The organism is Vibrio sp. D54 (genome assembly GCF_021728075.1).
Lineage (GTDB): Bacteria > Pseudomonadota > Gammaproteobacteria > Enterobacterales > Vibrionaceae > Vibrio > Vibrio alginolyticus.
In genome coordinates, this window is record NZ_JAKKCS010000002.1 from 228,407 (window position 1) to 343,749 (window position 115,343).

General features: G+C 44.1%; 108 protein-coding genes, 1 pseudogene and 2 riboswitches (2 of these 111 running past the window's edge). Of the genes and pseudogenes, 54 read left to right on the plus strand and 55 right to left on the minus strand.

Annotated features, from left to right (window positions below; all coding sequences use genetic code 11):
* Positions 1-441: the 3' end of a PLP-dependent aminotransferase family protein gene (locus tag L3V37_RS03680; protein ID WP_115386512.1), read on the plus strand. It extends 993 nt beyond the left edge of the window; the window shows 441 of its 1,434 coding nt (coding positions 994-1,434); its start codon lies beyond the left edge, outside the window; its stop codon occupies positions 439-441.
* A gap of 20 nt (positions 442-461) precedes the next feature.
* Here the strand turns inward: L3V37_RS03680 and L3V37_RS03685 are convergent, their stop codons facing one another.
* On the minus strand, positions 462-1,484 hold the full coding sequence (locus L3V37_RS03685; protein ID WP_237305854.1) for an AraC family transcriptional regulator: 1,023 nt from the start codon (positions 1,482-1,484) through the stop codon (positions 462-464).
* A 131-nt stretch (positions 1,485-1,615) separates the two neighbouring features.
* Here L3V37_RS03685 and L3V37_RS03690 point away from each other — a divergent pair, with 131 nt between their 5' ends.
* The 3 genes from L3V37_RS03690 to L3V37_RS03700 are packed head-to-tail and all read left to right on the plus strand — an operon-like array spanning position 1,616 to position 3,993.
* A complete protein-coding gene (locus tag L3V37_RS03690; protein ID WP_115386514.1) occupies positions 1,616-2,377 on the plus strand; it encodes an SDR family NAD(P)-dependent oxidoreductase in 762 nt (253 codons plus the stop codon).
* 40 nt (positions 2,378-2,417) lie between these two features.
* The gene (locus tag L3V37_RS03695; RefSeq protein ID WP_237305855.1) at positions 2,418-2,930 is read left to right on the plus strand and encodes a 2,4'-dihydroxyacetophenone dioxygenase family protein; all 513 of its coding nucleotides are present in this window, start codon (positions 2,418-2,420) and stop codon (positions 2,928-2,930) included.
* Between the two features lie 4 nt (positions 2,931-2,934).
* Complete coding sequence (locus L3V37_RS03700; RefSeq protein ID WP_237305856.1) at positions 2,935-3,993, plus strand: zinc-binding dehydrogenase; 1,059 nt, start codon at positions 2,935-2,937, stop codon at positions 3,991-3,993.
* Positions 3,994-4,075: 82 nt separating this feature from the next.
* On the opposite strand, the gene L3V37_RS03705 is transcribed toward L3V37_RS03700, so the two are convergent.
* Positions 4,076-5,200 (minus strand): alkene reductase, encoded by a 1,125-nt coding sequence (locus L3V37_RS03705; RefSeq protein WP_237305857.1) that lies wholly within the window; start codon positions 5,198-5,200, stop codon positions 4,076-4,078.
* 10 nt (positions 5,201-5,210) lie between these two features.
* The gene (gene grxB, locus L3V37_RS03710; protein WP_136976623.1) at positions 5,211-5,840 is read right to left on the minus strand and encodes a glutaredoxin 2; all 630 of its coding nucleotides are present in this window, start codon (positions 5,838-5,840) and stop codon (positions 5,211-5,213) included.
* A gap of 198 nt (positions 5,841-6,038) precedes the next feature.
* On the opposite strand from grxB, the gene L3V37_RS03715 reads away from it, so the two are divergent.
* On the plus strand, positions 6,039-6,974 hold the full coding sequence (locus tag L3V37_RS03715) for a LysR family transcriptional regulator (protein ID WP_237305858.1): 936 nt from the start codon (positions 6,039-6,041) through the stop codon (positions 6,972-6,974).
* On the opposite strand, the gene L3V37_RS03720 is transcribed toward L3V37_RS03715, so the two are convergent.
* Entirely contained in the window at positions 6,927-7,838 is a 912-nt protein-coding gene (locus tag L3V37_RS03720; RefSeq protein WP_237305859.1) for a LysR family transcriptional regulator, read from the minus strand. The genes L3V37_RS03715 and L3V37_RS03720 overlap by 48 nt on opposite strands.
* 220 nt (positions 7,839-8,058) lie before the next feature.
* On the opposite strand from L3V37_RS03720, the gene L3V37_RS03725 reads away from it, so the two are divergent.
* Positions 8,059-10,938 (plus strand): amylo-alpha-1,6-glucosidase, encoded by a 2,880-nt coding sequence (locus L3V37_RS03725; RefSeq protein ID WP_237305860.1) that lies wholly within the window; start codon positions 8,059-8,061, stop codon positions 10,936-10,938.
* A 106-nt stretch (positions 10,939-11,044) separates the two neighbouring features.
* On the opposite strand, the gene L3V37_RS03730 is transcribed toward L3V37_RS03725, so the two are convergent.
* On the minus strand, positions 11,045-12,613 hold the full coding sequence (locus L3V37_RS03730) for a DEAD/DEAH box helicase (RefSeq protein WP_237305861.1): 1,569 nt from the start codon (positions 12,611-12,613) through the stop codon (positions 11,045-11,047).
* A 718-nt stretch (positions 12,614-13,331) separates the two neighbouring features.
* Between L3V37_RS03730 and L3V37_RS03735 the strand changes: the two genes are divergently transcribed.
* Genes L3V37_RS03735 through L3V37_RS03745 form a run of 3 tightly spaced genes read left to right on the plus strand, consistent with a single transcriptional unit; the run spans position 13,332 to position 17,029 of the window.
* Complete coding sequence (locus tag L3V37_RS03735; protein ID WP_237305862.1) at positions 13,332-14,687, plus strand: diguanylate cyclase; 1,356 nt, start codon at positions 13,332-13,334, stop codon at positions 14,685-14,687.
* A complete protein-coding gene (locus L3V37_RS03740; protein ID WP_165401714.1) occupies positions 14,674-15,990 on the plus strand; it encodes a glycosyltransferase in 1,317 nt (438 codons plus the stop codon). Before L3V37_RS03735 ends, L3V37_RS03740 begins: the two co-directional genes overlap by 14 nt.
* 1 nt (position 15,991) lies before the next feature.
* A complete protein-coding gene (locus L3V37_RS03745; RefSeq protein WP_053349300.1) occupies positions 15,992-17,029 on the plus strand; it encodes an HlyD family secretion protein in 1,038 nt (345 codons plus the stop codon).
* A gap of 51 nt (positions 17,030-17,080) precedes the next feature.
* Here L3V37_RS03745 and L3V37_RS03750 read toward each other — a convergent pair whose 3' ends face one another.
* The gene (locus L3V37_RS03750; protein ID WP_140080235.1) at positions 17,081-17,791 is read right to left on the minus strand and encodes a lipoate--protein ligase; all 711 of its coding nucleotides are present in this window, start codon (positions 17,789-17,791) and stop codon (positions 17,081-17,083) included.
* 224 nt (positions 17,792-18,015) lie between these two features.
* On the opposite strand from L3V37_RS03750, the gene L3V37_RS03755 reads away from it, so the two are divergent.
* Complete coding sequence (locus tag L3V37_RS03755) at positions 18,016-18,342, plus strand: DUF4156 domain-containing protein (protein ID WP_025767966.1); 327 nt, start codon at positions 18,016-18,018, stop codon at positions 18,340-18,342.
* 79 nt (positions 18,343-18,421) lie between these two features.
* Here the strand turns inward: L3V37_RS03755 and L3V37_RS03760 are convergent, their stop codons facing one another.
* Positions 18,422-19,450, minus strand: coding sequence for a hypothetical protein (locus L3V37_RS03760; protein ID WP_053304579.1), 1,029 nt, complete (start codon positions 19,448-19,450; stop codon positions 18,422-18,424).
* Between the two features lie 410 nt (positions 19,451-19,860).
* On the minus strand, positions 19,861-21,009 hold the full coding sequence (locus tag L3V37_RS03765) for a PLP-dependent aminotransferase family protein (RefSeq protein ID WP_130546409.1): 1,149 nt from the start codon (positions 21,007-21,009) through the stop codon (positions 19,861-19,863).
* A 125-nt stretch (positions 21,010-21,134) separates the two neighbouring features.
* Here L3V37_RS03765 and L3V37_RS03770 point away from each other — a divergent pair, with 125 nt between their 5' ends.
* Together L3V37_RS03770 and L3V37_RS03775 are read left to right on the plus strand one after the other, a co-directional pair.
* Positions 21,135-22,004, plus strand: coding sequence for a GyrI-like domain-containing protein (locus L3V37_RS03770; protein ID WP_213871439.1), 870 nt, complete (start codon positions 21,135-21,137; stop codon positions 22,002-22,004).
* An 80-nt stretch (positions 22,005-22,084) separates the two neighbouring features.
* A complete protein-coding gene (locus tag L3V37_RS03775) occupies positions 22,085-22,981 on the plus strand; it encodes a LysR family transcriptional regulator (RefSeq protein ID WP_213871438.1) in 897 nt (298 codons plus the stop codon).
* Positions 22,982-23,061: 80 nt separating this feature from the next.
* Here L3V37_RS03775 and L3V37_RS03780 read toward each other — a convergent pair whose 3' ends face one another.
* Positions 23,062-24,099 (minus strand): DUF4382 domain-containing protein, encoded by a 1,038-nt coding sequence (locus L3V37_RS03780; protein WP_213899221.1) that lies wholly within the window; start codon positions 24,097-24,099, stop codon positions 23,062-23,064.
* A 232-nt stretch (positions 24,100-24,331) separates the two neighbouring features.
* On the opposite strand from L3V37_RS03780, the gene L3V37_RS03785 reads away from it, so the two are divergent.
* Positions 24,332-24,571 carry a YdcH family protein gene (locus tag L3V37_RS03785; protein WP_005373737.1) on the plus strand — a complete coding sequence of 80 codons (240 nt, stop codon included), beginning with the start codon at positions 24,332-24,334 and terminating at the stop codon, positions 24,569-24,571.
* Between the two features lie 73 nt (positions 24,572-24,644).
* Here the strand turns inward: L3V37_RS03785 and L3V37_RS03790 are convergent, their stop codons facing one another.
* Positions 24,645-25,316 carry a cupin domain-containing protein gene (locus L3V37_RS03790; RefSeq protein ID WP_237305863.1) on the minus strand — a complete coding sequence of 224 codons (672 nt, stop codon included), beginning with the start codon at positions 25,314-25,316 and terminating at the stop codon, positions 24,645-24,647.
* A 208-nt stretch (positions 25,317-25,524) separates the two neighbouring features.
* Between L3V37_RS03790 and L3V37_RS03795 the strand changes: the two genes are divergently transcribed.
* The 4 genes from L3V37_RS03795 to fabG all read left to right on the plus strand — a co-directional run bounded on the left by L3V37_RS03795 (position 25,525) and on the right by fabG (position 29,401).
* Positions 25,525-26,667 carry a hypothetical protein gene (locus L3V37_RS03795; protein ID WP_017633595.1) on the plus strand — a complete coding sequence of 381 codons (1,143 nt, stop codon included), beginning with the start codon at positions 25,525-25,527 and terminating at the stop codon, positions 26,665-26,667.
* Positions 26,657-27,583, plus strand: a complete 927-nt coding sequence (locus tag L3V37_RS03800; protein ID WP_237305864.1) for a metal ABC transporter solute-binding protein, Zn/Mn family — start codon at positions 26,657-26,659, stop codon at positions 27,581-27,583. Before L3V37_RS03795 ends, L3V37_RS03800 begins: the two co-directional genes overlap by 11 nt.
* A 3-nt stretch (positions 27,584-27,586) precedes the next feature.
* Positions 27,587-28,381, plus strand: a complete 795-nt coding sequence (locus tag L3V37_RS03805) for a metal ABC transporter permease (protein ID WP_237305865.1) — start codon at positions 27,587-27,589, stop codon at positions 28,379-28,381.
* A gap of 300 nt (positions 28,382-28,681) precedes the next feature.
* Entirely contained in the window at positions 28,682-29,401 is a 720-nt protein-coding gene (gene fabG, locus L3V37_RS03810; RefSeq protein ID WP_017633598.1) for a 3-oxoacyl-ACP reductase FabG, read from the plus strand.
* A 277-nt stretch (positions 29,402-29,678) separates the two neighbouring features.
* Here the strand turns inward: fabG and L3V37_RS03815 are convergent, their stop codons facing one another.
* Entirely contained in the window at positions 29,679-31,283 is a 1,605-nt protein-coding gene (locus tag L3V37_RS03815; RefSeq protein ID WP_237305866.1) for a S8 family peptidase, read from the minus strand.
* A 394-nt stretch (positions 31,284-31,677) separates the two neighbouring features.
* Between L3V37_RS03815 and L3V37_RS03820 the strand changes: the two are divergent.
* From L3V37_RS03820 to L3V37_RS03835, 4 genes and pseudogenes are all read left to right on the plus strand, one after another.
* A pseudogene (locus L3V37_RS03820) lies at positions 31,678-31,944 on the plus strand (IS1-like element transposase); the annotation flags it as partial.
* A gap of 428 nt (positions 31,945-32,372) precedes the next feature.
* The gene (locus L3V37_RS03825) at positions 32,373-35,024 is read left to right on the plus strand and encodes a DUF2235 domain-containing protein (protein WP_237305867.1); all 2,652 of its coding nucleotides are present in this window, start codon (positions 32,373-32,375) and stop codon (positions 35,022-35,024) included.
* Positions 35,014-35,667, plus strand: coding sequence for a hypothetical protein (locus L3V37_RS03830; protein ID WP_130546400.1), 654 nt, complete (start codon positions 35,014-35,016; stop codon positions 35,665-35,667). The genes L3V37_RS03825 and L3V37_RS03830 overlap by 11 nt, the downstream gene beginning before the upstream one ends.
* 696 nt (positions 35,668-36,363) lie before the next feature.
* The gene (locus L3V37_RS03835) at positions 36,364-37,737 is read left to right on the plus strand and encodes a carbohydrate porin (RefSeq protein ID WP_130546514.1); all 1,374 of its coding nucleotides are present in this window, start codon (positions 36,364-36,366) and stop codon (positions 37,735-37,737) included.
* Between the two features lie 63 nt (positions 37,738-37,800).
* Here L3V37_RS03835 and L3V37_RS03840 read toward each other — a convergent pair whose 3' ends face one another.
* On the minus strand, positions 37,801-38,787 hold the full coding sequence (locus tag L3V37_RS03840; RefSeq protein ID WP_005373712.1) for a LacI family DNA-binding transcriptional regulator: 987 nt from the start codon (positions 38,785-38,787) through the stop codon (positions 37,801-37,803).
* Positions 38,788-39,022: 235 nt separating this feature from the next.
* Between L3V37_RS03840 and L3V37_RS03845 the strand changes: the two genes are divergently transcribed.
* The 6 genes from L3V37_RS03845 to L3V37_RS03870 all read left to right on the plus strand — a co-directional run bounded on the left by L3V37_RS03845 (position 39,023) and on the right by L3V37_RS03870 (position 47,313).
* Entirely contained in the window at positions 39,023-40,462 is a 1,440-nt protein-coding gene (locus tag L3V37_RS03845) for a sucrose-specific PTS transporter subunit IIBC (RefSeq protein ID WP_025767958.1), read from the plus strand.
* Between the two features lie 165 nt (positions 40,463-40,627).
* Positions 40,628-41,551 carry an aminoimidazole riboside kinase gene (locus L3V37_RS03850; RefSeq protein WP_237305868.1) on the plus strand — a complete coding sequence of 308 codons (924 nt, stop codon included), beginning with the start codon at positions 40,628-40,630 and terminating at the stop codon, positions 41,549-41,551.
* A 31-nt stretch (positions 41,552-41,582) separates the two neighbouring features.
* Positions 41,583-43,037 carry a sucrose-6-phosphate hydrolase gene (locus L3V37_RS03855; RefSeq protein ID WP_237305869.1) on the plus strand — a complete coding sequence of 485 codons (1,455 nt, stop codon included), beginning with the start codon at positions 41,583-41,585 and terminating at the stop codon, positions 43,035-43,037.
* A gap of 445 nt (positions 43,038-43,482) precedes the next feature.
* On the plus strand, positions 43,483-44,340 hold the full coding sequence (gene yghU, locus L3V37_RS03860) for a glutathione-dependent disulfide-bond oxidoreductase (RefSeq protein WP_005373705.1): 858 nt from the start codon (positions 43,483-43,485) through the stop codon (positions 44,338-44,340).
* 1,183 nt (positions 44,341-45,523) lie between these two features.
* Complete coding sequence (locus tag L3V37_RS03865) at positions 45,524-46,693, plus strand: D-alanyl-D-alanine carboxypeptidase family protein (protein WP_171342685.1); 1,170 nt, start codon at positions 45,524-45,526, stop codon at positions 46,691-46,693.
* A 212-nt stretch (positions 46,694-46,905) separates the two neighbouring features.
* A complete protein-coding gene (locus L3V37_RS03870; RefSeq protein ID WP_005373701.1) occupies positions 46,906-47,313 on the plus strand; it encodes an SPOR domain-containing protein in 408 nt (135 codons plus the stop codon).
* 50 nt (positions 47,314-47,363) lie between these two features.
* Here L3V37_RS03870 and L3V37_RS03875 read toward each other — a convergent pair whose 3' ends face one another.
* From L3V37_RS03875 to L3V37_RS03895, 5 genes are all read right to left on the minus strand, one after another.
* Positions 47,364-47,837 (minus strand): peroxiredoxin, encoded by a 474-nt coding sequence (locus tag L3V37_RS03875; protein WP_130546396.1) that lies wholly within the window; start codon positions 47,835-47,837, stop codon positions 47,364-47,366.
* A gap of 126 nt (positions 47,838-47,963) precedes the next feature.
* The gene (locus L3V37_RS03880; protein WP_237305870.1) at positions 47,964-48,980 is read right to left on the minus strand and encodes an adenosine deaminase; all 1,017 of its coding nucleotides are present in this window, start codon (positions 48,978-48,980) and stop codon (positions 47,964-47,966) included.
* A gap of 89 nt (positions 48,981-49,069) precedes the next feature.
* Positions 49,070-49,169: riboswitch (purine riboswitch) on the minus strand.
* A 237-nt stretch (positions 49,170-49,406) separates the two neighbouring features.
* A complete protein-coding gene (locus tag L3V37_RS03885) occupies positions 49,407-49,547 on the minus strand; it encodes a PA3496 family putative envelope integrity protein (RefSeq protein ID WP_017633782.1) in 141 nt (46 codons plus the stop codon).
* Positions 49,548-49,597: 50 nt separating this feature from the next.
* On the minus strand, positions 49,598-49,807 hold the full coding sequence (locus L3V37_RS03890; protein WP_005373692.1) for a hypothetical protein: 210 nt from the start codon (positions 49,805-49,807) through the stop codon (positions 49,598-49,600).
* 240 nt (positions 49,808-50,047) lie between these two features.
* Complete coding sequence (locus L3V37_RS03895; protein WP_005373691.1) at positions 50,048-50,257, minus strand: cold-shock protein; 210 nt, start codon at positions 50,255-50,257, stop codon at positions 50,048-50,050.
* A gap of 401 nt (positions 50,258-50,658) precedes the next feature.
* Between L3V37_RS03895 and L3V37_RS03900 the strand changes: the two genes are divergently transcribed.
* Positions 50,659-51,507 carry a pirin family protein gene (locus tag L3V37_RS03900; RefSeq protein WP_064369375.1) on the plus strand — a complete coding sequence of 283 codons (849 nt, stop codon included), beginning with the start codon at positions 50,659-50,661 and terminating at the stop codon, positions 51,505-51,507.
* Between the two features lie 142 nt (positions 51,508-51,649).
* Here L3V37_RS03900 and L3V37_RS03905 read toward each other — a convergent pair whose 3' ends face one another.
* From L3V37_RS03905 to L3V37_RS03950, 10 genes are all read right to left on the minus strand, one after another.
* A complete protein-coding gene (locus L3V37_RS03905) occupies positions 51,650-52,498 on the minus strand; it encodes a patatin family protein (RefSeq protein ID WP_237305871.1) in 849 nt (282 codons plus the stop codon).
* 257 nt (positions 52,499-52,755) lie between these two features.
* On the minus strand, positions 52,756-53,094 hold the full coding sequence (locus tag L3V37_RS03910; RefSeq protein ID WP_017635147.1) for a hypothetical protein: 339 nt from the start codon (positions 53,092-53,094) through the stop codon (positions 52,756-52,758).
* Between the two features lie 690 nt (positions 53,095-53,784).
* Complete coding sequence (locus L3V37_RS03915) at positions 53,785-54,216, minus strand: YccF domain-containing protein (protein ID WP_005373685.1); 432 nt, start codon at positions 54,214-54,216, stop codon at positions 53,785-53,787.
* 218 nt (positions 54,217-54,434) lie between these two features.
* Entirely contained in the window at positions 54,435-55,367 is a 933-nt protein-coding gene (locus L3V37_RS03920) for a Gfo/Idh/MocA family protein (protein WP_237305872.1), read from the minus strand.
* Positions 55,368-55,490: 123 nt separating this feature from the next.
* Entirely contained in the window at positions 55,491-57,146 is a 1,656-nt protein-coding gene (locus L3V37_RS03925; RefSeq protein WP_170893114.1) for a phosphoethanolamine transferase, read from the minus strand.
* Positions 57,147-57,167: 21 nt separating this feature from the next.
* A complete protein-coding gene (locus L3V37_RS03930; protein ID WP_017635149.1) occupies positions 57,168-57,524 on the minus strand; it encodes a diacylglycerol kinase in 357 nt (118 codons plus the stop codon).
* A gap of 127 nt (positions 57,525-57,651) precedes the next feature.
* The gene (locus L3V37_RS03935) at positions 57,652-58,044 is read right to left on the minus strand and encodes a glycine zipper family protein (RefSeq protein ID WP_005373677.1); all 393 of its coding nucleotides are present in this window, start codon (positions 58,042-58,044) and stop codon (positions 57,652-57,654) included.
* Positions 58,045-58,163: 119 nt separating this feature from the next.
* Positions 58,164-59,462 carry an ATP-binding protein gene (locus tag L3V37_RS03940; protein ID WP_017819858.1) on the minus strand — a complete coding sequence of 433 codons (1,299 nt, stop codon included), beginning with the start codon at positions 59,460-59,462 and terminating at the stop codon, positions 58,164-58,166.
* Positions 59,462-60,175 (minus strand): response regulator, encoded by a 714-nt coding sequence (locus tag L3V37_RS03945; RefSeq protein WP_005373673.1) that lies wholly within the window; start codon positions 60,173-60,175, stop codon positions 59,462-59,464. The genes L3V37_RS03940 and L3V37_RS03945 overlap by 1 nt, the downstream gene beginning before the upstream one ends.
* Before the next feature lie 213 nt (positions 60,176-60,388).
* Positions 60,389-60,685 carry an isoamylase early set domain-containing protein gene (locus L3V37_RS03950; RefSeq protein WP_053349287.1) on the minus strand — a complete coding sequence of 99 codons (297 nt, stop codon included), beginning with the start codon at positions 60,683-60,685 and terminating at the stop codon, positions 60,389-60,391.
* A 278-nt stretch (positions 60,686-60,963) separates the two neighbouring features.
* On the opposite strand from L3V37_RS03950, the gene L3V37_RS03955 reads away from it, so the two are divergent.
* Together L3V37_RS03955 and L3V37_RS03960 are read left to right on the plus strand one after the other, a co-directional pair.
* Entirely contained in the window at positions 60,964-61,344 is a 381-nt protein-coding gene (locus tag L3V37_RS03955) for a hypothetical protein (protein ID WP_033906356.1), read from the plus strand.
* 83 nt (positions 61,345-61,427) lie between these two features.
* Positions 61,428-62,027, plus strand: coding sequence for a thiol:disulfide interchange protein DsbA/DsbL (locus L3V37_RS03960; RefSeq protein ID WP_005373667.1), 600 nt, complete (start codon positions 61,428-61,430; stop codon positions 62,025-62,027).
* Between the two features lie 70 nt (positions 62,028-62,097).
* Here L3V37_RS03960 and L3V37_RS03965 read toward each other — a convergent pair whose 3' ends face one another.
* The 14 genes from L3V37_RS03965 to L3V37_RS04030 all read right to left on the minus strand — a co-directional run bounded on the left by L3V37_RS03965 (position 62,098) and on the right by L3V37_RS04030 (position 76,758).
* Entirely contained in the window at positions 62,098-62,343 is a 246-nt protein-coding gene (locus tag L3V37_RS03965; RefSeq protein WP_005373664.1) for a hypothetical protein, read from the minus strand.
* A gap of 152 nt (positions 62,344-62,495) precedes the next feature.
* Positions 62,496-62,942 carry a DUF3429 domain-containing protein gene (locus L3V37_RS03970; RefSeq protein WP_237305918.1) on the minus strand — a complete coding sequence of 149 codons (447 nt, stop codon included), beginning with the start codon at positions 62,940-62,942 and terminating at the stop codon, positions 62,496-62,498.
* 7 nt (positions 62,943-62,949) lie between these two features.
* Positions 62,950-63,495 carry a glutathione peroxidase gene (locus tag L3V37_RS03975; RefSeq protein ID WP_237305873.1) on the minus strand — a complete coding sequence of 182 codons (546 nt, stop codon included), beginning with the start codon at positions 63,493-63,495 and terminating at the stop codon, positions 62,950-62,952.
* A 105-nt stretch (positions 63,496-63,600) separates the two neighbouring features.
* The gene (ribB, locus tag L3V37_RS03980; RefSeq protein WP_005385579.1) at positions 63,601-64,257 is read right to left on the minus strand and encodes a 3,4-dihydroxy-2-butanone-4-phosphate synthase; all 657 of its coding nucleotides are present in this window, start codon (positions 64,255-64,257) and stop codon (positions 63,601-63,603) included.
* Between the two features lie 113 nt (positions 64,258-64,370).
* Positions 64,371-64,511, minus strand: a riboswitch (FMN riboswitch).
* A gap of 104 nt (positions 64,512-64,615) precedes the next feature.
* Positions 64,616-65,233, minus strand: coding sequence for a triacylglycerol lipase (locus tag L3V37_RS03985; protein ID WP_237305874.1), 618 nt, complete (start codon positions 65,231-65,233; stop codon positions 64,616-64,618).
* Positions 65,234-65,350: 117 nt separating this feature from the next.
* Positions 65,351-67,204, minus strand: coding sequence for an MFS transporter (locus L3V37_RS03990; RefSeq protein WP_237305875.1), 1,854 nt, complete (start codon positions 67,202-67,204; stop codon positions 65,351-65,353).
* Positions 67,205-67,350: 146 nt separating this feature from the next.
* The gene (locus L3V37_RS03995) at positions 67,351-68,109 is read right to left on the minus strand and encodes a helix-turn-helix transcriptional regulator (protein WP_222712051.1); all 759 of its coding nucleotides are present in this window, start codon (positions 68,107-68,109) and stop codon (positions 67,351-67,353) included.
* Positions 68,110-68,748, minus strand: a complete 639-nt coding sequence (locus L3V37_RS04000) for an HD domain-containing protein (RefSeq protein WP_130546390.1) — start codon at positions 68,746-68,748, stop codon at positions 68,110-68,112. It lies immediately after the preceding gene.
* A 248-nt stretch (positions 68,749-68,996) separates the two neighbouring features.
* On the minus strand, positions 68,997-70,274 hold the full coding sequence (locus tag L3V37_RS04005; RefSeq protein WP_237305876.1) for a cytosine deaminase: 1,278 nt from the start codon (positions 70,272-70,274) through the stop codon (positions 68,997-68,999).
* 9 nt (positions 70,275-70,283) lie between these two features.
* Positions 70,284-71,522 (minus strand): cytosine permease, encoded by a 1,239-nt coding sequence (gene codB, locus L3V37_RS04010; RefSeq protein WP_005373644.1) that lies wholly within the window; start codon positions 71,520-71,522, stop codon positions 70,284-70,286.
* Between the two features lie 803 nt (positions 71,523-72,325).
* Entirely contained in the window at positions 72,326-73,672 is a 1,347-nt protein-coding gene (locus L3V37_RS04015; protein ID WP_005373641.1) for a magnesium transporter, read from the minus strand.
* Between the two features lie 112 nt (positions 73,673-73,784).
* Positions 73,785-75,107 carry an AarF/ABC1/UbiB kinase family protein gene (locus L3V37_RS04020; RefSeq protein WP_005373639.1) on the minus strand — a complete coding sequence of 441 codons (1,323 nt, stop codon included), beginning with the start codon at positions 75,105-75,107 and terminating at the stop codon, positions 73,785-73,787.
* Positions 75,108-75,208: 101 nt separating this feature from the next.
* On the minus strand, positions 75,209-76,432 hold the full coding sequence (locus tag L3V37_RS04025) for an HlyD family secretion protein (RefSeq protein WP_237305877.1): 1,224 nt from the start codon (positions 76,430-76,432) through the stop codon (positions 75,209-75,211).
* Positions 76,432-76,758: an MFS transporter gene (locus L3V37_RS04030; protein ID WP_017635162.1), complete on the minus strand. Its 327-nt coding sequence runs from the start codon at positions 76,756-76,758 to the stop codon at positions 76,432-76,434. The genes L3V37_RS04025 and L3V37_RS04030 overlap by 1 nt, the downstream gene beginning before the upstream one ends.
* Before the next feature lie 107 nt (positions 76,759-76,865).
* Here L3V37_RS04030 and L3V37_RS04035 point away from each other — a divergent pair, with 107 nt between their 5' ends.
* Positions 76,866-77,867, plus strand: coding sequence for an AraC family transcriptional regulator (locus L3V37_RS04035; RefSeq protein ID WP_237305878.1), 1,002 nt, complete (start codon positions 76,866-76,868; stop codon positions 77,865-77,867).
* Positions 77,868-77,955: 88 nt separating this feature from the next.
* On the opposite strand, the gene L3V37_RS04040 is transcribed toward L3V37_RS04035, so the two are convergent.
* Both L3V37_RS04040 and L3V37_RS04045 read right to left on the minus strand, forming a co-directional pair.
* Positions 77,956-78,645 carry a hypothetical protein gene (locus tag L3V37_RS04040; protein ID WP_237305879.1) on the minus strand — a complete coding sequence of 230 codons (690 nt, stop codon included), beginning with the start codon at positions 78,643-78,645 and terminating at the stop codon, positions 77,956-77,958.
* Positions 78,646-78,657: 12 nt separating this feature from the next.
* The gene (locus tag L3V37_RS04045) at positions 78,658-80,199 is read right to left on the minus strand and encodes a hypothetical protein (RefSeq protein ID WP_237305880.1); all 1,542 of its coding nucleotides are present in this window, start codon (positions 80,197-80,199) and stop codon (positions 78,658-78,660) included.
* A 366-nt stretch (positions 80,200-80,565) separates the two neighbouring features.
* Here L3V37_RS04045 and L3V37_RS04050 point away from each other — a divergent pair, with 366 nt between their 5' ends.
* On the plus strand, positions 80,566-81,258 hold the full coding sequence (locus L3V37_RS04050; RefSeq protein WP_005373624.1) for a response regulator transcription factor: 693 nt from the start codon (positions 80,566-80,568) through the stop codon (positions 81,256-81,258).
* 3 nt (positions 81,259-81,261) lie between these two features.
* Positions 81,262-82,584: an ATP-binding protein gene (locus tag L3V37_RS04055; RefSeq protein WP_237305881.1), complete on the plus strand. Its 1,323-nt coding sequence runs from the start codon at positions 81,262-81,264 to the stop codon at positions 82,582-82,584.
* Here L3V37_RS04055 and L3V37_RS04060 read toward each other — a convergent pair.
* Complete coding sequence (locus L3V37_RS04060; RefSeq protein WP_237305882.1) at positions 82,565-83,221, minus strand: pyridoxamine 5'-phosphate oxidase family protein; 657 nt, start codon at positions 83,219-83,221, stop codon at positions 82,565-82,567. The two genes, L3V37_RS04055 and L3V37_RS04060, sit on opposite strands and share 20 nt — an antisense overlap.
* 100 nt (positions 83,222-83,321) lie before the next feature.
* On the opposite strand from L3V37_RS04060, the gene L3V37_RS04065 reads away from it, so the two are divergent.
* Positions 83,322-84,767, plus strand: a complete 1,446-nt coding sequence (locus L3V37_RS04065) for a PLP-dependent aminotransferase family protein (protein WP_237305883.1) — start codon at positions 83,322-83,324, stop codon at positions 84,765-84,767.
* Here L3V37_RS04065 and yjeH read toward each other — a convergent pair whose 3' ends face one another.
* Positions 84,768-86,030: an L-methionine/branched-chain amino acid transporter gene (gene yjeH / locus L3V37_RS04070; protein WP_237305884.1), complete on the minus strand. Its 1,263-nt coding sequence runs from the start codon at positions 86,028-86,030 to the stop codon at positions 84,768-84,770.
* Between the two features lie 327 nt (positions 86,031-86,357).
* Between yjeH and L3V37_RS04075 the strand changes: the two genes are divergently transcribed.
* From L3V37_RS04075 to L3V37_RS04085, 3 genes are all read left to right on the plus strand, one after another.
* The gene (locus L3V37_RS04075) at positions 86,358-86,813 is read left to right on the plus strand and encodes an Lrp/AsnC family transcriptional regulator (RefSeq protein ID WP_005373615.1); all 456 of its coding nucleotides are present in this window, start codon (positions 86,358-86,360) and stop codon (positions 86,811-86,813) included.
* Positions 86,814-86,853: 40 nt separating this feature from the next.
* Complete coding sequence (locus L3V37_RS04080; RefSeq protein ID WP_017819875.1) at positions 86,854-87,768, plus strand: LysR family transcriptional regulator; 915 nt, start codon at positions 86,854-86,856, stop codon at positions 87,766-87,768.
* 109 nt (positions 87,769-87,877) lie between these two features.
* A complete protein-coding gene (locus L3V37_RS04085) occupies positions 87,878-88,492 on the plus strand; it encodes a LysE family translocator (protein ID WP_005373611.1) in 615 nt (204 codons plus the stop codon).
* A gap of 142 nt (positions 88,493-88,634) precedes the next feature.
* Here L3V37_RS04085 and L3V37_RS04090 read toward each other — a convergent pair whose 3' ends face one another.
* Both L3V37_RS04090 and L3V37_RS04095 read right to left on the minus strand, forming a co-directional pair.
* On the minus strand, positions 88,635-88,856 hold the full coding sequence (locus L3V37_RS04090; RefSeq protein WP_021035939.1) for a hypothetical protein: 222 nt from the start codon (positions 88,854-88,856) through the stop codon (positions 88,635-88,637).
* Positions 88,857-89,096: 240 nt separating this feature from the next.
* Positions 89,097-90,530 carry a glyceraldehyde-3-phosphate dehydrogenase gene (locus L3V37_RS04095; RefSeq protein ID WP_237305885.1) on the minus strand — a complete coding sequence of 478 codons (1,434 nt, stop codon included), beginning with the start codon at positions 90,528-90,530 and terminating at the stop codon, positions 89,097-89,099.
* Between the two features lie 615 nt (positions 90,531-91,145).
* Here L3V37_RS04095 and L3V37_RS04100 point away from each other — a divergent pair.
* Positions 91,146-93,782, plus strand: coding sequence for an ATP-binding protein (locus tag L3V37_RS04100; RefSeq protein ID WP_130546376.1), 2,637 nt, complete (start codon positions 91,146-91,148; stop codon positions 93,780-93,782).
* Between the two features lie 74 nt (positions 93,783-93,856).
* On the opposite strand, the gene L3V37_RS04105 is transcribed toward L3V37_RS04100, so the two are convergent.
* Together L3V37_RS04105 and L3V37_RS04110 are read right to left on the minus strand one after the other, a co-directional pair.
* Positions 93,857-95,194, minus strand: a complete 1,338-nt coding sequence (locus L3V37_RS04105; RefSeq protein ID WP_237305886.1) for an MATE family efflux transporter — start codon at positions 95,192-95,194, stop codon at positions 93,857-93,859.
* Between the two features lie 121 nt (positions 95,195-95,315).
* Entirely contained in the window at positions 95,316-95,630 is a 315-nt protein-coding gene (locus tag L3V37_RS04110; RefSeq protein ID WP_005373603.1) for a DUF496 family protein, read from the minus strand.
* Between the two features lie 241 nt (positions 95,631-95,871).
* Here L3V37_RS04110 and L3V37_RS04115 point away from each other — a divergent pair, with 241 nt between their 5' ends.
* The 8 genes from L3V37_RS04115 to L3V37_RS04150 all read left to right on the plus strand — a co-directional run bounded on the left by L3V37_RS04115 (position 95,872) and on the right by L3V37_RS04150 (position 104,122).
* On the plus strand, positions 95,872-96,075 hold the full coding sequence (locus L3V37_RS04115) for a hypothetical protein (protein ID WP_031777159.1): 204 nt from the start codon (positions 95,872-95,874) through the stop codon (positions 96,073-96,075).
* Positions 96,076-96,240: 165 nt separating this feature from the next.
* Positions 96,241-96,891 carry a YceH family protein gene (locus L3V37_RS04120; protein ID WP_005373594.1) on the plus strand — a complete coding sequence of 217 codons (651 nt, stop codon included), beginning with the start codon at positions 96,241-96,243 and terminating at the stop codon, positions 96,889-96,891.
* Complete coding sequence (locus L3V37_RS04125) at positions 96,888-97,205, plus strand: GIY-YIG nuclease family protein (protein WP_005373593.1); 318 nt, start codon at positions 96,888-96,890, stop codon at positions 97,203-97,205. Before L3V37_RS04120 ends, L3V37_RS04125 begins: the two co-directional genes overlap by 4 nt.
* 330 nt (positions 97,206-97,535) lie before the next feature.
* Positions 97,536-98,633: an autoinducer 2-binding periplasmic protein LuxP gene (locus L3V37_RS04130; RefSeq protein WP_005385634.1), complete on the plus strand. Its 1,098-nt coding sequence runs from the start codon at positions 97,536-97,538 to the stop codon at positions 98,631-98,633.
* Positions 98,633-101,209: a quorum-sensing autoinducer 2 sensor kinase/phosphatase LuxQ gene (gene luxQ / locus L3V37_RS04135; RefSeq protein WP_169644399.1), complete on the plus strand. Its 2,577-nt coding sequence runs from the start codon at positions 98,633-98,635 to the stop codon at positions 101,207-101,209. Before L3V37_RS04130 ends, luxQ begins: the two co-directional genes overlap by 1 nt.
* Before the next feature lie 313 nt (positions 101,210-101,522).
* Positions 101,523-101,978 carry a transcriptional regulator SlyA gene (gene slyA / locus L3V37_RS04140; protein ID WP_005373589.1) on the plus strand — a complete coding sequence of 152 codons (456 nt, stop codon included), beginning with the start codon at positions 101,523-101,525 and terminating at the stop codon, positions 101,976-101,978.
* Positions 101,979-102,013: 35 nt separating this feature from the next.
* A complete protein-coding gene (locus L3V37_RS04145; protein WP_005373588.1) occupies positions 102,014-103,072 on the plus strand; it encodes an HlyD family secretion protein in 1,059 nt (352 codons plus the stop codon).
* Positions 103,073-103,084: 12 nt separating this feature from the next.
* Positions 103,085-104,122: a DUF2955 domain-containing protein gene (locus tag L3V37_RS04150; protein WP_065275183.1), complete on the plus strand. Its 1,038-nt coding sequence runs from the start codon at positions 103,085-103,087 to the stop codon at positions 104,120-104,122.
* A 2-nt stretch (positions 104,123-104,124) separates the two neighbouring features.
* On the opposite strand, the gene L3V37_RS04155 is transcribed toward L3V37_RS04150, so the two are convergent.
* Both L3V37_RS04155 and L3V37_RS04160 read right to left on the minus strand, forming a co-directional pair.
* Positions 104,125-104,787 carry a flagellar brake protein gene (locus L3V37_RS04155; RefSeq protein ID WP_237305919.1) on the minus strand — a complete coding sequence of 221 codons (663 nt, stop codon included), beginning with the start codon at positions 104,785-104,787 and terminating at the stop codon, positions 104,125-104,127.
* A 94-nt stretch (positions 104,788-104,881) separates the two neighbouring features.
* A complete protein-coding gene (locus L3V37_RS04160; RefSeq protein ID WP_053307237.1) occupies positions 104,882-105,808 on the minus strand; it encodes a DMT family transporter in 927 nt (308 codons plus the stop codon).
* Positions 105,809-105,956: 148 nt separating this feature from the next.
* Between L3V37_RS04160 and L3V37_RS04165 the strand changes: the two genes are divergently transcribed.
* Positions 105,957-106,412, plus strand: a complete 456-nt coding sequence (locus tag L3V37_RS04165) for an Lrp/AsnC family transcriptional regulator (protein WP_186585449.1) — start codon at positions 105,957-105,959, stop codon at positions 106,410-106,412.
* Between the two features lie 5 nt (positions 106,413-106,417).
* Complete coding sequence (locus tag L3V37_RS04170; protein WP_054576117.1) at positions 106,418-107,041, plus strand: class I SAM-dependent methyltransferase; 624 nt, start codon at positions 106,418-106,420, stop codon at positions 107,039-107,041.
* Between the two features lie 24 nt (positions 107,042-107,065).
* On the opposite strand, the gene L3V37_RS24230 is transcribed toward L3V37_RS04170, so the two are convergent.
* Together L3V37_RS24230 and L3V37_RS04175 are read right to left on the minus strand one after the other, a co-directional pair.
* Positions 107,066-107,296, minus strand: coding sequence for a hypothetical protein (locus L3V37_RS24230; RefSeq protein ID WP_080276950.1), 231 nt, complete (start codon positions 107,294-107,296; stop codon positions 107,066-107,068).
* A 271-nt stretch (positions 107,297-107,567) separates the two neighbouring features.
* Positions 107,568-108,116 (minus strand): hypothetical protein, encoded by a 549-nt coding sequence (locus L3V37_RS04175; RefSeq protein WP_017635183.1) that lies wholly within the window; start codon positions 108,114-108,116, stop codon positions 107,568-107,570.
* Positions 108,117-108,219: 103 nt separating this feature from the next.
* Here L3V37_RS04175 and L3V37_RS04180 point away from each other — a divergent pair, with 103 nt between their 5' ends.
* The 4 genes from L3V37_RS04180 to secF all read left to right on the plus strand — a co-directional run bounded on the left by L3V37_RS04180 (position 108,220) and on the right by secF (position 112,444).
* The gene (locus L3V37_RS04180) at positions 108,220-108,888 is read left to right on the plus strand and encodes an SH3 domain-containing protein (protein WP_237305887.1); all 669 of its coding nucleotides are present in this window, start codon (positions 108,220-108,222) and stop codon (positions 108,886-108,888) included.
* Between the two features lie 168 nt (positions 108,889-109,056).
* Complete coding sequence (locus tag L3V37_RS04185; protein ID WP_005373572.1) at positions 109,057-109,536, plus strand: hypothetical protein; 480 nt, start codon at positions 109,057-109,059, stop codon at positions 109,534-109,536.
* 164 nt (positions 109,537-109,700) lie between these two features.
* A complete protein-coding gene (gene secD, locus L3V37_RS04190; protein ID WP_053304528.1) occupies positions 109,701-111,539 on the plus strand; it encodes a protein translocase subunit SecD in 1,839 nt (612 codons plus the stop codon).
* A gap of 2 nt (positions 111,540-111,541) precedes the next feature.
* Entirely contained in the window at positions 111,542-112,444 is a 903-nt protein-coding gene (gene secF, locus L3V37_RS04195) for a protein translocase subunit SecF (RefSeq protein ID WP_005373567.1), read from the plus strand.
* Positions 112,445-112,502: 58 nt separating this feature from the next.
* Here the strand turns inward: secF and L3V37_RS04200 are convergent, their stop codons facing one another.
* Complete coding sequence (locus L3V37_RS04200; protein ID WP_005389279.1) at positions 112,503-112,769, minus strand: hypothetical protein; 267 nt, start codon at positions 112,767-112,769, stop codon at positions 112,503-112,505.
* A 15-nt stretch (positions 112,770-112,784) separates the two neighbouring features.
* A complete protein-coding gene (locus tag L3V37_RS04205) occupies positions 112,785-113,405 on the minus strand; it encodes a LysE family translocator (protein WP_021035942.1) in 621 nt (206 codons plus the stop codon).
* Between the two features lie 739 nt (positions 113,406-114,144).
* Here L3V37_RS04205 and L3V37_RS04210 point away from each other — a divergent pair.
* Both L3V37_RS04210 and L3V37_RS04215 read left to right on the plus strand, forming a co-directional pair.
* Positions 114,145-114,885 carry an SDR family oxidoreductase gene (locus L3V37_RS04210; protein ID WP_005373555.1) on the plus strand — a complete coding sequence of 247 codons (741 nt, stop codon included), beginning with the start codon at positions 114,145-114,147 and terminating at the stop codon, positions 114,883-114,885.
* Between the two features lie 12 nt (positions 114,886-114,897).
* Positions 114,898-115,343, plus strand: partial view of an acetyl-CoA C-acetyltransferase gene (locus tag L3V37_RS04215; protein WP_130546513.1) — the beginning only. 763 nt of this gene lie beyond the right edge of the window; only the first 446 of its 1,209 coding nucleotides appear in the window; its start codon is at positions 114,898-114,900; the stop codon falls past the right edge of the window.

Below are 115,343 nucleotides of genomic sequence, written 5' to 3' on the forward strand. Positions count from 1 at the left end.
CATTTTTTGCAGCACGCGATTGGTCGTTTAGCGGCAACGAGTTGGTCCGCGACTCCATTACCATTTGAAGTCGCTCATTTGTGGATCGAGAACGGTACGTTAAATCGACTTATTCGCTTTCAAGTCAATGAGTTTGCTAAGCGACAGCGAATAGCAAAAGCCGCTTTAGAAGGGCATGTTTATAGCTCGCACCCGAATGGACAGCACATTTGGTTGAGACTACCCGAGCAGTGGAATAGCGATGACCTGGTTGCTTCGGCAAAGCGTTCAGGGGTGCAGATCACGGGATATAAACCGTTTGTTCTCGATACAAATCAGCCAATGCCTTACGTGCGAATCAGCTTGGGAGCAGAAACAAACCGAGGCTACATCAAACACGGGTTATCTGTGATTGCTGAAATTCTCGATACCAACCCTCCCACCTCACACTTTTTGGTCTGAGCGATAGGTTATTTATGCTTTTATCTGATGGGCTTAAACGTTTGTAACTGAGTTTTTTCTTGTCGCCATTGTCTCGGCGATTTCCCCGTCCAACGGCGAAAGTGGCGGCTGAAGACCGCAGTTTCTGCATAGCCCAGTTGCAACGCGATATCGGTAATACTCTGGATATTCTCATGCAATCGCTGTTCGGCGAAATCCTGACGCACTTGTTGTAAAAGCTGCCGATAATTTGTGCCCTGTTGTTTCAGCTTGTTTTGCAGCATTCTCGGATGCAGGTCCAATGCTCTTGCAACGCGCTCAACGCTGCATTCTCCGGTTGAGAGCAGACGGCCAATCATGTTTGCTGCTTGGTCACTGAGATTGTTGGGGTAACGGGTTTGCAGCTCTTTGAGGTGCTGTTGAAAATGGCGCTCTAGTGCGTCTTCATCTTGGTGGTTCCTAGCGTTAAGCAGAGTCGCTTTAAGTAGGATACCGTCAAACTTATCGCCGAAACGCAGTTTGCTCTGCTGGGCAAATTCGCTCTGTTCTGTCTCGAAGCTCGCGTGTTGGGTGAGGTGTAAAGAGAAGTGACTTGCTTCAATATCAAGCAGACTGGCAATAAACATCGCCAGATGCGACACACTGAGCTGCATCAGCTGTGCGATACCTCGTTCGCTGTGCACATCAATATTGAGCGACAACCGTACCCAATCATCTTGTGGCGTCATGTTGAGAGTGACCCCTGACGAATGCAGATAGAGAAAATCATTCACCCGCGCCAAGGCTTCACCGACCGTTTGCGCCCGGGAAACCAGCATTGGCAAGTCTCCCAAGCTCTGTAGGTTTTGACGCTCGGCGAGCAACACGCCAAACAGCGGTTGCTGACAACGAGCAGCCGCTTCCTCCAGCAATTCAGCCAACCTTGGATAAGCGAGATAGGTATCGGGATCGCGAAATTGCGCCGCAGACAGCCCGACGGCAGCCATAATCTCAACCGGATTCTGCCCTAATTCGGAAACCAAGCTATCAAATTTATCGGCAGCGCCACTTCGTACGATATGCATGTCTCGATTTTTAAATGTTAACAGGTTGTAAACCGCAATGTATCAAATTTACTTCGCAAAAGGTCAAGTGAGTGTCAGTGAGTTGATCTAGGTTACATTTTGATAACAACAACGCATGGATGAGAAGGTGTATGGAACTTATTAATAAAACGGCCATTGTGACTGGGGCAGCTGGTGGAATTGGCCAAGCCATCATTGCAAAGCTGAGAGAGCAAGGAGCCAAAGTGCTTGCTGTCGATATTTCAGAACAATCACTGCAAATGTACACAAGTTTTGACCCAAAGCAGTTGGGAACCTTTGTCGCGGACGTCACCGATTACCAACAAGTTGAAGCTATGGTGAAGTACGCGGTTGAACAGTTTGGCTCGCTTGACATCATGGTTAACAACGCGGGCATCGGTGCACCGAAACCTCTGCTTGACCACGACCCAATTGCCGATTTTGAGCCGATCTCTAAGGTCAACCAAAATGGCGTTTACTACGGCATTCTTGCCTCTGGAAGACAATTCCAAGCGCAAGGCACGCCGGGCGTGATCCTCAATACTTCTTCTGTTTACGCACGAATGGCGTCTGAGATGACCTTTACCTACAACGTCAGTAAAGCCGCAGTCGATATGATGACCAAATGCGCCGCATTAGAACTCGCACCATTGGGTATTCGTGTTTGCGCTGTCGCTCCGGGACGCGTTGATACTCCGATGTTAAGGCAATACGAAGAGATTGGCCTGTGGGACCACATCCGCAAAGAACAGATGCGTCAAAACTTCACACAACCAGAAGAGATTGCTGATGTGGTGGCGTTTCTGGTCAGCGAGAAAGCCAACTGTATCAACGGTTGTACCATCTGCGCATCTGACGGTTTCGAGAATTTTAAGTACCCACTTATGGGATAGGCGAGTACGCCACATTACAGCAATAGCGAGGATGTAAGTTATGTCATTACCAGAAGTTATTCAGCACCAAGATTTCTTATTAACTCTTAATACCAATGAGGAGTCGCTCATCAAAGACGCGTTACCGGGTGTGGATGTTTACCCATTGTTTCTTGACCCAGAAAATGGTACTTGGGTGATTCGTGCCAAATTCAAACCGGGTATCACTCTGCCTAAGCACTTCCACACTGGCGTGGTGCATTTCTATACGCTGAGTGGCGCTTGGCACTACATTGAGTACCCAGATCAAGTCCAAACCGCTGGTAGCTACTTATATGAGCCGGGCGGTTCGATTCATACCTTTCACTGTCCAGAAGAGTCGGGTGGTGCAGATGGCTTTATGGTGATCCAAGGTGCGAACATTAACTTTGACGACGAGGGTAACTTCATCAACATCATGGATGCAGGTTGGATTGAGCAAGTTGTTATTGCAACAGCGAAAGCACAAGGCTTCACCGCGCGCTACATCAAACCGGGTGCGATTGCTGGCCTAAGCGATGAGCTAGCGGAGTAACCCCATGCAACAGATGAACAGTATCATAATGCAGGATGGTAGTGTCCGCCTGCAGCAAGTCGAAATCCCCAAACCTGCAGCGGGACAAGTGTTGGTTCGCAGCCTTGCCTGTGGCATTTGTGGCTCCGACCTTCACATTACTCGACACGCGGATGAGGTATTTGATGTATTCCACCAGCTCGGGTTGATGCCTGATGAAGCCGGTGAGCACGCTCAAGTGATGTTGGGGCATGAGTTCTGCGCGGAAATTATCGAATACGGTGCCGATACGCAGCAAACGTTGTCCGTTGGTAGCCGAGTCACCTCTGTGCCGATGTTGCTCAGTCAAAATGGCGCAGGCGTTGGTGTTACTCCGGGTACTTATGGTGCTTACTCTGAGTACTTCCTGCTTGATGAAGCGTTATTGCTGCCTGTCCCAGACGAAATGCCATCTGAGGCGGCGGCACTGACTGAACCACTGGCGGTCGGTTTGCACGCGGTCAATCGCAGTGAAATCGAGACGGAAGAAACAGCGCTGATTGTCGGTTGCGGCCCTATAGGGCTGGCGGTGATTGCTGCACTGAAACAACGTGGCGTGAGTAACATTCTTGCGGTTGATCTTCAGGAAGAGAAGTTGCTACTTGCTAGTGAGTTTGGCGCAAATCGATTGATCAACCCGACCAAGGAAGACGAGATCGCCGTTGGTGAGCAGTACGCGATGAATTCACGTCTGGTCATTTATGAGTGTGTGGGCAAGCATACCTTGATTGACGATTTTATGCGCCGCGCCCCTGCCCGAGCGCGAATCGTCATCTCGGGTATCCATACGACACCCGCAATCATTAACTACGCGTACGCGACGGTAAAAGAGCTCGACTTGAGATTCTCTTACTACTACCAACCGCACGAGTTTGAGCAATGCCTACAAGCGATTGCCGAACACAAGTTGCCTTGGCAGAAAATGCTCACCGCCAAAGTGGGAATCGACGGTGTCGAAGACGCGTTTAGACAGTTAATGACGCCAAATGACCACATCAAAGTCGTTATCGAACCTTGGCGCTGCGGCGCGTTAGAAGTGATTTAACTCTTAGCCAGATTAAGCTAGCTAAAACCAATTTTAGTTTGGTGACAGCCCCAACCGTAGCTGCTAGGTTGGGGCTTTTTTGTTAGGCCTGTTCTGCGCATTCCTGTTGCAGAGCAGGGTAATCGGTGTAGCCTCGTTCGTTTCCGCCAAACAACGTTGAGCCATCGAGTTCTGCCAACGGATGGTGATGTTGCAAGCGAGAGACTAAGTCTGGGTTTGCTACGAATGGCCGTCCGAATGCGACAAGATCCGCGTAGCCTTTCTCTAATACTTCGTTTGCTCGTTGAGGATCGTAGCGACCTGCGACAATGATAGCGTTGCGAAAGCGCTTTCTAAGTTCGATTCGGAACGTCTCTGGAATCGTTGGTGCATCGGCCCAATCAGCCTCGGACAAGTGCAAGTAGGCGATGTCACGATCCTGCAGTTGTTTTGATGCTTCCAAGATTGTTGGCACGATATCTGGGCAGTCCATATCTTTAAACGTAATAAATGGTGCCAATCTCACTCCAACTCGATGCGCACCAACAGCGGCGATAACTGCCTCCACTACTTCGATAAGAAAACGGATACGATTTTCTCGTGAACCGCCGTAGTTGTCTGTTCGATGGTTTGAGTTGGTTCTTAAGAACTGATCGATCAGATACCCATTCCCGCCGTGGATTTCTACACCATCAAAACCCGATTCAATGGCGCGTTTGGCTGCGTTCGCGAAATCACCGACAACTCGGTTGATATCTGCTTGTGTCATGGCGCGAGGCTCAACACAATCGACCATATTGCCGTTGCCTTGTTCATCTGCAATCCAAACTTGCGTCTCTACCGGAGCGAGCGCAGATGGCGCGATAGGCTGTTCACCATTTTGGAATGTTGGGTGAGACACTCTGCCCACATGCCATAGCTGACAAAACATCGCTGCGCCTTGTGATTTGACCGCTTGGGTCACACCTTGCCAGCCCGCCACTTGCGCATTGGTGTAAACGCCAGGGGTGAACGAATAGCCTTGAGAATCGTCCGAAATTTGCGTGGCTTCGGAAATGATCAGCCCGGCAGAAGCGCGCTGTTGATAATACGTTGCCATCATCTCATTCGGGATGTTGCCCGGCTGAGTGGTGCGTGCGCGAGTCATTGGTGCCATGACAATACGGTTTTGTAGTGACAACGCTTTCAGTTGAGCTGGTTCAAACAGCTTATTTGGTCTTTGTTTCATGATGCGCTCCTTAGATAAGTACTGGCACGTTGGTCGCTTTACGAGCGGTTGCCATCCAGTGAAGTACGGCTGGATCCCATTGCACTTCGGGCGCACTGAAAAAACCGCGTAGAATGGAAAACATAATGGCTTCATCAACCAGTGACGTTTGCTTTTCTGAACTTAGGTTGAGCAAGGGTTTAGTTTGTTCTATCAAAGCGGCGACTTCTTTCGCAATCGCTGGTGTATCGTTAATCAAGGCTTCAAAATTTAACGCTTCGGTTTCTTTTTTTGCACGCCATGCTTGTTTAGCGCTTTCTGTTGCAAATTCCGGTAACGTCATGTTTGACCAACGCGGATACCCGACTTTTTGTAGCGGTAAAAACGCTTGTTTTTGCCAGTCTAAAACCGGTGCTGAGGGTTGGCTGCTTTCATTGGAAGATGCCAATTCAAGGAAGTAGTTGATGATGTCTAAGCTTTCCGCCATCGCTTCACCATCGTCTTTGATCAAAAGAGGAACTTGTTTTGCGCCGATGATGTTTGTGGTGGTGCTCTCGTCGTCATAAGCAATGTTGATGACGTCGAGCTGAATATTCAGTATGCCTGCAACAAAACGGACGCGGGCGCTAAAGGGGCAATGTTCATAAATGTACAGTTTCATTTTTTGTTTCCTATCTCTGGCTGGGCAGGGCGTGTTGTTGTGCGTTGAACAGCGTTACGGCGTTTAACTTTGCCCTGTCACATAACGTTCTGGGTCTAAACAATGTTGATAGGGTCAGTATATGGATTCGACTTAATTTGATAATTGGGTTATATCTGAATTGATTATTCAGTTTTTCCAAATAATAAGGGCGCGAAGGTGGATAAGTTTTCGGATATGACGTTGTTTGTCAGCATCGTTAAACATCAAGGTCTGGCAGCGGCGGGAAGGGAGTTGGGTTTGTCTCCGGCGACGGTAACGGCAAGGCTGCAAGCGATAGAAGAACGCTATGGCGTAAAGCTGCTCAACCGAAGCACACGCCACGTATCACTTACGGACGCAGGGGCAATGTACCATCAAGCTTGTCTGAACATCATTGATAGCGTGAAAGAGACGGAAAACTTGCTGCAAACGGGTATTTCGGAAGTGCGCGGAACGTTGAAAATTTCAGCTCCACGAGATATTGGCAAACAAATTATTTCGCCGATGGTGTCGGCTTTTTCTGAGCAATATCCGGATGTGACGCCTTATCTTTACCTTAATGACAATTTATCGAACTTGGCTGAATCGGGGCTCGATTTAGTGATTCGTTACGGTGAGTTAGCGGACAGTAATCTCATTTCGCGCAGGCTGGCGTCGAGTCAACGCGTGCTGTGCGCGTCACCTGATTATTTGGCGAAGCAAGGTGTCCCAAACTGTCCACAAGATCTCGCGGACCATCGCTGCTTAGCCATGGTGCGCAGCAATGAAGAATTAAAAACGTGGCACTTTAAAGATGAAGAGTCTCACCAATCGATCACGGTCACGCCAAAGCGATTTTCTGATGATGGTGAAGTGATTCGACAATGGGCGTTGGACGGTGCGGGGATTGCGTTAAAATCGATTTTAGATATTCAGCAAGACCTAGAACAACAACGTTTAGTAACGGTTTTGGATAGGTATATGAAAAACTTCAGCGCCCTTTCGCAAGGCGCTGAAGCGGATCTGCATGTCATTTATCAAAGCCGCCAATATCAACCGAAAAGAGTTCGCCTTTTTTTGGACTTTCTAATTGAGCAATTTAGCGCGCTCAGTGATACCAGCAATCAGATCTAGATGCGATTCCGAGGTTTCTCGGCGGTGGCGATAAATCCCGACGGTGCCAGGGTTTGGTTCGTTTTCCATGGTTAAGCATCGTAAGCCAAAGGATTCCAAATACGGTTTGAGGTGGCCGGTATAAGACATCACCGCGACGCTTTCTTTCAGTACATCAATACTGGCGAGCAGAGAATCCACTTCGTAAGTCGGTCTGTCATCCAGTTGCTGCCTTTCGCGTTCATTTTGTTTCGGGATTGGGTTGTCGATGACGTGAGCGAATTTCTTTGCGTCATAAGTGACCGAAAGAGCAGGGTATTCGTGCAGCATCTCTTCGGTGACGGTTTTCCCTAGCAGTGGATGGTTTGGGGAAACAAAATAGGCATCACCCGTTTGAAATAGCGGAATAAACGTAACGTCGCATTTAGACGACAAGCCGTCAATCTCGTGGCCGATGAAGAATTCAATCTGTTCGTTGATTAATGAATCCATCAAGCCTAAGTGGTTGCCAAATTCGACGTGCGTAGATGCCGATGGCTGCTTGGTCAGATGTTCATTGAGTGCTTGTTTGACGAACAGCGGCCACCACGCATCGCCAGTACCCATTTTAATTTTTCCGACTTGGTACTGTTTCCGTTCATCAATGCTTTGCATCATTTGGTTGTATTCATGCTGCATCGCGTTGCTATGGCGATAGAGGATGCGTCCGTATTCGGTCAACACCATGCCATTAGGATGACGTTCAAACAGCGTCACGCCGAGATTCTCTTCCAGCTTCTTTAAATTGCTTGTTACCGTTGGCTGGCTTAACCCTGCCATTCTTGCCGCAGCGCTGATGCTTTGGCAGCGTGCAACCAGTAAAAATTGCTGCAGAGATTTGTCCATTTTCTTTCCCCTTTAAGAACGAGGGGTATTTTGCACAATTTCATTTATAAATCACAAATCTGTAATCTCATTTGATTGAAATTATGCGCATTTCATAGATCTACATCACTGTTGGGGTTTGACGTATAGACGTTATCTATAGCTCGCTCCTGACTTCCTATTTTCCCCTCAAAAGGGTGTTCTTTAGACTGTCGCCAAAACAACAATCTAAGGGATGAACATGAAACCGAGTTTTATTGCGCTTGCTGTCGCGTCTTGTATTGGTCTTGCTGGATGTGGGTCAGATTCCTCTGATGCGCCTGTGCCGGTCGACAAACCAATTATTTCAGCCGACTTATATTTACGTGGTTTAAATGGGGATTGGGGCACGGCAGAGCATGCCAAGCTAAACTATTTGGGTAATAACGAGTACGAAACCGTACTGCGCGTCGCTCGAGGTAGCAATCAGTTCAAGATTGCTGATCCGGGTTGGCAGACCCAATACACCTATTTTGAGGAGCCCGCGGCGTTCGATAAAGCTCAAGAGTACCTGCCAAAACCAGACACGAATGAAGCGTGTATGAACGATGATTGCAACTCTGAGATCACGTTTGAAGACAAAGGGTATTACAAGTTTTCTGTGAGCTTTGCCGATGAAAGTCGCGCGACAATGACTGTGACGAAAGCAACGCAAGAAGAAGCGGAAAAATACTACTCTGATGCGATTCTCGACCCTGCAATGGTGCATGAAGGGCATCAGAGCAAAGAAGTGAAACTGTTCGCCAATTACGATGACTCGAGTGATACCGTGATTTTCTCGGTGAAAGATCCTAAAGCTGAACTGCGTGAATTTGGTATTTCAACGACGACAGAATTGCGTGATGCGCTCGACCAAGGCTTAGTGATTAATGAGCAAACAGGGCCGCGAGTGGTGTCGGGTGATGTCGCGTTTGACGCGTTGTTTGCATTGACGATGAAAGAGCTAGACCAGCTTGCCGTTTCTGAAATCAAAGACGGCAATTACAACTACAACAACCCAATCAAAGCGGAAGTTTTTGAGACGGGCGCGAAGTGGCATTACGTATGGACGCGTGATTTGGCGTACGCAGCAGACCTTTCGCTTGCATTGATGAATCCAACTCGGGTGCAAAATGGTTTGAATTTCAAATTGTCTGCTTTCCGCGACACGACCGATCAGCAATACGATGGCGAGCAGATTGTGCAAGACACGGGCACTGGCGGCAGTTGGCCAATCAGTACCGATCGCACGACTTGGGCGCTTGGTGCTGAACGCTTACTTTCGGCATTAGATGGGGAAGAGTACAACCAATTTGCTGAGCGCGCATATAAAGCTATCAGTAATACACTTGAAGCCGATCGCCTGGCGGCTTTTGATGCGAAATCCGGTTTATACACTGGCGAACAATCATTCCTCGATTGGCGTGAGCAAACGTATTCAACGTGGACGCCAAACGATGTCAATACGATTGGGAGCAGCAAAGCGTTATCGACAAACGTGGTTCACTACCGCGCGATTCATCTCGCGGCTAAGTTGGCAGAGAAGTACGACTCAACCAGCGCGGTCAAATACACCGATTGGGCTGAGCAGTTAAAAACCGCTATCAACGAGCAGTTTTGGAATGCCGAACGCGGTATGTACGTAAGCTATTTGTTTGACAATGGCAAAGACATTGCGGTCGACAAATACGATATGTTGGGCGAAGCGTTGGCGATCATCAGTGGCGTGGCAAGTGATGCGCAGGCGAAACAAATCATGGCCAATTACCCACACAGTGAGTTTGGCGTGCCGGTTTACTTCCCTCAACAACCGGATGTGCCTGTGTACCATAACCGCGCAATTTGGCCATTTGTTACCGCGTACAGCTTGCGCGCCGCGCATCAAACACAGAACGTGGCTGCGGCGAACAATGCGATTCAATCGTTGGTTCGTGGCACGGCAACTAATTTATCCAACATGGAAAACTTAGAGTGGCTTTCTGGTAAGTCATTCATCATCCATAGTGATCATGGTGAAGATCCAAGCATGGATGGCCCAGTTATTAACTCTCAGCGTCAGCTTTGGTCTGTGGGTGGCTACTTGAACATGGTGGTAGAGACGCTATTCGGCATCCATACCGAAACAGGTAAGTTGGAAGTGAAGCCATTTATCACGAGTTGGGTGCGCAATAATTTGTTGGCTCAGTCTGAACAAATCACGTTGGAAAACTTTGCCTTCAAAGGAAAGAACTACTCGGTAACGATTGACTTGCCTGAAGTAAGCAAAGATGAAACAGGCTACTACCCAGTTGAAAATGTCACGATGGACGAAGAGGGGCATTTCCACGTGACACTGGGCGAGCTTGTGAATGTAGATAGCAGCATTACTTTAGTTTCTGGGGTGAAACCGTATGTGAGTGAAGACAGTCGCGTTTATTCTCCACAAGAGCCAACATTGGAGGTAAAAAGCGTTGATAATTCGGTTTCGATTGACGTGACGAGCAAGTACAACGTGAACTTGTATCGCAATGGCGAGCTGATTCAAAAGAACGTGGTTGCCCAATCTTATTCCGATACGCCAACAGGTTTTGCGTGTTATTTGGCTGAAAGCATTAACGATAAAGGTTTCCGCTCTAATCCGAGCCAACCAGTTTGTGTCGGTGAAGAGATCCGCATCAAACTTGATGGCGAATATCAGCCACTCAAAGACAATGTATCGGTGGTTACGGTGAGCAAAGACAGTGGCATCGTAAAAGGTGCAGAGTCGTTTACAGCGCCTGTAACGGGCACTTACCAGTTCGATGCTTGGTACAACAATAACCTAGGACAACTTAATACTGGTATCACGAACACCGTGAAATTGTTAGAGGTATTGGATGATGCAGGTAAGGTGGTTGGCCAAGGTTACTTGCAGATGGGCCATATTGGTGAAAATCAAGGTATGCGTTACTCAACGCCAATTGAAGTAGCGTTGGAGCAGGGGAAAACCTATCAGATCGCGCTGAAGGACCACTTCAATATGAGTTACCTCACATCGAATGAAACCTACATCTACGCTGGTGGTATTGAGGGTGAAAAGAACGAAGCGCAAATCGCTGATATTCGAATCACACCTTTAATGTAGGCTGTTTTAACAACGCTGTGTTCTAAAAAACTGTGTTCTAAGAAAAACAAAGCCGCTGAGATTATCAGCGGCTTTGTTGTATTTGCTATCGGTGGCCGTTTACAGATTAGTTTGCAGCCTGCGGACGAGGCTTACGGCGTTGACCTGATGGTTTGTTTCCTGCAGGCTTAGCATTGTTTGGCTTGCGGTTACCAGACGGTTTACCAGCGTTGCCACTCTTATTACCGTTTGGTTTATTTCCATTCGGTTTATTGCCATTTGGCTTGTTGCCGTTAGGTTTACGGTCATCTGGTTTGCTGTGTGCACGAACTTGGCCTTCACGGTTACCTTTAGGCTTACCCGCACCGCCTTGGTTGGTGCTGTTTTTGTTGCCGTTGTTACCGCCGTTGAAGCGACGTTTAGGTTTGTTTGCACCATTGCCTGCTTTCTTTTCGGTTGCTGGAGCGTTTTCACCCGAAGCATTTGGCGCTTTTGGTTTTTTCGGCTTCTTAGGTTTTTTCGGTTTGATTGGGCGAGTATCCAGTTTAGATTCTGGCACCACATTGGTTGGCGCAAAACCTTCCAACTCTTTACGTGGTAGTACTTCTTGAATCAAACGTTCAATCGCAAACAACTCAGATGCTTCTAGCGCGCACACTAGTGAAATCGCTTTACCTACTTCGCCCGCACGGCCAGTACGACCAATACGGTGAACGTAGTCTTCTGCCACTTTAGGTAGCTCAAAGTTCACCACTTGCGGCAATTGAGGAATATCGATACCGCGTGCAGCAATGTCCGTCGCGACTAACACACGAATTTCACCCGATTTAAAATCTGCCAGTGCTTTGGTACGCGCGCCTTGGCTCTTGTTGCCGTGGATGGCTGCAGCCGGTAGTTTTTGTTCGATCAGGAACTTCGCTAGACGGTTTGCGCCGTGTTTCGTTTTCGTAAACACCAGCACTTGCTTCCAATCGCCGTCTTTGATCAATTTAACCAACATCGGTGCTTTCTTCTTCACGTCTGCAGGGTAGATGCTTTGCTCAACCGTTCTCGCCGTCGAGTTTGCCGGGTTAACGGAAATCTCAACCGGGTTGTTCACCAAGCCTTTCGCAAGATCGCGGATTTCATCCGAGAAAGTCGCCGAGAAAAGTAGATTCTGACGCTGTTTTGGTAGCAGGGCTAGGATTTTGCGAATATCACGGATAAAGCCCATATCCAGCATGCGGTCTGCTTCATCCAGTACTAGCACTTCCAGTTGGTCGAATTTGACCGCATTTTGGTTGTACAAATCCATCAGGCGGCCTGGTGTTGCTACCAACACATCCGCACCTTTGCGAAGACGCAGCATTTGCGGGTTGATCTTCACACCACCAAAAACAACCGCACTGCTTAGTGGAAGATGACGGCCGTACATAAACACGTTTTCTTGCACCTGAGCCGCAAGTTCACGCGTTGGCGTCAGGATAAGTGCACGAACTTGGTTAGCACGAACGCGAGGGCCGTTCGATAAACGCTCAAGAATCGGTAGCGTAAAGCCTGCAGTTTTACCTGTACCAGTCTGCGCTGCTGCCATTACGTCTTTCCCTTCCAAAATAGCAGGAATTGCTTTTGCCTGAATTGGCGAAGGGGTGTCGTAGCCTTTCTCTTGAATAGCTTTAAGGATTGGAGCAGATAGACCTAACGAGGTAAAACCCATATGTATGATTCTCAATTGTAGAGTTAGATAACAACGCGCCGAAAACAAATCGGTGCGAAAAGTGCGACATTCTGAGGCTTTTACGCGCAGGCTTCAACTAATTCTGTTATGGATAAATATTTGAACTGGATCTCATTTCTTTTTTGAACAAAAAAGAGCATAGAAAAGTGACGTAGATTCATTCTGTAGTTTGAATGTGTTACGTGTTCTTTCGGAAAAAACAGCGAGACAAATGGTGATTATTAATCACTCAAACGGCTTAAAAACACTTGTTTGATAAATAATCAGAATGATTGAATGTTATTCAGTGTTTTGCCACTCAATTTTAATGGAAATTAGTTAGTAAAGTATTACCAAGTCCCAGATTTGACACATGACGGTATGGTTAAATGCTGAGCAGAAAGGAATCGACTGATATAAAACAATGAGCTTGATGTGAATGCAAGGATCTCATTCAGCATCAAATCGCACTATTATCCCAGCTTGCTAACAAAAGGTTGTACTATGCGCTTTGCTATCCGATTTCTCTACTCACGGCCTCCTTCACACTTTATTCAGAGATCTTTCTGCTTTTACTGCCTGAGTTAAAGCTCTCTAAATATTTGTTCTATTGTTGTATTTAACGGTGGCAAGGTTTGTCTACCTAGAGTGCCTTGTTACTGCAAGTTCTATATTTCTGATGTTATGAATTAATTTTGTGGTTGTGAGAACTAATAAAATGTCGTCAATAAATAACAATTTCTACTGGGTTGGTGAACAGCCTGTCAGTGAGTTAGCTGAAGATATGGTTTTGGTTAATCATATTGATGAGGTGGCAACGGGACTCGGTGGCATGGTGTGTATTGCTTATCAAGATCCACACCAAATAGATACCGCGCTGAAAGCGTTTTATCAGGAGAAAGGACGTTGGTCTTGGGCGGTTTATGTCTCCGTGGAAACCCCTTATTCTCGATGCGTTACCGACGGTGTATTTGAAGTTAGAGAATCAATAAAAATTTGGCGATCTATTCAAAATAAGCTCGGTGCCATTGATGAACCGGAAGTGTTAGACCCTTTGATTGGTTGGCTTGGGCTCAATCGTCAGCGAAGAGTGACTGCTTTAAAAAGCTTAGAGTCTATGTCGGTTTATTCGTATCCAATTATCGATATGTTCTTTCCTGATATTTATTCGACTTATCGATACGTACTCTCAGAGCAAGGTCGCGGAGTATTAGAAGCAGAAGTACTCATCGACAGAATTCGTGTTTGTTCTCAATGTAATAGCGGGCACTTGAATTATGTAGAGGTGTGCCCGGATTGCAGCAGCATCGATATCGACTCTCAAAGCTCTTTGCACTGCTTCACTTGTGGCCATGTTGGTGAACAACACAGCTTTCAGCGCCGTGGAAAGCTCGAGTGCCCCAAATGTTTGACTCAGCTGCGCCATATCGGCGTTGATTATGATCGCCCGCTTGAAAACCACGTTTGTAATAGTTGCTCCAGTTTATTTGTTGAAGCGGCGACGATCAGTCAATGTTTAAGTTGTGACTCAAAGATCAAGGTTGAAGAGCTTGTTGTCCGTAAAATTTACCAATATCGACTTGGTGAAGTGGGTGAATACATTTTCCAACACGGTAAGTCCATTCAAGCTCCTGAACTCTCGATCAAAGGCAAAGTGGAAGTCAGCTTTTTCCAAAATTTGCTTGCATGGTTAAATAAAGTCGCTCTGAGACACAAAGAACAGCACCTTCTACTTGGACTGCATTTACCGACGATCGATGAATACGGTAAGCAATATGGCGATGCAAAATTGTTCTCATTGATGGATCAACTGACGCGTCGTCTTAGCGGCTTGTTTAGAGATACCGATATCTGTTGTCAGTACAAACAGGATGTGTTGCTTGTCCTAATGCCAAATACGACCAACGCGAGCCTGTCCATTTTACAGCAAAAATTATCGGATCTGGGTGAGCTTGTTGAAGACGAAGAGTTTGAGTTGGATGTCTTTGCTTGGGACCTGCCCGATCCGATCATCGAAGACAGTGTTTCTGCTTGGATGGAATCGCTGATGGGTGAGATTTATGCTGCAAGATAGTCTCGTTCTGCTCGACTATCTTCGAGGTATGCTACTTCACAACGAAGAGTTATGGCTATTGCTGTTTCCCGTCATGATCATTATCGAGCTACCTCTATATTTGCTGGTGCTAACAGGGATATTTCGTTGGTCATATGCGCAAGAAGACCCAGAATTAAAGCGGTTTCCTTCAGTGAGTTTCGTTATTACTTGTTATGGTGAAGGTGATGCGATTGGGATCACTATCGATACGTTAGTTGAACAAGTTTACCCAGGTCATATTGAAGTACTTGCTGTGGTTGATGGGGCGGTACAAAACCAAGATACCTATCATGCCGCGTTAAATGGTGAGAAAAGGCATGCAGGCGTTCGTAATCGTAAAGTGCGCGTGTTGCCAAAATGGCAACGAGGAGGCCGGGTTTCAACACTGAATGCCGGCTTATCAATGGCTAGTGGTGAAATCGTCATTAACGTGGATGGAGATACGTCATTCGATAACGACATGGTCTTCACCATGATGAAACAGTTCGCGGATAAAAATGTGATTGCGAGTGGTGGTGCGTTAAGAGTTCGCAACCATAACGCCAACTTGTTGACCAAAATGCAATCCTTGGAGTACATGCTGTCGATGCAAGCCGGTAAAACGGGGATGGCTACGTGGGGTGTTCTCAATAACATTTCTGGCGCATTCGGAGCATTTCGGAAGAATCTGCTTAAGCAAGTGGGGGGCTGGGATACGCATACCGCAGAAGATCTCGACTTAACCATGCGCTTGAAGCAATACAAACGTCGTTACCCTGATAATAAATTGGCCTTTTCGACGCACTCCATCGGCCATACTGATGTACCAGATACGTTGAAAGGTTTGGTATTGCAGCGGTTGCGTTGGGATGGCGATTTATTGTTTTTGTTTTTGCGTAAACACAATGAAGGGTTGTCTCCACGGTTACTTGGTTGGGGAAACTTCTTATTCACTTTGGCTTATGGCGTGATTCAAAACGTTTTATTGCCGCTGCTTGTGGTGATATTTAGCGTGTACATGGTGGTTGTCTATCCACTTAAATTTGTATTGGCGTTGATGCTAATGCTCTATTTTGTCTACCTCTTCTTATCTGCTCTGATTTTTGTTGTCTACATTGGGCTTGTATCAGAGAGAAAAAAAGAGGATTTGAAGTCAGCGAAATGGTTATTTCTTTACCCTTTCTACCAGTTTTTCATGCGTTTGATTACCGCTTTCTCAATGGTTAATGAAGTTGTGAGGAGAAGTCATGAAGAGTCGAGTATGGCACCTTGGTGGGTATTGAAGCGAGGTAAAAAGTTTTAGTATGAAAGTTAACTTTCACTTAGATAAGAAAAATAAACCGCAGTCTGAGAACGGGATGAAAGTCGTTTACGGACAGGCAAAGCGTGGCGGTTATCGTCTCCGTTGGTACTTGATTTTAGCGATTGTAATCAGTCCGCTTTTATTTATGGCTTATTACTTGTTTAGAACGCAAGTATTAGTGACGGCACCCGCCATTATCACGTCACATCCACTTACGGTGACGGCAACTCGCTCTGCCATTGTTGGGCCAGTGCCTGTGAATGTCGGTACGGAAGTGACTCAGGATCAAGCGCTGCTGTTGTTAAAAGATAATGCGTTGAACAAGGAGATTGATTTTATAAAAGAAGAGTTGATTAAATTGTCAAAAAATCAGGTTCAGAGTACTGATGAGCTATACAAAAGTGCTATTGAAAGCTCAGCCGAAGGCTTGAAGAAGGTCCGTGATATTCAGAAAAAATACGACGTTTACAGAAAGAAAGGGCAAGTGTCTGAGGTGGATTACGCGGCTATTGTGAGTGTGAATAACTCACTGAGCAATCAGTTAAGCAGTCAGAAAATTGCTTATGTGGATGCGATGCGTAACTTGGAAGAGTTAGAGTTGGCTGGTCCAGTGACACAAGAGTATCGATCATTAATGCGTGAATTGGTAGTCAAACGCGCGCAACAAGAAAATTTAACTTTTCGTTCTCCTATGAAAGGGCGTGTGCTCGATGTTCATGTACACGAAGGGCAAAATGTCTCTGAAAATACTCCCTTACTTACGATCGCTCGCAATGTTACGCCGGAGATAACCGCTTTCTTAAACCCTAAATATCTTCAATACAGTAAGATGGATACTAAAGCGAAAGTTGTATTTCCTGATGGTCGAAAGTTTAGAGCGACGGTATCGAAGCCAGTTGAGGTTGTGAACAAATTGCCTTCTGAACTGCAAAGCCCATTCGAAGGTCAACCTGCGTATTTGAAGGTGACGCTGAGTTTTGATGAAGCTCTAGAAAAAAGCCGTTGGATTGAAGGCGTAGAAGTCGAAGTTCGCTTTTAATATCGTTAAGCAAAAAAGGAGCTTTTGCTCCCTTTTTGTTTACACTGATTTTTACTCCGCTTTTGCATGCATTAAAAACGCGCTAGTTAATTGCTGAAAGAGTGAATCTACCGACGGACGGTCGGATATATGATGGAAGAGCGGTGTGTGGACATCACCACGAATATCATCGTCATGACCACAAAAATGATTACACATTCGTACTGGTTCGACAATCTTCTCGACGTCGGCATCAATCAGAATGCATGCTTGTGACAATACCACTTGTCCGCCGCCTTTTTTAAGTAAAACACGCTGCGCGGTTCCCACGACTTTTTGCCCGCCAATGTTGAGGTTGTACTCGCCATCGCAGTAGGAATAAGGCGTAGCATGAACATCCACTTTCACGCCGAGCTGTTTAAAGAAAACCGTTAATATCGCACATAAATCGAAATACGCTTTTTTGATGTTGTAAGGCTCGCCTTCTGGCCAGTGGTAAATGTGGGATAGATTGATAATACCTGGCACCTGAGGGACTGGTGCACCACCGGTTTTACGAGAAAAGAGCTTCCAGCCAGACGTATTTAACGCATGTTCTAACTCATTAGACACTGGCCATTTCTTACCCGCGGGAAGCACGAGCGTTGGACTTTTTACTTGCCAAAGCAATAGCACTTGCGAGAGTTGGTTGGACTGAACTTGTTTAATGAGCTCATCTTCTTTGTCAAATGCATCAGCGACTTCCGTAGCTGTGTAGCGAATTAGCTTATTTTTAGCAACCAAACTCTATCCCTCGCGGCTATTTAATCATTACTGTTGTATCTCAGATACAGCTTTATTGCTAGGTTTGAGTGATTAGGTTTTTGCTCGCTAGTTGCATGATCACCTTTTGAGTCTTTTCCGTTGTCCATTAAGTTTGCTTGAACACGCGATAAAAAGTTTTTGCTAGTCATCACATCAGCCATTCATAAAATCTGCCATCTATGAAAATTTTTGGCGATATAAGTATGAAAAAGCGAGTGATGACTCTCGCGTTAGCGGCATCATTAACGGGATGTGTGACGTTCCCAACTCAAGAATCTGAGCAAGTACAGGTGCTTTGGGACAATGTGAATGCGATTGAAAACTGTGAACTAATGGGTACCGTGATCGGCTCAGAAGGACACTTTTACGACTATTGGCTTCACGCCGATAAAGACATGGTTTGGGGGACGCTAAACCAAATGCGCATCAAGGCGGCGGATTTAGGCGCAGATACCTTGTACTTATATCAACCGTTGAGCTTTTCTACGTCAGTGACGATGTTTGCAAATGCTTACAAGTGCAAACAGTAGCTATTGGCTTGATCATAATTGAAAGACAGGCGCTGCTCGCCTGTCTTTGATGCGCTCTACAAATACTGGAGACTTTGCGTTAATTGACGTTTGCTGTCGCCACCGCTGATGTATCAGAAAACGACAACGTAAAGTCTCGCTCGGTATTAAGTACTTTGGCTGGAAACTCTAAGCTCAACTGTGTATGTGGCGCGACTTCTGAAGCAATGCTAGTAACGAATTTTCGGGTTTCTCCAGGAGAGATCGATATATCACTTCCACCTTGTGATGAGAGCTCAGCGATACCCATTGTTTCAAGTGTGTTACCTGCAGTATCCGCCAGGTGTAGTAAAGATTCTGACTTGTAGATTAATTCTCCACTTTCTGTGCGATAGGCATTAAACGTGTTGAAATTTGGTTGTAATGATCCTTGTGATCCAATGTTAGTAACGGAAAATGTCACATTAGCGCCATCAAAGTTCTCGACTCTTACGAGTACGTTACCGTCTTGGTAACGAGCAGCTGCTGCCGCGGTTGCTTGTTGTTTCTGCCGCTGTTTCTCTTTTTCAATGTCGCTTAACTGTTTCTGCTCATTAGCGATTCGATTCTTTGCCATGGAGTACGACTGATCGACCATTGCTATTAAAGCGGGGATTGAATACAAAGTGAGGCCTTCCAAATGGTCAAAGTCGATTTTGGCATGTTGAGTACGTTTATGATTAGAAAATTGGCAGTAACCATCAATCAAACTGATGAAAGCCACTTCAAAAGTGCCTTGTAATCGGCTTACTTCCTGTGCTGCTTTCTCTAGATTTGAGCGGACTTTCCGAATCTCTTCCAAACTCTTTTGTGAAAGACGACCGTTTGGCGATACGTCGTTAGAAACCGAAACCAGTTCTTCGGTCACAAATGGATTGTTTTCGGCTGGAATCACCGTAGTTATACGGTTGGATTTGGTGATGTCTTCGCCCAATAAAACCATCATTTTTTGCGATGCGGCGGTTGTGTTGCCCGCTAATACGTCACTACAGTTTGGCGACGTATTGGCATACACGGCGAATGCGGTAAAAAGTGAAAGTGTAACGGACCAGCCGATGGTGACGAGTCCTGTCGTGGTTCGAGTATTCATCCTGATAACCCCTCTGTCATTTGGTGCGATTCACTGACGTAATTGCCAATCAAAAGATTGGCTCGCGACATTCAGAATGGTTCTGGTCAACCCTTCGTAGTGGGTCTGCCCACAGATGCTTTTTTAGTCGTTTATCAACCGCTAAGCCACGATTGATAAAGTGTCTGAAATTGAGAGCATTAACGCTGCGAAGTTGATGTCTTTGACTGAAAGATAGACGTAACTTTTCTAACCATCAAATACGTGATTGAGTTCTCATTTTTATATGAGTGAGAGGTTCAAGAGAAAACAGGCACTTACTGTAGAGAGTTGATTTGAAGGAAAAATATAAATTTTTTTGGGGAACTTTTTTGATGCTGCCTTTGAGACTTTTTTGAATCTCAAAGGCAGGTTCTTACACTCGCGCTCAATTACAACGTGTTGAGGACATCCGCGAGTCGAGAGACAGCCGTCGTTAGTTCTTCTGGTGTGGCATTGGTAAAGTTAAGACGCAGAGCGGCTTTTACCGTTGAACCTTCTGGATAAAAGACCGGGCTCGGCACTACAGCAACCCAGTTTGCGAGAAGGTTTTTCGCCAGTTCGAAGGTGTCGCATTCTGGAATCTCGACCCAAACGAACATGCCACCATCGACGGGTTTGAGTACGCAACTTTCTGGCAGCTGTTTTTGCAGTTCAGCAAACATGACATCGTAACGTGATTTGTAAAGCGCACAGATGGTTGAAATGTGCGTTTCGAAGTTGTCATGTTGCAGTAGACCATGCAGCAAAGCTTGCATAGGAATACTAGAGTGCAGATCGGCACCTTGTTTAATTTTGATGAGTGGCTCAAGGTAGCTGTTTTTGCCCGTAACTACACCAATACGCAAGCCTGGTGAAGCTATTTTGGAGAAAGAGCGCAATACGATGGAGTGCTGTGGGCAGAAGTCCGAAACTAGCGGCAGTGCTTCACCAGAAAAACGCAGCTCGCGGTATGGTGCGTCTTCAATGAACGCCACGTCGTATTGTATACAAAGCTCGGCAACTTTTTGGCGAGTCTCTAGCGCCCAGCATACGCCCGTTGGGTTGTGAAAATCGGGTACGGCGTAGAACATTTTTGGTTGCTGCGTGGCAAAGCATTGTTCGAGTTCTTCAAGGTTTGGGCCACACTCGGTTTGTGAAACGGTCACGATGTTGGCTTGCACTAGACCGAATACTTGCATAGCACCAAGGTAGCTCGGTGCTTCCATCACCACTTTATCGCCCGGATTCACGTACGCACGCGCAATCAAATCTAGCCCTTGCTGAGAGCCCGTTGTGATCATCGCCAAATGAGATTCTGGCAGCTGGTAATAATCGGTCAAAAAATTAAGTAGCGGTGCGTAGCCTGCTGTTGCGCCATATTGAAACACCTCTGGCATATTCGCGAGGTTTTCGAGCGTCGGTTTCATTAAGTCGATCGGGAAGGTTTTTTCGTCCGGTAAGCCACCTGCAAGAGAAATGACGTTCTTATCGCTCGCTGCAGCGAGGATTTCTCGGATGTAGGATGACTTAGTTTGTTGTAATGACTGTGCGATTTCCATGTGCTGTGCTTCTCGTAATTGTCTTTTTTTATGTCAGAAATAGTATAGGTAAATTGCCAAGCTTGGTGTGTCCATTTATGCTGTTAAACATGTCCATTTATGCTATTTAAGCGAAAATTTACTCCGTGAGCCACCAACAAGTTTCTAGGATCAATGACGTGCTGTTTTACATTCACCAGGACATTAGCAGAGATTTATCGGCTAAAGAGCTAGCAGATGTAGCAGCCTATTCTGAGCAACACTTCCATCGTATTTTTAAAGATGTGGTAGGGGAGTCTGTCCATCAATATATCCGTCGCACAAGAATGGAATACGCCGCCAATCAACTGATGTTTGATACCAGCTCGTCGGTGTTAGACATTGCTAACAAGTGCGGCTTTAGCTCGGTATCTTCTTTTAGCCGAGCATTTAAAGCAACGTTCGCTATGTCTCCTGGCGCGTGGCGAAAGCATGATTTACAAGTCGCAGAAAAGCCGTATCTAAAAGATCCGGAAGTGGCTGCGGGTTATCATCGGGTTGCTAAACGCGAGTTGCCAGAACCTAAAATTGTGGAGGTTCCACAACGCTTTGCGGCTTATGTGCGGCATGAGGGTTATAGCCGTTCCATTCGCAATGCGTGGCTGATTTTGAAGGCGTGGGCAAGCTCTGAGAATCGGGACTTTTCGGTTCAATATGGTTTGCATCACTCCAATCCCGCTTGGGTCGAGCTAGATAAGTGTCGCTATGTAGCTTGTATGGCGATTGATAAGCCGCTTAAAGTACGCGGTGTCGTGAATCAAATGACGATTCCGGGTGGTTTGCATGCTGTTTTTCGCTTAACAGGGGTATATGGAGAGCTTCTTCCTCAATTGAGTATGGTGTTAGAGAAGTGGTTGCCGAATTCAGGCTTTAAGCAGCGTTCTACTCCCGCTTATGTTCACTATCATAAAAACCATTTCCTTAGCCATGATGAGGCGTTTGAGCTGGACTTCTATTTGCCCATCAGCTTTTTCTAATTGGAGTCTTTATTTACTATCCGTAAGGAATAAAATGCTAAGCTCTATATGATGATTTTTTACAAATAATTGAAAATTAAATGAACATCGATCATGTAAAGCTATTTGTCCGTTTGGCTTCGACACACAACATCAGCATGGCTGGTCAGGAGCTTGGACTTTCTCCTGCTGTCGCTAGTGCGCACATCAACAAACTTGAGGACAGCTTAGGAGTTCGTTTAGTTCATCGCACCACACGCAAAGTTTCCTTAACTGAAGAAGGGCAGGCTTTTTTACCTCACGCGGAGGAGGTCCTTGCAACAGTGGAGGCAGCAAGGGGAGCTGTTGGCTCAGGGCAGAGTGCGCCAACGGGAGTATTACGTATAACCGCCTCTGCAACTTTTGGTCGCTTGCATATTGTGCCCGCATTAAAAGGTTTTATGGCGCGTTACCCAGGGTTAACCGTGGACTGCCGATTTTCTGATTCCATTATTGATCTGGTTGAGGGAGGTTTTGATGTCGCCATTCGTGTCGCTGAGTTGAAAGATTCTTCATTGGTCGCAAGAAAGCTTGCGCCAGATCGTCGTATTATCGTTGCATCACCAGATTATATTGAACAATTTGGGAGACCTAACAAGCCCCAAGACTTGACGAATCATGAATGTATTAACTTAGTTGGAATGAATAATTGGTCATTCAATACAAAAGATGGAATGCTCAATGTAAGAACTTCTGGTCGTTTTAAAACTGATAATGGTGATGCGATGAGAGACGCGACGGTAAACGGGTTAGGTATTTCTATCAACTCAGTTTGGAGTGTTTATCAAGAATTACAAAGTGGTCAGCTAGTGGAAGTACTCGAAGATCACCCTTTAGCGATGGATGCTGGGATTTGGGCTGTGTACCCAAGCTCTCGTCTAATTGCGCCTAAAGTGCGTGCCTTTATTGATTACTTTGCTGAATACTATGGCACGCCACCTTATTGGGAAGAGGTTTAAAAGTCACAAAGACCATAATCCGTGCTCAGTTGGAATAGCAAAAAAAGCAGACCCATGCAGGGTCTGCAGTGTTAGAGAGATTAAAAGTCTGCGTTTGTATCGGTACCAACAAAGACGCTAATTCCGCTGGTAGATTGATAAATGCTAAAGGTTTCACCTGCAACAATACCATCTACAGAATCGTCATTTGCGGTACAGGTATAGCCGACGGAGTACGTACCGGGCTCTACAAAGCCAAATTCATATTCGTAATTTGCTTCATCAATGTCTTCCACTACGTTCGCCGCTGAGATTGGCATTATTTGGCCTTCTGCGCCTGCAAATGGCCCCATGTTCTCTTCGGCGATATTTCCTTCATATAGGTAGACCGCGTGTGCATACCCATTTGCGCTTGGGGTATCCGTTTCGCAGTTTTGGTAGGTCAATGTTGCGATATCTCCCTGAATTTCACCCGTTGTAACCGTGTTAATTAAAGTGACTGAGGTGCGCTGAATACTGTAGCCCTCGTTTTGCCCAGTTCCGTCTTTTAAGCCACGACGCAGGTCAAACTCCACCACAAATTCGTTGTTGTCAGGGTTGACTGCGAAGGTATCATTAAAGAACAGTACCCCAGAATTCGGATCCTTTCCGACCCCCTGCGGACAAGCCCCATTACCTTTTACGGTCAGTGGTATTTGATTGCCGGTCGCTTCATCAACAACATAGGATGGATAATCCGGATGATCGCCATCATTCGCAAACACGCAGAGTTTGTAATTGCCAGTGGGTATCAGCTCATCGTCCACTAACTCTTGAGCGTTACTGCCCTGGAAGTCGAGTAAGTTAACGCTTAATGGTATTGGATCTTCATTATCGAGCAGAGGATTACCATTTTCGTCAACGAAATTTCCGTCTTCGTCGGTTTTATACACATCGAAAACTTGTGGTGTACCACCATCCAAAGGGAGAAATGCCACTTTGTTGTATGCGATAACCACTTCTGATACGTCATCAATAGGGGCATCTGATACAGACAAGGTAACCGGAGTCATTGTGCTGACAGAGTCACTGTCTGAATTACAGCCAATCAACGCAACTGTTATTGACGCACTGATCAAGCCAATTTTCATGCTGTTCATTTAGATGTACCTTTTTATGAGAAGTGTATTAAATGTAGTCGATTATTGATAAAACACAGAATAATAACGAGCGGAGTCGCGCGGTTAAAAGAGTGATAAACCATGACTAAGAAGTTCAGTAAAAGTGTGCTCAAATCGACGATATTGTGCTATTTGAAGTGCTATGGTTAGAAATGTGTCGCTCAAAAAATGAGCGGATAAATACATCAACAACTCTAGCCAAGAGGTCTCTATGTTAGGTGAAAATCACTCATTAACTCATGAATTCCCAGAACATTTGGATACCATTACTCAGCTTACCGAAAACGATGCATCATTTGCTGAAACCGTTAAAAACTACAATGCTTTAGATAAGGAAATCCGCGTACTAGAACTTCAAGGAAGCCCGATTGATGATCACGAAATGAACGTATTAAAACATAACCGGGCTGAGCTCAAAGACTGGCTCCACTCGCGAATAATGGGTTCTTAGTGACGAAATGATCATCGGCTCGTAAATAGCGGGCCGATTTTAGTTCCAATGGACGGTGCCAAGTGTGCAAACATTAGGAGTGCTGAGCAGGAGCTTGGAGCGGCAGGTGACCAGTTTTTACCCAAATGATCGTTTCTTGCTCTACAAAAGGAAAATGCTCGCTCATATGTGGGCTTCGGATCCAAGAGAGAGCGGGATAGGTACCTAGCTCGTCTCTAAACTCTCCTGACAATACGAAAATTTCTTCACCACCAAAGTGACGGTGTGGTTGAAACTTCTCACCTTTTGGCCATTTAACCAACGCGACATGTTCGTGCTCAAAATGATGCAGAGGCATGACTTGCAACCCACCGACACCACTCTGCCAGCTCGCTTGGTTTGTATTAATGCGAACTGTTTCAAGATCCTCAGATTCGAACTGATTTAGTTTAACTAAAATCACACAGCCTTCTTTGCTAAATGGTGCGTGTTGACTTCCTGGAGGGTTACGAAGGTAAGTGCCGGCAGGGTAGTCACCGTATTCGTCAGAGAATACTCCCTCGAGCACCAATACTTCTTCTCCTTGAGGGTGAGGATGAGTTGAAAACTGCGAATTTGGCTCGTACTTAACGACGCTGGTGGTATGCCCTGATTCTTTGGCTTCTCGTTCCAAAGGTTTGCGCCACACACCTTTGGAAGGGCTGGCGATCCATTCCTGTTGAGCAGTATCTATCACGATTCTTTTTGCAAAATCCATATTCAACATATTGAAATTCCGTTACTTATTTAATTACTAATTCTCATTAGTATACGTATAAAAAACATCAATTGATTCACTTGTTGATAGCCCAATTCATGGATTGAGTACGAACATGAAATCGGAGCCTAATTTAAATTTCTGCTTGTGTAATGAGAATTGTTATATTATAACATCGCAAAATTAAATGTTATAACATAACAGAAAGGAAAAAGTAGTGAATAAGAAATTGGTGTCTCTCGTGATCGGTAGCATTTTTGCATCCCCTGTTTTTGCCGACACACTATCGAACCCACAGATTGGTGTTGTTGTTGATGGCTACTACCAAGATGGCCAACGTCATAATTCTGAGCGCGAAGAAGGCTTTGGTCTAGGCCATACGGAATTAAACTTCTCATCGAATATCGACGACAAGTTTTACGGTGCATTGACCGCGGTTCTTGAAAGTCATGGTGATGAGACAGAATTAGAGCTTGAAGAGGCATTCATCGAAACTTTGGCATTGCCATATGGTGTAAACGTGCGCGCTGGCCGATTCCTATCTGACTTTGGTTACCTGAACAACCAACACATGCACACCGATAGCTTTGTTGAGCGTCCAATTGCTTATCGTACTTTCCTTGGCTCGCACTACTACGATGATGGTGTACGTGCAAACATCGTGTTGCCAACCGACCTTTATGTAAAACTTGGTGTAGAAGCGCTCAGTGGTAGCAAAATGTCTTCTGTCGAAGATGGTTCTGAAGTTGGCGTGTACACCACGACGCTGAAGCTTGGTAGTGACTTCTCCGAATCTTCAAGTTGGCAGTTTGGTTTAAGTTACCTGCGTAACGAAAACGGCAAGGTTAAAGAGTTCGAAGATCACGACCACGGTCATGAAGAAGAGCATGAGCACGATCACCATCATGGCGCAGCAGTGACAGGTGCGAATCTTTATGGAGCTGATTTTGTTTGGAAGTGGGCACCAGACGGTAATTACAAATACAGCAACTTCACGCTATCGGCTGAATACATGCTGTTAGACGGTGTGGTAGACAGCAAATATAAAAACGATGCAGAGTCACCAGACAACTTAAGCGCTTACTATGTTTCGGGTGTTTATCGCTTCAACCCAAGCTGGTCAGCAGGTCTACGTTACGGCGAAGCAGAAAGCTACGATGGTCATGCACACGGCGACCACATGCATTTCACTGAGCTGAATGATAAAGAAATGGATGCAATGATCGCATGGGATTCTTCTCATTTCGGTACTATCCGTGCGCAATACACTCGCATTGATAACCAAGACAGCGAGACAGACAACGTGTTCACTCTGCAATATGTGATGACATTTGGAGCGCACGGTGCTCATGCGTTCTAAGCTGACATTGAATAAATGCAGCTTGGTGATGATGGCAGCAGGAGCTGCCATCATCTCTTCGCCTGCTTTGGCTCTAAACATTTTCGTTTGTGAGCCAGAATGGAAAGCCTTTCTTGAAAGCCACGCGCCAGATGCCAGTATTTATTCAGCGACAACGGCTAAGCAAGACCCACATTACGTACAAGCTCGTCCTTCTTTGATTGCGAAGATGCGCCAAGCGGACATGGCAATGTGTTCGGGCGCAGAGCTAGAGGTGGGGTGGTTACCTATGCTGCAAGTTCGTAGCAGCAATGCGGCGGTGCAAAATGGTGCGCCGAGCATGATCTACGCGACGGACTTCGTGCGCATGTTAGATACTCATGCTCACGTTGACCGTAGCATGGGAGATATACACGCTCACGGTAACCCACATGTTCAATTTGCGGCAAATGACATGATTCCATTATCTCGTAAAGTCACGGAGCGCCTAAAAGCGATTGATCCCGACAAAGCACAAAGTTACCAAGTGAATGGTATGAAGTTTCGTGCTCATTGGCGTAAAAAGCTTAAAGAATGGAATGAGAAAGGGGCTGCTTTAAAGGGTAAGCAAGTTGTCGGTTATCACGCGACGTATCGTTATTTGTACGATTGGCTCGGAATGAAGCAGATTGCCGATCTCGAACCTAAACCGGGCATTTCACCGACCACATCTCACCTGCAATCACTTACCAAGTTAGATGCTGACAGTTTTGATGCGATTGTTTACTCTTCTCATCAGGATCAGCGTCCAGCGAACTGGTTGCAAGATCATACTGACAAACCTGTGATTCAACTGCCATTGACCGTTTCTGAGGGTGAAAACTTGGATGAGATGTACGATCAGGTCATTGATGATTTACTGGATGTGTTAGTGCCGCCCGTTCCTGTGAAGATCTAAGCCATGGCTGATTATGCATGGCTTTTACCTGCGGTTTTGTGTGGTGTAATTGCGTTAGTTGGCAACATCGTTCTGGGGCAACAAGTTCTTAATCGTCAGATCATCTTTATAGATTTGGCGGTGGCGCAAGTCGCGGCATTGGGGGCAGCACTAAGCCACTACTGGTTGAGCCAATACGCGCTGTTCTCAGGCTCATTCTTTGGCGAAATGATTGGCCCTTGGGTGATGTCTTTGATGCTTTGCGGTTTGATTGCTTTAATGGAGAAACGATACCAGCAGCATTTAGAGCCCATGATTGGCAGCTTGTTTGTTGTGTCTGCATCGCTGGCGATCCTGCTGGTGAGTAAAGACCCACACGGCGGAGACTTTATTCAAGGCATTCTTAATGGGCAACTGTTATGGGCGACTTGGGCAGACGTTTGGCCTTTGGCACTCATTACCACTGCGATGTTGCTATTAGTTTGGTTACAACCTGCGTTTATGCGCGGTAGTGGTTTTTATCTGATCTTTGCTATTCTGATGCCCATTACGGTCAAGTTAACCGGCATTTATTTAGAATTTGCTTTGTTGGTGATTCCAGCTTTATGTGCGGCAGCATTGAAGGGAACTCGATTCTTTGTCGCCAGTATCAGCATCGGTATTGTTGGGATATTAACGGGTATTGCCGCATCGGCTCGCTATGACTTACCGAGTGGTGCGAGTATTGTGATCACCCTGTTTATTGCTGGCATGTTGTTTAATCTCTTGCTTCAGCCTTTTCTGGTGAAAATAACAAAACCAGCTTTTGTAAGAGATTAAGAGACAAGTAATATTGGTCTGATGAAGTAGTATTTGATTAATCAGACCAATACTTTTCTATCCAAGTCCTCCAATCGTGTAACTTTGCGCCTTCCAACACACTTTCTTACGTTGATCTTGCCATAGTCATCAAGTTGCCTTGATTAGTTCACATCCGACTCCCAGACTGTTTCTATAGTTTTTATAAGATATAAAAGACCCTGCGTATGAGAAGCGCAGCTGTAACGCGACTAGGCATAAAAACAAAAAACGCTAGGGATACAAGCTAATTTGTAATCTCAACATTTAAGGAAGACCAAGATGAAACCGGAAAAAGTAGCAGTAGTCACTGGTGCGGCTCGTGGTATTGGCCAAGCGATTTGTGAGCAATTACTGGAGGATGGATTCCACGTAATCGGGCTAGACATATCGCCCGTGGAATGGAGTCAGTCGGCGCAGCTAAGCAGTTATCAAGTCAACTTGTGTGATGCCGAAGCTGTCAGTGAAGTGGTAGAAAGTGTTGTAGAGCAGCACGGAAGAATCGATGCTCTGGTTAACAACGCGGGCATCACTCGAGATGCATTGTTGCCAGATATGTTAGAGCAAGACTGGGACAGCGTGATCGACGTGAACCTAAAAGCGGTGTTCTTACTCACCCAACGTGTTGCTCCTGTCATGCTAGAGCAGGGCACAGGCAGTATTGTTAGCATTTCTTCTATAGTGGGAACGGATGGTAATATCGGCCAGAGCAACTACGGCGCAAGTAAAGGCGGCGTCATCTCAATGAGCAAAGGCTGGGCGAAAGAACTTTCAAGAAAGGGTGCACAGATACGCGTCAACTGTGTCGCGCCAGGCTTTATCGCCACCGACATGACCAAGAACCTGCCAGAGAAAGTCATTCAAATGATGGAAGGCAAAACCCCATTAGGGCGCATGGGCTCAGTGCAAGATATTGCCAATGGCGTCTCTTTCCTAACCTCAGACAAGAGCGCCTACATCACAGGCCAAGTGCTCAAGATTGACGGTGGGTTGGTATTATAGCTCGTTAATCAAAACCCAAAATAAAAACGCCTTTTACTTATGTAAAGGGCGTTTTTGTTTGAGGAACCCGACTTATGTGAGTACTACTAATAGAAAGCTTCGATTTCGCTTCGAGTTGAGTTTTTGAAGCAAAAGGCCAATACGTTTGAATAGCGTCGAGCGTCTCCTCTTAAACACTGCATTCCCTAAAGCACAGTATTCCCTAAAGCACAGTATTCCCAAAAGAAAAGCCCACCGAAAAGCGGGCTTTGCTCTCTTTTAGTAACGAGAAGAATAACTAGTAGCTCGCTTGAATGCTGACACCGCTATAGTTTGAGTAACCTTGAATCATGACGTGATAACGTCCACTTTGCGTCGCACTGACCGTACATGTTTCATTGTTACCGTATTTGAAAGGTCGGCAGTCCCATGCATTCAGTGCTGGTTTTGCTCCAAAACGGAGATACAAATCCGCATCGCCACTGCCACCATACATTTGTACGGTTAAGCGCTGCCCAGCTTCTACATCAACATAGTAATACGCTACTTGACCAGTTGAACCACTTAAACCACTTACTGGCACGCCCGAGGTTAATTTGCCTTCTGGGTCCGGTGTTGGATCTGGGCCACCACAGTCTTGGCCACAATCTGCATCCGTTAAGCTATAAAGTAGCTTGTTCACGCCTCCTCTTGTGTCCGTCACTTTTCCGCTAGTTGCGCGGCTAACGATCAAGGCCTCTACTTGGCTTGGAGACAGTGAACGGTTTTCTTGAAGATACAATGCTGCTACACCCGCCACATGTGGCGTCGCCATCGAAGTGCCACTAATGGTTTTGTAGCCACCGTCATACCATGCGGATTTGATTTGTGAACCTGGCGCAAACACGTCCACACAACTGCCCCAGTTTGAAAAACTCGAACGTGCATCCGTGCTAGTGGTCGATCCGACAGTTACTCCGGAAGCAACGCGTGCTGGAGAATAGTTACACGCATCGGCGTTGGAGTTACCTGCTGCAAGCATAAAGCTGACACCTGACTGAACCGCACTTTGCACCGCACTATCCAGAGCGACGGATTGACCGCCGCCTAAACTCATGTTGGCGACTGAAGGTCCGGAAGCGTTCGCAGCCACCCAGTCCACACCGGCAATAACACCAGAAGTAGAACCCGAACCGGTACAGCTCAATACTCTCACGCCGACAAGGTTGACGTTTTTTGCAACACCATACAAGCTGCCGCCAATGGTGCCAGCTACGTGTGTGCCGTGTCCATTACAGTCACTTGCATCTGCATCGTTATCGACAAAGTCATACCCTGAAACTGAGCGACCACCGAACTCAACATGCGCGTTATTCACACCAGTATCGATAACATAAGCCGTTACCCCAGTCCCATCAAAGTTGGCACTGTAGTTGTTATCGAGTGGCAAGTTTCGTTGGTCGATTCGGTCTAGTCCCCAAATGGCATTGGTTTGATTTGCGTCTGCCGAGACTATTGGGTCAAGCGATAGGATTCTGTCTTGCTCAATGTAGTCCACACGAGGATCAGAACGCAGATCTTTTAGTTGCTCAGGACTCAAGTTAGCGACAAATCCACTTATCGAGTGGTCAAAAACCGACTCCACTTGTATCGAATACAAACCAGACATGCGGTCTACGGATTGTTGCGTGAATTGCTCGAATTCCGTTGAATTGCTCACCATCATTTGCGGCTGTTGAAATACCACAATATAGCGATCTGCAATGGCGATGTCGTCCGGTGCAAGCATCAAAGTGGCAGGCAATGTGTCGGGAGCTTGTTGTAACTCTGCACTGTCCGCAATCTCATTGGGTTGCGAAAAAGCGAGAGAAGAATGAAAACAGAGCGCGGAGGTGATACAAAAACTTAGTAGTTTCTTTAACATAAAATGTTCCTTGAAATCATAGTCTTGTTGATTTTTACCTAGTACCAAACTGTCAACACGAAAACACAGACAATCAGCGTAGTGCGTGCTGAAGTGACGTTACACAAGTCAAACTAGACAATGAGCAATCATATGCATAACTGATAATAATTCGCATACTCAGAAACATGATCAATAACCAAGCTTTATTGAAATTGAAATGCAAAGATTCATTTAGACTTAGAGCAAAATCCCTAAAATAGAATAATTCTACACACCTGACATATTGCCTGTTATATGACTTCATCTTACCGATAATTTACGCAATAAAAACCTAACTATCCTTTTATTGGTCATAACTCAAATCGGTTGATAGATGTTAATATAGCCACCTGATTTCTGATGTTTTTAACTCATGGTTACTATCCAAGTTCAATATCGTTTCTGTAATAAAACAGAGCCCGTTCGTGAACATGGAAAAGGGCATTCTGGCTCTCCTCGCTCCAGATGTATCGAGTGTCGAAAGAGCTTTAACTCGATTACGTTTACGAAGCCCGCAAGCCAGATGTAAAAGAAAAAACTGTTGATATGTCAATGAATAGCTCTGGCGTTAGGGAAACAGTACAAGTGTTGAATGTCGCATACAACACAGTATTGAGTACTTTAAAAAATCTCGCCAAGGTAAGTAACCTCAATGCCTTTCGATAAAGCAAATATAAGACTAATTTGTAAACTTGAAAGGCTAGCTGTATTGGTTGAGGAATATGAGGAAAACACTTCCCCATTTAAGAACTGAAACACACCTTTGCCCCTTTATTGGTGTCGTCAAAAAGCCTATGGTCATAGTTAGCCGAGTTTTGCACAAATATTGCTAATGTGAAGAGACAAAGATTTTTCATTAAAAGGTGGTTTTGAATTGATATCGTCTTTGTACCAAGGCTATTTAGGGATTAAAGACCATCAAACATTCTGTAAATGTGCACAGAGCTTGTCTTTTTTAGTTAAAATACCTAAGAAATCAAGCATATTGCATAGCAAAACAATTCACTTGCTTACTGTGTGATTTATGCACTGTTGGTAAAATGTACTTTTGAATTGAAAGTATATGATATGCCAATAGAATTCCCTAAGCCGAAACGGTTAACAAGTGCTGGATATGCCCCAGTTCAGGAGGATGTCCCTCTCGCTCCCTCAACTCCAACCCCAGCGCTCGAACCTGAGCCTGTAGCGGGGTTTGAGTGCCGTATTAAGATCTATGCACCAAAGTCCGATCTGTCTAGCCTGAAATTAGGTGTCTTCTCTCTTAGTAAATCTGATAATGAGGAGAGCGTTAAACGCTGGCGCTCTGAAGAGGCGTTAGACTCGACAAAGTATACCGTGCTCACAGGAGAGTGCCGTGTCGAAGAATCAAAAAAGCTGACTCATGAGTTTCATCAGAATTTTGGCATCAGCACGTCCTTTGACGTTACGCCAAGATCTGTCGGCTCAGGGTACTTTAATGCTGAGTTTATCCCCTTGTTGCCATCTCTAGAGAGCGAGTCTAAATTAGGTTGGTCTTTGCATGGCTTCTATTACTACTTCTACGAAGGTAAGTTGTTGTATGAACTCGATATACTAGGTGACGGCAAGTGGGGTTGGCATATTACTCAATCTTCATCTGATGGCATATCTAACACCCTCGCAAGCAATCAGATTTTTAATTCTCTACTGGTTCCAGTGAAAATTGAAGGAAAAGAACCAGGGAAACAACACATACTCTATTCCCGTGCCAAGTTGACCAACGAACAACTGAGCGAAGTGAGTATGGCTTGGCTCGACGAAAATGCGACACTGATTGATATAGCTCTTCTTGTTTCTTCTTTACAACAGCCTCTTCTACCAAGAGAAACACCTTCTGATATTAACGATACCGCTGCCAAAGAAATTCAAACCCATAAAGTGAATATGAAGGATAATGGACAGCATGAAAGTTGGAGTGACATTGTAGGGTATTACGACCTTAGCCCGAAAGAACTCCTCAAATTAAACCCATCATTCGAACAAGATCCGATGGCTTTAAGAGCTGGCGATGTTCTTATTGTTGAAAAATCGGATGTTGTCGATGAAGCTCAAGAAACCAAAGAATTTCCCTCACCGTTAACGGAGATAAAAGTTGGCGAGAGCTATGTATTAGGTAATACATGGGGGAAGTACAATCAGCCATTGCTTTCTCCGTCAATGAAACACATCTTTGAGCTTCAAGGTGTTTCTCAGACAACACCAGTCCTCAATGTAAAAAAAGTCGAAGAAAAAGTACTACGGATTGGGGTGTTCTTTGATGGGACTGGGCAAAACCATCTGAATGATCTCTACAAAGAAACACGTGGGGTAAAATCACGTACCAATGTGGCACGGCTGTTTGAAATTTATCCATTAGATGATTATACCAATAAAATTTATGTTGCTGGGGTCGGAACTGTGGATGGAGCGTGGCAAAACCCAACCTTGATAGATGAAGGAAAAGATGAGGTCGATCTAGCTCAGGCGTTTGGTGTTAGCCCAAATAAATTAGAGAAAACATGGACGTTCATTGATAGGGCTTATAACCTTGTCGCTGACGATACAGGGGCTTTTTATAAGTGGCAAAACTGGATAAAGCAGTATTTTGATATTGTCGACTTTTTATCCAATGAAGGGAGTTTTGACGGCATAACACACATTGAGTTCGACGTTTTTGGTTTTAGTCGCGGAGCGGCTTTAGCTCGTCACTTTGTTAATGCCGTTAAAGATGGGTTACCTGATTATAATAAGCCGCGTGATGGAGAGTCATTCGGTGAAGTTTTCCCAAACTTATTAGCACACCAAAATGATATCAGTAGCCAGCTTAAACATGGTTACTATCCTGACGAGACACGTACCTGTAGTGTTCGCTTTGTTGGGCTGTTCGATACCGTAGGCTCGTTCTATCTAGCAGGAAACAACGATGAAGGCAATTTTGAACTAGGACTTGATACTAGTTGTGCTGAGCGTGTATTCCAGATAAGCGCTCATCACGAATACAGAAAAAACTTCCCTCTAACGTCACTGCTACCTAGCGATGGCATTCTACCTTCAAACTTTTATGAGGAGGTGTTTGCTGGCTGTCACACAGATATTGGTGGCGGTTATCCTTCAAAAGAGCAGTATGCAAAGCAAGGTTTACCTGAAAGGTATGGAATGCCTCTGTCTGCAACTTATAATCGTGAGTTAATAAAAACAGAATCCATAAGGGAAGATATACAAGCGCAACAGAATGTTTATGGAGCCGCCGCATACAGTGAGCGCCTACACAAGCAAGCTCAAGATGCTTGGAATTTGGAATGCAGCACTAAGGGTTTATATGGTGTTGTGACACTGGTGAATGGCATCCTTTATTATTACGAGTTACAGCCTATTAGCAATGCTCTTTCGGCTTTGCCATTAGAAAGAATGAAACAGCAGGCAGAGGTTGCAGGTGTTAATTGGGATGACGAAAAGCTCGCCTATCAACAAGATTTTAGTCAATTGACAGGAAATGATGTGGCTTTAAAAACGTTGAACGAAAAGTTATTAGCTCAACCTTTAGGAAGCATTGCACCAACACATTGGCAGGGTGAGATTAGCCAGTATGGAAAGGAATGGATACATCGGCCTCATGATGCACTAATCAACGCGGGGTGTGAGACTGCTATGGACAATCTTGTTAACGCGATAACGAAAGAAGGAAACCAACTCAAGCGAGTGGTATTTGATAATGAACTATAGATTTTTAATTGCTGTAAGCGTGTGCTTTTTACTTAATGGTTGCTTTGAGAGTAAGCCAGTTTCAGTTGCGAGCATTGGCAATGCGGGGTCTTTAAGCGGTCCTCATTTTATTCGTGATATGTGGGTTAGTGATATCTATGGTGGAGGTGCAAACTTTGCGTATGGCAGCGTTCAGGGCTGTTGTGCTAGCGCAAGCATTGGCATTGGTATCCCTAGCGCCATAAAAGGTGAATGGGAAAATGGAGTTGGTGGCGGCTCATCCCGTGAAAAGTGGCAAAAGCGTTGGAAGCCCGAATGGGGTAATTTCGATGAGAATTATGATACTAAATGGTTTCGAATTGATGATGTGATAGACACCGAGCTTGCGAAGCAAAAAATAGAGACAATCAACCAATATTACCCAAACTTCAAGACAAATGGAGTTATGCAGGTCTTAGTAAATAAACAGCAAGTATTACTGTTATACAAGTACTCTTGTAATCCCAATAGAAAGCATAATGACTGTACTATCCGAGAGGATGCAGATCCTAATGGTTGGGTACAATCTGCGCCATATAGTAAGACAGGTAATACAAAAGTCGTTGTTTTATATGACGGTAAGGGAGAGGTGTCGGACAAACCATTTACGGATAATGCCCCTTAACCATAGAAATAGCCGATTTTCCATACCTTAACCTGTATAGTTTTAGCCCACTTTCATAGAACCTGACAGTGGGCTTTTTCACTTTGCCATACCTGTAGTTATTTATGGTTTGCTAATGTTCGCTTTTCCGAAAATCATTTTTGTCCAAAAATGAGTTTCGTTAGCTTGAATTAGAATAACAAAGCGCTATTCACAGAAGGTGAAGGGTGTTTATCTCGTCTTAACTGCCTTTCAGGTTGTTTGAAATGAGGTATCGAGATCCGCTTCGATCTTAGTTACTTGCAACCTTAGCTGCTACTTTTCATCAATAAATAGAGATGAGTTACCATCAAGTAGCATAGGGAAGCGCGTGAGCACTATTCTCTCAAATGAACACTAAACTCCTTCTTTGTAGCCTGTCACCTTCAAACTACTTCCTTTAGGGCTAACAATTAACTCAAATGTGCGCTGGTTAATGATTTTTCTGTAAGTAACACAATTGAACGTGATAGAAGTAACAAAATCACCTCTTTGCGGTAACGTTCCCGAAAAGTTTATATATTATCGCCCTCATTGATATAAGTAGTAGAGACGCTCTGAGTCCGAGCGCTCTGAAATTCAGGCTTTAGATGGACATTTAAAGTTACCATAAGTTTGCGATTTTTATTGGGAACGTTTGCAATATGCCTAAGTATAAATTTACGTGAGACTATGGAAATGAAACTACACACTTTGACGATGGCAGTAGCGCTTGGACTGGTTACTGCACCTGTGTTCGCAGCAACAGATGTTGACGCTCTTGAAAAGCGAATTAATGAATTAGAACAGAGACTTGAGCAGACAGAAAAAGCATCCACAGAAGCAAATGAGAAAGCCTCAAGCTTTGAGTTTCATGGCTACGCTCGTTCCGGGCTACTGATTAATGACGATCTGAATGGTGCAGTGGGTACTGGTCCTTACATGACGGCAGCTGGTGCTATTGGCGCTCCAGTTGGGCGATTAGGGGTAGAGGATGATCATTATGTGGAAGCAAACCTTATTCACAAACGTTTTGCAGATGATGGTTCCAGCGCTTTGTTCCGAATCATGTTGGCAGATAGTACGGAAACCAATAACGAATGGACGGCGAGCGAGAGTCAATTAAACGTTCGTCAGGTATATGCTGAGCTAAACAAGTTGAGCATGTTCTCTGAATCAAGTGCGTTTGCTGACGCGACGTTTTGGGCTGGTAAACGATTTGACCGTGATAACTTTGACATTCACTTCTTTGACTCGGATATTGTTTTCTTATCTGGTACTGGTGCTGGTGTGTATGACGTCCAAATGAGCGATTCGTGGAAAGCAAACTTCTCGATCTATGGTCGTGATTTTGGTGAGATTGATAGCTCGTCAACGGATGTTGAAAACTATATCGCGACAATGAACAACCGCTTCGGTAGTTGGCAATTGATGCTGAGCGGCATGACGTCAGCTGATAACAATGATCGCGTAGAAGGCTCAGCGGACAAAGGTTTACATGCGATGTTTGCTTACCATGGCGATAACTTCTTTGGCATGAGTGAAGGCTTCTCTAAAACCGGTATTTTGATGGGTGATGGACTGGGTGCGGAACTTAAAGGCATCGGTTCAAACGGAGATTTGTTAGAAGACGCAAAAGCCGTACGCTTGTTCAGCTATGGTGTAACACGCATCGGCGACAACTGGCGTGTAGCACCTGCGTTGCTAGCAGAACACAGCCAAGATCGCTTTGCTGAAAATGATGAATTTACGTGGGCATCGTTCAACATCCGCTTAGCGCAAGAGTTTACGCAGAACTTTGAGATGGTTTATGAAGGCTCATACCAATACATGGACCTAGACAATGCGATTGATAAAGCAAGTGGCAGTTTTTACAAAGCGACAATCGCACCAACGCTTAAGATGTCTACCGCTGCAGGTTTCTTTGACCGTCCGGAGCTACGTTTTGCAGTTAGCTACGTTGATTGGAGCGAAGACTTGAATGGCTACTCGATTAGCCAGGATGCGGGTGCTGCAACGATGGGTGATGGTGGTGAAGTTCTGTTTGCACTGCAAATGGAAACTTGGTTCTAAAGGGATCTAACCGACAAAGAGTAATAAGAAAAGCGCCAACTGATTTCAGTTGGCGCTTTTTCATTAACAGGACTGACGCTCAATTGTTTTGAAGGTTAGTACCATCTTACTCATTTCAAAACTTCTGTTGGCAATTCTATCTAGTAGCAGTTTTGCACCATTTTCACCTGCTTTATCAAATGCATAGTTAAATGTTGATAAGGTTGGGGTGCACACTGATGCGAGCTCATCATCACCAACTCCTAGCACTAAAACGTCTTTACCCGGTGTTAACCCGAGCTCTTGAATCGCTCTCATCGCACCGATAGCAATACGGTCTGTCGCACAGAACAAGCCATCTAGCTTAGGGTTCTTTGTTAAGTGTTGTTTTGCCAATGAATAGCCAGAATCGATGGTAAAGTCACCACGAGCATGGAAGGCGATCTCAAAACCATGGTGTTGCAGCGCTTGAACAAATCCTTCAGAGCGTTGCTTATCTACCGCGATATCGTCACCTTGCACACCAATAAAACCCATGGTTTGGCAACCTTTTGCAACCAGTCTATTTCCTGCTTCAAACCCTACTCGTGCGTCATCATGAATGATGCTTGGAATATTAAACATGGAACCATCTTGACCGACGAGCACAACTGGGACGGCTGAGTTTTGAATTGCTTTTACCAGCTTGGAATCGAGGTGGGTGGCGTAAAGAATGATCCCTTCAACCCGTTTTTGGTTAAAGATCTGAATGTATTCCAGTTCTTTTTCGTGGGCTTGGTGAGTGCTAGCAAGTAAGACATGTTTCCCTGCTTTTTCAAGGACATCTGTTAATCCATCGACACCTTGGGATGTGGCATGAGAGGAAACCCGAGGAACAATGACACCAACCAGATTGGTCTTTTGAGATTTTAGATCTTTAGCGACTTGGTTTGGCACATAGCCACACTCCGCTACTGCTTGGCGGACCTTCAGTTTTGTCGCTTCTTTTACGCCATATTCATCGTTTATAACCCGTGACACTGTTGATTTTGATACGCCAGCCAGACGGGCGACATCATGCAGACTCGCCATTGTTCCTATCCATTCTGTTTTTCGTTTTTGGGATTGTTTGCAAAGAGAAGATGAAAAGCTCTTTGATAAGTAGCGATTCTAACCTCCTATACTGCTCTTAGGGAGAGAATTTGACGATCATTCTCACATTCTCTCTGCTTTATCTTTGATCATTTGGTTTTATTGAGCAAAAATCTGTTTTGCAAACGTTCCCGAAAATTTCGCAAGCTCAGATAATAATCCAATGGGGTATGAAATGAATTATCCGGCAGTAGCAAAAGAGTTGTTAACTCTATTAGGTGGTAAAAGCAACATCACCGCACTTGCGCATTGTGCGACACGCTTACGCCTTGCCGTTGCAGATGAGCAAAAAATAGATGAACAAGCGATTGATAGCCTTGAAGGAGTAAAAGGGCAGTTCAAAGTTGCGGGTCAGTACCAAATCATTTTTGGATCTGGCATCGTAAACCAAGTTTATGCAGAAATGGCGAAGTTGACGGGGATGAGTGAAATGTCCACCAACGACGTTGCGTCTGCTGGCGCAGAGAAACAAAACATTGTTCAGCGCGCGGTGAAAGGGCTGTCTGATATTTTCGTTCCAATCATTCCAGCAATCGTCGCTGGTGGTTTGTTGATGGGTATCTATAACCTATTGACTGCCCAAGGCTTGTTCATTGATGGAAAATCTTTGATTGATGCCAACCCAGGACTGACAGACTTGGCGAACATGATCAACACGTTTGCAAACGCTCCGTTTGTTTACCTGCCCATTCTGTTGGCATTTTCAGCCAGCAAGAAGTTTGGCGGTAACCCATATTTAGGGGCGGCGCTAGGTATGTTGATGGTTCACCCTGACTTGTTGAATGGTTGGGGGTTCGGCGGCGCATCTGTGTCTGGCAACATTCCGGTTTGGAATATTCTTGGCTTTGAAATCCAAAAAGTGGGTTACCAAGGTTCAGTGTTACCGGTTTTGGTATCGGCATTCATTCTTGCGAAGGTTGAGCTAGGCTTACGTAAAGTCATACCTTCTGTTTTAGACAACCTTTTAACGCCATTACTGGCGATTTTCATAGCGGGTTTGCTGACGTTTACTGTCGTCGGTCCGTTCACGCGTGATATCGGTTTCCTATTAGGTGATGGTCTGAACTGGCTATACAACACAGCTGGCTTTGTTGGTGGTGCGGTATTTGGTCTTATCTATGCTCCATTTGTTATTACTGGTATGCATCACAGCTTCATTGCGATTGAAACGCAACTTCTTGCGGATATTGCGACGACGGGCGGCACCTTTATCTTTCCTATTGCGGCGATGTCTAACGTTTCTCAAGGAGCGGCAGCGTTGGCGGTGGGCGTGATGAGCAAAGATAAGAAGATGAAAGGTATTGCGATTCCATCGGGTGTTACGGGTTTGCTGGGTATTACAGAGCCAGCCATGTTTGGTGTTAATCTAAAACTACGTTACCCATTTATTGCGGCAGTTTGCGCTGCGGCGTTATCGAGCGCGTTCATTACAATGTTTAATGTGAAAGCTCAGGCATTGGGTGCAGCAGGTCTTCCAGGCATCATTTCTATTACGCCAGAGAAGATTGGATACTACATCGCGGGTATGGTGATCGCGTTCTTGACCGCATTTGTTCTCACCATTGTTCTTGGTATGCGTGACCGCGCTAAAGTCGGTAGAAAAGCAGCGGCTTAATCTGAAATCCTTAAGGGTGGAGTCCCCAAAAATCCACTTCTTTTCCTAAATGTTTGGGGTGCTAGCCAAGCACTAATGGCTTGGTTAGCCTTTTTCAATTTTTACTTGGTAGTGAAGGTGTTCAACACGTTGGACTATCAGGGCTTTAATTTCAAGGTAAGCAAGATGAATCAAGTGTGGGTAACTGGTGATGCAGTTGTCGATCTAATACCGGAATCTGAGACTTCTTTACTCAAATGTCCCGGTGGTGCACCAGCGAATGTCGCCGTAGCAATTGCTCGTCTATCTGGTAAGAGTGCGTTTTTTGGACGTGTAGGTGATGACCCATTTGGTCGCTTCATGCAATCAACGCTAGATCAAGAGGGCGTGTGCACGGAGTTTCTCGTTAAAGATCCTGAGCAAAGAACATCAACAGTGGTGGTGGATTTAGACGATCAAGGTGAGCGCAGCTTTACGTTTATGGTAAAACCGAGCGCTGATCAGTTTATGTCTGTTGAAGACATCCCTAACTTTAAGCAAGGTGACTGGCTGCATGTTTGTTCGATTTCACTGGCAAATGAGCCAAGTAGAAGCAGCACGTTTGAGGCGATCAAAAGAGCAAAAGCCGCTGGTGGTTTCATTAGCTTTGACCCTAACTTGCGTGATGAAGTGTGGCAAGATCAATCAGAAATCCAAGCTGTCGTAATGAAGGCTGTAGCGATGGCTGATGTGGTTAAGTTCTCTGAAGAAGAGCTTTTGTTCTTAACTGACTCAACATCGATGGCACAAGGTTTACAACAAATATCCGCTTTGAATATTGCTTTGGTCTTGGTGACACAAGGTGCGAAAGGCGTTTGGCGCGTCTTTGAAAGTCAGAGTGAGCTGATCACAGGTCAAGTCGTTAGTCCGATTGATACCACAGGTGCGGGTGATGCTTTTGTCGGAGGGCTACTGGCATGTCTGTCTCAACATGACGATTGGAAAAATCATCCTGTTGTTAGCTCTGCGACTCAATGGGCAAATGGCTGTGGTGCATTAGCGACGACGCAAAAAGGCGCAATGACCGCGCTTCCAACCCAGACAGAATTGCTGCAATTTATTGGGCAATGATCTTCAGATCCAATTTCAGTTGAGAAAAATTATGAGCTTAGACAACCGTTGGACTGTAGAGCAAAGATATCGCCGACTTGAACAAATCCCTCAGTGTGATATCGAAGAAATGACACTTTTACGTCAGCAAGATAAAGGCTTTCCTAGTTTTCATATAGCCCCTAGATTTGGGCTGTTAAATGACCCAAATGGGTTGTGCTATTTCAATGGTGAGCACCACATCTTTTACCAGTGGACGCCTGTGGGACCAGTCCATGGAATGAAGTATTGGTATCACCTTTCTACTAAAGACTTCATTCATTTTACTGATCATGGTGTTGGTCTTTATCCTGACCAAGACTACGATTCACATGGTGTCTATTCGGGCGGCGCTTTGGTGGAAAACAACAAGGCTTTGCTGTTTTTTACTGGCAACAAGCGTGACCAAAACTGGAATCGAATCCCAACACAGTGCTTTGCCACCATGGATTCAGACGGCAACATTGAAAAGCACGGTGTGGTCATTGAGAACGAACATTACACGGAGCACTTTCGTGATCCAAAAGTTTGGAAGAAAGGCGACGACTATTTGATGGTGGTGGGTGCTCAAACCAAAACTGAGCATGGTTCAATGGCGCTCTATCAAAGCAAAGATTTGAAAACGTGGCAGCATAAAGGTTCTATCAAGACCAAGTTTTCTGACCTTGGGTACATGTGGGAGTGTCCTGATTTCTTTGAGATTAATGGTCAATCGGTGATGCTGTTTTCTCCACAGGGCGTGAGCAGTAGTAATCCTTATGATTTCAAAAACATCTATTCTGTCGCGTATATCGTGGGTGATCAGTTGAACCTGGAGTCGATGACTTTAGAAAACCACCAAGATATTTTGCAGCCAGATTATGGGTTTGATTTCTACGCCCCACAAACCTATTTAGATGAGAATGGGCGTCGCATTCTTATTGCATGGATAGGGTTGCCAGAAATCGACACGCCATCGGTCACACACCAGTGGGCAGGAATGCTGTCTCTTCCTAGAGAACTAACGTTGAAAGATGGTTTTCTTGTTCAAACTCCGCTCCCTGAGCTGAAAAGTTTAAGAAAAGAAGAGGTGGTCTTTGCACAATCCCATACACTGGAAAGCACAAGTTGTTTGATCCAATTAGACCTTGAGGGCGATGGCTTTGAACTTGAGCTGAGTAACCTCAAAGGTGACAACATCGTCTTTAGTGCGACAGAGCACGAGTTTATGCTAGACCGTCGTCACATGTCTCATTTGTACGCAGAAGAATTTGGTGGTATCCGAAAAGCACCAAGATTGGACGCTAAGCAGACTATTGAGATGTATATCGACAATTCTGTCATCGAGATTTTCATTAATGATGGCAAACACACGATGACCAGTCGTTTCTTTATTGATGACCTTAGTAAAGTAACGTTGATAGGGTTGGAACAAGCAAGGCTTTTCCCTTTGAAAGGTATAACTGGTTTGTTTGAATCAGCTAAGTAACGGTTTCGAATACATTAAAACGCCCTTCATTGATTTAGTGAAGGGCGTTTTTCTTTCTAACTATCTAACTTAACTGCCTATCACGTACGTAAGTGGTTTGAACTAGGGTATCCAAAACAACTTCACTCTTGGTCACTGTATAGTTTAGCTACGGTCCTAAATCACCAAACAGAGGAGCGCCGCCGAGTGTAGCTTACTCATCTACTCATCGTTGGCATATCGAACCTAGTTCACATTATCGCGACGTTTTTACTTATAGCGTGAAAGAAAATCCCATAACCAAAGGTTCTAACTAAAAGAGATTGCAGGACTTTTATTTAGCGAATTCGACCTAATATCTTGAGTATGCCTAATCGCAGTTGGCGAAGAGGTGATGTTAATAATGCTTGCTGGCGCGTAAGACCCGTCAGTTTGAAGATGCATTCAAACACAATAAGGGAAAACAATGGCTAACGAATACATTCCACCAAAAGTTTGGACAAACGATAATGAAAACGGCGGTCAGTGGGCGAGCATCAACCGTCCGGATTCTGGCGCACGTCATGAGCAAGAGCTTCCAGTTGGTGAGCACCCATTCCAACTTTACTCAATGGGTACCCCAAATGGTCAGAAAGTGACGATCATGTTTGAAGAGCTTTTAGCGGCAGGCGTAACGGCAGCAGAATACGACGCGTACCTGATTAAGATTGGCGATGGTGACCAGTTTGGCTCTGGCTTTGTGGCTGTTAACCCAAACTCTAAAATTCCGGCATTGGTTGACCGTTCGGGTTCTGAGCCAGTGAACGTGTTTGAATCTGGCAACATCTTGTTTTATCTAGCAGAGAAGTTTGATCATTTCTTACCAAAAGAAGGCGCTAAGCGTGCTGAGGTAATGAACTGGTTATTCTGGCTCCAAGGTTCTGCGCCATATCTAGGCGGTGGTTTTGGTCACTTCTACGCGTACGCACCAGAGAAGTTCGAGTACCCAATCAACCGCTTTACAATGGAAGCAAAACGTCAGTTAGATGTATTAGACAAGCGTCTTGCGAACAATGAATTCCTAGGTGGCGATGAGTACAGCATCGCTGATATCGCAACATGGCCATGGTACGGCAACCTTGTGTTGGGTCGTGCTTACGATGCGGCTGAATTCTTAGACGTAGAAAGCTACAAAAACGTTGTGCGTTGGGCAAAAGTAATTGATGAGCGTGAAGCGGTAAAACGTGGTCGAATTGTGAACCGTTCATGGGGTGAAGAATGGGAGCAGTTACCTGAGCGCCACAGCGCAGAAGATATTGATAAAGTATTGAAACTTAAACCATAAGCAATCTTGGCCTAGCTACGTCAAATGAGTTTAGTTTTATCTATGCTTATACAGAGATCTTAATCAAATCTATAGCGCACCATATACGGTGCGCTATTTTTATTCTCATTTAGTCTCGAAATGCTAATTTATATCACCTCTTGAAGAGCATTTAGTTCGTAGATGAATCTTTAATGTATTTATATGTTATGATGCAAAACAAAGCTCATATTTCCATGTTAAATATGGACTGGTTATACTGCTTTCTAATAATTAAATTATTTAAAAATTATAAACTGATTTTATATCCATTATAAATAAAATTAATGATAATTAATATTTGACATAACCACTAAATTTATGTGGAATATGCGGGTTGATTTGTTTTGAAGAAATAAAATTAATTTCTAGTACTTTTATTTAAGACAAGCTTAGCTTTTAGCGATGTTTAATTATTAATGCTTATATCATGAAAGAGGATATGTATGATGTCGTCGTTTGAGTCGTACTGGGTTGGGATACGTCAAAGAATAGCTACACAAACCCAAGGTAACCGCAGTTTAAAGTCTCTAGTCATTAAAAAGCAGCGTGTGAACTTAAATAACAGTGGGTTATCCTTTCGCGCTAAGTCCGGATGCCTTATCCCTCACTGTTATACCAAGTTCTCTGATGAGATAAACCTAAAAACATCGAAAAAATCGTCTCTTAGTTTTAAAAAAGGAAAGCTGTATTTTTCTCCGATTTAATAATAAATGAAATTTGCATAAATTATAATCTGAGGTTTTTAAATTTATCGATAATTAATTACGATTTTATGATGCGTTTTTAATATGTTTTCTTGGTAAGTAATTAGCTGGGCTTATTGTTGATTGTTTTTGTTGTTTCCTATTTAGATATGGATAAAAGCTCAACTACTTTTCCTATACCAACTTACTCCCTGAATTGACTTGCGCGCTTTTTCTCTCCTCTCAAAAAACATAGCGTTACGGAATTATTTTCGCTCTTGTTTCATTCTTCAAGACGAAAGCTCTACCTACCTCTCATTATTTTCGACAAACATTGAGTAAAAGTAACCAATCGTAACAAGGTGGCTGTAACTGAGCGCCGTTTCAATATACTCGTTTTTTAACTAGGTAATCCCGCGCTTTGAATTCATTCGGGTACCGTTTGTAAGCCTTAAATGCTACTAAGATAAGATGTCATGATGAGAAAAAGTACTATATTACACACAGTGTTAATTACAGGGTTCGCTGCTGTATCCTCGTTGGCTTATGCTGCGCCTTCAGTTGTGCCAAATGCGCCGGAACTCAGTTCTCGTGGTTATGTTTTGATGGACTTCCATACGGGGAAAGTACTGGTTGAACGTGATGCCCACAAACGTTTAAACCCCGCGAGTTTAACGAAGTTGATGACTGCTTATGTAGCTGGTCAAGAAATTAATACAGGCAATATTACGTTGAATGATGAGGTTGTCATCAGCAGAAATGCTTGGGCAAAAAATTTCCCAGATTCTTCAAAAATGTTTATTGAAGTCAATACTTCCGTTTCTTTGTCTGACTTATACCGTGGTCTGATTGTTCAATCTGGTAACGATGCCAGTGTCGCTATTGCTGAGCATGTTGCGGGAAGTGAATCAGGGTTTGTGAGTTTGATGAATAGTTGGGCCGCCAAGCTTGAATTGTCTAACACGGCATTCACCAACCCTCACGGCCTAGACAGTGACGGTTTATATTCGACACCTTATGATATTGCCAAGTTGGGCCAAGCGATTATTCGTGACTTACCTGATATCTATCCGCTGTATAGCGAAACCTCGTTTACTTACAATGGCATCACTCAATACAACCGTAATGGCTTGCTTCGTGATCGTAGTATGAATGTCGATGGCATGAAAACTGGATATACAAGCGGTGCGGGTTATAGTCTAGCGACTTCTGCAACACAAGGTGATATGCGTCTGATTGCTGTGGTGATGGGAGCGAAGAGCGAGAATGTTCGTGAATCAGAAAGTAAGCAGCTGTTAAGTTATGGCTTCCGCTTTTACGATACGGTAATGCCGACTGAGGCGGGTGCGGAACTTGCGAAAGCTCGAGTTTGGATGGGTGAAAAAGACGAGCTTACTGTCGGCGTAGCTAACGATGTGTATCTCACTTTGCCAAAAGGAGATGTAAAAAAGCTGCAAGCGGAAGTCGAATACAACGGTGATTTAGTTGCGCCAATTTCTGAGCAACAAGTGGTTGGTAAAGTGCTTTACAAAGTCGACGGTAAGGTCGTAAATGAAGCCGAGCTCGTTGCATTGGAATCCGTGGAGGAAGGCAGTTTATTCAAGCGAATTTTAGACTGGTTTAAACAATTGGTCGCTAGCTGGTTCTAAACAGTAGCGAACTTCTGTCTATATCACTCTATCTTGTTAATGTTCTATTAAATCAATTTACTAAGGCGACCAACGTGGTCGCCTTACGTTTTTGGAATACTCGTTGCGTTAAAACGCAGGCCTTCTTGTAAGGGGGTGTTTTTACCTGACCAAGAGCGTTTTGTGTTTTTGGGTGCGAGAGAAAAGAAACTAGAACAAGAATGGAGTGACACGTGCACAAGATTTTATCTTTGACATTGATTTTATCGCTCATGGGCTGCGCTATGCCTTACCAGCAGGAGGTCGATAGCGGCCAATGTGTTGGAGTCATGACCTCTCAGGATGCATATGGTTATTTAAACCCAAACCATTACACAATGCAGGTACTCGCGCTAAAGCAAGAAAAAGATGTGAAAGATTATATTCGCTATATCGATCCTAAGCATCCGGTTTGGGTTAACTGGAAAAACAGCCGAGGCACGCGTTGGTATACGGTAACTGTTGGTGATTTTAAAACGAAACAGGATGCCTACAATGCGCTTTCTTCATTACCAAGCCGTGTAAAGCAGTCATCCCCGTTTGTGCTGACTTTTGCGGAAATGCAGCGTAAGCAACAAACGAGTGTTGTGAGAATGCGTTAGCCAACAAAAAACGGAAGCGATGGCTTCCGTTTTTGTATTTAGGAGTAAGCTTAAAGCGCCGCTAAAATCGTTTCTGCTTTGCTTGCTTCAAACTCTTTTGGCTCTTCAACGTTAAGCTTAGTCACTGTGCCGTTTTCAATGATCATCGCGTAACGTTGTGAGCGAATACCACCAAAGCCGCCTGTATCCATTTCAAGACCCAATGTTTTAGTAAAGCTAGCGTCGCCATCACCCAACATCAGAATCTCAGAAGCGTTTTGAGCTTCGCCCCACGCTTGCATCACAAATGCATCGTTTACAGAAACGCACGCAATTAAATCAACACCTTTTGCCTTTAGCTCATCAGCTAATACCACATAGCCTGGTAGATGAGCTTCTGAACAGGTAGGGGTGAATGCGCCAGGTACAGCAAAGAGTACGACTTTCTTGTTCGCAAACAGTTCTGTAACGTCGTGGTTAACCATACCATCGGCAGTCAACTCACTTAGAGTTGCAACTGGTAGAGCTTGGCCTTGTTGAATCATGATTCTATTCCTTTTTGTGTGCTAGTTTAGCTTTCTCAGTCTAGCGTTTATAAATGCGGTTAACCACAGAGTCTTTGTAGGGTTTTAATACCTACGCGTTTGACCTAAGGCGTGGTACTGATGCCTTTATTGCGACGCTTCGTGCTGGTTTACGTATTGGCTAACAAGGTGACGATATTTCGCCTTTAACTCGTTATCGATAAAGCTGGCATCAATCGCGTTCATTGTAAATTGGGCAAGTTCACTCTTACTCATTGGATGTGCGTTGTTGACGGCCAGAAAGTTATCCGTCATGTAGCCACCAAAGTACACAGGATCGTCTGAGTTAATCGTTACGGCGACACCTTTTCGTAGCAAATCCACAATATTGTGATCTTTCATATCGTCGAATACACATAGCTTAAGATTCGATAACGGACACACTGTCAGTGGCATTTGGCTTTCGATTAAGGATTCAACTAATGCTTCATCATCAACACAGCGAACACCGTGATCCACGCGGCTCACGTAAAGCATTTCAATTGCATCGCTAATATTTTGTGCGGGGCCTTCTTCACCTGCGTGAGCAACGGTAAGTAAGCCTTCTTCTACTGCTTGTTTAAATACGCGCTTGAATTTAGCTGGCGGATGACCTTGTTCTGAAGAATCTAGTCCAACACCAATGATCTTATCACGATGTTTCAGAATAGCCTGTAGGGTCTCTATGGCGCTCTCTTCTGAAAGGTGACGGAGAAAACACGCAATAATTTGCGAGGTAATGCCAAGTTTTTCGTGACCATCTTTTAGCGCACGAGCGATTCCATTGATAACAGTGTCAAAGTCTATGCCGCGTTCTGTGTGTGTTTGAGGGTCAAAAAAGATTTCGGTATGAATAACGTTGTCTTCTTTACAGTGCAGTAAGTATTCCCAAGTGAGATCGTAAAAATCTTGCTCAGTACGCAGAACTCCCGCTCCTTGGTAATAGAGGTCGAGAAATGATTGTAAGTCTGTGAACTGATATGCGCTGCGTAGTTCACTCGGAGAAGAGTAAGGGATCTCGATGCCGTTTCGTTTTGCTAATTTGAATAAGAGTTCCGGCTCAAGTGAACCTTCGATATGTAAGTGCAGCTCTACTTTTGGAAGACCTTGAATAAATGCGTTCATATTCCACCTTATGTGTATTGTGGATGCAGTTACTCTAAGAATAGGTATAGATAGAAATAAATCGAACGCTATCACAAAGAGTAAGACCCACGATGATCTCAACTCTTCGTAATCAGCACTTTGCGGGAACTGGTAGAGACCCCCAAACCATATCATTGGGGTTATACGAAGCAAACGAGAGGGATTATACGCAAAAATATCGCTTTGGCTATACGCAAATAACCTAACTGTCATTAGTCACGGGTTTTCCTGTGAGCGAAACGACTATTTGCAAGTCACTTGAGTATAGAGGAGCCAGTTGTTTTTGCGTGTGTGAGAGGCTCGTGTAATTAGAAGAGTAGTCTAAAAGAGTGGAGATTCGTTTGAGCAAAGGTAGGTGGCGGTACCTTGCACAACGATAAAGGCAGAGAAAGCACTAAAGAGCATTTATAGATCGAATAACTTATCAAATTCTCTTTGTTCCATAATGTCTTCTATGCGGCGTCGAGTTTTCTGCTTTACCGCCGCCGCGTTTTGTTCAGACTCTTTTTTGTCTTTTTCTGACTGCTTCTTACTTTTTCTAGCCATTGGATACCTTCCAAATTAGTTGCATTATCCATTAATGCATGAAAACTGAATCAGTTAACAGTAAAACTTCCTAACTTTGAACCTGAATCACAGAGAATAGTTCCAGATTGCGTTTTCTCACAATATTCAAAATCGATCATGAAGCTATGAGAAAGAAGTTTCGGTAATACGTGTCTTCGTAAAATATCACCATTTAATTGATGTATTTTAGCGTTCCAAGAGGTTTGAGGTTGTTCTAAATTAAATTCAATTTCTAACATTTATTCTCCTGTTTTTTAGTGATTTTCTCTTTGTTAAGTAATTGATACCAATGCCTTTGACGGCCAGTTCTTTTTGAGGACATGATTTTTCCTATAAATAATAAATTAAGCAGTACTATTCAGTTTATTTTAGATAGCACAAAGCAATGCCTAAAATTAGGCTGAGTGATTGATGAAAGAATATTTTTGAAGGAGAGAGGTTTGGTGCAGCATGAGCATGCTACACCAAGAAAAGCAGTCTTATAGAGGAGTTACTTCAGTCGCTTGAGGACCTTTTTTACCTTGCTCTACATTGAAGCTTACTTTCTGACCTTCAGTCAGTGTTTTGAAACCGTCAGAAACGATAGCGTTAAAGTGTACGAATACATCTTGGCCGCCGTTGTCTTGAGATAGAAAACCGAAGCCTTTAGTTTCGTTAAACCATTTTACTGAACCAGTTACTTTAGACATAAAAATACCTTTGAATTAAACATTAAAATTATGATTTGTTTTGTGGATCTTTTCTAAGCTATTGAATGTTCAATCAAGAGGAAGTTGTACGCAGGTGTCTGAATTGGGGATTCAAGATTTTACTGAGAGGAAACTTAAACTAAATGTTGCATTAACAGCTCTCTTCTAAGAGCCAAGGCACACTATACACCTTGTTTAGAAAATAGCTACATTTATTTTAGATAAATTAAATGTGCTCATTATTAACTCGATAAACTGTATTGTTCGAAAAAGTTGAATAAGTAGAACGAATAGTATGGCTCATAATTTTAGCTCATCAACCTAAAATAGAACCTTATCGATAGCCATAGATTGAACATGCGATTTGCAAGCGGTCACAAAGATAAACTAGGAGAACTAGTATGAGTACATTCAGAGAAATTCGTCAGCTTATTCCTGCGCAACCTACTGCTGATGGTGATGGAGTGAAAATTCGCCGAGTAGCGGGTTTCAATCATGCTAGCTTTTCTCCATTTTTGATGATGGATGAACTCAAATCAGAAGACCGTGCTGATTATATCGGCGGTTTCCCTCCGCATCCGCACCGCGGTATCGAGACGCTTACTTATATGTTGAAAGGTCATTTCCAGCATCGTGATCATATGGATAATGTTGGCGAGCTTCGTTCCGGTGGAGCACAGTGGATGGCGGCAGGAAGAGGCGTCATCCATAGCGAAATGCCTATTATGAAGGAAGGCGAACTGCATGGTTTCCAAATTTGGATTAACCAGCCTGCGAAAAATAAGATGCAGCCAGCTCAATATCATGACTTTCAACCTGAAACGATCACTGAGTTTGATACTCCGAATACGGGGGTTGTACGTTTGATTGCGGGTCATATGACTATAAACAACGAACGAATTCAGGGGCCGCTAACAGAGACAGGTGTTGCTGCCACGGTAGCCGATTGGAGAGCGATGGGTGGTCAAGCTTTGAATTTGAACACGGAGCAAGACAACAACATGATGCTCTATGTCTATAAAGGTCGTATTCAATTAAAAGGTCGTGAGATCAATCAAGGCGAAATGGCCATTTTATCGAAAGGTGAATGGGTTGAATTGCAGGCCGAAAAAGAGAGTGGTGCACTGATCTTTATTGGTGAGCCAATTAATGAACCCGTGGTGCATTATGGCCCTTTTGTCATGAATAGCATGGAAGAGATAGAACAAGCAATCCAAGACTACAACTCTGGGTTGTTTGAAACTTACTAGTTTGGACTGCCTACTCGCTTTTTCAGTTAGCGAGCAAATTAAAACAGTTTTGAGCCTGAATATTGGGCTCGACCAGAAGCAAATACGATAATCCACTGCCATCGAATTTGCGTTAGCCACGTTTAATCCACGTGGCTTTTTTCTACTTCTGACTCCATCGTATGATGGCTTCCTTTCCTGCTTCAATTCCTAACTCATAAGCATGACGCAGTGGTGCTGGCGATCGACTCAGCCGTTTCAACTTGAATGTTTCAGGAGGACACACTTGAATGATTTCGATACCAGGTGGTGGGTTGTTGAGCAGCGCTAAGGTCTGATTGTAGCGAACTTCACGTGTCAACATCGGTTCAATTAATCCGGGCGTTTCTTTCAACATCTTCCTAGTTAGGGCGCTGAATCTTCCTCTTGGCTTTTGATAGCTTGCGGGCTGACTGCGTAAAACCATAATCTTTTTGGCTCCTCGCTTTATTGCTTCTGCAACAGGAAGTGCGTCTGAGACGCCACCATCAACGTATTGAATTCCGTTCAGTGATACGCCATTTCTGTAAAGTACAGGCAGTGCGCTGCTGGCTTTCATTGTTTCTGCCAAGTCGTCGACATCAGGAAGGTGGTACTCCGCTTGCCCATTGTCTTGACGCGTCACGCCTAAAAAGAAAGGTCGTGAATCAGCTTTGAGGGCAGATTTATCGATGCCAAGTTCTTCGAGGGTGACATTCCACATCCAGTCTAAGTTCATCATATCACCACCACGTAGAAGTTGAGATGGAGAGATAAATTCTTTTCTTAAGCTGTAATCGAGGTAGATTTTTAAGTTACGTCCGGGCATTTTAGCTAAGTAGGCCGCCAAGTTGCTAGCACCCGCAGACACTCCCCAAAAGCTATCAAATGGAGAGAACTCGCTAGCAAGAAAATGATCGAGTATGCCGCATGAAAATACGCCTCGCATGGCTCCACCTTCGACAATCAATGCTCGAGAGCCTACTTTTTCCATCACTTCGCTCCACTCTTTATCAATCGGATAATAGCGTGCAGCTTAACGCATAATGGTTTTATACCCAAGTGGGCCAAAGGTCTAGGTTGCGTTCCTTTGAATAAAAAGGGCATCAATGGATGCCCTTGTCACTTTTAGCCTATGGAATTGCGGGTAATTGAGTCGCTAATTTAGTGAAGGAGACCGAGCCGACTAGCCCCCTTACATAGAGCCATACCTGTAGTCCCATACTGATCGTTGTTGGAATAGTTTGATGATCACTTGTTAAATAGGCATACAAACACTATCCAGAGCGTTGTAAGCAAAAGTAATGGGGTGAATACTTTCTGGATAGAAGCGCCATCAGTTAAATTGTAAATTTTGATGGATTCATTATAGAACGCTCGTTTGAATTCTTTGAAGCTAATGTCGCTCTTCGCATGCGACTGTTCATAGTGCTGGTGCGCAGCGTCCGATAGCTGGTATTCCAAGTCTTGGAGCTCGTACTCCTTGTTAAAAAACGCATCCCAAGCCGAAAGGCGGGCTATCGTTTTAGGAGATGGATCCCCATTTAGTTTCTCTAGACGCTTAGCATAAGCTGCTTGATATTTATCCACGGTATATTCCTGTCTGAATAGACGTTGAGTTAGAACATATGTAAAAAGAAAAATAAGTAATAAAAGGTTTTTTACGTTCTATACCTGTGATAAATGCTAAAAAGTTCAATGCTCTAGCACTCCGATGTCGCAAATAATATTGATGGAATTGCTCTGCGACAAATAAAATAATTACTCTAGATAACAACGAATTTTTGTTGTTTTTTAAAAAAACTGGTCATGAGATTGAGTGGGGAGTTTTACCAAGAAGAATTTCGCTACTGTAACTCTCTATATTTACTCAAAAAGAGAAAATCTTAGAAGCTTTCTTTGATTGATGTGAGATATTTTAGGTCGAAAAGCATTAATTTTGGCTATGCTTATAGTTCGTCTTTTTGTTGTTGAACTCTACTTCGAGGGGGAAAGAACCCATATTTCGAGCATAGGATAGCTCGCTTTTTCGTTACGTCGTTCTTGGAGTTTGAGTCAGTGACGACGCTATGAGTCTAGCATCTTGAACTCGATTGGGCGTATTAATTAATTATAAAAGTAAAGCAGTGCTGAGCTAGGATAAACTTCAACGTAAAGGTGACGGTATGAATATACAATCAGCCATTATTGAATATGCGATAGCGATTATAGGCTTACTTTTGACGGGCGTTACCCTCTGAGCATGACTGCCCAGAGGATAGAAAGTGCATTAGCCGATCGCTAACGATTGATGTTATATCGAGCCATTGCAGCTTCTTCAGACGATACAACCGTTTTACCAATTGGTGCGAGTGAAATAACCGCTAGCTTGAGGTGTTGGAGCGCAAACGGAATGCCGATTATGGTGACAAAGCATGCTGCGGCAGAAAGTACGTGACCGATAGCTAACCAAAGGCCTGCAAATACAAACCAAAGGACGTTACCAATAACGCCGAGCGGACTCGTGCCAATGTCCATTTCATTGGTCAATTCATCGCGTGAGATGGCCTCTTTACCGAATGGGAAAAAGGAAAAATTACCCATAACGATACACGCACGCCCCCAAGGTATTCCGATGATGCTAATAAAGGCCAAAATACCAAAAAACCACCATAGCAACCCCATAAATACGCCACCAAATACAAACCAAATGATGTTACCAAGTGTTCTCATTCTATTTCCTTTATTCTTGAATGTGATGATTTAGATACCTGAGAGCACCGTAAAACAAATCTAAACCGTCTGTTTTGTCGATGTGTGCTTTTGTGCCCTCATTCACCTGATTGATAGAATAATCGCCGTAGTCTTAACAGAGAATGAATGCCTTCCTTAATGCAAGTCTTTTTAGTATAGAGCGTAATACTCAATCAAGCATATAGCCAAGAATCGCATTATCTAGAGACAACTTTCTTGAGATATTGACAAATTTGCTCTGCCAATCGATGGCTAGCAATGTTGCGTGTTACTACTTCATCAGCAATATTTCCAGACTCAACGACGCCAAACCAATCGAGCAACATCGAATGGAAACCTTTACTCGTCAGCATTGGCGTCCAGTCTTTCAAATTGATTTTTTGCTCTTGGTTAGCTTGCCATAGTTTGCCTTCAACGAAGGAGTCGAACTCAACTGCCTTGTTTGCATAACAAGCTTGAACGCGCTCTGTAGTGATACCGAAGTGGCGATTCATCGAGGCGTGGAGCAAAGTATCTCCATGTTGCCACTGAATATCTAAACGCGCCAACTGACCACCTTCAAGTTGATGAGTTACATAAGCATCTTTTAGATCGGCTTTGGCTGTGACGTTAACGCTGTCTAATGGGTGAATAAAATCATCAAATATAAAGGTACGAACATCCCCCGGTAGTTGGTGACGGTTCTTTTCCCAGCGTAGCGACTTTAAGTCAGATATGTTGCCTTGCTGCACTTGTGGCATATGTTGGTTGTAAAGTGGAATGTGACGACGGTTAAAGCCCACATAGAGTGGCTGTCTCTCTTTTTCGGCAATGTCGTACAGCTTTTCTACGTCATCAGCACTGTTCGCTAATGGTTTGTCGACAAAGGTTGGAATTCCATGCTGCAGAAAAAATGCCGCTATTTGAGGGTGTACGCTTGTTGCCGCATGAATCATGACGGCATCGACGCCAAAGTGCAGAAGTTGCTGGTAGTCTTGGCAGATCTCTGAGATTCGATACTGCTTAGCCAGGCTCTCAAGTGTGTTTGGGTTGCGGGTACAAAATACAAGTTCGATATTTGGAAGCTGAGTGATAACAGGAAGGTATGCTTTCTGAGCGATATCCCCTAGACCAATAATACCAATTTTCATCCTAGTCCTTATCTCGATGTATGGATCGCGGACTGTCAGTATAACGTTTGGCTCGGCGATGAGTTTAAATACCTTGTTAGAAAAAGCCTGATTCACACTTTGAGCCAGGCTTTATTGAATGATTTAGGAAACGGCTCGGCAGGCTTTGAATATATCTAACTTGCTATCGTAGGCTTGAGTTTGTACATCCATAATGCCTAATAAAGAGTGGAACACGTTATCATGTGAGTATTGGCCTGCATTCTGTGCTTGTTTATACAAACAGTCAGTATTGATCTGCTTCGCTTGTTTAAAGCCTGAAGACAGCCACATAATCAAAGGAACGCGTTTTTGGAAATCTGGTGCAAGGCCATAAGGCATACCATGTAAGAACAATCCGTTTTCGCCTAGTGACTCACCGTGATCCGATATATAAATTAGCGCGGTATTATACTCAGACTCTAACGCTTTAAGTTTTTTGATGGTTTCTGCCAATACAAGATCGGTGTAGCGTATTGTATTGTCATATGTGTTCACTATTTGTTCGATGCTACAGTTTTCGATATCTGCACGTGGACAGTCTGGTTTAAAGAAGGCGTTGTCTCTTGGGTAACGCTGAAAGTAGGTCGGACCGTGGCTTCCTATAAGGTGCATGGCGACCACTCGGTTACCGTGCATATCCGCGACTTCCTGATCAAAATGATCTAATAGCGCCATGTCGTAACAAGTTTGGCCATTACACATAGGGCTTACTTGCTTTCGATCCACTTCGATTTTCTTGATCTTGTGGGCTACTTCTTTATCCCCACCGTCATTTTCTTTCCAAATGAGGTCAACCCCGGCGCGCTGCATTATATCGAGAGCATTGTCCTGGTTATCCGCTTTGGTGCGTTCAAACTCGTTTCGCGTGAGCTGTGAAAACATACAAGGCACAGATACAGCAGTCGCGGTGCCACAAGATGCGACGTCTTGAAATGAGATAACATCCAATTTACTAGTATAAGGGTTTGTCTCTCGTGTATAGCCATTGAGTTGGTAGTTCTGCGTTCGAGCGGTTTCTCCTACGACAAAAACCAGTAGTGTTGGTTTGCGCTGTGCTTGCTGTACGGCGCTATCTGACTGCTTTGCATCTGTGCCGATTTCTCGATATGGCTCTGGCGTGGTGAAATATTTCTCCTTCACATACCCGGTCGCGCTGTAAACGAACTGGGTGGGTATGATGATTTTTTTTAGGTGGCTATTGTTGCGCCCTACAGATGCGTAGTCTTGATAGTACACGCTGGCAATGACGGCGATGACAGCTAGCGACGACAGCATCGATACTAATTTGGTAACAGAGAAGTACAGTAATTGGTGACGTTGAGATTGCAGCTTGACCTTAAAGACAATTATCGCTGGGATAACTCCCATAATCAGCGTCCAAATTACAGAGTGAGCACTCAGGTAAGAACTAGCCTCGCTCGAATCGGTTTCAACAATATTGGCAATCATTCCAGAATCGAAAAGTGTGCCATAGTTATAGCTTGCGTAGCTCACCATACTTGAAACAATGATTAAAATTATAAAGAACGGCTTGCCGATCCAAGGCCAACTAAATAAATTAAAAAGGAAATTGAGCGCGGCAAGAAAGAAAATTGGTATTGTGATAATAAATCCAATCTTGACATTATCTAAGTGTGTAAAGATGCCGATCAGTTCTTTATAAATAGGGATATTTACGACGAGAGCGAAATACAGCGCCAACAGGAAAGTAAAGGTAACGTAAGAGATACCTCTCTGTTGTAAATCATGTGTCTTCATAATGAGTGTCTTGAATAAAAATTAGAGCAAGAACGAAGCCCAAATAAAAAGGGCAAGAGTTAACGCAACAAATACTGCTGCTGAGCCAATATCTTTGGCTCTACCACTGAGTTCGTGCCAGTCATCGCTAACACGGTCGACAACCGCTTCTACGGCGGAATTAATGAGTTCGACGATCAATACCAAGAACAGGCTACTGATCATCAGCACTCTTTCGTATGTGGTGACAGGAAGGAAAAAAGCACAGACGGAAAGCACCAAGGCGAGAATCAATTCTTGTCTAAAAGCGGCTTCGTGTGTCCATGCGGCTTTCAATCCTTGAAATGAATAGCCGGTCGCATCCATGACACGGCGTATACCTGTTTTACCTGGCTTCAAAATATGACCTTACTATTTAAGCATTGGGATGGAACACATATCCCAGAGAGGTAACGAGATTAATCGTTACAGCGTGAAACATTTGTGAATAGAATCCATCGCGCGATAATTTAAGAAAAGTGCTTATTTAATCAAGGTCGTAGACGGTATAGCCTTTGTTCTGGAGGCATTTACGCAATACGAGAGATTGAGTTTTGGTTGAATCATTTGTTCCACTCAAAGCACCAGCTCCAGCTCCTACAGCACCGCCGGCAGCAGCACCGACAGCCGCTCCACCTAATCCGTCTTCTAGCGCACCAGCAGCTGCGCCGATCAATGCGCCTGTAACTGCCCCATTAGTGGCTTCAGATTTCGCTGCCTCTGATTTGTCGACATTTTCTGCATAGCCTTGGCAGTAAAGAAAGTCTTGTTCATATGTACTAGGGTCAACATTGGTCATGTCGACGACAGGTTTTTGGTTGTAGGCGCAAGCTGTAAGCGTAGAAGTAAGCGCCATAATCAGGATAAAAGATTTATACATGAGTACTATCCATTTAGTGTGTGAATCTTATGGATTAAATGTACACTGTTTTATTGTTGGGCTCTGTCGCTTGAGTGTATTGAAGTGTCGTCTTCTGTAAATGGGGTAGGAAGGTTAAGTTAACTATCTGATTTTTTGAGGCTAAGTGTGAAGCAAGCTCCTCCAAGTGGGCTATGGCAAATCGAAACTTCTCCACGTTGAAGCTCCATTATCTGTCTGACAATCGCCAAACCGAGCCCAAACCCGCTCGTCTTTTTGTTGCGAGATTCATCCGCGCTGTAAAATGGTTCGAATAGATGAGGCCAATGCTTTTCTTCAATACCTATGCCATCATCATGAACATTGATGAAGCAGCGGTGCTGATCGTGTTTTATCTCTACTAAAATCTGCTTATCCGCGTACCGCATTGCATTGCGCAGCAAGTTATCTAAGGCTCGCTTTAACAATTTTGGGTCAGCAAACGCGAGAACGTTTTCTGAGTTTACTTCTTGAAGCGAAATACCGAGCGTAGTCTCTTTTTGCCATCTCTGTCGTAATTCTTTGACTAAGTTGAATAGGACGACTTCTTCTTGAGTTTGTAATGCTGTGTCAGGACGCTCCATCTTTGCGTAGTAAAGCAATTCTTCAACCATTTCTTCCATCTCGTCAATGTCTTCGACGATACTGTAAACATACTTTTTCTGTTGTTCAGTTAAGGTTGAATCCGATAACAAATCTGCTTGCCATTGTAAGCGGAAGATTGGGGTACGCAATTCATGTGCAACGGCGTTAGTTAGCATTTTATTGCTAGTGATCAAGCGAGATACTTTATCGGCCATCGTGTTAAAGCTTTTGTTTAACGTCCCAACAGACTTAGCGCTTGAGGTACTAGCTCGAGCCTTGAAGTTACCTGAGGCAAACTCAACGGTCACTCTCTCTAGCTCTCGAATCCGACGGCTTAAGAACCAGATCAACAATATGCAATACAGAGCAAATCCAGCTAAAAAGAACAACCAAACGATATTGTCATCAAAGTTGGCTGCTTTAACCACAGGGCTATTCGGATTATCGCTCATTTTAAAGATAGGCGTGCTCGCATCTAGGCGGAACCAGATATCCCTTTCTTCATCGTAAGCGACGTTAACGGAGGTATCACTTTCAAACGCCTTTTTGATGTCTGTTGGAAGCTCTTCAAGCGTATGAGGCACCAACAAACGATGGCTTGATGTGGCAAATTGTTCCAACTGTTGTTGAGTATATTCTAATCCGTGTTCTTTATAGATAGGGTAGATCAGATCGTGAAAAGCTTGACCCTCATGCTCTTGTAACAGGTAGTCATAATCTGTGTTGATCTCATAAACTAAGAACTCGTATCCCCACAAGCTAGCCATAAACAGAATGATAAGGCCAACAAAGCTTTCCAGATAAATCCGTCTCATTATTCATTCCATGCATCAGGCATAAATAGGTAGCCTTTGCCGCGAACGGTAATGATTTTTTGTGGTGAGCAAGAAGCATCGCCTAGCTTCTTTCTCAGTGTCACTATGCGATTATCAATGGTGCGGTCTGTTCCATCGTATTCAATACCACGCAGTGTTTTGGTCAGCCACTCGCGTGATAGTGTTTTTTCAGCATGCGTTGCAAGAACCCACAACAAATCGAACTCGCCGTCTGTCAGCGCAATTTCTTCTTGGTTCATTACGCACGATTTACGTAGTCGGTTTAAACACAGAACACCAATTTGTAGGCCGTTTTCGGACTCGGTAGGCGCCGCCTCTTTTCTTCTTAATAGCATGCGAATACGAGCCAGCAATACGCGAGGTTTGATGGGTTTAGTAACAAAGTCATCTGCGCCTATTTCTAATGCGGCGACATGATCGAAGTCATCATCACTTGCTGTTAGCATCAACACTTTGCCTTTGTAGCATTCTCGGATTTGACGACATACACTCAGACCATCTTGCCCGGGTAGCATCAAATCTAACAGCACCACGTCTGGTTGTGTGTCAATAATCGCATTGGGTGCGTCCGTCCCATTGTCGATACATTTGACCTGAAAACCTTGTTCAACAAAATACTCACCCAACATAGTTTGTAATTTGGGATCGTCTTCCACAATGATTAGAGATGGTTTGATTTGTTGTGCGTTCATTTAAGTGATGTATACAATATTTAATATCAATGGAACTTAAACAAATTTACGAATTATTTCAAATAAAGCTTTCTCAGAATAAGGTTATCGGATGAGTTAATTGGATAAAATTGCCAATTAATGATTTAAATCTAATCACCAATCACATTTCGAGAGATGTAAAAAGGCGCAACGTTTGCGCCTAGGTATGGAATCTTAAAGCGAAATTACCGCTTATTCGGTGGTACATACGACGCTGTTGTCGCTGCCAAATGCATTTGGAACGTAAGCATCAGCTTGTGGGTCATTTTCCCACTTCGCGTCATCGAGCAAGTAACGGAACTGAACATTCCGCGCTTTAGGTAAGCGGGTTTTAAATTTAAACTGACGACTTTTCTTCACTAATTTCATCGGTTCTGGCTGCCAGTTGTTGAAGTCTCCAGCAATTTGGACAGAGTCCCACTGATCTTTATCTAGCTCGAACGTGACTTCGACTTCATCTTTTGTCTTAAAGAATCTTTTTTTAAGCATTGATCTTTCCTTGTTCGTACAAAAACTGTTCTAACTATTACTCGTGTTTCATAATGATTTCAAGTTTTATAGAATTGTTGCTGGTATCTGATGAGGGGAGTATCCGAACGGTGAATAGCTCGTTGTGCTGGTTTCGTGTACTGAGGGAGCGTTAGAGAGAAAATTCACTAGCCTAAAATAGTCAAAGAACAGAGTTTGTTAGCGAGCCGAGAGTCCGTATCTTGAAGTCAAACCGTTATCATGTATTATCTTAAATCACCATTTTACTTGATGTAGCTATGTTGAAGTTTAACCGTACATTGTTGACTGCGATAGTTTGCTTAGTTGCTATGCTTTTGAGTAGTGTCGCTCCTGTGGCGCAGGCTTCCGCTCCGATGAAAACAATTGAAGTACGCGATCTTATTGTTCAACAGGCTGCTCTGCACAAACAACTTGGCGTCAACGACGACTGCGTAGAATCACATCACGATGAGTCAGCCATCAATAAGGCACAACAATCTCACACGAGTTGTAGCTCTTCCTGCATGGTCAAAATTCCCGCCAACTTATCTCAAAACGACTTACTGCTTCTTCCTTATAGCCTTGCCTTGATTGGTAGGCCTCTAGTCGAAAAAGTAGTGACTGTGATCACCAAGCTTTATCGTCCTCCGATTGTTTAATTCCTCATCTCAAATTACTTGGGGTTTACCCCTTTTTACCAAATGAAATGATTTGGCATTTGAATGCCACAAGGAAATAAACAATGAAAAAACTACTTGCCTTATGTAGTGCACTTTTACTGACTTTTACCGCTCATGCAGCGCAATTTGAAGAAGGGAAGCACTACAAAGTTCTGGATGTTAAGAAAGCATCGAAACCTGTTGTGACGGAATTCTTTTCTTTTTATTGCCCACATTGCTACAAGTTTGAGTCGCTTATTGAGCGTTTAAAACCTGCTCTGCCAAAAGAGGCAAAGTTTGAAAAGGTACATGTGGGGTTCATGGGCGGAGATATGGCGATTCCGATGGCCAAGTCCTACGCGACGATGGTGTCGCTCGGGGTTGAAGATACAATGATTCCTGCCATGTTTGCCCAAATTCATCAAAAGCGACAAGCGCCAAAAGACGAAGCTGAGCTGAAACAACTCTTCGTTGATAATGGCGTAGAAGGTAAGAAGTTTGATGCGGCTTACAACAGTTTCGCCGTAAACTCAATGCAGAAAGGTTTTGATAAGCAATTCTCTGCTAGCACGTTAAGAGGGGTTCCGGGTGTGGTTGTGAACAATAAATACATTGTTTTGGCCAACGAAATTCGTACTTACGACGAGTACAATCAATTAGTTAATTACTTATTGACGCTGTAACTGTAAATAGCATTGATGCTTAAAAATGGCGACGGTAGAGTCGCCATTTTTTATGCTTATCACACTCGTATTATCTAAGAACGCTTGTACATGCTTGAGTCGGAACACTAGTCATAAATATGGCATGCGGATAAAACAAGCTAGCAGCAGTGATTGCAACATTACATGGCTGAGCAATCGTGGTTTTAATCACATTGGTAAGCACGGCACCTGTATTATTTACTGTTTGAGCGGCGGCTTGTTGTGCCTGGTAAGACACGCAACCTGTCGTTGCATTGATCATCGCAGTGCTAAACAAAAGTTTGCGAAAAAACATATTCATATCCTTTGTGAATGCTTTGAATTACTTATATGTGGATTGATTCATAAATGAAACAAAACAGTGTTCAAAATATGTGTGCATTCACGAAATGAACATTGTTTTATAAAAAGACGTTTTTTTGTGATCTTAGTACTGGACAGACCAGGTTATGAAACTAAAGCCAATCCGTGCATTACGATTACGCCGAAGGTCAGTTTGCTCCTCATTCCTTGATATCCCTTGGGCTCGGCGTCTTGTTCGACTTTCCTCACGAGCTTTTCTGCATACCAAACAGCAAGGTACCCAATTGCTAAGAGTAGGGTTGCGACTGCGTAATGTTTGTGGCCCTGCAGTAATGCGCCCCAAGCCAGTAAGACAAAAAGGTTGCTGAGAATTAATATATTTCGGCTAAGGCGGTGGTAGTAATGCTCAATGCCATTACCCCAAAGGATGCCGGATAAAAAACTTAATATAACGGCGCTATATGCGATGAAAAATTGCTGACCACTTAAATTGAAGAGTGAGATGTCAGTGAAAATCAGCCCTAAACTAAACACAAATGGAACCAGGCCTAAGTAACCGAGTTGTAGCATGGTTGAGCGTGTTGTCATGATCGTCACCTTATAATTGTTGCTCTATCATATTGGTAAGCGTAGTACTTGTCGGTGATGTGGAGCTTGGAAAAGTCGCAATAACTTTACCTTCAGAGCTAATTAGAAACTTGTAGAAGTTCCATTTTGGTTTTATGCCTGCTTGGTTGGTAATTTGGTTGAAGACTGGGTTCGCATCTACACCTAATACTGAAGAGCGAGCCATCATTGGAAAGGTGACCCCGTAATCGAGATAACAGACTTTCGCTGTGTTTGTTTCGCTTCCTCTATCTTGTCGAAAGTCATTGCTCGGGAAACCGATAACGGTGAAGTTTTGGTCTTTGTAAATTTGATAGAGGGTTTCTAACTGTTCGAACTGAGGAGTGAAGCTGCACTGGCTTGCTGTATTGACGATTAGTAGTGTCTTTCCCTTAAAGCTTTCGCATAGATCGACTTCTTCCGTTGAGTTTAACAACCTTTGCTTACCTTGAAGAATATCAGGGCACTCAGATGCAAGAGCAAGCGAATTCATGGAGAGAAAGCTAACGAGAGCGGCGAAGTTCAGTAATCCTTTCATGGTGTTGTTCCCCTTGTTTTCAATAAGTATAACTACTTAAGTGCAAAGAGGATCGATCAAAAAAGCCGCACAAATGCGCGGCTTTTTTCAAGAGCTGAGATCTGACTATGCCAGTTTCAACTCGAACTGGTTCAGGTACATTACCATGTCTTCAATCGTCAGTACCGGCATGTTGTGCAGGCGACCGAATGCTACGATCTCCGGTGCCTTTGCCATCGTGCCATCTGGATTGGTCACTTCACACAGTACGCCAGCGGGTTGAAGCCCTGCCATTTGCATCAGATCAATCGTACCTTCTGTGTGACCACGGCGAGTCATTACACCACCTGGACGTGCGCGCAGAGGGAATACGTGACCCGGGCGAGCAAGATCTTCCGGTTTTGCGTGCGGGTTTGCCGCCGTTTTAATGGTCGTTACGCGGTCTGCTGCTGAAACACCCGTTGTTACACCAACTTTCGCTTCAATAGAAACCGTAAATGCGGTTTGGTTTGCGCTGTTGTTGTTTACCACCATTGGAGGCAGTTCCAGTTTGTCTGCTTGAACATCTGTTAAGCACAAACAAACGATGCCGCTACATTCGCGGATCATCAATGCCATTTGCTCGTTAGTGAGGTGCTCGACTGAATAAATGATATCGCCTTCGTTTTCGCGATCTTCATCATCAAGAAGCAGTACGCCACGGCCTTCTTTTAAAGCGATAAGTGCGTTTTCAACGCGAGTAATTGGGTCGCCGAATTCGGCAAGTAGTGATGACTGATTCATGGTTAACTCCTAAATTTCACCAGAATCAGGGCGGTATGAGAGATCGCCGTAAAATACGATCAAAAAGAAGTGCACCAGCATTCTTAGCGATCTGACTCGCTATGCTGGTGTATTCTTATTCTCTTTCATCCGGACTATAACCGTCGGCTCTGGCATCTCACCAGATCTGCTGACCTCGACGAATCGAGCGCTCGCGGGCTCACTTGAAAAAGTATACCGCCGGTGGGGAATTTCGCCCCGCCCTGAGAACAATTAAAAATGTACCACTTCATCCAAGTTGTGAAGAAGTGGAGCTAGGATAGTACTGCGAACTGAATAGCTTGGAAAGTCGATTCCATCTGTATGATGGAAAAGTGTGCTATCGACGGAAATAATCTGTGCGAATAAAGTGATCAATCTGCTGCGGCACGAAGGTGTTGTAAATCAGACTCGTATGCGTTTGCTTCACTTCGATATGATCTTGCATACCGTCCAGTCTTGTCTCTTCTACGGTAACGGTACCGTCCGACATGGTGTTGTCATTACGGATCAACAATGGGCGAGCGCCAATCGGCATCGTTCCTGCGATACTGCCGAGTTTTTGAGGGAAATCCCAAGCGTCATCATGTTTGTTTAATCCGTGGTGTGGCGAATTGCCTAAAATTGCACCCAATCCGAGATCTTGAATTCGGCCTACAATGGACGCGCCTTTAAGAGGCGAACCGATAGCGACAACATGAGAGATTAAGTTAGTGCTCGGTTTTCTGTTGGCGAGATAGCGCTTAATCATCAAGCCTCCCAAGCTGTGTCCCACGAGCACGTTTATGGTCAGTGGATTAAGCGAATGATCAATAGAATCAAACAGTGAAGACTCATCGATAGCAACAGTGTTATAGCTGAGTACTTGCGTTTCGTATCCGAGTTTTCTCAGCTTTTGGCTAAGAGGCTGCATGACCAGCCCATGCATATAAAGACCATGTAAGATGATGATTTTCATAATACCTCCTAGATTTATGACGTCGTAGATATCCTACTCTAATTAACAAAGAACTACTTGTGCTTTGTGGTGCATATTTACGTTTTGCTGCAAAGTTTGACTGCTGTAGCAAGCGACTCAGCCCAGTAAATCCTGTACTTGTTGTTGCAATTGATGACGATTTAAAGACGCAGGACTTAACACTTCACCGATAACAACATCCACTTTTGACCAAAAACGAGTCGGTCGTTTTGTGAGAGCATGTCCGCCTTTGTGGCTGAAAAAAGAACCCCAAAGCCCTTTTAACGCCATAGGGATGACAGGTACAGGGTTACGTTCGAGGATTTTCTCTACACCAGGGCGAAACTCACCCAATTGACCGTTAGACGTTAAACGACCCTCAGGGAAGATACAGACAACCTCACCGTCGTTAAGTGCTTGTTCAATCTGCTCAAATGCTCGTCGGTAAGTGTCGGCACACTTACGTGGAGAACAGATCGGGATAACACCGGCATGACGGAATACATATTTAAGAACAGGTAGCTCGCTGATGGACTTGTCCATCACAAAACGAACCGGGCGAGTAGAGGTTCCCATCAAAATCAACGCATCGACATAGCTAACATGGTTAGCCACGATTAACGCAGCACCTTGTTCAGGAATATGTTGGCGCCCCTTTACAGACACACGATACATACAATGGCTGAGTAAATAACTGATAAAGCGTTGTGTAAATTCTGGAACTTGACGATAGACATAGATTGCCACGAAGAAGTTACCTATTGCCATCATGGCAAACAGTTCCACAATAGAAAGCTCTAGTACGCTGAGTACAACGATCGAAACCAAAGCAGACACCACCATAAACAACGCATTCATGATGTTGTTAGCAGCAATGGCACGTGCACATTCCCCTTTGTTTGAACGCGATTGGATGAACGCATAAAGAGGAACAATAAAGACACCGCCGCTTACACCAACAAGGAACAGGTCAATCATGACGCGCAGATGTTTGGATTCAGCAACGAAGCTTTGCACATCATAAAAGTGCACCGGAAGTGATGGATAACTTGGGACTGCCCATAGCAAGTCGACGCCAAAGACTGTCAGACCAAGGATACCGAATGGCAAAATACCAAGCTCAACGTGGTTGAAAGAGAGCTTTTCACACAACCAAGAGCCTGTAGCGATACCAATGGAAAACAATGCCAACAGTAAAGAAACGACAGTGCTGTCTGCAAACAAATGTTCACGCGCAAAGTTAGGGAATTGAGTCAGGTAAGTCGCACCCATGAACCAAAACCAACTGATGGCTAGAATAGACATCCAAATGCCTCTCTGTTTTTTTGCCACTTTTAACGTGTTTTTTAAACCAGAAATCGGTTCAAACTTCGCTTTGTCAGTCGATTGGCTAGGCATCGTTGGAATGTTCACACTGCTCATAAACCCGAGCAAAGACAAGGCAATCACGACGCAAGAAGCAATCAAGGTGCCATTAGGAATAGCTAGCAGCAGGCCTGCGCTAAGCGTACCTATAAGAATCGAAAGGAACGTGCCCATTTCAACCCAAGCATTTCCTTTAACAAGCTCATTTGGTTTGAGCGCTTGTGGTAGCAAGGCGTATTTCACGGGACCAAAATAGGCCGATTGAGTGCCTGTCATAAACAGCAGAACCAGCATCAGCATGGCACTTTGGGTGGCAATAGCGGTTGCTGCGCAAGACATGATAGCCAGCTCGATGAGCTTTAGACGTCGGATTAATTTGGCTTTGTCCATGCTGTCAGCGACGGCACCAGCATGCGCTGAGAATAGAAAGAAAGGTAGGATGAATAAGCCTGCCGCCAAATTAACGAATAGATTGACGGATATTGGTAGGTTATCAATTTGGCTGTATGTCACCATCAATAACAGAACGTTTTTGTAGATGTTGTCATTGAGTGCGCCAAGGCATTGCGTCACAAAGTAAGGAAAAAAGCGTTTTGAGAAAAACATACGGGCCCCGATTAAACAAAGTCGAATGAGATGGGAACACTTTATGCTCAATGAACGATTAAACCAGCTTTCTCTTTCAAGTGACGTTGTATGCCACCAAAAGTAACGAAATTCGTTACTTTTATTTCCATTTGTTTATTGAGTTACTAATTGCGAGACTTATTGGTGAGTTTTCTTTCCCATGGTTCAAACAAAGGGAACGTCCAGCGACGCATCGCAATAATCAGAGAGGTGCCGTGTTTTTCGTCCATATCGAGAGAGCTATCACTTTGGCAAGCCTGATAAAACTCATCGATGACCTTTTGCAGTTTCTGTTGTAGCTTCTTGTTGCTTGGTACACTCATCAGTCCTGTTGCCATGGAGAACTTTTCATCTTCACCAGAAAAGTAGCTTTGGAAAAAGGCGTCTTGAACTTGCTGTTGGAAGAACCGTTGAATAGGGCCGCCCATCTGCCACTTAAATGTCGGAGATATACGCAAACGAATTTTGTTATTTGGCTGCAAGTCGATGATGTTCAGACGATCCAAATGAGCAAGCTTTTGCACCAGTTCAAACTCATTGAAGGTGTATTGCTGAACGATTTGCTCAAACTGATAGCCATTTACAACACAGATTGCCACGAGTAGCAGGGCTTTATCATCAACCAACTGCTTTTCTTGCTCTAACGTTAGCGACTCTAGACCTTTATTGTGCGCAGCCGCGATCTTAAACAGTTCCGCCATTTCTAAACCAATCAATTGGCAAATGCGTTCTAAGCGTTCAAGACTAATGTGTTGACCTTCAGCGAGTAAACGTTTGACGCTTCCTTCACTTAAATCAAGGTGTTGTGCAACATCGGCATAATGCAGCCCAGCTAACTTTAGTTGGCGTTTAAGCTCTTTAATTAACGTATAGCTTTCTGACATTTACGCTGTTACCTCGTCGTGTAACTGCTCTAGGTACGTTTGCATAAAGGTTTTGCGTTTTTGCGCTTCGCGTCTTGCTGACTCTGTGTTCATGGTTTCAGCGATTTTGAATAACTTGGTTTGAAAGTGATCCAGAGTGAATTGTTTATCGTTAAGTTCACGTTCTTCGGCAAATATATCGCTGTCGTTGTAAAGTTGCGCGTTAAATTGAGTGCTGACTTGAATGCATCGCGTCAAGCCAATTGCGCCTAAAGCGTCCAGACGGTCGGCATCTTGGACGATTTTGGCTTCCAACGTATTTGGCCTGATGTTTGCGCTAAAGCTGTGTGCCTCTATCGCATGAGCAATGGCATCATGATATTGCTGCGGATAATCGATACTCTCTAAAAATGCGACCGCTTTTTTGGCTGCGATGATTGAGCTCTCTTTGCGATTTGGGTGATCTTTCGGGTAAGTAAAGCAATCATGCAAATAGGCAGCCGGTAATACAATCGCGATGTCTGCATTTTCTTCTTTGCAGAGCTGTTTCGCTGTTTTGACCACGCGTTTTACGTGTTTAAGATCATGAGCTGCATCTACTTGCATCTCTTGCTGCATAAATTCCAAAAATTGCGGTTCTATCTGGCTTAATGACGTCATGGTTCATATCTACAACTAAAATGAAGTCAGAAGTATGCCCAACGCTTAGAATAATTTCCAAGTGCGATGGTGTAATTGAGATTCAGCCACCAGAACCTTGTGCAACGTTTGGTACTGAGCCGTTTTATATGGCCTTTCAATGTGTTCAGTAGTTTATGAGACAAGAATAGACAGAGCGAGCAGTGATGTTTACCAGTAGAAAAAAGGCCTGACGATGTCGTCAGGCCTTTTTCGTTTCGCCGATCTTTTTAGCGTTTGAACGTTACTTGCTCTGCTTGTTCAAGATGAATATGAGTTGTCGCAGGCTGTGTTTCTGCAATCACTTTACCGTGACGAACAGAGTAACGAACCGGCACTTGGCGACGTACTGCGTCAAAACCATCTTCTGCGGGAAGAATCAGTAAACTACCTGGTTTGCCTTCTTCAATGCCGTGCTTGTCTTGAATGTTCAGTGTACGTGCTGAATTGTTGCTGATCAGATCCAGTGAGTTGTTGATTTGGTCGTAACCCATCACCTGACACACGTGCAGACCCATATGCAGCACTTGCAGCATGTTTGCAGTGCCTAGTGGGTACCAAGGGTCAAATACATCATCGTGTCCAAAGCAGACGTTGATGTTGGCATTCAGCATCTCTTTCACTCGTGTTACGCCGCGACGTTTTGGGTAATCATCAAAACGGCCTTGTAAGTGAATGTTCACCAATGGATTTGCCACGAAGTTGATACCGGACATGCGTAATAAACGGAACAGGCGAGATGCGTATGCACCGTTGTAGGAACCCATCGCTGTGGTGTGACTGGCCGTGACTTTATTCCCCATATCAAACTTGTGCGCTAATGCTGCCAGTGTTTCAACGAAGCGAGATTGCTCGTCATCGATTTCATCACAATGCACGTCGATCAGGCGGTCGTATTTTTGCGCTAACTCGAATACGTAGTGCAGCGATTCAATGCCATATTCGCGTGTGAATTCAAAGTGTGGAATCGCGCCAATCACGTCCGCACCTAATTTGACGGCTTCTTCTAGCAGCTCTTTGCCATTTGGGTAAGAGAGAATTCCTTCCTGCGGGAAGGCGACGATTTGGATATCTACCCATTCTTTCATCTCTTCACGCACTTCTACCATCGCTTTTAGGGCAATTAGGGTAGGGTCTGAAACATCGACGTGGGTACGAACGTGTTGTACGCCGTTTGCTATCTGCCATTTTAAGGTTTGTTTTGCGCGCGCTTTCACGTCTTCAATCGACAGCATTTCTTTGCGCTCAGCCCAACGTTCAATACCCTCAAACAATGTGCCAGAGATGTTCCAGCTTGGCTCGCCTGCGGTTTGAGTTGTATCTAAGTGAATGTGTGGCTCGCAGAAAGGCGCAACCGCCATACCTCCTTCAGCATCGATGATGTCACCGTTATGACTAAGCTCCACATCGTTGCTTTCAATGCGCTTGAATTGACCATCTTCAATCAAAATTTGCTGCAGACCTTCTTGTCCTTTTAGCGTTACGTTTTTGATCAGTAGTGTTGTCATGATGGTTCCTTACGCTGGCTGTGTAGCCAGTGCTTTTTTGTTAAGAATAGGATTAAGAATCAGAAAGCTAATTGCGCCGCCAAGTACTGCGTTAATCGGCACTACGCCAGGCAGGAAGTGTCCCGCACCAACGCCAATCACGACAGCGATAATGCCAGCCCAGTTAACGTTTTGGAATTGGGCGGCTTCAAAGTTTGCGTAGCGTTTACGGTTCGTGAAGAAGTCAGCGATGATCACGCCGCCAATCGGTGGAATTGCCAAAGATAAGAAGGTCAGCCAGCCAACAAAGTTATTGTAGAGCCAGAGAGCGCAAAGTGTGCCAACAAGACCGTTCGCCATTGAGATGTATTTACTTGGTAAGCCTGTGATGTTGGAAAATCCAAGACCCGATGCGTAGAGCGCGTTGTCGTTGGTCGTCCAGATGTTCAAGCCAAGAACGATGATAGCTGGAATAAGAAGACCTTGCGCGATCATCACTTCAGAGATGTCTGATTGACCCGTCACCGACGCACCTGCCGCGCCAAAGATAAACATTAACGAGTTACCGATGAAAAATGCCACCATGGTGATCATCACGGCGCTGCGCGGCTTTTTACCAAAGCGTACGAAATCCGCCGTTAATGTACCAGCACTGACAAAAGAGCCGACAACCATCGCGAGAGCTATTGAAAAATCGAGTGGCTCGGTTGGTTGAACCTGTTGTAGTTCGCTTATACCGCCAACACTATTTACTGCCTCGATGACAGAGTAGCCGCCAAGTAGCGCAATGGCAGGAACGGCAATTGCTGACAACACCATCAGTGCGGAGATGCCAAAGTAAACGGTCGCGGTCATGAGCAAACCGGAGACGAGGATCAAAGTATTGGTATCGATGCCCGTTGCTTTGTGCACCGGAATCGCAAACATCGCGACACCAACTCCAAACCACCCAACTTGAGTACCGCCAAGAAGAGCAGAAGGAAGCCAAGAGCCTTTAGAACCAAAAGAGAAACGAGCAAGAAGGTGAGTAGAGAGACCAGTAGACGCGCCGATGTAACCGAGGAAAGAAGTGTAAATACCGAGGATTAGGTTACCGATGAGAACAGCGAGGAAAAAATCATTAAAGGAGAGCCCAGTACCGAGAGAACCCCCAGTCCACATACTTGCGGAGAAAAAAGTGAGTCCTAACATCACCATGGTTAGTGACGCCACGCCTTTTCTGGCCGTGTTGGGAACTGGTCCAAGACTGTAGTTATTGTCTCCAGCCATTATTACCTCCGCACATTGAAATATTAAATTATAGCACCTGATTTTCAGGCAAACGGCGCGTATTATCGTGATGTAAATTTAATAGTCAATGATAAAATTGCAATTTAAACGTTTGCTTGGTTTTTTATGTATTTTTTTCTTTTGATAACAATGGTTTAGTTTTTAAATTCTAAAAGTGGAAAGTTTGTTTTTACGTATTTTCTATGATTTATAGACAGGTTTTCTATGTAAAATGAATGTTTTGAATTGCTATTTATTTTTATGGATTAAATTTATCTATAACTCTGAATTGTTCAGTCGATTTCTATGAAAAGAAAACGTTTCCATGATGAGATTTTTGGTTTGGACGTTATTTGTTCTTTCTTGGGTGTATTTTCTTGGTTTTATTTTATGTAGGTGATTTGTTTTTGTTGAAGCTGGCATTTCTAATGGTTTAGTGGGCGAATATTTGAATTTTATAAACAGTAAACAATCTGTTGTGGGTAAGAAAAGTACAACCGAGCTCGGTCAGAGGATAAGAGGGCAATAGCCACATAAAAAAATAGCCAACCGCAAAGAGTGCGATTGGCTTATATACATGTGAACAAAATAAAGTTCACTAACAACGTCAGTTGGCTAGGTGACCCTCGGCTTAAGAAGGGTCGATTTATATAATGCAGTTACTGTGCCAACTTTAATATGCCCTAAAATACGTAGTTTCTGTGACATGCGTTGCTTAAAGTTTGAGTATGTTTGCAATTTGCAACTGCGTTATGCAATTTGACTCTATTATGCTAATGATTGATTAATAAACAATGAACCTTTTAAAGCATGACTAAACTCGCGGTTCCTAAAAAGGCGAAAAAACCAACGACATCTGTCACTGTTGTTAGAATCACCGAGCCAGCCAAAGCGGGGTCCAATTTAAACTTATCCAGAATGATGGGAATCAGCACACCAAATAAAGCTGCGGTAATAATATTGACGATAATGGCCAGCGCGATGGTCCCACCTAGAACCGGAGATTGAAACCACAATCCGGCGAGCCCGCCGATGATTAACGCCCAAGCAATGCCGTTCAGAGAGCCAATACCCAACTCATTTTTCAATAGCTTGAAACGGTTACCTGGGGTGATCTGATTAAGCGCCATCGCACGAATCATTAGAGTGAGCGTTTGGCTGCCAGCAATGCCCCCCATGGATGCAACAATTGGCATGAGCACCGCCAAAGCCACCACCTGCGCAATTACATCTTCAAATAGTCCGATAGTGACAGACGCCAAAATCGCAGTAAGCAAATTGATGCCTAACCAAACACCGCGCTTTTGCGAGCTTTTTAATACTGGCGCAAACAAGTCATCGCCTTCATCCATACCTGTACCGGCCATCAAACGTGCTTCGTAGATTTCACGCTGTGTACTCAATGCAAACTGCCAATCGACTTCACCGATCAGTGTTTGGTCTGCATCAGTTACAGGGAGAGCGGGCAGTGTGCTGTGTTCTAATGCCTCTACCGCTTCAGGAAGCATCATTTTACTGTCTAGAACCGTCACAGCCTCAATAACGAGTGTTTTTAAGCGAGTATCGGGGTCACCACGTAAGATATCGAAGTAGTTGACCGTTCCACGATACTGTTTATTACGATTAATCAGATACACCTGTTGAGGCGTGTCGTAGCTATAGCGCTCCATTAACTGCTTAGCTGTCCCAATCGTAATGTTGAAGGGCAGGGTGATGATCTTACGTTCAGCCCAGTGGCCGAGTTCTTCATCAGCATACTCGTTTGCTTGATCGTAAAGTTCCAACTCATCTTTTTCTATCAACGAGAGCGCTTCGTTGATGATCGACTCTGGCAACGAATCGGCCCATTCGATGAGCGACAAGTTGTCGAGTTTAGCGAGAGTGAGCTTTAGCTCGACTTCAGATAACGCATTGATGATAGAGAAACGTACGTCCGCACGCATTTCCGTTAACACGTCGATATGTAGCTCTAGTGGTAAAGCTCGCCATAAGCGAACACGATCGTCGATTGGAAATGCTTCTAGAATCAGGGCAACCGCGCCGGGCTCGAGGCCCGCTTCAATAGATTCATTGAGCGTTGCGACTTGATCCGCTTCTTCGGCTTGGCCAATTTGCTGGATTAGAGTGGAGAGATCTTGAAACTTGCTCACCGAGTACCCCGATAGTTAATTCGTTTTATGGAAGTATGGCATGTTATTGAGATGCACAACTATGCATCTTAACCTTGCTCAAGGTACTTGAAAGTAACAGAAAAACAATAGGCTATTTGCTGTTGATGGTGAGATATGGCTGTACCAATTGGCGAATGTTCACTTTTGCGCCAATACGGGCTGCCAGCAAGTACATTCCGCCTATTTTTCTGTGCAAAAATAGGGCATCTGCTGGTGGAGTATGCCAGTATTCTTGTTCCATGCTTAAAATAGTGCCAGCTTCGCGAAGCTTTTGTGCTAAGCCACTGGCTTTAAAGTCATAAGGCTCATCAACTAACATTGGTTCACATGCCATTTTCACTAGATCGAGAATCGCTTGGCGCTGGTCTGGAAGGATGGTTTGGCTGAAGAAGCCTATTTGTTCAAGCGCATCATTTAAGCCTTGTTCGTCATTATTCACGACAGACGCAAAAGCTTGGCGATAGCCGGTACTGAACCGTTCGCTGTATTCGCGGGTCGCCCCGAAATCTAGCAAGCCGATTTGACGAGTGTTTTCGATATATAAGTAGTTGGCGAAGTTTGGGTCGGTTTGTACCATCTTAAATTCGAACAGCTCTCGAAACAGTAATTCGAGTAGGCTGTGCATGACAAAATCTCGCGTACTCTGATCATAATGTTCGATTTGCTCAATCGGACTGCCATCAATGAATTCCATCGCGAGAACGGAGTCTGAGCAACTTTCAGTATGAATCTTGGGCACCACAAAATGAGGGTGCTCCTTCAAAGCGTCATGATAACGAATGGCAAATTGTGCCTCTCGTGCGTAATCGGCCTCGTCATGTAGCTGCTTTTTCGCTTCTTCGAGCAATCCTTTGTAGTCGACAGACTCGGGAATCAACCCAACGACCTTGAGCAGTGTACCGACATTATCGACGTCGCTATCGATACTTTTCCGTATGCCCGGATATTGCACTTTGACGGCTAGGTTATCGCCCGCATCGCTGTAAGCTTGGTGCACTTGTCCTATTGATGCACTGGCGATTGGTTTGAAGTTAAATGACAGAAACTCAGCTTTCCAATTCGTTCCTAGCGAACTTTCCATTACTGCGTTGAGTTGTTTTGCAGGCATTGGGTCTGCGTTGGAACGAAGACGGGAAAGAATATCGGCAAGTTCAGGTTCTAAAACATCACCAGCATCCATTGACAGCATTTGACCAAGCTTCATTGCAGCGCCACGTAGGTGAGCAAGTTGGTCAGTTAAACGCGCGATGTTCTGTGGCGTCAGCAAGAGGTCTTTCGCTTTTGGTTTGTTGCCTTTGGCTATCTGCTTCGTGCCTTCTGTAATCACATTGCCTGCGACACGGGTAGCAAGTGAAGCGAACTTGCTGAATCTTGAGATGCGATGGGTAGGTAGGCTTCTTTCCTTTGCCGACATGAATCTTCTCCGCTATTTACTAACTAATTGTTATACAGGAAAAGGATATGTTTGGATACAAATGAAAAGAAAACCGCCAGCGTAACTGGCGGTTTGCGAGTTTAGATAGAGTAGAAGAAGTACAGTTGAGACTTCATTCGGATGATGATCCCGCGAATCACATCCAAGAAGGCCATGAAGCCTATCGGTTTTTCACCGCTGACCCATGCCAGGCCAACAGAGCCAACAGGGATATCGTAGCCTTCTGGCTCATCAATCTTAAGACGAACAAAGTGGTGTTTGTTCTGTAAGTTCTTTCCAGTGGTGACACGTACGGAATCATCGAAACCCAGTAGATTACCTTGTGACTCACCTGTTGCTTCAACAATGCCTTCGACGGTCGCTGAGAAGATCTTACCTGGGTAAACGGACGAAGAGAATTCCGCTGGCTGACCCGGTTTGATGTTACGAATCGCCTGGTGGTTGACTCGCATCAGCACGTACTTCTCGTTAGTGTACATGTTGATACGCGGCATCATCGATACACGCTGACCTTCACGCAGGATAAAGTTGGTGACAAAGCCATCTGTTGGGGCATGAACTTTTGTGCTATTCAAATCCCATTGCGCTTTTGCAATTTGCTCTTCAGTTTGGCGCAGTTCGGCTTGTTTGGTTTCAACTGCAAGTTCCGCTTTATGAATCGCCAGTTTTGCACGTGAAATATCGACTTGTTTCTTCTTAATTTGAGACTCAAGGGTTAACACGTTGTGACGTGCCATATCAACCGCACTCGATTGTTTGTCGATATCGCTTTCCGTGATGGTGTTGTGCACCACTCGGTTTTGCTCAACATAACGATCTAGCATTTTTTTCTGCAATTTGTAGTCAACTTTCGCCGCTTCTAACTGGCTCTTTGATGTTTCTAGATCTTGCACTAGCGCTTCGTGGTTAGCTTCTTCAATCTCGATGTCGCCTTTTGCTGTCGCTAATGCAACGCGAGCAGATTCAGCGGATACGTTCGCTTGATTTAATGCGATTTTGTATTGCGTTGGGTCAAGTTCATAAATTAGCTGACCTTCTTTAACTTGCTGATTCGGCTCAATGTAAATGTGGTCAACTTTACCTTTTACATTGGTTGAATCTGGACGCAATTGGATATGTGGTGACTGCACGACAGAACCGCCGGATAAATCCATCGGAGTGAAGTTAATCAAACCTACCCAGACGAACATTAGCCAACCCAAGCCGCCAAGATAAGCGAACGATTTGGTTGCTTTGTTCCAAGGCATGCCAACCAAACGCAACAGATAGATGAAGAGTGCCCATACCGCTAAACCTTCTAACATTATGCTTCCTCTTTTGGCTGTGTTTCTGTTTGCGGTTTACTTTTCCATGTATCACGCAGATTGATGATGGCTTTTTCCATATCAACGAATGCAAAGATCACGGCTAGCACCCAAACCCAGTGCCAGACAAACCCTATCCAGGTCAGCGCAGTGATGAGCCCTATCTGATGATGGTCTTTGCTGTGTGCTTTATTGATAGGTAATTCATGGATTTTCCAAAAGCCGTAACACGCGCCCGCGACACTCGCGATTAAAACGACAGCAGCGACAACATGTAACGCCGTATCTGCGCCTGTACCGACAAATGGGACACTCAGTAAACTCATTAAACACTCCTCTATCAAACTGTTGGCGTATTGTGATCTGAATTTGATTTGCGGCTTTCTTTGTGACAGATTCAATCACTATAGGATTAAATTTGATGTGATTGGTTATGAAAACGGTTCGGTTTATTCGCGCGATGGGCATTCTAAGCATGCATAACCTCGCGTTATCTAAATACAATTTGGACTCGGATGAGTTAGGGATCCCAGCATCGGCGTTTCGTAACCCAATGACACTGATCCCGCTAAAAGCCGTTGCGGAATGGTACCGTTGTGTTGAACAAGCCAGTGGTGACCCGGATGTGGTGTTGAGTCTCAGCCGAGGTATTGAACTGCAAAAGCTAGGGCCAGTGGGACGCTGGTTATTCTCCGGCAATGATTTAGCCAGTACCATTCGGCGAGTGAATTATGGTGTGAGCAACCTACAATCAGGGGCGTTTTTTGCTGGCGAACAGTCGGGTAAAATCATCAAATGGACTTACCACAACCCGTTTATAGAAACGTCAGTAAAGGTGCACGATAGTATCCGCTGTGCGGTATTTATGATTAAGGTGTTACGCGAATTTCTTGGCAAAGATTACCAGCCTTTACGTGTCAAGGTTTCAGGCTCGAGAAAAAATACTGAGAGATACCGGGAATATTTCGGCTGCGAGGTGGAATGGAGTCAGCCAAAAACAGAGATATGGATCCCGGGAGATGACCGACTAGCTTCTCGCCAAGTGAGCCATCGAGAAGACAGCCGTCTAGCGATGAGTTTTTCCGATTTGGATGATTTGCTTAATATGCCCGACCCAGAAGATGAGTTGAAAGTGATTTATGAAGTGGTGAATTACAGCAGCCATTATGGATTGCCAACGTTAGAGCGCGTTTCTTCTCTGCTTGATTTATCTGAACAGCAGTTCCAACGTCGTTTGCATAAATTAGGGCTCAATTTTTCGACGGTTTCTGGCTATGTATTGAGTAATATTGCAGCTGGTTTGTTGAGTAAGCGCGTGAGTATTGATGACATTGCCACGCGCCTTGGTTACACCAATGTGGCGAGCTTCAATCGTATGTTTAAGAAACATCGTGGATTAACGCCCAAGCAGTATACGGGAAGATTAGAGAAGTAGTGCTCCACTTATCTCTATGAGTACAAGCAATAAAAGCCCTCAAAGTTGAGGGCTTTGTTTTTTTGTGTGTTGTTGTTTTATGTAATGGCTATTTTTTAGGGCGCCAACTTAGTGCACTTGCAACAGCGCCGATGGCAATTACATCCTTTTTTTGTTCGCTAAGTTCAGGGAGCATCTGTACCGCAATGGTACCGTTCGTCTGCACTGCGGCAATTTCTTGTGTGCCCTCCTTAAAGCTATAACCCAATGGCATGTCTACCGCCATCATGGCGTCAGGACTAGTATGTACAGTTTCTACATTAAAGTGGGTGCTACCAATACGCACTACCCCTGTCTCTTTTTTCTCAAAGCTGATGTCGATGAGAGCCGATTTTGGCTCCATCGCAAACTCACCGACTTTTTTACCATCTTGAGTAATGTCACAGGTGTAAGGATCATTCCCACCAAAATCGACGCCCATGTAGTTAACCGACATACCGCCTCCAGTGCAGTTCAAAAGCCAAGTTTCCCCGCTGTCGATACGAGTCACTTCTGCGCCCATTGAACCTTCTTTGAAAGAGATACGGTTAAACCAACTTGAGTTAGAAGCACTGCGTGAATACTTGCCTTTGTACTTACCAGCAAAATCAAAATGGCCATCTGCACCGAATCCCCAAAAATCACCGTCGGTTTTGATCAGCATTTCTGGTTGTGTTTTTACGGCATCAGTACGATCCATGACGGCTAGGCCACCACAACCAACAAGGAGCAAGGGAGCGAATAGAATAAGTTTCTTCATGTTTTTCATTGTTTATAGCTTGGTTACATCTAGGGTTTGGTCGGTGAATTGGATGTTCTGAATGTCGTATAACTCGTCAGTGCCTGTACTCGGGCACTCAACAGAAACGCTCTTTGCTTTGATAACAGTACATTCCGCCAGTTTGTGTGGCACGATATAGGTGTTGATACCGCCTTCACCATAAATGCTGTTGTCTTTGCTGTTGCCTTCAAAAGTATTGTTTTGATCATTACCGATCACATTCATCGCGTCGTCGCCAATGATCTTCACTTTTGTTAGCCATTGAGATTTGTAGGTGTACGCTTCTATCAAACCATCTTTGTTGGGAGCCATGCGGAAGGTAGGTACTGTGCCTGGACTTGTCTTTTCTGTGTAGAGCTTGACGCCCGCAGAGTCGATATTCGCGGTATATTGCAAGTATCCGTGGAATAAGCCACTGATCCAATCAACGGCTTGTGGATCTTGGGTTTGCATTTCTTCACGCGTTAACGCTTGGTAGCCATCTAAACCATGTCCGTTTGCTTTTGCTACGCCCATGTACGCTTCAAAAGCGGCAGCAAAATATTCGTGAGAATATGAAGGGCCCGTTTGTTTCACACTTTCAGGATCGAAGTCGTCCGATTTCCAATCGTCCCAGTCATACTGAGTAGGGCGCCACACCGTCGGTTTGCCCGATTGAATATCGTTATAGATGCTTAACGCATGAGCTTGAATGTCATTTTGCAGTGCCGCAGTCGCCGTGTTAGGTGCAATACCTTGCGCTTGGACCAAGTGTAAAATTTCTTCAAAAGCGGCGTCTCGTTCGGCTTTTTTACCAAGATTGGCGCAGTAATCGGCAAAATTACTCATGTAATGGCAATCGCCTTCAACTGTCAGTTCTCGATACATTAAAGATTGGCTATTCCTTAGCCAGTTTGGTGTTTCTTTACTAGTTACTAATGTTGACGCGATAGATGTGACAAGTGTATCCATATCATCTTCGCTAAGTACCATCATGCTTACAACAAACTTTTCTAGAGAACTCGTATCAAAAGAGTGTGCTAAGCCCGAGTTTGCAACTGCATCGTTCAATTTGTCTTGGCGAATCAGTTCGTTGATAAAGATTTTGGTTAACATCTCATCATTCTGTTCGTCGTTTTCTGTCAGCATTAATGTGGCATCACGCTTGGCTAATGTCTTAGCGATACGAGACTTGTCAGCACCGTACTTAGAGTCTGGTTGGTTTGTGAGAAGGTGTTGGATGATTTTGGCTGCACGAAAGATTTTTTCATTATTCGCACCGTCATCAACAGCCACAATGTGAAATGTATCGTTGTTGTTTGCTTCGGAAAGGGAGATTTTCACATAGTGGGTGAAGCCCGAATCAGCAGCCACTTTTAACTTGGCTGGAAACTTTGTAGAAACGACAGTTGGGATTGTGACAGTGCTCAATGTTGGCATTGGTGGTGTTGGAGGTGTCGTTGTCGATGGTTTCGAACTAGATTCACTGCCGCCACAAGCAGTTAGACTTATCGCGCAAAATATGGCTAAAGGTGTTAATTTGGAATATCTCATTTCATGTTACTCGTAGACTTTATTAGAGCAGGAAACTTAGAAGTAACATAAAGTCCTGTCTATATAAGCAAACTAAGTCATATATGTTGATATTGTTTTTTGGTAAGACCTATTATTCGATATATTTGAAAATATAGTGGATTTTTATTCCGAATTTTATTTTCTATGTGAAGCTATATTCTGATAATGAATAAAACCTCAGGTTATTGCATGGTTTTAGGGGTATAGAATGATTAGGATTATCGTATATGTATGGTTTGTAAGCGTATGTAAGCCTGCGTTTTATTAAAATTATCATTTAAGTAGGTTGCGCAGTATAGGACGAGCGATATACTCCCTCCATCATATTGGTGGAGTAAATGATTCATGGTGGGTAATACAATCTTACTGGTAGAAGACGACTCAGAGATTGCTCGATTAACCAAAATGTACCTCGAAGCCGAGGGATATACGGTAACTGTCATCGATAACGGTCAAAATGCATTAGAAACGATTAAGGGGCTCAAGCCGGACCTAGTGCTGTTAGATTTGATGTTACCAGGAAAAAATGGCGCAGAAATATGCCAAGAGGCGCGTAAGTTTTATCATGGTATTATCATTGTTTTGACTGCGACCGATGATGAAATGAGCGAGGTGAGCTTATTTAAGTTTGGTGCTGATGATTACCTTACCAAACCGATAAAAGGCAATATCCTTCTCGCCCGTATTGAAGCAGCGTTGCGTCGCTATTGTCGTCAAGTTGATATCGTTGAAGAAGAAAAGCTGAGCCGATATGGCATTAGTCTTTGTCTTCGTCGCTCCCAGGCATTTTATTTGCAAAAAGATATTGGTTTAACGAGTTCTGAGTTTGAAATTTTAGAGCTCCTGATGCTGAATGTCGATAAGCCAGTATCTCGTGAATCATGTTGCCGTCTTGCCCGAGGCATTGAATACTGCATTACTGATCGTTCGATTGATATGCGTATATCGTCGCTAAGGAAGAAATTCTCTAAGGCTCATATCCATACGGCTACCATTAAAACCATACGTCACCACGGCTACATGCTGACAGGTAAATGACGCATGTTTTCCCTGTTTACTCGTCTATATGTGGGGTTAGTAACCGGCCTTGCGCTGACTGTTGCTTTGTTTCTCTTTATAGGGGAAGAGTACATGCGCAAAACAGAAGTCGGTGTTTTTTTGAGTGATGGTGCTTATTTTGTCGATCAATACATTGAGCAACGAGGTACTCCGGATTCTCTCTACAAGAAGTTAACCGAAAACGGCAAGCAAGATTTCTTTATCTTTGATTTAACATTGGTTGAAAACTGGGACGGATCACCACCTTGTCGAGATTGTAATCTGCTGTACCGTATGCAAGGGATACCTGTTTATCTTATTGACGGCAGTACCTATGCTGCGGTGTTCCCTTTGCCTAACACTTCGAAGAGTTTAGTTTTCAAAGAAAAAACGGACTTCTTTAGCCCACACGTTGATTGGAATGAAGATTCTGAGATTGTATTTATACTTACTCTGCTTTTGGTTGTTGTATGCAGTTTAGGCATTATGGTTTACATACCTGTACGACGTCTTGACCGCCAAATTCGGCAACTAACGGCTGCGCAACAACAATTTGGTTCTGGTGAGTTGAATACGCGAGTCGATCTAAAGCAATTTTCGCAACCCGTGAAAGAGCTCGCCCAAGGCTTCAACTGCATGTCTGAAGAGATTGAGAGACGAGTACGCCAAACACACATCTTTACTCAAGCTATTCCTCATGAAGTGCGCACTCCGCTGAGTCGTATTCAGCTAGCGACGGATTTAGCTCGACGCACGAGTGGTGAAATGCAGGCAGAGTTACATGACGATATTGAACGATACGTTGATGTAGTGACGGATTTAACATCCGACATCGTCATGCTGTCTCGCTTGAGTGTGAAAAACCACTCATGGATCGATTCTGTTGAAACCATGGAACTGCCACTTTGGTGTAAAAGCCGCATGAATTACCTAGGCTTAGAGTCCGCCATGTTGAGAGCAGAAAAGGAACTCGCGAACCAATTGATTCACTTTCAGCCTACTTTGGGTAACCTCGTCCTCGATAATTTATTGCAAAACGCCAAGCGTTACGGTGAATCCTGCGTTGAGGTGACGATTCGAATGGTAGCGGATTGCTGGAGCATCGATATTGAGGACGATGGTCCGGGCATACCTGAAGCGATGCGAGAAGAAGTATTTATGCCATTTTCACGTTTAGATAAAAGCCGCAACGCCGACGTGAAAGGCTTTGGTTTAGGGCTTGCTATCGCTACCAGTGCAGCGCGGCAACTGGGGTGGGAGCTTTCTGTCGGCGAGAGTCACTTAGGCGGCGCACGTTTTACGGTGCTTATTCCTGCCAACGGTTAGAGTAGGCACTGCGGTAGTCTGGCTCTGCGATACCTTCATACAAATCGTCACAAGCTTGCAGCGGACCTACGACGGTTCGGTAGGGTAGGACACCTGCCCAAACAGGGATGTCCATGTCTTCCGCATCGTCGTTGACGCCAAAATTGCTGATTTTCACTGATGCCTCCGTGAGCGGGATACGCAGTAGCATGGTGGCTTTGAGTTCTTTTTCATTACTCAAACGGACTTGTTCTGTTCTCCCCGGAGCGATCTGTTCAATAAAGTGATTCAGCAACCTGTCTTTCTCTTGGTTATCTTCCACCACCTCAAACTGGCCAAAGACCACAGCACTGCGATAATGCGCACTGTGGTGAAACGCACTTCGAGCCAATACCCAACCATCAAACAAAGTAAAGGTTAAGCACGTTTGTACTCCTTGTTTGAGTGAGCGTAACAGTCGACTGTTGTTGGCACCATGGATATACACGTAATCCTCGACACGCCATGCCAGCATAGGGATGACCACAGGGCCTGACTCGTTGGTTATCGCAATATGAGCGATTAGGCTTTCATCTATGATGGCGTGCAGTTTGCTAACATCAGAGACGGCTTTATGTGCGCCTTTCTTAATTTCCGTTCTATTGGTGTTGGATAGCATTTTCTCTCCTTGTTTGCTCACGATTACGAGCGATTGATCCTCATTCTTTGATTGCAATGTAGCGTTTAACTGGTAGCTTAAAGAGAGCCACTTTTAACTAATGGATGGATCCAGTTTGTCTTTGATTGATATCGGTGACCTGCATTTAAAAGACAGTGATGGAACGCGTCAGCAAGCGTTGTTTTTTGCTATTCGCAAGAAAATTGTTCAAGGACTGTGGATGAAGAATGGGAAGCTGCCTTCTACGCGGAAGCTTTCACAAGAGCTTAATCTAAGTAGGAATACCGTGATTTCTGCCTACGAACAGTTAGTGGCGGAAGGGTACTTGAACAGCCAAAAAGGTTCTGGTTTTTATGTTGCCGTAGAACTGCCAGAGCAGTACTTGCCTGAACCTAGTTCAGTTCAGAGAGACTCATCACCGAAAGCTCACTTTGATATCAACCGCGCATTTGCACCGGGTGTGCCGGATTTGGACGCATTTCCGATGGCGCAATGGCAAAAGTTACTCACTCGCCATATGTCTCGTACTTGCTTGTTGGGGAATCAAGATATTCAGGGTAGTTGGACATTGCGCTGTGCTTTAGCTGACTACCTCGCATCAAGCCGTTCAGTGAATTGTTCTCCAGAGCGCATTATTATTACCTCTGGAGCGCAGCAAGCGTTGTCAATTGCGACGATGGTAGTGCTCAAACAAGGTGATAAGGTTCTGATGGAGCAACCAGGTTACGCGCAAATGCGGAAGTTGATTCAGTTCCAAAACTATCAATTTGAGCCTTTGTTCGTAACAGAGAAATTAGGTTTTGATGTGGAAGCGGTGACCTCAAGCGATGCCGATGCGCTGTATATTACACCAAGTAATCAATATCCGATGGGTACCACGCTCAATACCGAGCAAAGAGGAAAGATCATCAACTGGGCGGTCGAACAATCAAGTTGGATCATCGAGGACGATTATGACAGCGAATTTCAGTTTGCTCATCGTCCCTATACCAGCTTACAGGGGCTAGCAGCTCAAATGGGTCGAGATGATCGTGTGTTGTATGTGGGTTCCTTCAGTAAAGTGATGTTTAACGGATTGCGGCTTGGCTACCTTGTAGTTCCTGAACGTTTAGTAGAGCAATGCTTAGTGGTTAAGGATGCGTTAAGTGGTGATTCGCCGACGCATACACAAGAAGCATTGGCAGACTTTATTACTGAAGGTGGGTTATTACGTCATATTCGAAAAATGCGTCGACTGTACAAAACTAAGCATGAACAGATGCATGTATCCATTCAACAGCATTTTGGCGACCGTGTTTGCGTCGTTAGCCAAGCGGCGGGGCTTCATGTTACGTTGAAATGGCAAGACGGTATGGATGAGCAGCGTTTTATAAAACTAGCAGAGCATGAAGGGATCATCTTGCGACCTTTGAGCTATTATGAACACCCAGATTTTCAAGCACGTCACTGGCATGGTGCCGTGCTTGGTTACGGCAATATCGCGTTAGAGAACATAGACGCTGGTATCCAACGTTTAGCTCACATATTTCGAAATGGGAAGCGATGACTATTCAACTACACGTGTTTGTCGCTTATGTCGCCACTGTTTCCAAGGCAGTAAAAGTAGAGTAAACATGCCAAGTGCATATAACATTGACCAGCCTAAACATATAAAAACACCGGTACAAAGCAGCAGGGACAGTCCCGCAAGTGTTTTACCAAATCCTCGAAGCAATTTGAAAGCGGCTAACATCGCCAACATGTAAACCAGAACGAATACACTGTTTGCGAGTTTTAGGAAAAACTCCAGATCGAGCTGTGATAGGGTTCCTATCACACAAGATATCAATAATATGCCGCCAACTAATATGGTGGCTGAGAAAGGGACACCACGACGCGAAATCTTGGCTAGTGGACTAGAAGGACGATGTTCACGAGCTTGAGCCCAGACCATTCGTGCTAGGCTCTGTGTGTATAAGTTAACGCTCGCGAAACAAGCGGAGAAACCTATCAAGCTGATTATCCATTTGGCTCCATCGCCTAGTAGTTGGGCACTAAGCCAGGGGATGGATGCGTTATCAAATTGAGCGTTACCATACGCGCCAAATTTTAAAATAACGACAGAGCATGCCCAATAGGTAGCCCCTGCTACAAAACAACCGACCACAATGGCAATAGGGAAATCTCTTTGAGGGTTTTTGAACTCTTCCCCCATATGGGCAAAAGCCTCTATGCCAACAAAACACCAGAACATCACGCCTAACGCTGCGGTAATAGGCCAAATTGACTCTTGTGTGATGGCGGGCATCACAAGATCGGCGCTGTTAACGTCGCCTTTCCATAAAAATGCGCCAACAAGTGCGAAGACACTCAAAGCAATAAGAGTTTGTAAATGACCTGATGATTTTGTGCCCATCAAGTTGACGAACACAAGAAGTACTACTGTGAGAACTTGTGCAAACAGATTGTTGCTAATAGGCTCTGGCAATATTTGTTGTAGGAAGCCTGCGGCGAGTGCAATCGCGGCCGGAACCCCTACCGGAATGACACTAACAAATAGCCAAGCGACACTACTTTCCAGTTTGGCGTTAAAGGCTTTGCGTACAAAAAAGGCTGTTCCGCCCGCGTTGGGGTATCGTTTACCCAGTTGAGCAAAAGTCAGCGCAATAGGACAAATCGCGATGAACAATAAAATCCAAGCCCATAGTGAAAAATGGCCAGCTATACCTGCTGCGATAGCCGGGATCATAAACAGCCCCGTTCCCATTAATGTGGTGGATAACTGTGCGATACCTGATGTGAGTGAAATGTCTTTTTTGAGCTCTTCCATGCGAATTGATTCATCCAATGTTATGAGGGTTATTGCGAAAAAGCTTGTGGCTTCTGGTTATTTCGTTTTATGTGTTTAAGTGATGCTATTTATGTGCTGAGTACTTAAGTTGGGAATTTGATTTCAATGTGTTATCTATTTTCTGTTGAAATGGATAACAGCACTCATCTCATGCCCGCCAAATAGCATATCCAAAATGTTAATAACAAAATGATTTACTAAACCGTCAATATGACGGTTGTTTTAAATAATTCCAACAAAATGTTGGTTTCTTATGCAGTTAGAATCGGTATAGAATGAGAAAAATAAGGAAAGCTTGGTAACGGTATGGACAAGTTTGATCATAAGATTGTGGATCTGCTCAGGCACAACGCTCGGCTGTCGGTGACTGAAATTGCGGATAAAGTAAACCTTTCTCGTTCTGCGGTAACGGCCCGTATTCGTAAGCTAGAGCATGACAAAGTGATTCTAGGGTATCACGCTGAAATTGCACCTTCGGGTGGGGATTCGATTTGCGCCTATTTTGCCTTAAAGTTCGATAAATCAACCTCTACGTATTATTGCGAATCATACGCGGACGAGTTATACAAAATTGATGGCGTAAAATGGTGTCATGCGATCAGCGGTGAGACGGACATGATGGTTTTTGTCGAAGTGCCTACGATGGCTCGCTTGAACGAAATCAGAGATCAAATTCAACGATATCCAGAGCTTCGAAACCTGATGACTCATACCGTCTTAGCTGAATTCTTTAACACGACTGGGAACCTGTTTGTGAAGTGACCATGAATGGATGCCATGTTGAAAACCCTTCTGAGCGAATATGTTAAACAACATTAATTTGAATCTACTTAGATCCTTGCATGTACTTTTAGAGGAGTGTCATGTCAGCCGGACCGCAGACCGTTTGCACATTACGCAGTCAGCTGTCAGTCGACAGCTTGCACAATTGCGCGATCTGTGTGGTGACCCACTGCTTATTCGTCAAGGTAATCAACTGATACCAACGCCACGAGCAATAGCGTTAAAATCAAAGCTTGATGCATTACTGGCTGAGTTTGACCATTTACTCGATGACCAACCTTTTGAGCCGCGGCAGTGGCAAGGTGAGCTTGTTATTGCTTCTAGTGACTACGTGGCGCAATACGTATTGCCCGATATTGCCTCTCACTTGGGTGAACAAGCGCCACAGTTAGATATGGCGTACCGACTGTGGCAACCCAACTTTCTTGATAAACTTCATGAGACGGGCATCCATATCGCGTCTTCTATGTATCCAGAAAAACCACAGAGTGTGTCGAGCGTTAAAATTGGTGAGGATTCATCAGTTTGTTTGATGAAATCTTCTCATCCGTTAGCAAAGCAGGACCAGATCAGTATTGAAGACTTGATTTCATATTCACACATCAAAGTGACTGGCGGCGGAGACAAAGATTCCTACACTGATTTAGCATTGAAAGAGCTAGGGCACACCCGCCACGTTACCTTTAAGGTTCCATTCTTCTCTGCTGCGATCAATCGCTTAGTTGCAAGTGAGCACCTGATGGTGGCTCCTGAACATATTGCCGTTAACCTCGCTAAGCATTGGGACTTAACCCATAAAGCATTACCACTCGAAACACCTATTCATCAATATTGGTTAATGTGGCACCCCAAATACGACACGGATCCTGCGCATAAATGGGTGCGAGAAGAGATTCGCTCAGTAATGCAAATTTCTGAATATTCCATTCGCTAATACGTACACCGTTTAGCTATGACTTGAAGTCATGATTAGTATGAATAACTTTGATTTCTAATTATACCTCTTCCGTTGATAGAGTGAGCTTCAAAGAGGGGAGATTCTTATGACACTAACAGTTTGGTTATCACTTTTTACCGTGTGTTTATTAGGGGCTATGTCACCAGGCCCCAGCTTAGCTATTGTCGCTAAGCACTCGTTGGCTGGTGGACGTATCAATGGATTAGCTACGGCTTGGGCTCATGCGTTTGGCATTGGTATATATGCGTTTATTACTTTGATTGGGCTCGCTGTTGTTTTGCAGCAAAGCCCGATGTTGTTCAAGACGATTAGCCTTGTGGGTGCGGCATATCTTGCGTATTTAGGGTTTAATGCTTTGCGTTCAAAAGGTGGTGTGGCTGCGAAGTTGGAGTCAGGTGAGGAAACAACGGTAATCCAGTCTGCGCGAGAAGGCTTTTTTATCTCGATTTTAAGTCCCAAAATTGCTTTGTTTTTTATCGCATTATTCAGTCAGTTTGTCGCGCTCGGTAATGATTTGAGTAATCAGATGATCATTGTTGCCACGCCGTTTGTTGTGGATGGGCTTTGGTACACCTTTATTACCCTAGTGCTATCGAGCTCTAAAGTCGTTGACAGAATTCGCTCTAAGGCAGTGTTGATTGATCGTTTGTCAGGGGTAGTACTCATGCTGCTGGCTCTTAGAGTGGTCGTAACGGTATAGACAAGCTCGCAAGACAGAAATACTAAAAGCAGCCCGTGTGGCTGCTTTTCAAAAAAGCACCCTGCCATTTTAAGGACAGGGTGAAAGCAAGAAGTTTCTCAGGAGCGGTCGGGGGAGAGAAACTCATCTAAATCTTATTTACTTACCGGCGAACCTCTTCAAATTCACCTTCAATCGCATCTGCTTTACCTGTATTAAATTCATATTCTTCGTGCATTTCTCTCTGCATTTTCTTGACGCGATTTTCAATACGCTTGCCGGTAATTAATGCTGCGATGGTCAACGGAATCGCAATGATCAAGCTAAATACTAACGTAAAAAAGCCGGTAATCAGTGCTAGTGCAGTTACAATAATCCGATTCATAATCATGACCTCTCTGTAATTTATGTGCTCAGATTAATGCTGTGAACATGAACAAAACATGAATGCTGACGTTCACTTTGTCCGGAGAGTGTCAAATGAATGAAACGAAAAAACGCCTGAGGGTGATCAGGCGTATAAACGGGGAAAAATATTAGTAATGCGCATGGCGCTTATTATTTAGAACAAATATGAGATATTGTCCGCTACGCTATGTGGTTAACGTTGTGGAGCAAAGTTCACCTATCGAGGGAATGTTTGGTAACGAACACCCATCATTTGTTCCATACAGTGCACAACTTGGCAGCTGTAACCGAATTCGTTGTCGTACCAGATGTAAAGTACACAACGCTTGTCTTGTGCGATAGTCGCTTGACCATCTACGACGCCTGCATGACGAGAACCAACTAAGTCAGTTGATACAATTTCTGTTGAATCGGTGTAGTCAATCTGTGCCGAAAGCTCAGAGTTCAACGCCATTTCACGCAAGTAATCGTTCAGTGAATCACGGTCTACGTCTTCACCTAAGTTTAGATTAGCGACTGCCATAGAAACGTTTGGTGTCGGTACGCGAATCGCGTTGCCTGTTAGCTTGCCTGCAAGCTCTGGCAATGCTTTAGCAACTGCCTTTGCCGCACCTGTTGAAGTCAGAACCATGTTTAGTGAAGCACTACGTCCGCGACGGTCACCAGAGTGGAAGTTGTCGATCAAATTTTGGTCGTTTGTGTATGAATGCACGGTTTCAATATGGCCAGAAAGAACACCATATTTATCGTTCAGAGCCTTAAGGACTGGCGTGATTGCATTTGTTGTACAGCTTGCCGCAGAGATGATGGTGTCATCTTCTTTAATTACCGACTCATTTACACCGAATACAACGTTTTTGATGTCACCTTTACCTGGTGCTGTTAGCAGTACTTTCTCTGCGCCTTTACACGCTAAGTGTTGGCTCAGGCCTTCAGAATCACGCCAAACACCTGTGTTATCAACAACTAGCGCGTTATTGATACCGAAAGCTGAATAGTTTACTTCGCTTGGGTTATTTGCGTAGATAATTTGGATGTAGTTGCCGTTAACGATCAGTGCTTTACGCTCTTCATCGATAACAATACTACCGTTGAACTGACCGTGAACTGAGTCACGACGCAGCAAGCTAGCACGCTTCTCCAAATCGCCTTTTTTACCGCCACGAACCACAATCGCACGTAGTCTTAGTGGGTAACCTGGACCACTTTTCTCAATGAGAAGGCGAGTAAGTAGTCGACCAATGCGACCGAACCCGTAAAGAACCACATCACGCGCTTTCAATGAAGAATCTGCGTCGCGAGCGCCATCAAGTGCAGTGATAAGGAAATCGTTTAGAGAGCTTGTATCGTCATGTTCATTCCAGTACATAGTTGCCAATTGGCCAACATCGACACGGCATGAAGAAATGCTCATTTCACAAAGCGCTTGAATAATAGGCATCGTGTGCTCAAGCGAAAGTGGGTTACCGGTATAACGTCTTGCAACGCGATGAGTTTTGAGAATGTCTATAGTAGTAGCATTAATAAGCGTTTTACCAAACAGAACCACTTCGATTCCTTTTTGACGATATAGCTTACCAATTAGAGGGGAAATAGATTCAGCAATCGTTTGGCTAGTTTGCCAGTCTTGGAGATATTTCTCTGGACTCATTGTTGTATTAGACCTTTCACGTTTTGGGGGCTAACCATACTCTCTGCTGTTGCCTCTTCGGCAGCGTGCAAGAGTGTGGTGGGTTATGTAATCGGGTTGTAATAGTTATGTGTGCGGATTCTAAGGTCGGAGTCCTTATTCTGCTAGGAAAATTAAATCCAGTGTAAAACACTACTTAAGGGGACGTTAGTGGTGGATTAATGTGACTAAAGCAGTGGTTTTCACGTATTGACATTTAGAAAGTAACTTACTTTTTTTGCGATGATAACGTTTGCTTTCAAATTATTTTTGTTGACAAAAATGGATATTTTGCATTTTTGTGTGATTTAACTCGATAAGGCAACTCAATAGGTAAACATACAATAGATGATTTCCTGAAAAGTGATGCGACTCTTAGTTGTGAGTGAAACTTTATTGTTTGCATCCAACTTTAAGATCAAAAAATATGACTTGAATCACAATTGCCACTTCATTAGCCGATGATAAAACACTCACAATAACCATAATCTAGGTAGGTGAATGTTGTTTGAAAGTAACAATGTCGTATATGCCTTTCAATGCAAGAAACTAGTCTAATATTAAATAAACGGATGAAATCAACCATTAGGCTGATGGATGTTGAGATTATCAATAAAAACACGCTTAGCACTCCTCGCACTATTACCCGCTGTGGTAATAGTGGTGTTTGCAGTTCAGCAGTTTTCTGATAATGCGTTGCGCGTGAGCCGTCTCAATCAAACGGTTAGCAATATTCAAGGTTTCCAATTGATATCCAAGGCCTCCCACTTTATTTACTCCATAGAGAAAGTACGCCGACAGCCTGATCTTCAAGTCTCTGCAGCCATTAATATTGAAGAACAAGGTGAAGTTATTTCTTCTTTGCATCAAAAGTTTGTGAGTAACCCTAATACTGCTGAGTATGCTGATGAACTGAAAGAAGCCATGCTGGGGGTATTGTCAGGTAGATTGAGTGAGATGGACGACCTGGGTGATTGGGCATTTCAACAGCTCCAAAATATGTCGCGCTCTTTGTTGCAAAATCATCAATGGTATGGCAGTGACGACGGCATTCGCATGCAAAATTTTATTGCCTACCTTGCTCAGCTCTCTTTTTGGACACAGAAAGAAGCTTGGTTGACGAACCGTTTAGTCCAAGACCCTGAGAGTCGGCTAAGTCAAAGTATGTTTTATCAGGCGATTGACCGACAGCAGCAAAATTTGGATGCGTTTTTAAACTTAGGTGGGTCATACGAGCAAGTGGATAAATTGCTTGGCTTGTTTACTTCGCCGAGATATCAGAGAAACTTGGCGTCTCGCGGACAATTAATGTCAGGAGACATGTCACAAAGTGACTACGCCGCGTATTTAAAAGAACTCGATTTTCGTGTGCAGCGCTTACAAGTGCTCACTGATGGGTTCACCAAACAAACTGAGCAGTCGCTTCTCACGCAGGTTCATGAACAAAAGGCCAATATAGCGATGATCAGTTTTGGCGTCGCCTTAGTGGTTATCCTGCTTTGTTGGCTCGGATTTAGTACTTGGTTCCGAGTTAACAGCAAACTCGATGCGATCATTCATACTTTAAACGCGTTGATCAACTCCGAAGAGAAGCAAACAAAAGTCAAAGTTGATGGAAGTGATGAACTGACCATTTTTGCTCAGCAAGTGAATCGAGTGGTTGAAGAAATGCAGAGACAAACTGAAGAAATACTGCATGCAAAAGAGTCAGCAGTATCGGCTAATCGTGCAAAATCTGTGTTTCTTGCCAACATGTCACATGAAATACGCACGCCCCTTAACGGGATCATGGGCATGACAGAAATACTCTCTCAAAGTGAGTTGTCTTCGCATCAACAAGAAGTTGTTGATGACATTGACTCCTCATCTCAAACGCTGCTTACTTTGCTTAACGATATATTGGATCTCTCTAAAATCGAGTCTGGACGATTGGAGCTGTCACTAGTAGAAGCGGATATCCGAGAAGTCGTGTATCAGTCGATGATTTTATTCCAATCCAAAGCAACATCTAAACAGCTAAAGTTAGGTATTAATTTAGCTGAAAATATCCCCATTCGCGTGATGGTCGATGATCATCGTGTCAAACAGGTAGTTACGAATCTGGTATCGAATGCGGTTAAGTTTACCGAAAGTGGGCATGTATGCGTTGATGTTAGTTATGAAGAGTTACTTGAGAAAGAACGTGGAGTGCTGACGTTTAAAGTAGAAGATACCGGAATAGGCATTGATCAAGATAAGTTAACCACGATTTTTGAACCCTTTACTCAGGAAGATGAAGGAGTGTCGAGGCAATTTGGCGGCACAGGGTTGGGTTTGGCAATTTGTTGTCAGCTTGTGTCGATGATGGGGGGCAAGCTCGTAGCAACATCTACAAAAGGAGTGGGCACATGCTTTGAATTCTCGATTGAGGTTGAAGCAATTCCGGTGTTTGGCTGGCGTTCTGAGGTGATTAATAAAGGGCTTTTGATCTGCTCAAATTACGACTACGCCGACCAAGTATTAAAAGAGTGTCGTTTAGCGAAAATCAATCTCTTTGGTGTTAATAATGTGAATGAAGTGCAAGCGATAAATGATGACTTTGATGTCATATTTCTGTGCCACAGTAACGACGCTAATACCGATGAAATCTTGGATAATCTATCATTTAATTACGATCTTCGCCGTGTGATTATTTGCCAGCATCATTTATCCACTCCCTACGAAAATGCAGAAAAAGTACATGCCGTACTCACATTACCTTTCCTTGGCAATCGATTTAAGCATGTCATTGATGATTTAGCTAAGGTTGAAAAGACTATATCAAGTGACAATGTCACCAATAATGTTGTCAGCTCTGAATATCGAGCGTCGCGCTCTCATCGGAGGATCTTAATTGCGGAGGATAATTTGATGAACCAGAAAATAGCGAGTTTTTTTCTGGATAAAGCAGGTTATGACTATTTGATAACAAGCAACGGTCAAGAAGCGTTAGAAGCCATCACAAAGGGAGAAGAATTCGATGCAATTTTAATGGACTGCATGATGCCCGTGATGGATGGACTGACCGCGACGAAAGAAATTCGTCGTTGGGAAAAGAAAGCAGGACGTGAAAAAACGATGATTATCGCACTCACTGCGAGTGTTTTGGAAGAAGACATCCACAACTGTTTTGCGGCAGGCATGGATGCTTATTTACCTAAGCCGTATAAATCGAACCAGTTGTTTGAGCTCTTTAATGAATTAAAACTCGCCTAACTAACATTTCAACTTAGACAAGGTGTCAAAACGATTAAGCCCCATTTCAGGGGCTTAGTTCTGATTATTCATCGTTACGCGTTGGCTTGAGCGCCTGCGAGTTTGCGTATGGTTTGGCGATAGGTTAGGTATGCGGAAACACCAGCTAACAGGTTGCCGATACAAGCGCCTAAGAGTAAACCTCGGATTCCATCCATTTGAGCGCCAACCCACAAGCACGGTAGGAAAAAGACAAACAAGCGCAGCGCTGAAATGGTGAGCGCGGTGTAAGATTTGCCTAATGCATTACAAAGAGAAACCATTAGCATACAAACCCCTAATGAACCCAAACTGATCGGCACTATCAGTAAATGCATTTCCAAGACTTGCTCCACTTGCACATCACTTGTCATCAATAATGCGAGTGGGTTTGCGACGGCAAATGTAATGGCAGCAATCAAAAGTTGGAAACCTAGAATGAATTTTACGGCAATACTGACGAGCCTTTGGATATCTTCATAGTTCTTTGCTCCAAGTAAGCGTCCAACCATTGGAGGCATAGACATTGTCAGCGCCAAGACCGAAACGATAGCAAAGAACTCATAGCGTGAACCAAGCGCCCAAGCGGCGACTGCTGCGGTTCCAAAGCTTGCCAATAATTTTGTTGCTAGCATGGAAGACAACGGTGGCAGCAGTTGGCTAATCATCGCAGGGCCCATAATGTTACCGATAGATGCAACACTTTTGTCTACGTTAAGATCTTGCCATTGTGTCGTTGCCCAGTGATTCTTTTTCACGCGAGGAGCGACGACTAAAATACCAAACCCAAAAGCGACGATGGTTGCTATTGCCGCTCCGTTAATACCCAAGTCAAACGTGAAAATAAATAGCGGGTCGAGCACAAGGTTCACGCCGCTGGTTATCATCATCATTGTGCCAGGTAACATTGTATTGCCATTAGCTCGGCAGATACTGTAATAAAAATACAAAACCGCACCAGTCCATGAGCTTAATAACCACCAAGGCCAGTAACTGTCGATTATCGGCATAACAGATTCTGGAGCGCTTAATAGAGCTAAAATGGGGTAGCGCAAAAGCCAAATGAGCCCGCCAAAAATAGCGACACCAATTGAGCCGATCATCAATACCAATCCGCCAAGTTGTTTGGCATACCGACTTTCATTCGCCCCAAGAGCTTTAGAAATGACCGCTGTCGTTGCGATCCCTAAACCAACTTGAATACCGATAATGACCATTTGCAAAGGCAGAGTGAAACCTTGAGCGGCTAACGGTAAAACGCCGAGTTGACCGATAAACGCGCTATCCACAAGCTGAAAGCTCATTAAAGACAGAACGCCAAATAGCATTGGCCAGGTCATCGTAAATAATTGTTTTGCAAGCGTTGGTTGTGTACTTGTCGTAGTTGAAGACATAGAAAGCTGAATGCGTTAGGAATAAGAGTTAGATTGATTGTACACGGCGGTTAGTTTAGAGACAAAAATAAACCCCGAGGAAGATATTCTTGCTCGGGGTTCGAAAATCTAGCTTACGCGTTTATTTTTTGCCGCTAGTTTGCTTGTCTTCTTCAGTCAGCTCACGAATGCGACGGCTGATGTCACGACGTGCTTTAGAGATCTCAGCGCTTTTAATGATGTGGTCATCAACACGATCTTCATAGTCTGCTTTCATATTTTTGATGATTGCGACGATTTCATCGTGAGTCATTTCTGGTTTGATGTAGTCTAGAAGGTTTTCTAGAAGATCAACACGTTTACGGTTATCACGAACTTTCTTCTCGTTATCAAGAAGCTCACGTTTTAGTTTGTTTTTACGACGAGCTTGGTTAACGATTTCAAATACGCTACTCATAGTTCTCTTTCCTAATTTTATGAATATCTTCCTCGATTAAAGCACAACATCCAGTGGCATAACAGTCTTTAGATCAATAGCAATGCAGAGTTGAACATTTCTCAACCAATTGCGCTGTGTCCATATAATCGTGCTGCTTTCTTCGAGTTTTGGCCAACATCGTAGAATCCATCGATTCATTGTCATAACGTGGCCTTCACTATATTATCAACACCATTGAATGCAAAATGATGAACTTGATATGGACTCTGGTAACACTGCGGAGCAAGTAAATAGTCAAGATAATGAGCAAGTCACTCGCTCTGTGGCTGAAAAGTTAAAAACGGCGTATATCAACGCCCGCGAGCAACTCGAAATCATCGAAGTTGAGCTTAATCGTTCAAAAATAATGATGGTCGACCAAGATGGCAATTTGACGAGAGTGCCGATTCTCTCGGAGCATTGATACCTGACCCTATTCGTAAGGGGTGTCAGGTCTTACGCTATGCTTTAGCCTGACACCAACACCTGAATCGCTAACGCTTCTTGCACTGCTGTGTGAATTTATGGCGTATGATTTCGAAGCGATTTAGGTACAAAGTCAAATGCAAAAATAATAAGGAAATGCATTATGAAAGTTGAGCTAACGGCAATTGAAGCACGAGTTATTGGTTGCTTGATCGAAAAAGAAGTCACTACCCCAGATCTTTACCCCCTCAGCCTAAACGCATTAACCAACGCGTGTAATCAAAAAAGCAACCGTGATCCCGTGATGTCACTCTCTGAGTCAGACGTTCTCGATGCCGTTGATGCTCTTATTGAGCGCAGGCTCGTCAGTGACGAAAGTGCGTTCAACAGCCGCGTCAGCAAGTATCAACACCGTTTCTGTAATACGGAATTTGGTGATTTAAAGCTGACAGAGCAGGAGAAGGGCATTGTATGCTGTATGCTTTTGCGCGGTGCTCAAACACCTGGGGAAATTCGTACTCGTACTAATCGTCTCGCGACATTTCATGATGTAAAAGAAGTGGAAACGGTCCTTGAGCATTTAGCAAGCGAAGAGAAAGGACCATTAGTGGTCAAATTACCACGTGAGGCTGGTAAGCGGGAGTCGCGTTATATGCATTTGTTCTGTGGTGATGTTGATGCGTCCGAACTTGCAGCGCCTGTGTCTGCTGCAAGCTCGAGCTCCGATCGAGTAAGTCAGCTAGAGCTCGAAGTCGCTCAGCTGAAAGAAGAGCTGGATGAATTAAAAGCTAAGGTTGAGTCACTGCTTTCATGATGGAAAATACAACGCAGCGTTGGAGTGTCTATCTGATACGAAATAACCGCAACGCGTTGTATTGTGGTGTTACCAATGATGTTGAACGAAGATTCAATCAGCACCAAACCGGAAAAGGAGCGAAAGCTTTGAAGGGAAAAGGCCCTTTGGTATTGGAATGGTCATCGGATTTTGACTCAAAGACGCTTGCCATGCGAGCAGAGTACTATATTAAGCAACTAACTAAAGCGAAGAAAGAGCTGCTCGTTATGTCAAAAGCAAATATTGTCGTCGACGAACATCAACAAATGATGTTAGAGATAGTGGCACTCTGATAAGCCCTTGCTACGCAAAGATACACGGAAACCGCCTATGTCACATTGGCGGTTTCTTTTTGTTTTTGGAGTACCATGTAGGAATAAACTGACGCATAATGGGCTGGTGTTCTGTTTAAAGGTCCTGAATATGAAAAGCGCGAAATGTCTCTACGTTATCGAGACAAAGGAAGCGACTCAATGTACTTTATTTGCATCCACTCAGACCAAGAACCAATTTACTATTGAAACAGGCACTAAGAGGAAGGTAGATTACAAGAGTATAGGATGACTCGGCTAGGTAATGAATAGAGCTGAATTAGGCTCATAAAAAAGCTAAAAGAGCAGTAGATGAAAAAAGCGTTAGTATTCTCCCTGATTTCAATGGCCGCTTTTGCGCCGAATGTGCAGGCCACCCAAGTTCTTAATGGGTATTGGGCATATCAAGAGTTTTTAGACCAGTTTCCACAACAGAAGCAGTTAACTAGTGCGTTGGCTGAAGTGGTAAGAGAAACCCCTGTACCCGTAGCAAAAGACAAAAAGCGTCCACTGAAAATTTCTGTTGTTTATCCAGGGCAGCAGATCTCTGATTATTGGATTCGAAACATCGATGCGTTTGAAAAACGCCTAGATAAGCTTGATATCGACTATCAACTAAATCAAGTGTTTACTCGTCCTAATGCAGATATAAAGCAGCAAAGTTTGTCTTTAATGGAGGCGCTGAAAAGCAACTCCGATTACTTGATCTTTACTCTAGATACCACAAGACATCGTAAGTTTGTTGAGCATGTCTTAGACTCAAAGAAAACCAAGTTAATCTTACAAAATATCACCACACCTGTTAGGGATTGGGAACATCATCAGCCGTTTCTTTATGTTGGTTTCGACCACGCAGAAGGAAGTCGTGAATTGGCCGTTGAGTTTGGCAAGCGTTTCCCTAAACATAGCCACTATAGTGTTCTCTATTTCTCGGAGGGCTACATTAGTGACATCAGAGGCAACACTTTTATCAACCAAGTGAACCGCGATAACCAGTTTGAACTACAATCTGCTTACTACACCAAAGCAACAAAGCAATCTGGGTATGAAGCTGCAAAAGCCAGTTTGGAGAAGTATCCGGACGTTGATTTCATTTACGCGTGTTCTACCGATGTAGCATTAGGTGCTGTTGACGCTCTTAAAGAGTTAGGTCGTGACGATGTAATGATCAATGGTTGGGGCGGCGGTTCAGCAGAGTTAGAGGCGCTTTCTAAAGGGGAGTTAGACGTTACCGTTATGCGTATGAACGATGATACAGGTATTGCAATGGCTGAGGCCATTAAGTGGGATTTAGAAGGAAAGCCAGTTCCCACCGTTTACTCTGGTGATTTTGAAGTCGTTACCAAATCGGACTCTCCAGAAAGAATTGAAGCATTAAGAAAACGTGCATTTAGATACTCAGATAATTGATGACAACTACATCAAAAACAAGAAAGCGTCGCTCACTGTCGACGCTTATTACCAAAATAATTATTCTCGTACTTGCTCCGATCATTCTAGGCATCTTTGTTCAGAGTTATTACTTCTCGAAGCAGATTATTTGGCAGGAAGTCGACCGAACCAAGCAGCAGACCTCTGCCCTGATCCTGAACATTTTTGATAGCCATTTTGCAGCGATTCAGATTCATCACAACAGCAATTCGAAAAGTGATGTTGTATTGGATTTTTATACAGAACGTGATGAAGAGGCACTCAATTACTTTTTCATGAGTATTGACCAGAGTGATCCTTCCCATACACCAGAGTTTCGTTTCCTAACCGATCATCAAGGTATTATTTGGGACGATGGCAACGCGCATTTCTATGGCATCAACAACCTGATACTTAGCCGACTTGCCAGTCAAGTGACCTTTAGCAACAACTGGTATTATCTACCCTCACAGACCCCGATGGGAACTCGCCATCTTTTACTTCGTCGTGTACCCGTTTTACAACCTAAAACCGGTGAAGTGATGGGGTACTCTTACAATGTTGTTGTTTTAGATAATAACTTTGGGTTGATGGAAAGGTTAAAAAATGAAGGCAACGTCGACAATGTTGTGTTGGTCGCTAACAACACACCATTGGCAAGCTCATTAGTAGGAGATGAGGCTTATCAAATATTTGACGTACTCAAACGACGAGAGTCCCAGCACAAGCTTGACCAATTATTGATCATCAAAACCCCTATTGAGGTAAATGCCGCCGAGACTGACTTGTGCTTGCTTACTGTGCAAGACAATCAGAGCGTGGTGACATTGCAAATCCAACACCTGCTAGCAATGCTAGCCTCAGTTATCGGTATGGTCATGATTGCGCTAATGACTAAAGAATGGATCGAGAATCGAGTAGTTGAAGAGTTAGGATCTCTGATGGCATATACCCGCTCGGCTCGTGAAGAAAAAGGATTTGAGCGCTTTGAGGGGTCAGATATTGAGGAATTCGATCATATTGGTTCGACACTAGAAAACACTTTTGAAGAGCTTGAAGCACAAAAGCGCTCTTTCCGCGACCTGTTTAACTTTGCGTTATCTCCTATTATGGTGTGGTCTGAATCGGGTGTGCTTGTCCAAATCAATCCGGCAGCACGCAAAGAGTTAGTCATGGAAAACGATATTGAAACCATGCACCCAGTGTTCAAAGGTTTCAAAGAAAAGTTGATGCCACACCTTCGCATGGCGGCTCAGGGAGCTACGTTGACAGGCGTTAATGTGCCAATTGGAGACAAAGTATATCGCTGGAACTTATCGCCGATTCGAGTTGATGGAGATATTAGCGGTATTATTGTTCAAGGTCAGGATATAACCACGCTAATTGAGGCGGAAAAACAGAGTAACTTGGCGCGCAAAGAAGCAGAGAAATCTGCTCAAGCCCGTGCCGACTTTCTGGCTAAAATGAGCCATGAGATCCGAACGCCAATCAATGGAATTTTAGGGGTTGCTCAATTGCTAAAAGACTCTGTGGAAACAGAAGAGCAGAATAACCAAATTGACGTACTTCGACATAGTGGTGAGCACTTACTTGCTGTTTTGAATGATATTTTGGACTTTTCGAAGATTGAGCAGGGTAAGTTTAATATCCAAAAGCACCCGTTTTCTTTCACTGATACAATTCGAACGTTAGAAAACATTTATCGTCCTATTTGTGAAAGTAAAGGCGTCAACCTTGTCATTGAAAACAAAATAGATCCCAATGTTGAAATCTTTACTGACCAAGTTCGTCTGAACCAAATTTTATTCAACCTAGTCAGTAACTCAGTAAAGTTTACGCCCTCGGGTAGCGTGCGCTTGCATGCGGAACTTGAGCAGTTCTATGGCGCTGACAATAGTGTACTGGTCGTGGAAATTACGGATACAGGTATCGGCATCGAGTCTGACAAACTCGACCAAATGTTCGAACCTTTTGTTCAAGAAGAAGCAACAACGACTCGAGAATACGGTGGCAGTGGCTTAGGGCTGACCATTGTGAAGAGCCTTGTCGACATGCTGGAAGGTGATGTTCAAGTCCGCAGTCAGAAAGGCTTAGGAACGACTTTTGTCATTACAATGCCAGTGAAAGATCGTGAGCGAGTACTCACCCCTCTTGATTCGAGTTTGCGAGTTAAGCCAGGTGAACTATTTGCAGAGAGTCTCAAAGTGCTGTTGGTAGAGGATAACCATACTAACGCATTCATTCTAAAAGCGTTTTGTAACAAGTACAAAATGCAGGTTGATTGGGCGAAAGATGGGTTAGAAGCAATGGAATTCTTAAAAGATCATACTTACGATTTGATACTGATGGACAACCAACTTCCGCATCTTGGTGGAATTGAAACGACCAAAGAGATCCGACAAAAGCTAAAACTAGGCACGCCAATTTATGCGTGTACTGCTGACACCGCGAAAGAAACCAGTGACGCCTTTATGGAATCGGGTGCGAATTACGTGCTTCTCAAGCCGATTAAAGAAAATGCGCTCCATGAAGCATTTGTGGATTTTAAGCAGCGGTTCTTAGTCGAGCGAACATGAATAATTGGCTCACTACGAGATAACCCAATTATTCATTATCTGAAAAGCACAACACCATGACTGTGGGTTGTGCTTTTTTGTATCTGCCTCTTTTACTCTTATACAAATCAGACTTTTCAGACTTTTCAGACTTTATTGGTCTCGACGTTTGTTGTGTACATCGCAGCATTTCAAATTCAAACATCGTGTTGTGTTACTTAGATTTCTGCCCCTTCACTGACACACCCAACGTGATTTCAATCACAAAAAGATATTTACTTAGCGTGCTAACTATTTTATATTGCTTAGCACGCTAAGTAATTGAGTAGATCTTATGATTCAAGACATCAACAGTTTGCGAGACCTTTCTCTGGCTGAAAAATTATCTCGTGTTGCTCGTTTATGGAAAATGGTTGCAGATCGTGAGTTAGAGCCTTTAAACCTAACGTATCCGCGTTGGACTGCGTTATGGAAGCTTTATCGAATGGGTGACAACATCAGTCAGAAGCATTTGGCTGAAGCGCTTGAGATCGAGTTAGCGTCGTTGATGCGAACATTAAAATTATTAGAAGAGCAATCTCTGATCACTCGCCATTGCTGTGAACACGATAAGCGAGCACGTATTGTTAGCCTCACAGAAGAGGGGAAAACCCTACTAAAGCAAATGGAGGCTCGAATTCTTCAAGTTCGAAGCAAGCTCCTAACGGACATCAACGACCAGGAACTTCAGCAGCTTTCATTGATTCTTGATCAGATTGCTCACAATGCGCTTGATTCACTTAGCGAATAAGTCAGAAAACCGAATAAAAAGAGAAGTAAACGCCTATGACTCCAGATCAAAAATTCGCACGTTGGATCAAATATTCTTGCGTCGCGTTTGTCCTTGTCTTTGCCTATTTTCTAGTTGCAGATCTCGCCATGCCGTTGACGCCTCAGGCAATGGCAACGCGTGTGGTAACTAAAGTGGCCCCCCGTGTGAGTGGGCAGATTACGCATCTTTATGTTGCCAACAACCAAGAAATAAGCCAAGGCGATCTACTATTTCAGATTGATCCCCAGCCTTATCAGCTCGCCGTAGAAAAGGCTCAACTTAACCTTGAGCGTGTGATTCAAAACAACGAACAACTTGATGCTTCTATTGCTGCGGCAAAAGCAGACGTTGAAGCGAGCAAAATCGTGGCGGAACAAAAAGTTCGCGAAGCAAAACGTCTTAATACTCTGTTTCACCGTAATGGTACTTCGCAACAGCAGCGCGATGACGCACAGAGCAGTGCAACGGCAGCTAAAGCGAACTTACTGGCCGCACGTGCTCGTTTAAAAGAGTTGGAAGTAAACCGCGGTGATTTAGGCGCGACGAATGTGAATATCCGCGTAGCGCAAAACCAGCTAAAACAAGCGGAACTTAATCTGTCTTACACTCAAGTCTCGGCGGAACATGATGGCGTTGTCGCTAACTTGCAGCTGGAGACGGGGGCCTATGCGGCAGCTGGTACACCTCTTGTCGCTTTAGTCTCCGATGACGTGGATATCATTGCCGACTTTCGTGAAAAGAGTTTACGACACTTTAATCAGAACAGCCGTGCGTTAGTGGCTTTTGATAGCTTACCTGGTGATGTATTTGAAGCTCGTATTACGAGTGTGGATGCCGGGGTCAGCTCGGGTCAGTTCGATGCGGATGGTCGCTTAGCAACACCAACTGACTCAAACCGTTGGGTGAGAGACGCGCAGCGCTTACGTTTACATTTAGCTATCGATGAGCCTCAGCAGCGTGCATTTCCAGCAGGGGCACGAGCAACCGTGCAGTTGTTGCCAGAAAACGCATTATCTGGCTGGTTAGCGAGGTGCCAGATCCAATTCTTGAGTCTTCTTCATTATATTTATTAACGAGGAGGCGATATGAAGTTATGGGACCACCCCATGTCGGAAAACGACTTCCGTCAGTGTTTGCGCATTGCAACTGGTGCGACCATTGGTTTCACTTTATGTAAAGTATTTGGTTGGAACTATGGCGTATTCTTTACTGTAACCCCGATGCTGTTACTTGGAATGGTGCCAGTCATGAGTCTACATGCCGCACGACAACTGATTTTTTCAGCGGTTGTGTGTGGATTAGAAGTTGGTGTTCTTGGTGGGTTATTTGGTGGGCACCCTGGCATGATGACAATCATTGCATTCGGGTTGTTCCTGTATAAATTCGCCTGTATGTCAAAAGGGAGCTTATTCTTATTTGGAGCGAACAGCGTACTGAGCTTAAGCATCATGCTGCATTTTGCGAGTTATCCAACCACTGACTTAAATGACCTAATATTTAGCAATCTGCAAGCGAATGTTATTTCAGTGATCGTTGCTTATGTGGTGACATTTTTGATTCCCGATGCGGAACCTCGTCAGCCACCAGCGAAACCGTCGCAGCCTAAACAGAGTCATCGAATGCGTCATGAAGCCCTTATGGGGGCGAGTATCGCTACAATGTCTTTCCTTGTATTCCAGCTATTTGACCTCAGTGACTCTATGTCTGCTCAGGCGACAACCTTACTTTTATTGTTTCCTATGCATTGGAACGGTGCTTTAGGGTATGCGCGAAAAAGAGCAATGGGGACCTTGATGGGGGTGACCTTTGGTGTTGTCGGACAACTTGTATTATACGATTGGTCGGATACCTTATTGTTTATCGTCCCATTGCTTTGGATTGGGGCTATGATGTTCAGCTATATGCACGTGAAAGAGTCTAGCGGTTCGGGAGCCGGATTTGGTGGCTTAACCACATTAGGCATTTTGTTCGGCCAATATCTTACTCCGGATGGTGACTTAATGTTCAGTGCGCTGTATCGCGTGAGCAGTATTTTGTTTGCTATTGTTGCGACGCTGCTTGTGACCTATACGGTTCACAGAATACTCAACAGCTTTGAGGCGACGCGCTTTAGCGAGCAGTAAGTTCAGACGTTACTGGTTAGAAAGGATTGCTCCAGTAACTCTGTTTTTAGTTCGTGAGTCATCTCAATGGAACTAGCAAACTTAATTCCAACTACCCATCCCTTCGCCAATTTCTTAATGTTGGCAATGACACATCGATTTTCTTCTCCGATATAGTGGCTTAACGGGCATTCGATGGTAACACTCTCACCCACGTTGAATTCGGGCTCAATCAAGGTTGATATACCAACACCTGCTAGAGAGAAATCGATAAGGCTACCGTCGTAGACATTCCCTGCATGAATAACGTTACAGTCCATTTGCAACTTGTAACGCTCATGTTCCCGAACTGGTTTGGTTGCAAATGTTCCTGGAATGCGGATAAACAAAAGGGGAGATGGTCGAACGGTCGTCGTCAGCACGCTGGACTTAAACGCAATGACATGGCCTAACTCCGTATCTGATACACCACGCACTATGATATCGGTGTTGGGGAGTTTTCTCATCACTTGCTCTTCAAGCAAACGCATTGGTATATCAAGAATCAAATAAGCATTTTCTTTCATCCCAAGATAGGTGGTGGAATACGTATATTGATCCTTAGGCCCAAATTCGAAATTAGTAGAAAGTTTCATTCCCGGTTTGAGAAACCTATGCAGTTCATCTTTAGTATGAGTGGCTGGCATCACATTGGCGTTTTAATTTTTAGTTAAGCTGAGGCTATCAAAACGCCATTTTGTTATTCAAGATAGTAGGGCATAAGTTTTTGTAAAATCATCGCTATCTGTGAAGTGGTGGGCGATAAGTTTGGTTCATTCCACCTTTCATAAAGATTTGGCTTGCCACAATACTGCCGCATGTGACCAACATCAGCGCTAACCAAGTGAGAGAATCTGGTTGTTCACCAAAAATTGGAACGGCAAGAAGTGTCGCGACGACTGGAGTTAATGAGCCAAAAGCAGCGCTGGCTTCGGCACCGATGATCCTAATTGCATAAATGAAAGTGAAAGAAGCGATTAAACCTGCGCCAACACCTTGTAGCATCGCGTGGCCAAATAACTCCTCCCATGGCCACTGGCTAAACGGTGTTACCACCAAATAACTGTCTACCCACCCGAAACCAACGGCGATGATGAGCAGAGCCAAAGACGCGATTGCAACGAATCCTGCACAGACGTGTGCATTAAGATTGGCGACACGAGCGCTGATGGTGAAAGCAGCCCACATGATGCTGCCAGTTAGAAACAGGATATGCCCTTGCAACTGAGACCAGTTGTACTCTGCGCCGCTATTCGAAAGAAGAAAAACAAAAATGCCTAACAACACCGTAGAAAGCCCGATTAAGCGGTGAGCACTCAGCGACTGTTGATAACAAAGTACCGCGATAGCAGAAACAAACAATGGCAAAGTGCCAGGTACTAATGCACTGCCGTGCGCCACGGGAGCGAAATGCATAGCCGTTCCGACGACCAGAAGATAGGGAAGGCCGCTTCCAACCACAACACCAACCAGGTAGCGTTTAGGCACCACGCGCAGCGACTGTTTATGCTTAATCACAAATGGTAATAAAATTATACTTGGGATTAGAAAGCGAACTAACGCGATATCGGCTGGCTGCAAGGCAGAAATTGCGCCCCCTTTTAAAGAAATAAAGAAACCAGACCAAAGCAGTAAGGTCGTTAATATAGCTGCGTATCCCAAGATCATTATCGACATGTCCATTTGTAAATGATGTGTTAATTGTTGAATAAAACTCTTGCCAAAGGGAGGCAAAGTTTGACGTAATTAGGCTTGATGTTGGTGATAAATTGCGTATAAGTGTTAATTGTTGGTGATTAAAGGCACGGAAGAATAAATGGATAAAATTGACAGGCAACTTATCAACCTAATGCAGAAGGATGCCACTCTGACAACGGCAGAACTTGCTGACCAAGTAGGGCTATCGGCATCACCTTGTGCAAGACGCATTAAGCGTTTGGAGCAGGAAGGTGTAATAAGTGGTTATCGAGCTATTGTGTCCAGAGACACTGTAGGCATCGCGATGACTGTATTTGTTGAAGTGAGTTTAAATAACCACCAAGCTTCTTCGATTGATGAGTTTGAACATGCCGTTGTTGAGATGGATGAAGTGATCTCATGCCATGTCGTATCAGGGGCCTATGATTACCTGTTAGAGGTGGTCAGCAAAGACCTCGTTGGCTATGAAACATTTACTAGAAAGTTACAGCGATTAGAAAATGTGAAAGATATTCATACCCACCTGGCGATTAGACAAGTGAAAGGAAATGGCAGTTTGCCGATTTATGCATAAGAAAGATGAAATTTTTCGATAGACTTAAGATTGCCCACTATCATCGAAAGCGATATAGACAGTTTGGTAAAGACAGAGCCCGAACTCTGGGATGGGCAGATAAGTATAGTCAGATCAGCCGTTTTGAGGCGTTGTGCCGAGGGTTAACGTTAGACGGTTCAAGTATTTTAGATATTGGGTGCGGCTACGGAGACTTGTTAGCGTTTATCGAACTTACGGGGGGGCTTCCTCAAAGCTATATTGGCATTGATCAGCAAAAACAGTTTATCTCTGAAGCCAGAAAACGAGATTTTCGTACGCAAAGTAAGTTTATATGTGGCGACTTTTCAACGTTGGTATTGCCTCGTTGCGACTTTGTTTTTGCTTCCGGATCATTGAACTATCAATCCACCAACCCAAATCATACCATTGAAATGATTGATAAAATGTACCGAGCGACAGAGAAAGGTTGTGTGTTTAACTTGTTGGATGAATCCAAACTACCCAGCATGAAAATGTTAGCGTCGCACAATAAAGAAGGTGTCTTTCGCTATTGTCGGTTGCTGTGTCCGAATACACGATTGATTGAGGGGTACTCCGAGCACGACTTTACGATTGCCATGATCAAAAAAGCGAAGTCCGTTTCCTGACTCCGCCTTATAAATTCTTAAGCCTTATTGGTTTTTGTATTGTGAGATTTCACAGTTACCTGTGTATCTATCAACCTTGAATGAGAAAGCGGCTGAATGGTATTCCCTCCCATCACTCCATATTGTTTCTCCGAAGATTTTACAAAGATCCAAATCACTGATTGAACCGAACTCTTTTACGTGCCTAACTACTGACAAAAACTTGGCTTTGGTAGCATTAGGACATTCCCTGTTACTTAATCGATTGATAACCATGTTTGTAGCATCATCTCCAGCCAAATGTGACTTTTTATTAAATTTTATTAATGGCTAAACTAACCAAAAAATGTCCATAAGTAAAGCATTAATGTGACGTATGTCTCTATAAATTGATTGTCTTGGTCATGGTTTAGTCAAGTTTGTCAAAGGGAACAATCCCATTATTTACATTTGATATCATTCACGACTAAGGAAAGATAAAAAGCACGAATAACGTCCAATATTGGAGTGAAAAACCAACATCGTCTATTCAAAACTGGCTCTGTTTTTACTTCGAAACATCTTGAGCGTATTGAAGCGCTCGGGCTTCTTTATCATAGACTTGTGACAGAGTTTGATATTGTGAAGAGAGGCGCTTGTAATCTTCAGCAAGTTCCAAAGCGTTGGTGTTATACCATTCCGCAGTTATTTGATTGGCTGTTTTGTTTGACTCGCGGCACTTCTGGGCCAGTATCTCCCACCCATTTGCTGACCATTGGGATTGTGTGCTCAATTTAAGCAGCTGATTCGCTTTAGTTGTGAGCTCTTCTTTGTATTGAATCGATGCTTTTAATTGCGCTTTGAACACATTTTGGTTCGACTTGGCACGCCAAAGTAGCACGAGCTCATGCAGTGAAAAGGTTTCGGACAATAACTGACGCTGTTTATGTTCGGTCAAAAGTGTATTGAATACCTCAACATGCTGATTGTAATTGGACTCTAAACGATTGAATTGGGTAAGATTGTCATTCCACGACGATGGGTTACATTGAATATTGGCGTGCCCCGTTATCGGGAACAGAAGAAATAGTAGTATCCAATTGAGTCTGTTGATCATTATTGCTCGCGTTAGTTGACCTGCTCTTTTGAGTATATACCCAAATTTCTACGACATGCGTGCTGCTGGTGGGATAAGAATAAAGAATGAAAAGGAAAAGGGCATGAAGAAAATTCTCGTCGCATTGATTGTCATGCTGTTGCTCGGCGGAGCGGGGGCTGGATACTATTTCTTCTTTATGCAGAAAGATGAACCTGAAGCACCAAAGGCTACACAAGTCGAGCAATCGTCACTGCAAAAAGAAACATCCAAACCGATTCTGGATTTAGAAGCCGTTCCCCCGGAAGTTACCGAGTACTACGTTATTGAGCGTCGTGTCAATGTTTACAACAAGCCTAACCCTAATGCTTTAGTTGTCGATACGCTCTATAAGGGAGAAAAAGTATCGGTGTTAGAAAAAGTAGATGGGTGGTACCGAATCTCCGGCTATCTTGTCTATGAAGAGGGTGGAGAAGAAAAAGCCGAATGGTTGAATGCTGAAGGGTTATCGGATGCAGAGCCAGTTATTAAAGAGCAAGAGCGCTTAGAGATATTGGATGAATACCTACAGAAGTCGGATGATTTAAAAGTTCACTTGGATATTTTCCGTAAGAAAACACAGCAATTGTTAGACGATGAAACCTGTGAACCGAGTGATTTTGAGGAGCTCGGAGGCTGGGTTCGTTCTGTGACGTTCAAAAAGCGCAACGTTTACTTCATCTATTGTGGCGGTTTGGAGCAAGAGAACAAGATCTACTTAGATGTTGATAAGGGCGATATTTTTTATCGATAACTCACGACCAATTACACTAGTTCTCTAAAGACGTTTTGATAAATGCAATAACGATGCAAACCTGAAATCAGAGATTTATAACTTTTTAGTTGTGAACCATAATCAATAGGAATACTATCAACGAGTCAAGTGACCTAACTTGGCTCTTTGTGTTTTTAGTGAGTTCCTATGCCTTGGATTTACCTTAGAAAGTTGATTTTGCTGCTATTTGCAATGGTATTGCTACCAGTGCATGTATCTGCTGCGCAAATCGACCACAAGGCTCACGTACCGCACTTTTCTAAGCTACAACCTTTTGTAGCCGTAAGTGTATCGCCAAACTCTTCCGTCGATTTTTCTGAAGTTTCAGAAGAAAGCTCTCAATCTCCAGTATCTGAAGGCCATGCAAGTCTCGATTCCGTTGCTTTGTTTAACTCTCAACGCTGGACGTCTTACTTACGGGAAGGGCTTGATGACGAGCACGTAGATTTTGTCGGCGATCTCACGACTCCGTTTTACGCTGATGCGGGTTACGCATACAGCTTGATGGACATTAACTGGCGTCACAACCAGTCCACATTTTATCATTTCACAAGCGATCATCGCATTTCTGGTTGGAAAGAGACCAATGCCATGTACGTCGCACTCAATAGTCAGTTTTCTGCCTAAACACCATCTATTTGCACCATTGTGCACTCTTAACACGACGATTGTATTCGACAGGACGTGAGCGTTCTGAGCATTTCATACCCTGAATTTATTCTGGGAGCATCTGTCGTGTGTTAAGCCTTGTTATTAAAAGCTTCACTTCATTGTGAAGGGATGATGTTTACATGAAAAAAACACCAAAGCAGCAAAAGAACAGAAAGCTGATGAATCACTACTCAGCTTGGAAATATGTCGTATTAATCACGACAGTCATTATTTTAACCCTAAGTGCTATACCAACTTGGTTTGGCGAACAGCCTTCTATCCAGTTGACGTTTGCGGATCAAAACAACAGTGAAATGTCGGTTGTTCATCTGAATCAACTGCTAAAAACCAACCATATTTCAGCCGACAAAATCATCGAAAAAGACGGCAAAACAACCATTGTATTCGATGGTGAAGATGCGCAAAGTAAAGCTCGTGCGTTGTTAAACAAAGAGCTAAATAAAGACGACAGCATCACTTTCTCATACGTATCGGTTGCGCCAGAATGGTTGAATGAGATGGGCTTTAGCCCAATTAAGCTCGGTCTTGACCTTCGTGGTGGCGTTCAGTTTCTGTTGAATGTTGATGTGAATAAAGCGTTTGAAGAACAACGTGATGCGTTGATTGATGAAATTAAAGCGAACCTACGTGATCAACGTGTTCGTGGTGTGCAAGTTCGAGCAGAAAGTGGCAACCGAATTACGGTAAACTGTGACAGCGAGCAAGCATTGTCGGAAGTGAACAAGTTCTTGCGTCAAAACTACCCGGGCTGGATTTCAAAAAGTTCATCTCGTGGCTTTGTGCTTGAACCGAGTGAACAAAATATCCAAGAATTTCAATCGTCGACTCTTCAACAAAACCTGAAGATCATGCGTGGTCGTATTGAAGAACTTGGTATCACAGAGGCACTAGTGCAACGCCAAGGTAAAGAGAGCATTCGAATTGAGCTCCCTGGTGTACAAGATCCTGCTCAAGCGAAAAACGTTATTGGTGCAACAGCAAGCTTGGCGTTTTATGAAGTGAAAGATGCGAGCCAAGCACACAGCAGCCAAGATCTTGTTCTTCAAGATAATGACGGTCGTACTGTTATTTTGGCAAAACGACCAGTTCTAACGGGCGAGCACATCGTGAACGCTCGTGCTGGTGTCGACAAAATGGGCATGTCAGAGGTAAATATTTCTCTTGACCACGCTGGTGGTAAGAAAATGAGTGACTTCTCAGCAACTCACATCGGCAAGCCAATGGCGACCGTTTACCGAGAGTACAAAACAAACGATCGCGGTGTAACTGAGCGTAGTGAGCGCGTTATCAGCGTCGCAACTATTCAATCTCAACTTGGTAGCCAGTTCCGTATTACTGGGGCAGGTAGCATGGACGATGCACAGCAGTTAGCGCTATTACTTCGAGCGGGTTCACTAACTGCGCCGGTTACTATTGTGGAAGAGCGAACAATCGGTGCTTCTCTGGGTGCAGAAAACATTGAAAACGGTTTTGCAGCACTGGCTTTAGGTATGGGTTTAACACTGACCTTTATGGCACTTTGGTACCGCCGCTTAGGTTGGGTAGCAAACGTGGCGCTTTGTGCCAACATGCTTTGTTTGCTTGGCTTAATCGCTTTGTTACCAGGAGCGGTTCTAACGCTTCCGGGTATTGCCGGTTTAGTGTTAACCGTCGGTATGGCAGTGGACACCAACGTTATTATTTTCGAACGTATTAAGGACAAAATGCGTGAAGGCCGCAGCTTCGCTCAAGCGATTGATCTTGGCTTTGACAGCGCATTCTCGACCATCCTTGATGCCAACATTACTACCATGATCACCGCCGTGATTTTGTACGCCATCGGTAATGGCCCAATCCAAGGCTTTGCCTTAACACTCGGATTAGGTTTGTTAACCAGTATGTTTACAGGCGTATTTGCCTCTCGAGCAATGATCAATTTAATTTGGGGCCGCGATGCCCGTCGTGATGTGAGGGTTTAATCATGGTCGAAATGCTAAAACAAAATATTCGTAAAATTCGCTACTTTACTACGCTAGTTTCCATCATTTTAACGGTGATCGCCATCGTCGCTCTAGGCTTTAAAGGGTTGAACCTAGGTTTGGATTTCACTGGCGGTATGGTGACAGAAGTAAAGGTAGATAAGCAGCTAACTAACCATGATCTGCTTGACGTTCTGCAACCAAAGCTTGGTGAATCTGCGTCAGTGACACGCTCTGGTGAAGATGGCCGTTGGGTGATTCGTTACTCTGCGCCGGAAGATGGGCAAACGTTGCCAAGTGTAGAAGAGGTGTTGAAGCCAATCTCTCACCAAGTTGATGTTGTCAGCAACAGTATAGTTGGCGCTCAAGTTGGCCAAGACTTGTTTGAGCAAGGTGGCTTAGCATTGTTGATTTGTGTGTTGAGTATTCTCGGTTACTTGTGTTTCCGTTTTGAGTGGCGTTTAGCGAGTGGTTCACTGTTTGCTTTGGCCCATGATGTGATCTTAGTGCTTGGCTTCTTTGCAATTACTCAAATGGAGTTCAACTTAACCGTTTTTGCTGCTGTGCTGGCGATTTTAGGTTACTCATTGAATGACTCGATCATCATTGCAGACCGAATCCGTGAGCTGTTGATTGCGAAGCAGAGTTGGAAAACAGAAGACATCAATGACCAAGCTGTTATCGCGACGTTTTCACGCACTATGGTGACATCTGGTACGACATTGATCACTGTTGGTGCATTATGGATTATGGGAGGAGCGCCTTTGGCTGGTTTCTCAACCGCCATGTTTATTGGCGTTCTGTCGGGTACATGGTCTTCGATTTCGATTGGTACTGTGCTGCCTGAGTGGTTGAAACTGGAGCCGAAACATTATCTTCCAGTTGAGATCGACGCTGCGCCGTAGCATTATTTTTAAGGTAAAAGTGCTTGCGCCACTCATCTTGAGTGGCGCTTTTTTGTGCTTATTTCACGCGCATCAAGCGATGTTTCACAAGTCCCAAATCGAACTCTAAGACTTGTGAGCGCTTCATTGCTTCGACTTTATTCAACATTGACTCTTGGTAGCCTTTCTTCTTCATCCACTGAAGAGGTACAGAGAAAGCATCTTCATTAACGACATAAGACTCGCCTTTATGCTCACCGGTATAGACGTTCACAACCCAAACTCGGGCTTGAAAGTCCAATACTTCACCCATGACTTTAGCGATTTTATTCAGAATATTTTTCATTGTTTCCAGTTTGCCTTAGCTTAGTAGCAACCAGACACCAACTCCCATCATTAAAGTGCCTGCGATACGGTTCATTAGACGTACATTCTTAGACTGACCTAATACGTGTTTCAATCCTTTACCACCAGTAGCGTACAGAGACATGCAAATGAACTCAAACAGTAAAATAATGGAGACAAGTATGATCAGTTGCGGTGCAAGCGCTGCGTTTTGGTCTATAAAAGGCGGTAAAAGAGAAATCATAAATGCCCAGCCTTTTGGGTTTGCGATTGCGGTAACGAAGCCTTGCATGATCAGTGCGATATTGTCACTCTTTGGTGTTTCTAAGTTGTCGACATTAATCGCAAGTTTCCCTCGCGATCGCCACATTTCAACACCAAGATAGAGTAAATAACCGCCACCAATGAACTTTAACGCGATAAACATCCAAGGATAATTGAGCATAATCGCAGCGATGCCTAACACCGCAGAGACTGACACCAGCGCAACACCGAGAAGCTCTCCTATCATCATCCATAACGTGCGACGATAACCGATACTCATACCTAACGTTAGGGCGAGAGTCATGCACATACCAGGCGTGATTGAGACAAAAAAGAAAGTAGGGATGAACATACTGAGCAATGCAAGATTCATATCTGTTGATGATTTAGTGATTAAAGAGAAGCCACAAAGATAGTGCAAAGTGGAAAAGGATGCTACTACAAAGCGAACGATTACTTTCACTAGTAGCTAGTTGATGTTCTTCGAATATATAAATTTAAAATGAAATTATATTTTAATCTATGCGTCATAATAGTGCGTATTGCACCAGTATGAGACAAGCTCTTATATCATTTTTAGATTAAATATATTTAATTTATTATATTTTATCGGTATTAATCATCACTGTATTAAAATAATCGAGTTGATAACTAAATTATCATTAAATGCAGTAATTAAATGATATGTTTGATAATTATTTTTACTGATAATTGAATTATTATTCTAATCTCAAGTTTGTTGTAATCATATAGGCTTAAAATTCAGATCTTAAATCATGACATAATGTAACGTCTACCATTCTGTATGTAAGTGTATGATATTTAATAATTATGTTTCTATTTCTGTTGGTGTGGCTTTTGTGGAAGTGTGATTTAAAACAATGACTTATGTAAAATTAACCATTTTATAACATTTCACGGGTAATGAGATCTAAATCAATCTTATGCAATTGGGTGAGTTTTTTATTTGAAATGTAATATTTCTAGGTTAACTTAAAATAAAGGCAGCACGGGATTGGTTGTCAAAAGAATAAATAAACACGTCAGTTGGTGAACTATTTCATCAGTGTATTAAGTTTGCTTTTTAAATGCCGTTAAGAATGGAGTCTTCAATGAAGAAAGTCGCTTTGATCACTGGATCAAAAGGCGGAATTGGTTCTGCTATTTCCTCTCAATTAGTTAATGACGGTTACCGTGTAATTGCTACATATTTCACAGGTAACTACGAATGTGCGCTGGAGTGGTTCAACAGCAAAGGGTTTACCAAAGATCAGGTTCGCCTTTTTGAGTTGGATGTAACAAACACGACAGAGTGTGCAGAGAAATTGGCGCAATTGCTTGGGGAGGAAGGAACCATTGATGTTGTTGTCAACAACGCAGGAATCACACGTGATGGCGTGTTTAAAAAGATGACTGCGCAAGCTTGGAATGATGTCATCAATACCAACCTCAATAGTTTATTCAACGTTACGCAACCCCTCTTTGCTGCAATGTGCGAAAAAGGCGGTGGTCGTGTCATCAATATCTCTTCAGTCAATGGTCTTAAAGGGCAGTTTGGTCAAGCAAACTACTCGGCGGCGAAAGCTGGGATGATCGGTTTCTCTAAAGCCTTAGCATACGAAGGTGCTCGCTCGGGTGTGACAGTTAATGTTATCGCTCCGGGTTACACGGGTACGCCAATGGTTGAGCAAATGAAGCCAGAAGTGCTGGAATCCATCACGAACCAAATTCCAATGAAACGTCTTGCGACACCAGAAGAAATTGCAGCATCAGTGAGCTTCTTGGTCAGCGATGCGGGCGCCTACATCACCGGAGAGACTTTGTCGGTGAACGGCGGCCTATACATGCACTAAGGAGAGAAGATGATGGAAAAAGTATTTATCGTAGCGGCGAAGCGTACTCCAATTGGTGCTTTTGGTGGCAGCCTGAAAAATACTTCTGCTGGCGATCTGGCAGCAGTAGCGATTAAAGGCGCGTTGGAAGCGGCAAAGTTGCCTGGCGACAAGGTTGACGAAGTGATTGTTGGCAACGTTGTTGGTGCAGGTCAAGGAATGGGTGTTGGCCGCCAAGCGGCACTGTTTGCGGGGATTCCTGAATCTGTTCCTGCATATGGCGTAAACATGGTTTGCGGTAGTGGCATGAAAACGGTCATGGATGCCGTGTCCCATATCCGTAGTGGCGATGCTGAGATCGTTGTTGCAGCGGGTGTTGAAGTCATGTCTCAGATTCCGTTTGCCGCACCAAGCAGCATTCGTGATGGCAACAAAATGGGCAATCTGGAGCTAAAAGATCTGCTCGTAGCGGACGGTTT

Coding starts and splice junctions, on each gene's coding strand:
- L3V37_RS03685 (WP_237305854.1), bottom strand. CDS start 1,484: ATGCATATCGTACGAAGTGGCGCTGCCGATAAATTTGATAGCTTGGTT.
- L3V37_RS03690 (WP_115386514.1), top strand. CDS start 1,616: ATGGAACTTATTAATAAAACGGCCATTGTGACTGGGGCAGCTGGTGGA.
- L3V37_RS03695 (WP_237305855.1), top strand. CDS start 2,418: ATGTCATTACCAGAAGTTATTCAGCACCAAGATTTCTTATTAACTCTT.
- L3V37_RS03700 (WP_237305856.1), top strand. CDS start 2,935: ATGCAACAGATGAACAGTATCATAATGCAGGATGGTAGTGTCCGCCTG.
- L3V37_RS03705 (WP_237305857.1), bottom strand. CDS start 5,200: ATGAAACAAAGACCAAATAAGCTGTTTGAACCAGCTCAACTGAAAGCG.
- grxB (WP_136976623.1), bottom strand. CDS start 5,840: ATGAAACTGTACATTTATGAACATTGCCCCTTTAGCGCCCGCGTCCGT.
- L3V37_RS03720 (WP_237305859.1), bottom strand. CDS start 7,838: ATGGACAAATCTCTGCAGCAATTTTTACTGGTTGCACGCTGCCAAAGC.
- L3V37_RS03725 (WP_237305860.1), top strand. CDS start 8,059: ATGAAACCGAGTTTTATTGCGCTTGCTGTCGCGTCTTGTATTGGTCTT.
- L3V37_RS03730 (WP_237305861.1), bottom strand. CDS start 12,613: ATGGGTTTTACCTCGTTAGGTCTATCTGCTCCAATCCTTAAAGCTATT.
- L3V37_RS03735 (WP_237305862.1), top strand. CDS start 13,332: ATGTCGTCAATAAATAACAATTTCTACTGGGTTGGTGAACAGCCTGTC.
- L3V37_RS03740 (WP_165401714.1), top strand. CDS start 14,674: ATGCTGCAAGATAGTCTCGTTCTGCTCGACTATCTTCGAGGTATGCTA.
- L3V37_RS03745 (WP_053349300.1), top strand. CDS start 15,992: ATGAAAGTTAACTTTCACTTAGATAAGAAAAATAAACCGCAGTCTGAG.
- L3V37_RS03755 (WP_025767966.1), top strand. CDS start 18,016: ATGAAAAAGCGAGTGATGACTCTCGCGTTAGCGGCATCATTAACGGGA.
- L3V37_RS03760 (WP_053304579.1), bottom strand. CDS start 19,450: ATGAATACTCGAACCACGACAGGACTCGTCACCATCGGCTGGTCCGTT.
- L3V37_RS03765 (WP_130546409.1), bottom strand. CDS start 21,009: ATGGAAATCGCACAGTCATTACAACAAACTAAGTCATCCTACATCCGA.
- L3V37_RS03775 (WP_213871438.1), top strand. CDS start 22,085: ATGAACATCGATCATGTAAAGCTATTTGTCCGTTTGGCTTCGACACAC.
- L3V37_RS03780 (WP_213899221.1), bottom strand. CDS start 24,099: ATGAACAGCATGAAAATTGGCTTGATCAGTGCGTCAATAACAGTTGCG.
- L3V37_RS03785 (WP_005373737.1), top strand. CDS start 24,332: ATGTTAGGTGAAAATCACTCATTAACTCATGAATTCCCAGAACATTTG.
- L3V37_RS03790 (WP_237305863.1), bottom strand. CDS start 25,316: ATGTTGAATATGGATTTTGCAAAAAGAATCGTGATAGATACTGCTCAA.
- L3V37_RS03800 (WP_237305864.1), top strand. CDS start 26,657: ATGCGTTCTAAGCTGACATTGAATAAATGCAGCTTGGTGATGATGGCA.
- L3V37_RS03805 (WP_237305865.1), top strand. CDS start 27,587: ATGGCTGATTATGCATGGCTTTTACCTGCGGTTTTGTGTGGTGTAATT.
- fabG (WP_017633598.1), top strand. CDS start 28,682: ATGAAACCGGAAAAAGTAGCAGTAGTCACTGGTGCGGCTCGTGGTATT.
- L3V37_RS03815 (WP_237305866.1), bottom strand. CDS start 31,283: ATGTTAAAGAAACTACTAAGTTTTTGTATCACCTCCGCGCTCTGTTTT.
- L3V37_RS03825 (WP_237305867.1), top strand. CDS start 32,373: ATGCCAATAGAATTCCCTAAGCCGAAACGGTTAACAAGTGCTGGATAT.
- L3V37_RS03830 (WP_130546400.1), top strand. CDS start 35,014: ATGAACTATAGATTTTTAATTGCTGTAAGCGTGTGCTTTTTACTTAAT.
- L3V37_RS03835 (WP_130546514.1), top strand. CDS start 36,364: ATGAAACTACACACTTTGACGATGGCAGTAGCGCTTGGACTGGTTACT.
- L3V37_RS03840 (WP_005373712.1), bottom strand. CDS start 38,787: ATGGCGAGTCTGCATGATGTCGCCCGTCTGGCTGGCGTATCAAAATCA.
- L3V37_RS03845 (WP_025767958.1), top strand. CDS start 39,023: ATGAATTATCCGGCAGTAGCAAAAGAGTTGTTAACTCTATTAGGTGGT.
- L3V37_RS03850 (WP_237305868.1), top strand. CDS start 40,628: ATGAATCAAGTGTGGGTAACTGGTGATGCAGTTGTCGATCTAATACCG.
- L3V37_RS03855 (WP_237305869.1), top strand. CDS start 41,583: ATGAGCTTAGACAACCGTTGGACTGTAGAGCAAAGATATCGCCGACTT.
- yghU (WP_005373705.1), top strand. CDS start 43,483: ATGGCTAACGAATACATTCCACCAAAAGTTTGGACAAACGATAATGAA.
- L3V37_RS03865 (WP_171342685.1), top strand. CDS start 45,524: ATGAGAAAAAGTACTATATTACACACAGTGTTAATTACAGGGTTCGCT.
- L3V37_RS03875 (WP_130546396.1), bottom strand. CDS start 47,837: ATGATTCAACAAGGCCAAGCTCTACCAGTTGCAACTCTAAGTGAGTTG.
- L3V37_RS03880 (WP_237305870.1), bottom strand. CDS start 48,980: ATGAACGCATTTATTCAAGGTCTTCCAAAAGTAGAGCTGCACTTACAT.
- L3V37_RS03885 (WP_017633782.1), bottom strand. CDS start 49,547: ATGGCTAGAAAAAGTAAGAAGCAGTCAGAAAAAGACAAAAAAGAGTCT.
- L3V37_RS03890 (WP_005373692.1), bottom strand. CDS start 49,807: ATGTTAGAAATTGAATTTAATTTAGAACAACCTCAAACCTCTTGGAAC.
- L3V37_RS03895 (WP_005373691.1), bottom strand. CDS start 50,257: ATGTCTAAAGTAACTGGTTCAGTAAAATGGTTTAACGAAACTAAAGGC.
- L3V37_RS03900 (WP_064369375.1), top strand. CDS start 50,659: ATGAGTACATTCAGAGAAATTCGTCAGCTTATTCCTGCGCAACCTACT.
- L3V37_RS03905 (WP_237305871.1), bottom strand. CDS start 52,498: ATGGAAAAAGTAGGCTCTCGAGCATTGATTGTCGAAGGTGGAGCCATG.
- L3V37_RS03915 (WP_005373685.1), bottom strand. CDS start 54,216: ATGAGAACACTTGGTAACATCATTTGGTTTGTATTTGGTGGCGTATTT.
- L3V37_RS03920 (WP_237305872.1), bottom strand. CDS start 55,367: ATGAAAATTGGTATTATTGGTCTAGGGGATATCGCTCAGAAAGCATAC.
- L3V37_RS03925 (WP_170893114.1), bottom strand. CDS start 57,146: ATGAAGACACATGATTTACAACAGAGAGGTATCTCTTACGTTACCTTT.
- L3V37_RS03935 (WP_005373677.1), bottom strand. CDS start 58,044: ATGTATAAATCTTTTATCCTGATTATGGCGCTTACTTCTACGCTTACA.
- L3V37_RS03940 (WP_017819858.1), bottom strand. CDS start 59,462: ATGAGACGGATTTATCTGGAAAGCTTTGTTGGCCTTATCATTCTGTTT.
- L3V37_RS03945 (WP_005373673.1), bottom strand. CDS start 60,175: ATGAACGCACAACAAATCAAACCATCTCTAATCATTGTGGAAGACGAT.
- L3V37_RS03950 (WP_053349287.1), bottom strand. CDS start 60,685: ATGCTTAAAAAAAGATTCTTTAAGACAAAAGATGAAGTCGAAGTCACG.
- L3V37_RS03955 (WP_033906356.1), top strand. CDS start 60,964: ATGTTGAAGTTTAACCGTACATTGTTGACTGCGATAGTTTGCTTAGTT.
- L3V37_RS03960 (WP_005373667.1), top strand. CDS start 61,428: ATGAAAAAACTACTTGCCTTATGTAGTGCACTTTTACTGACTTTTACC.
- L3V37_RS03965 (WP_005373664.1), bottom strand. CDS start 62,343: ATGTTTTTTCGCAAACTTTTGTTTAGCACTGCGATGATCAATGCAACG.
- L3V37_RS03975 (WP_237305873.1), bottom strand. CDS start 63,495: ATGAAAGGATTACTGAACTTCGCCGCTCTCGTTAGCTTTCTCTCCATG.
- ribB (WP_005385579.1), bottom strand. CDS start 64,257: ATGAATCAGTCATCACTACTTGCCGAATTCGGCGACCCAATTACTCGC.
- L3V37_RS03985 (WP_237305874.1), bottom strand. CDS start 65,233: ATGAAAATCATCATCTTACATGGTCTTTATATGCATGGGCTGGTCATG.
- L3V37_RS03990 (WP_237305875.1), bottom strand. CDS start 67,204: ATGTTTTTCTCAAAACGCTTTTTTCCTTACTTTGTGACGCAATGCCTT.
- L3V37_RS03995 (WP_222712051.1), bottom strand. CDS start 68,109: ATGTCAGAAAGCTATACGTTAATTAAAGAGCTTAAACGCCAACTAAAG.
- L3V37_RS04000 (WP_130546390.1), bottom strand. CDS start 68,748: ATGACGTCATTAAGCCAGATAGAACCGCAATTTTTGGAATTTATGCAG.
- L3V37_RS04005 (WP_237305876.1), bottom strand. CDS start 70,274: ATGACAACACTACTGATCAAAAACGTAACGCTAAAAGGACAAGAAGGT.
- codB (WP_005373644.1), bottom strand. CDS start 71,522: ATGGCTGGAGACAATAACTACAGTCTTGGACCAGTTCCCAACACGGCC.
- L3V37_RS04020 (WP_005373639.1), bottom strand. CDS start 75,107: ATGTCGGCAAAGGAAAGAAGCCTACCTACCCATCGCATCTCAAGATTC.
- L3V37_RS04025 (WP_237305877.1), bottom strand. CDS start 76,432: ATGTTAGAAGGTTTAGCGGTATGGGCACTCTTCATCTATCTGTTGCGT.
- L3V37_RS04030 (WP_017635162.1), bottom strand. CDS start 76,758: ATGAGTTTACTGAGTGTCCCATTTGTCGGTACAGGCGCAGATACGGCG.
- L3V37_RS04035 (WP_237305878.1), top strand. CDS start 76,866: ATGAAAACGGTTCGGTTTATTCGCGCGATGGGCATTCTAAGCATGCAT.
- L3V37_RS04040 (WP_237305879.1), bottom strand. CDS start 78,645: ATGAAGAAACTTATTCTATTCGCTCCCTTGCTCCTTGTTGGTTGTGGT.
- L3V37_RS04045 (WP_237305880.1), bottom strand. CDS start 80,199: ATGAGATATTCCAAATTAACACCTTTAGCCATATTTTGCGCGATAAGT.
- L3V37_RS04050 (WP_005373624.1), top strand. CDS start 80,566: ATGGTGGGTAATACAATCTTACTGGTAGAAGACGACTCAGAGATTGCT.
- L3V37_RS04055 (WP_237305881.1), top strand. CDS start 81,262: ATGTTTTCCCTGTTTACTCGTCTATATGTGGGGTTAGTAACCGGCCTT.
- L3V37_RS04060 (WP_237305882.1), bottom strand. CDS start 83,221: ATGCTATCCAACACCAATAGAACGGAAATTAAGAAAGGCGCACATAAA.
- L3V37_RS04065 (WP_237305883.1), top strand. CDS start 83,322: ATGGATGGATCCAGTTTGTCTTTGATTGATATCGGTGACCTGCATTTA.
- yjeH (WP_237305884.1), bottom strand. CDS start 86,030: ATGGAAGAGCTCAAAAAAGACATTTCACTCACATCAGGTATCGCACAG.
- L3V37_RS04075 (WP_005373615.1), top strand. CDS start 86,358: ATGGACAAGTTTGATCATAAGATTGTGGATCTGCTCAGGCACAACGCT.
- L3V37_RS04080 (WP_017819875.1), top strand. CDS start 86,854: ATGTTAAACAACATTAATTTGAATCTACTTAGATCCTTGCATGTACTT.
- L3V37_RS04085 (WP_005373611.1), top strand. CDS start 87,878: ATGACACTAACAGTTTGGTTATCACTTTTTACCGTGTGTTTATTAGGG.
- L3V37_RS04090 (WP_021035939.1), bottom strand. CDS start 88,856: ATGAATCGGATTATTGTAACTGCACTAGCACTGATTACCGGCTTTTTT.
- L3V37_RS04095 (WP_237305885.1), bottom strand. CDS start 90,530: ATGAGTCCAGAGAAATATCTCCAAGACTGGCAAACTAGCCAAACGATT.
- L3V37_RS04100 (WP_130546376.1), top strand. CDS start 91,146: ATGTTGAGATTATCAATAAAAACACGCTTAGCACTCCTCGCACTATTA.
- L3V37_RS04105 (WP_237305886.1), bottom strand. CDS start 95,194: ATGTCTTCAACTACGACAAGTACACAACCAACGCTTGCAAAACAATTA.
- L3V37_RS04110 (WP_005373603.1), bottom strand. CDS start 95,630: ATGAGTAGCGTATTTGAAATCGTTAACCAAGCTCGTCGTAAAAACAAA.
- L3V37_RS04115 (WP_031777159.1), top strand. CDS start 95,872: ATGGACTCTGGTAACACTGCGGAGCAAGTAAATAGTCAAGATAATGAG.
- L3V37_RS04120 (WP_005373594.1), top strand. CDS start 96,241: ATGAAAGTTGAGCTAACGGCAATTGAAGCACGAGTTATTGGTTGCTTG.
- L3V37_RS04125 (WP_005373593.1), top strand. CDS start 96,888: ATGATGGAAAATACAACGCAGCGTTGGAGTGTCTATCTGATACGAAAT.
- L3V37_RS04130 (WP_005385634.1), top strand. CDS start 97,536: ATGAAAAAAGCGTTAGTATTCTCCCTGATTTCAATGGCCGCTTTTGCG.
- luxQ (WP_169644399.1), top strand. CDS start 98,633: ATGACAACTACATCAAAAACAAGAAAGCGTCGCTCACTGTCGACGCTT.
- slyA (WP_005373589.1), top strand. CDS start 101,523: ATGATTCAAGACATCAACAGTTTGCGAGACCTTTCTCTGGCTGAAAAA.
- L3V37_RS04145 (WP_005373588.1), top strand. CDS start 102,014: ATGACTCCAGATCAAAAATTCGCACGTTGGATCAAATATTCTTGCGTC.
- L3V37_RS04150 (WP_065275183.1), top strand. CDS start 103,085: ATGAAGTTATGGGACCACCCCATGTCGGAAAACGACTTCCGTCAGTGT.
- L3V37_RS04155 (WP_237305919.1), bottom strand. CDS start 104,787: ATGCCAGCCACTCATACTAAAGATGAACTGCATAGGTTTCTCAAACCG.
- L3V37_RS04160 (WP_053307237.1), bottom strand. CDS start 105,808: ATGATCTTGGGATACGCAGCTATATTAACGACCTTACTGCTTTGGTCT.
- L3V37_RS04165 (WP_186585449.1), top strand. CDS start 105,957: ATGGATAAAATTGACAGGCAACTTATCAACCTAATGCAGAAGGATGCC.
- L3V37_RS04170 (WP_054576117.1), top strand. CDS start 106,418: ATGAAATTTTTCGATAGACTTAAGATTGCCCACTATCATCGAAAGCGA.
- L3V37_RS24230 (WP_080276950.1), bottom strand. CDS start 107,296: ATGGTTATCAATCGATTAAGTAACAGGGAATGTCCTAATGCTACCAAA.
- L3V37_RS04175 (WP_017635183.1), bottom strand. CDS start 108,116: ATGATCAACAGACTCAATTGGATACTACTATTTCTTCTGTTCCCGATA.
- L3V37_RS04180 (WP_237305887.1), top strand. CDS start 108,220: ATGAAGAAAATTCTCGTCGCATTGATTGTCATGCTGTTGCTCGGCGGA.
- L3V37_RS04185 (WP_005373572.1), top strand. CDS start 109,057: ATGCCTTGGATTTACCTTAGAAAGTTGATTTTGCTGCTATTTGCAATG.
- secD (WP_053304528.1), top strand. CDS start 109,701: ATGAAAAAAACACCAAAGCAGCAAAAGAACAGAAAGCTGATGAATCAC.
- secF (WP_005373567.1), top strand. CDS start 111,542: ATGGTCGAAATGCTAAAACAAAATATTCGTAAAATTCGCTACTTTACT.
- L3V37_RS04200 (WP_005389279.1), bottom strand. CDS start 112,769: ATGAAAAATATTCTGAATAAAATCGCTAAAGTCATGGGTGAAGTATTG.
- L3V37_RS04205 (WP_021035942.1), bottom strand. CDS start 113,405: ATGAATCTTGCATTGCTCAGTATGTTCATCCCTACTTTCTTTTTTGTC.
- L3V37_RS04210 (WP_005373555.1), top strand. CDS start 114,145: ATGAAGAAAGTCGCTTTGATCACTGGATCAAAAGGCGGAATTGGTTCT.